Origin of the sequence: Microlunatus parietis, from assembly GCF_013407955.1 — a bacterium.
In the GTDB taxonomy this organism is placed as follows: Bacteria; Actinomycetota; Actinomycetes; order Propionibacteriales; family Propionibacteriaceae; genus Microlunatus; species Microlunatus parietis.
The window spans coordinates 4,627,522-4,739,335 of the sequence record NZ_JACCBU010000001.1 but is presented as its reverse complement, the minus strand read 5'-3'; the positions used below and the strand labels follow the sequence as shown (position 1 = coordinate 4,739,335).

Annotated in this window: 109 protein-coding genes, 1 pseudogene and 1 riboswitch (2 of these 111 running past the window's edge); of the genes and pseudogenes, 54 read left to right on the top strand and 56 right to left on the bottom strand. The window is 70.1% G+C overall.

What is annotated here, in order from left to right:
- The 3 genes from BKA15_RS22785 to BKA15_RS22775 all read right to left on the bottom strand — a co-directional run.
- Positions 1–96, bottom strand: partial view of a serine hydrolase domain-containing protein gene (locus tag BKA15_RS22785; RefSeq protein WP_179754653.1) — the 5' portion only. The gene continues 1,245 nt to the left of window position 1, outside the view; only the first 96 of its 1,341 coding nucleotides appear in the window; it begins with the start codon at positions 94–96; its stop codon lies off the left edge, out of view.
- A gap of 245 nt (positions 97–341) precedes the next feature.
- Positions 342–929, bottom strand: coding sequence for a P-loop nucleotide/nucleoside kinase family protein (locus BKA15_RS22780; protein WP_179754651.1), 588 nt, complete (start codon positions 927–929; stop codon positions 342–344).
- A 64-nt stretch (positions 930–993) separates the two neighbouring features.
- Positions 994–1,362, bottom strand: coding sequence for a winged helix-turn-helix transcriptional regulator (locus BKA15_RS22775; protein WP_179754649.1), 369 nt, complete (start codon positions 1,360–1,362; stop codon positions 994–996).
- 97 nt (positions 1,363–1,459) lie between these two features.
- Here BKA15_RS22775 and BKA15_RS22770 point away from each other — a divergent pair, with 97 nt between their 5' ends.
- Positions 1,460–2,332, top strand: coding sequence for an NAD(P)-dependent oxidoreductase (locus BKA15_RS22770; RefSeq protein ID WP_179754647.1), 873 nt, complete (start codon positions 1,460–1,462; stop codon positions 2,330–2,332).
- Here the strand turns inward: BKA15_RS22770 and BKA15_RS22765 are convergent, their stop codons facing one another.
- Positions 2,333–3,457, bottom strand: coding sequence for a GTPase family protein (locus BKA15_RS22765; protein WP_179754644.1), 1,125 nt, complete (start codon positions 3,455–3,457; stop codon positions 2,333–2,335).
- 261 nt (positions 3,458–3,718) lie between these two features.
- Between BKA15_RS22765 and BKA15_RS22760 the strand changes: the two genes are divergently transcribed.
- The 3 genes from BKA15_RS22760 (at position 3,719) to BKA15_RS22750 (ending at position 8,874) form a co-directional block, all read left to right on the top strand.
- Complete coding sequence (locus tag BKA15_RS22760) at positions 3,719–5,017, top strand: ABC transporter substrate-binding protein (protein WP_179754642.1); 1,299 nt, start codon at positions 3,719–3,721, stop codon at positions 5,015–5,017.
- Positions 5,018–6,089: 1,072 nt separating this feature from the next.
- Complete coding sequence (gene typA, locus BKA15_RS22755) at positions 6,090–7,961, top strand: translational GTPase TypA (RefSeq protein WP_179754640.1); 1,872 nt, start codon at positions 6,090–6,092, stop codon at positions 7,959–7,961.
- Positions 7,962–8,112: 151 nt separating this feature from the next.
- On the top strand, positions 8,113–8,874 hold the full coding sequence (locus BKA15_RS22750) for a L,D-transpeptidase family protein (protein ID WP_179754638.1): 762 nt from the start codon (positions 8,113–8,115) through the stop codon (positions 8,872–8,874).
- Positions 8,875–8,975: 101 nt separating this feature from the next.
- Here the strand turns inward: BKA15_RS22750 and BKA15_RS22745 are convergent, their stop codons facing one another.
- The 5 genes from BKA15_RS22745 to BKA15_RS36535 are packed head-to-tail and all read right to left on the bottom strand — an operon-like array spanning position 8,976 to position 11,848.
- Positions 8,976–9,533: a hypothetical protein gene (locus BKA15_RS22745; protein ID WP_179754636.1), complete on the bottom strand. Its 558-nt coding sequence runs from the start codon at positions 9,531–9,533 to the stop codon at positions 8,976–8,978.
- 5 nt (positions 9,534–9,538) lie between these two features.
- Complete coding sequence (locus BKA15_RS22740) at positions 9,539–9,925, bottom strand: helix-turn-helix domain-containing protein (protein WP_179754634.1); 387 nt, start codon at positions 9,923–9,925, stop codon at positions 9,539–9,541.
- Positions 9,926–9,982: 57 nt separating this feature from the next.
- Positions 9,983–10,819: a metallophosphoesterase family protein gene (locus BKA15_RS22735; protein ID WP_179754632.1), complete on the bottom strand. Its 837-nt coding sequence runs from the start codon at positions 10,817–10,819 to the stop codon at positions 9,983–9,985.
- Positions 10,705–11,715 (bottom strand): diacylglycerol/lipid kinase family protein, encoded by a 1,011-nt coding sequence (locus tag BKA15_RS36990; RefSeq protein WP_179754630.1) that lies wholly within the window; start codon positions 11,713–11,715, stop codon positions 10,705–10,707. Before BKA15_RS36990 ends, BKA15_RS22735 begins: the two co-directional genes overlap by 115 nt.
- A 7-nt stretch (positions 11,716–11,722) precedes the next feature.
- Complete coding sequence (locus BKA15_RS36535) at positions 11,723–11,848, bottom strand: hypothetical protein (RefSeq protein ID WP_281385303.1); 126 nt, start codon at positions 11,846–11,848, stop codon at positions 11,723–11,725.
- A 282-nt stretch (positions 11,849–12,130) separates the two neighbouring features.
- Here BKA15_RS36535 and BKA15_RS22725 point away from each other — a divergent pair, with 282 nt between their 5' ends.
- The gene (locus tag BKA15_RS22725; protein ID WP_179754628.1) at positions 12,131–13,579 is read left to right on the top strand and encodes an APC family permease; all 1,449 of its coding nucleotides are present in this window, start codon (positions 12,131–12,133) and stop codon (positions 13,577–13,579) included.
- A 283-nt stretch (positions 13,580–13,862) separates the two neighbouring features.
- Here BKA15_RS22725 and BKA15_RS22720 read toward each other — a convergent pair whose 3' ends face one another.
- The 5 genes from BKA15_RS22720 to ygfZ form a co-directional block, all read right to left on the bottom strand.
- A complete protein-coding gene (locus tag BKA15_RS22720; RefSeq protein WP_179754626.1) occupies positions 13,863–14,027 on the bottom strand; it encodes a hypothetical protein in 165 nt (54 codons plus the stop codon).
- 420 nt (positions 14,028–14,447) lie between these two features.
- The gene (locus BKA15_RS22715) at positions 14,448–16,925 is read right to left on the bottom strand and encodes a glycoside hydrolase family 65 protein (RefSeq protein ID WP_179754624.1); all 2,478 of its coding nucleotides are present in this window, start codon (positions 16,923–16,925) and stop codon (positions 14,448–14,450) included.
- Positions 16,922–17,614 (bottom strand): HAD family hydrolase, encoded by a 693-nt coding sequence (locus tag BKA15_RS22710; RefSeq protein ID WP_312879704.1) that lies wholly within the window; start codon positions 17,612–17,614, stop codon positions 16,922–16,924. Before BKA15_RS22710 ends, BKA15_RS22715 begins: the two co-directional genes overlap by 4 nt.
- A gap of 109 nt (positions 17,615–17,723) precedes the next feature.
- Positions 17,724–18,677 carry an asparaginase gene (locus BKA15_RS22705; RefSeq protein WP_179754620.1) on the bottom strand — a complete coding sequence of 318 codons (954 nt, stop codon included), beginning with the start codon at positions 18,675–18,677 and terminating at the stop codon, positions 17,724–17,726.
- A 29-nt stretch (positions 18,678–18,706) separates the two neighbouring features.
- Entirely contained in the window at positions 18,707–19,621 is a 915-nt protein-coding gene (gene ygfZ / locus BKA15_RS22700; RefSeq protein ID WP_179758639.1) for a CAF17-like 4Fe-4S cluster assembly/insertion protein YgfZ, read from the bottom strand.
- A 126-nt stretch (positions 19,622–19,747) separates the two neighbouring features.
- Between ygfZ and BKA15_RS22695 the strand changes: the two genes are divergently transcribed.
- On the top strand, positions 19,748–20,917 hold the full coding sequence (locus BKA15_RS22695; protein ID WP_179754618.1) for a phosphotransferase: 1,170 nt from the start codon (positions 19,748–19,750) through the stop codon (positions 20,915–20,917).
- Positions 20,918–20,931: 14 nt separating this feature from the next.
- Here the strand turns inward: BKA15_RS22695 and BKA15_RS22690 are convergent, their stop codons facing one another.
- From BKA15_RS22690 to BKA15_RS22670, 5 genes are read right to left on the bottom strand one after another with little or no spacing between them, the layout of a single operon-like run.
- Entirely contained in the window at positions 20,932–22,404 is a 1,473-nt protein-coding gene (locus BKA15_RS22690; RefSeq protein WP_179754616.1) for an ATP-binding protein, read from the bottom strand.
- 30 nt (positions 22,405–22,434) lie between these two features.
- The gene (locus BKA15_RS22685) at positions 22,435–23,226 is read right to left on the bottom strand and encodes a GNAT family N-acetyltransferase (RefSeq protein ID WP_179754614.1); all 792 of its coding nucleotides are present in this window, start codon (positions 23,224–23,226) and stop codon (positions 22,435–22,437) included.
- 13 nt (positions 23,227–23,239) lie between these two features.
- Positions 23,240–23,902: a VOC family protein gene (locus BKA15_RS36985; RefSeq protein WP_312879209.1), complete on the bottom strand. Its 663-nt coding sequence runs from the start codon at positions 23,900–23,902 to the stop codon at positions 23,240–23,242.
- A 14-nt stretch (positions 23,903–23,916) separates the two neighbouring features.
- Positions 23,917–24,411 carry a heme-binding beta-barrel domain-containing protein gene (locus BKA15_RS22675; protein ID WP_179754612.1) on the bottom strand — a complete coding sequence of 165 codons (495 nt, stop codon included), beginning with the start codon at positions 24,409–24,411 and terminating at the stop codon, positions 23,917–23,919.
- A gap of 3 nt (positions 24,412–24,414) precedes the next feature.
- Positions 24,415–24,663, bottom strand: coding sequence for a hypothetical protein (locus tag BKA15_RS22670; protein WP_179754610.1), 249 nt, complete (start codon positions 24,661–24,663; stop codon positions 24,415–24,417).
- A gap of 73 nt (positions 24,664–24,736) precedes the next feature.
- Here BKA15_RS22670 and BKA15_RS36980 point away from each other — a divergent pair, with 73 nt between their 5' ends.
- Positions 24,737–25,771, top strand: a complete 1,035-nt coding sequence (locus BKA15_RS36980; protein WP_179754608.1) for a ketopantoate reductase family protein — start codon at positions 24,737–24,739, stop codon at positions 25,769–25,771.
- Between the two features lie 9 nt (positions 25,772–25,780).
- Here BKA15_RS36980 and BKA15_RS22660 read toward each other — a convergent pair whose 3' ends face one another.
- Entirely contained in the window at positions 25,781–26,143 is a 363-nt protein-coding gene (locus tag BKA15_RS22660; protein WP_179754606.1) for a DsrE family protein, read from the bottom strand.
- Between the two features lie 57 nt (positions 26,144–26,200).
- Between BKA15_RS22660 and cutA the strand changes: the two genes are divergently transcribed.
- The 6 genes from cutA (at position 26,201) to ribH (ending at position 30,596) form a co-directional block, all read left to right on the top strand.
- Entirely contained in the window at positions 26,201–26,521 is a 321-nt protein-coding gene (gene cutA / locus BKA15_RS22655; RefSeq protein WP_179754604.1) for a divalent-cation tolerance protein CutA, read from the top strand.
- On the top strand, positions 26,521–26,952 hold the full coding sequence (dtd, locus tag BKA15_RS22650) for a D-aminoacyl-tRNA deacylase (RefSeq protein WP_179754602.1): 432 nt from the start codon (positions 26,521–26,523) through the stop codon (positions 26,950–26,952). The genes cutA and dtd overlap by 1 nt, the downstream gene beginning before the upstream one ends.
- Positions 26,953–27,053: 101 nt before the next feature.
- Entirely contained in the window at positions 27,054–27,875 is an 822-nt protein-coding gene (locus BKA15_RS22645) for an endonuclease/exonuclease/phosphatase family protein (RefSeq protein ID WP_179754600.1), read from the top strand.
- Positions 27,876–27,992: 117 nt separating this feature from the next.
- Positions 27,993–28,122, top strand: a riboswitch (FMN riboswitch).
- A gap of 133 nt (positions 28,123–28,255) precedes the next feature.
- Positions 28,256–28,861 (top strand): riboflavin synthase, encoded by a 606-nt coding sequence (locus tag BKA15_RS22640; protein ID WP_179754598.1) that lies wholly within the window; start codon positions 28,256–28,258, stop codon positions 28,859–28,861.
- A complete protein-coding gene (ribA, locus tag BKA15_RS22635) occupies positions 28,858–30,141 on the top strand; it encodes a GTP cyclohydrolase II (protein WP_179754596.1) in 1,284 nt (427 codons plus the stop codon). Before BKA15_RS22640 ends, ribA begins: the two co-directional genes overlap by 4 nt.
- Positions 30,138–30,596 carry a 6,7-dimethyl-8-ribityllumazine synthase gene (gene ribH / locus BKA15_RS22630; protein ID WP_179754595.1) on the top strand — a complete coding sequence of 153 codons (459 nt, stop codon included), beginning with the start codon at positions 30,138–30,140 and terminating at the stop codon, positions 30,594–30,596. The genes ribA and ribH overlap by 4 nt, the downstream gene beginning before the upstream one ends.
- Positions 30,597–31,026: 430 nt before the next feature.
- Here ribH and BKA15_RS22625 read toward each other — a convergent pair whose 3' ends face one another.
- From BKA15_RS22625 to BKA15_RS22615, 3 genes are all read right to left on the bottom strand, one after another.
- Positions 31,027–31,329, bottom strand: a complete 303-nt coding sequence (locus BKA15_RS22625) for a DUF1416 domain-containing protein (protein ID WP_179754593.1) — start codon at positions 31,327–31,329, stop codon at positions 31,027–31,029.
- A gap of 28 nt (positions 31,330–31,357) precedes the next feature.
- Complete coding sequence (locus BKA15_RS22620) at positions 31,358–32,218, bottom strand: sulfurtransferase (RefSeq protein WP_179754591.1); 861 nt, start codon at positions 32,216–32,218, stop codon at positions 31,358–31,360.
- A gap of 333 nt (positions 32,219–32,551) precedes the next feature.
- Complete coding sequence (locus BKA15_RS22615) at positions 32,552–32,806, bottom strand: MoaD/ThiS family protein (protein ID WP_179754589.1); 255 nt, start codon at positions 32,804–32,806, stop codon at positions 32,552–32,554.
- A 117-nt stretch (positions 32,807–32,923) separates the two neighbouring features.
- On the opposite strand from BKA15_RS22615, the gene BKA15_RS22610 reads away from it, so the two are divergent.
- Positions 32,924–33,670: a winged helix-turn-helix transcriptional regulator gene (locus BKA15_RS22610; RefSeq protein WP_179754587.1), complete on the top strand. Its 747-nt coding sequence runs from the start codon at positions 32,924–32,926 to the stop codon at positions 33,668–33,670.
- Between the two features lie 44 nt (positions 33,671–33,714).
- Here the strand turns inward: BKA15_RS22610 and BKA15_RS22605 are convergent, their stop codons facing one another.
- Positions 33,715–34,293, bottom strand: coding sequence for a hypothetical protein (locus BKA15_RS22605; RefSeq protein ID WP_179754585.1), 579 nt, complete (start codon positions 34,291–34,293; stop codon positions 33,715–33,717).
- Between the two features lie 60 nt (positions 34,294–34,353).
- Here BKA15_RS22605 and mshD point away from each other — a divergent pair, with 60 nt between their 5' ends.
- The 9 genes from mshD (at position 34,354) to BKA15_RS22560 (ending at position 44,496) form a co-directional block, all read left to right on the top strand.
- A complete protein-coding gene (mshD, locus tag BKA15_RS22600; protein WP_179754583.1) occupies positions 34,354–35,247 on the top strand; it encodes a mycothiol synthase in 894 nt (297 codons plus the stop codon).
- Between the two features lie 98 nt (positions 35,248–35,345).
- Positions 35,346–37,550 (top strand): RNA degradosome polyphosphate kinase, encoded by a 2,205-nt coding sequence (locus BKA15_RS22595; protein ID WP_179754581.1) that lies wholly within the window; start codon positions 35,346–35,348, stop codon positions 37,548–37,550.
- Entirely contained in the window at positions 37,547–38,455 is a 909-nt protein-coding gene (locus tag BKA15_RS22590; protein ID WP_179754579.1) for an NUDIX hydrolase, read from the top strand. The genes BKA15_RS22595 and BKA15_RS22590 overlap by 4 nt, the downstream gene beginning before the upstream one ends.
- Positions 38,456–38,574: 119 nt before the next feature.
- The gene (gene pstS / locus BKA15_RS22585; protein WP_179754577.1) at positions 38,575–39,687 is read left to right on the top strand and encodes a phosphate ABC transporter substrate-binding protein PstS; all 1,113 of its coding nucleotides are present in this window, start codon (positions 38,575–38,577) and stop codon (positions 39,685–39,687) included.
- 82 nt (positions 39,688–39,769) lie between these two features.
- Complete coding sequence (pstC, locus tag BKA15_RS22580; RefSeq protein WP_312879206.1) at positions 39,770–40,762, top strand: phosphate ABC transporter permease subunit PstC; 993 nt, start codon at positions 39,770–39,772, stop codon at positions 40,760–40,762.
- Complete coding sequence (gene pstA, locus BKA15_RS22575; RefSeq protein WP_179754573.1) at positions 40,762–41,820, top strand: phosphate ABC transporter permease PstA; 1,059 nt, start codon at positions 40,762–40,764, stop codon at positions 41,818–41,820. Before pstC ends, pstA begins: the two co-directional genes overlap by 1 nt.
- Before the next feature lie 23 nt (positions 41,821–41,843).
- A complete protein-coding gene (gene pstB / locus BKA15_RS22570; RefSeq protein ID WP_179754571.1) occupies positions 41,844–42,623 on the top strand; it encodes a phosphate ABC transporter ATP-binding protein PstB in 780 nt (259 codons plus the stop codon).
- Between the two features lie 75 nt (positions 42,624–42,698).
- Positions 42,699–43,658: a DUF2510 domain-containing protein gene (locus BKA15_RS22565; protein WP_179754569.1), complete on the top strand. Its 960-nt coding sequence runs from the start codon at positions 42,699–42,701 to the stop codon at positions 43,656–43,658.
- A 13-nt stretch (positions 43,659–43,671) separates the two neighbouring features.
- A complete protein-coding gene (locus BKA15_RS22560) occupies positions 43,672–44,496 on the top strand; it encodes a DUF2510 domain-containing protein (RefSeq protein WP_179754567.1) in 825 nt (274 codons plus the stop codon).
- Positions 44,497–44,657: 161 nt separating this feature from the next.
- Here BKA15_RS22560 and BKA15_RS22555 read toward each other — a convergent pair whose 3' ends face one another.
- Positions 44,658–45,899 (bottom strand): glycoside hydrolase family 3 N-terminal domain-containing protein, encoded by a 1,242-nt coding sequence (locus tag BKA15_RS22555; RefSeq protein WP_179754565.1) that lies wholly within the window; start codon positions 45,897–45,899, stop codon positions 44,658–44,660.
- 182 nt (positions 45,900–46,081) lie between these two features.
- Here BKA15_RS22555 and BKA15_RS22550 point away from each other — a divergent pair, with 182 nt between their 5' ends.
- The 3 genes from BKA15_RS22550 to BKA15_RS22540 all read left to right on the top strand — a co-directional run bounded on the left by BKA15_RS22550 (position 46,082) and on the right by BKA15_RS22540 (position 49,819).
- Complete coding sequence (locus BKA15_RS22550; RefSeq protein WP_179754563.1) at positions 46,082–46,666, top strand: biotin transporter BioY; 585 nt, start codon at positions 46,082–46,084, stop codon at positions 46,664–46,666.
- A gap of 202 nt (positions 46,667–46,868) precedes the next feature.
- Positions 46,869–48,437 (top strand): glycosyltransferase family 2 protein, encoded by a 1,569-nt coding sequence (locus BKA15_RS22545; protein ID WP_179754561.1) that lies wholly within the window; start codon positions 46,869–46,871, stop codon positions 48,435–48,437.
- A gap of 89 nt (positions 48,438–48,526) precedes the next feature.
- Positions 48,527–49,819, top strand: coding sequence for a C39 family peptidase (locus BKA15_RS22540; protein WP_218871534.1), 1,293 nt, complete (start codon positions 48,527–48,529; stop codon positions 49,817–49,819).
- Positions 49,820–49,885: 66 nt separating this feature from the next.
- Here the strand turns inward: BKA15_RS22540 and BKA15_RS22535 are convergent, their stop codons facing one another.
- The 3 genes from BKA15_RS22535 to BKA15_RS22525 are packed head-to-tail and all read right to left on the bottom strand — an operon-like array spanning position 49,886 to position 53,997.
- Complete coding sequence (locus tag BKA15_RS22535) at positions 49,886–51,865, bottom strand: chorismate-binding protein (RefSeq protein WP_179754559.1); 1,980 nt, start codon at positions 51,863–51,865, stop codon at positions 49,886–49,888.
- A 9-nt stretch (positions 51,866–51,874) separates the two neighbouring features.
- Positions 51,875–53,263, bottom strand: coding sequence for a mycothione reductase (locus BKA15_RS22530; RefSeq protein WP_179754557.1), 1,389 nt, complete (start codon positions 53,261–53,263; stop codon positions 51,875–51,877).
- Between the two features lie 5 nt (positions 53,264–53,268).
- Positions 53,269–53,997: a DNA alkylation repair protein gene (locus BKA15_RS22525; RefSeq protein WP_179754555.1), complete on the bottom strand. Its 729-nt coding sequence runs from the start codon at positions 53,995–53,997 to the stop codon at positions 53,269–53,271.
- 82 nt (positions 53,998–54,079) lie between these two features.
- Between BKA15_RS22525 and BKA15_RS22520 the strand changes: the two genes are divergently transcribed.
- A complete protein-coding gene (locus tag BKA15_RS22520) occupies positions 54,080–54,562 on the top strand; it encodes a cysteine dioxygenase (protein WP_179754553.1) in 483 nt (160 codons plus the stop codon).
- The gene (locus tag BKA15_RS22515) at positions 54,559–54,933 is read left to right on the top strand and encodes a rhodanese-like domain-containing protein (protein ID WP_179754551.1); all 375 of its coding nucleotides are present in this window, start codon (positions 54,559–54,561) and stop codon (positions 54,931–54,933) included. Before BKA15_RS22520 ends, BKA15_RS22515 begins: the two co-directional genes overlap by 4 nt.
- Before the next feature lie 262 nt (positions 54,934–55,195).
- Here the strand turns inward: BKA15_RS22515 and BKA15_RS22510 are convergent, their stop codons facing one another.
- Positions 55,196–55,429, bottom strand: a complete 234-nt coding sequence (locus BKA15_RS22510; RefSeq protein WP_179754550.1) for a hypothetical protein — start codon at positions 55,427–55,429, stop codon at positions 55,196–55,198.
- Positions 55,430–55,676: 247 nt separating this feature from the next.
- Here BKA15_RS22510 and BKA15_RS22505 point away from each other — a divergent pair, with 247 nt between their 5' ends.
- On the top strand, positions 55,677–57,584 hold the full coding sequence (locus BKA15_RS22505) for a heparinase II/III domain-containing protein (protein WP_179754548.1): 1,908 nt from the start codon (positions 55,677–55,679) through the stop codon (positions 57,582–57,584).
- Between the two features lie 10 nt (positions 57,585–57,594).
- Here the strand turns inward: BKA15_RS22505 and BKA15_RS22500 are convergent, their stop codons facing one another.
- Positions 57,595–58,077 (bottom strand): VOC family protein, encoded by a 483-nt coding sequence (locus BKA15_RS22500; protein WP_179754546.1) that lies wholly within the window; start codon positions 58,075–58,077, stop codon positions 57,595–57,597.
- A 106-nt stretch (positions 58,078–58,183) separates the two neighbouring features.
- Between BKA15_RS22500 and BKA15_RS22495 the strand changes: the two genes are divergently transcribed.
- Positions 58,184–59,017: an oxygenase MpaB family protein gene (locus tag BKA15_RS22495; RefSeq protein WP_179754544.1), complete on the top strand. Its 834-nt coding sequence runs from the start codon at positions 58,184–58,186 to the stop codon at positions 59,015–59,017.
- Positions 59,014–59,622 carry a TetR/AcrR family transcriptional regulator gene (locus BKA15_RS34960; protein ID WP_312879203.1) on the top strand — a complete coding sequence of 203 codons (609 nt, stop codon included), beginning with the start codon at positions 59,014–59,016 and terminating at the stop codon, positions 59,620–59,622. The genes BKA15_RS22495 and BKA15_RS34960 overlap by 4 nt, the downstream gene beginning before the upstream one ends.
- Before the next feature lie 50 nt (positions 59,623–59,672).
- On the opposite strand, the gene BKA15_RS22485 is transcribed toward BKA15_RS34960, so the two are convergent.
- The 12 genes and pseudogenes from BKA15_RS22485 to BKA15_RS22430 all read right to left on the bottom strand — a co-directional run bounded on the left by BKA15_RS22485 (position 59,673) and on the right by BKA15_RS22430 (position 72,850).
- Positions 59,673–60,521, bottom strand: a complete 849-nt coding sequence (locus BKA15_RS22485; RefSeq protein ID WP_179754543.1) for a phosphotransferase — start codon at positions 60,519–60,521, stop codon at positions 59,673–59,675.
- Positions 60,522–60,561: 40 nt separating this feature from the next.
- Positions 60,562–61,524, bottom strand: a complete 963-nt coding sequence (ccsB, locus tag BKA15_RS22480) for a c-type cytochrome biogenesis protein CcsB (protein ID WP_179754541.1) — start codon at positions 61,522–61,524, stop codon at positions 60,562–60,564.
- A 526-nt stretch (positions 61,525–62,050) separates the two neighbouring features.
- A complete protein-coding gene (resB, locus tag BKA15_RS22475) occupies positions 62,051–63,613 on the bottom strand; it encodes a cytochrome c biogenesis protein ResB (protein ID WP_179758636.1) in 1,563 nt (520 codons plus the stop codon).
- Positions 63,614–63,626: 13 nt separating this feature from the next.
- Complete coding sequence (locus BKA15_RS22470; RefSeq protein ID WP_179754539.1) at positions 63,627–64,382, bottom strand: cytochrome c biogenesis CcdA family protein; 756 nt, start codon at positions 64,380–64,382, stop codon at positions 63,627–63,629.
- A 7-nt stretch (positions 64,383–64,389) separates the two neighbouring features.
- On the bottom strand, positions 64,390–64,959 hold the full coding sequence (locus BKA15_RS22465; RefSeq protein ID WP_218871533.1) for a TlpA family protein disulfide reductase: 570 nt from the start codon (positions 64,957–64,959) through the stop codon (positions 64,390–64,392).
- Between the two features lie 4 nt (positions 64,960–64,963).
- Positions 64,964–65,638, bottom strand: a complete 675-nt coding sequence (locus tag BKA15_RS22460; RefSeq protein ID WP_179754535.1) for a histidine phosphatase family protein — start codon at positions 65,636–65,638, stop codon at positions 64,964–64,966.
- Between the two features lie 8 nt (positions 65,639–65,646).
- A pseudogene (gene hemL / locus BKA15_RS22455) lies at positions 65,647–66,942 on the bottom strand (glutamate-1-semialdehyde 2,1-aminomutase); the annotation flags it as partial.
- Positions 66,943–67,046: 104 nt separating this feature from the next.
- Positions 67,047–68,036 (bottom strand): porphobilinogen synthase, encoded by a 990-nt coding sequence (hemB, locus tag BKA15_RS22450; RefSeq protein WP_312879702.1) that lies wholly within the window; start codon positions 68,034–68,036, stop codon positions 67,047–67,049.
- 176 nt (positions 68,037–68,212) lie between these two features.
- Complete coding sequence (locus BKA15_RS22445) at positions 68,213–69,871, bottom strand: bifunctional uroporphyrinogen-III C-methyltransferase/uroporphyrinogen-III synthase (protein ID WP_179754529.1); 1,659 nt, start codon at positions 69,869–69,871, stop codon at positions 68,213–68,215.
- Between the two features lie 23 nt (positions 69,872–69,894).
- Positions 69,895–70,935: a hydroxymethylbilane synthase gene (gene hemC / locus BKA15_RS22440; protein WP_179754527.1), complete on the bottom strand. Its 1,041-nt coding sequence runs from the start codon at positions 70,933–70,935 to the stop codon at positions 69,895–69,897.
- Positions 70,932–72,203, bottom strand: a complete 1,272-nt coding sequence (locus BKA15_RS22435) for a glutamyl-tRNA reductase (protein ID WP_179754525.1) — start codon at positions 72,201–72,203, stop codon at positions 70,932–70,934. The genes hemC and BKA15_RS22435 overlap by 4 nt, the downstream gene beginning before the upstream one ends.
- Positions 72,200–72,850 carry a redox-sensing transcriptional repressor Rex gene (locus tag BKA15_RS22430; protein ID WP_246323110.1) on the bottom strand — a complete coding sequence of 217 codons (651 nt, stop codon included), beginning with the start codon at positions 72,848–72,850 and terminating at the stop codon, positions 72,200–72,202. Before BKA15_RS22430 ends, BKA15_RS22435 begins: the two co-directional genes overlap by 4 nt.
- Before the next feature lie 186 nt (positions 72,851–73,036).
- Here BKA15_RS22430 and BKA15_RS22425 point away from each other — a divergent pair, with 186 nt between their 5' ends.
- From BKA15_RS22425 to BKA15_RS22405, 5 genes are all read left to right on the top strand, one after another.
- Complete coding sequence (locus BKA15_RS22425) at positions 73,037–73,699, top strand: ABC transporter permease (protein ID WP_179754521.1); 663 nt, start codon at positions 73,037–73,039, stop codon at positions 73,697–73,699.
- Positions 73,696–74,862 (top strand): ABC transporter ATP-binding protein, encoded by a 1,167-nt coding sequence (locus BKA15_RS22420; protein ID WP_179754519.1) that lies wholly within the window; start codon positions 73,696–73,698, stop codon positions 74,860–74,862. The genes BKA15_RS22425 and BKA15_RS22420 overlap by 4 nt, the downstream gene beginning before the upstream one ends.
- A complete protein-coding gene (locus tag BKA15_RS22415) occupies positions 74,859–75,650 on the top strand; it encodes an ABC transporter permease (RefSeq protein ID WP_179754517.1) in 792 nt (263 codons plus the stop codon). Before BKA15_RS22420 ends, BKA15_RS22415 begins: the two co-directional genes overlap by 4 nt.
- A 67-nt stretch (positions 75,651–75,717) precedes the next feature.
- Positions 75,718–76,653 carry a glycine betaine ABC transporter substrate-binding protein gene (locus BKA15_RS22410; protein ID WP_179754515.1) on the top strand — a complete coding sequence of 312 codons (936 nt, stop codon included), beginning with the start codon at positions 75,718–75,720 and terminating at the stop codon, positions 76,651–76,653.
- A 105-nt stretch (positions 76,654–76,758) separates the two neighbouring features.
- Entirely contained in the window at positions 76,759–77,622 is an 864-nt protein-coding gene (locus BKA15_RS22405; protein ID WP_179754513.1) for a carbon-nitrogen hydrolase family protein, read from the top strand.
- A 324-nt stretch (positions 77,623–77,946) separates the two neighbouring features.
- On the opposite strand, the gene BKA15_RS22400 is transcribed toward BKA15_RS22405, so the two are convergent.
- The gene (locus BKA15_RS22400) at positions 77,947–78,879 is read right to left on the bottom strand and encodes a helix-turn-helix transcriptional regulator (protein WP_179754511.1); all 933 of its coding nucleotides are present in this window, start codon (positions 78,877–78,879) and stop codon (positions 77,947–77,949) included.
- Between the two features lie 63 nt (positions 78,880–78,942).
- Between BKA15_RS22400 and BKA15_RS22395 the strand changes: the two genes are divergently transcribed.
- Complete coding sequence (locus BKA15_RS22395) at positions 78,943–79,344, top strand: RidA family protein (protein ID WP_179754509.1); 402 nt, start codon at positions 78,943–78,945, stop codon at positions 79,342–79,344.
- A 9-nt stretch (positions 79,345–79,353) separates the two neighbouring features.
- Here the strand turns inward: BKA15_RS22395 and BKA15_RS22390 are convergent, their stop codons facing one another.
- Positions 79,354–79,596 (bottom strand): glutaredoxin family protein, encoded by a 243-nt coding sequence (locus BKA15_RS22390; protein WP_179754507.1) that lies wholly within the window; start codon positions 79,594–79,596, stop codon positions 79,354–79,356.
- On the bottom strand, positions 79,596–81,005 hold the full coding sequence (locus BKA15_RS22385) for a class I adenylate-forming enzyme family protein (protein ID WP_179754505.1): 1,410 nt from the start codon (positions 81,003–81,005) through the stop codon (positions 79,596–79,598). The genes BKA15_RS22390 and BKA15_RS22385 overlap by 1 nt, the downstream gene beginning before the upstream one ends.
- 42 nt (positions 81,006–81,047) lie before the next feature.
- Here BKA15_RS22385 and BKA15_RS22380 point away from each other — a divergent pair, with 42 nt between their 5' ends.
- Entirely contained in the window at positions 81,048–81,884 is an 837-nt protein-coding gene (locus BKA15_RS22380; protein ID WP_312879198.1) for an HAD family hydrolase, read from the top strand.
- Here BKA15_RS22380 and BKA15_RS22375 read toward each other — a convergent pair.
- The 6 genes from BKA15_RS22375 to BKA15_RS22350 form a co-directional block, all read right to left on the bottom strand.
- Positions 81,795–82,253 (bottom strand): hypothetical protein, encoded by a 459-nt coding sequence (locus tag BKA15_RS22375; protein WP_179754500.1) that lies wholly within the window; start codon positions 82,251–82,253, stop codon positions 81,795–81,797. The two genes, BKA15_RS22380 and BKA15_RS22375, sit on opposite strands and share 90 nt — an antisense overlap.
- A gap of 2 nt (positions 82,254–82,255) precedes the next feature.
- On the bottom strand, positions 82,256–83,248 hold the full coding sequence (locus BKA15_RS22370) for a lysophospholipid acyltransferase family protein (protein ID WP_179754498.1): 993 nt from the start codon (positions 83,246–83,248) through the stop codon (positions 82,256–82,258).
- Entirely contained in the window at positions 83,238–84,263 is a 1,026-nt protein-coding gene (locus BKA15_RS22365) for an NAD-dependent epimerase/dehydratase family protein (protein ID WP_246322402.1), read from the bottom strand. The genes BKA15_RS22370 and BKA15_RS22365 overlap by 11 nt, the downstream gene beginning before the upstream one ends.
- Positions 84,264–84,314: 51 nt before the next feature.
- Positions 84,315–84,416 (bottom strand): 30S ribosomal protein bS22, encoded by a 102-nt coding sequence (locus BKA15_RS22360; RefSeq protein ID WP_042842924.1) that lies wholly within the window; start codon positions 84,414–84,416, stop codon positions 84,315–84,317.
- Between the two features lie 132 nt (positions 84,417–84,548).
- Positions 84,549–88,235 (bottom strand): GH116 family glycosyl hydrolase, encoded by a 3,687-nt coding sequence (locus tag BKA15_RS22355; RefSeq protein ID WP_179754496.1) that lies wholly within the window; start codon positions 88,233–88,235, stop codon positions 84,549–84,551.
- A gap of 95 nt (positions 88,236–88,330) precedes the next feature.
- Positions 88,331–89,779 (bottom strand): alpha/beta fold hydrolase, encoded by a 1,449-nt coding sequence (locus tag BKA15_RS22350; RefSeq protein WP_179754494.1) that lies wholly within the window; start codon positions 89,777–89,779, stop codon positions 88,331–88,333.
- A 102-nt stretch (positions 89,780–89,881) separates the two neighbouring features.
- Here BKA15_RS22350 and BKA15_RS22345 point away from each other — a divergent pair, with 102 nt between their 5' ends.
- The 7 genes from BKA15_RS22345 (at position 89,882) to BKA15_RS22320 (ending at position 96,096) form a co-directional block, all read left to right on the top strand.
- Complete coding sequence (locus BKA15_RS22345) at positions 89,882–90,817, top strand: sensor histidine kinase (protein WP_179754491.1); 936 nt, start codon at positions 89,882–89,884, stop codon at positions 90,815–90,817.
- Positions 90,814–91,476 carry a response regulator gene (locus BKA15_RS22340; protein WP_179754489.1) on the top strand — a complete coding sequence of 221 codons (663 nt, stop codon included), beginning with the start codon at positions 90,814–90,816 and terminating at the stop codon, positions 91,474–91,476. The genes BKA15_RS22345 and BKA15_RS22340 overlap by 4 nt, the downstream gene beginning before the upstream one ends.
- A complete protein-coding gene (locus BKA15_RS36520) occupies positions 91,476–91,598 on the top strand; it encodes a hypothetical protein (RefSeq protein WP_281385302.1) in 123 nt (40 codons plus the stop codon). Before BKA15_RS22340 ends, BKA15_RS36520 begins: the two co-directional genes overlap by 1 nt.
- Before the next feature lie 7 nt (positions 91,599–91,605).
- Entirely contained in the window at positions 91,606–92,487 is an 882-nt protein-coding gene (locus tag BKA15_RS22335; RefSeq protein ID WP_179754487.1) for a helix-turn-helix domain-containing protein, read from the top strand.
- A gap of 93 nt (positions 92,488–92,580) precedes the next feature.
- Positions 92,581–93,771 carry an MFS transporter gene (locus BKA15_RS22330; protein WP_179754485.1) on the top strand — a complete coding sequence of 397 codons (1,191 nt, stop codon included), beginning with the start codon at positions 92,581–92,583 and terminating at the stop codon, positions 93,769–93,771.
- An 11-nt stretch (positions 93,772–93,782) separates the two neighbouring features.
- Positions 93,783–94,733 carry a phosphotransferase family protein gene (locus BKA15_RS22325; RefSeq protein ID WP_179754483.1) on the top strand — a complete coding sequence of 317 codons (951 nt, stop codon included), beginning with the start codon at positions 93,783–93,785 and terminating at the stop codon, positions 94,731–94,733.
- A 73-nt stretch (positions 94,734–94,806) separates the two neighbouring features.
- Complete coding sequence (locus tag BKA15_RS22320; protein ID WP_179754481.1) at positions 94,807–96,096, top strand: uracil-xanthine permease family protein; 1,290 nt, start codon at positions 94,807–94,809, stop codon at positions 96,094–96,096.
- Here the strand turns inward: BKA15_RS22320 and BKA15_RS22315 are convergent.
- The gene (locus tag BKA15_RS22315) at positions 96,065–96,343 is read right to left on the bottom strand and encodes a YciI family protein (RefSeq protein WP_179754479.1); all 279 of its coding nucleotides are present in this window, start codon (positions 96,341–96,343) and stop codon (positions 96,065–96,067) included. The genes BKA15_RS22320 and BKA15_RS22315 overlap by 32 nt on opposite strands.
- 64 nt (positions 96,344–96,407) lie before the next feature.
- Between BKA15_RS22315 and BKA15_RS22310 the strand changes: the two genes are divergently transcribed.
- On the top strand, positions 96,408–97,277 hold the full coding sequence (locus tag BKA15_RS22310) for an LLM class flavin-dependent oxidoreductase (protein ID WP_179754477.1): 870 nt from the start codon (positions 96,408–96,410) through the stop codon (positions 97,275–97,277).
- Positions 97,278–97,281: 4 nt separating this feature from the next.
- On the opposite strand, the gene BKA15_RS22305 is transcribed toward BKA15_RS22310, so the two are convergent.
- Entirely contained in the window at positions 97,282–98,004 is a 723-nt protein-coding gene (locus BKA15_RS22305) for a MerR family transcriptional regulator (RefSeq protein ID WP_179754474.1), read from the bottom strand.
- A 90-nt stretch (positions 98,005–98,094) separates the two neighbouring features.
- On the opposite strand from BKA15_RS22305, the gene BKA15_RS22300 reads away from it, so the two are divergent.
- The 6 genes from BKA15_RS22300 (at position 98,095) to BKA15_RS34955 (ending at position 104,768) form a co-directional block, all read left to right on the top strand.
- Entirely contained in the window at positions 98,095–99,096 is a 1,002-nt protein-coding gene (locus BKA15_RS22300; RefSeq protein ID WP_179754472.1) for an ABC transporter ATP-binding protein, read from the top strand.
- Positions 99,093–99,860, top strand: a complete 768-nt coding sequence (locus BKA15_RS22295; RefSeq protein WP_179754470.1) for an ABC-2 family transporter protein — start codon at positions 99,093–99,095, stop codon at positions 99,858–99,860. The genes BKA15_RS22300 and BKA15_RS22295 overlap by 4 nt, the downstream gene beginning before the upstream one ends.
- 11 nt (positions 99,861–99,871) lie before the next feature.
- Positions 99,872–100,654: an ABC-2 family transporter protein gene (locus tag BKA15_RS22290; RefSeq protein WP_179754468.1), complete on the top strand. Its 783-nt coding sequence runs from the start codon at positions 99,872–99,874 to the stop codon at positions 100,652–100,654.
- An 8-nt stretch (positions 100,655–100,662) separates the two neighbouring features.
- Positions 100,663–103,506, top strand: a complete 2,844-nt coding sequence (locus BKA15_RS22285; RefSeq protein ID WP_179754466.1) for an FAD-binding and (Fe-S)-binding domain-containing protein — start codon at positions 100,663–100,665, stop codon at positions 103,504–103,506.
- Positions 103,507–103,547: 41 nt separating this feature from the next.
- Entirely contained in the window at positions 103,548–104,384 is an 837-nt protein-coding gene (locus BKA15_RS22280) for a phosphotransferase enzyme family protein (protein ID WP_179754464.1), read from the top strand.
- Positions 104,385–104,543: 159 nt separating this feature from the next.
- Positions 104,544–104,768, top strand: coding sequence for a hypothetical protein (locus BKA15_RS34955; RefSeq protein WP_218871530.1), 225 nt, complete (start codon positions 104,544–104,546; stop codon positions 104,766–104,768).
- Between the two features lie 697 nt (positions 104,769–105,465).
- On the opposite strand, the gene BKA15_RS22270 is transcribed toward BKA15_RS34955, so the two are convergent.
- A complete protein-coding gene (locus BKA15_RS22270; RefSeq protein WP_179754462.1) occupies positions 105,466–106,656 on the bottom strand; it encodes a phosphotransferase in 1,191 nt (396 codons plus the stop codon).
- Between the two features lie 165 nt (positions 106,657–106,821).
- On the bottom strand, positions 106,822–107,454 hold the full coding sequence (locus BKA15_RS22265) for an HhH-GDP family DNA glycosylase (protein ID WP_179754460.1): 633 nt from the start codon (positions 107,452–107,454) through the stop codon (positions 106,822–106,824).
- Between the two features lie 125 nt (positions 107,455–107,579).
- On the opposite strand from BKA15_RS22265, the gene BKA15_RS22260 reads away from it, so the two are divergent.
- Complete coding sequence (locus BKA15_RS22260; protein WP_179754458.1) at positions 107,580–110,576, top strand: glycoside hydrolase family 2 TIM barrel-domain containing protein; 2,997 nt, start codon at positions 107,580–107,582, stop codon at positions 110,574–110,576.
- Positions 110,577–110,674: 98 nt separating this feature from the next.
- Here BKA15_RS22260 and BKA15_RS22255 read toward each other — a convergent pair whose 3' ends face one another.
- The gene (locus BKA15_RS22255; protein WP_179754456.1) at positions 110,675–111,034 is read right to left on the bottom strand and encodes a MerR family transcriptional regulator; all 360 of its coding nucleotides are present in this window, start codon (positions 111,032–111,034) and stop codon (positions 110,675–110,677) included.
- 47 nt (positions 111,035–111,081) lie between these two features.
- Between BKA15_RS22255 and BKA15_RS22250 the strand changes: the two genes are divergently transcribed.
- A protein-coding gene (locus tag BKA15_RS22250) for an NAD(P)-dependent oxidoreductase (protein ID WP_179754454.1) crosses the window boundary here: on the top strand, positions 111,082–111,814 show its 5' portion. It continues 143 nt past the right edge of the window; the window shows 733 of its 876 coding nt (coding positions 1–733); the start codon lies at positions 111,082–111,084; its stop codon lies off the right edge, out of view.

The window sequence follows — 111,814 nt, the reverse complement described above, 5'->3', positions numbered from 1 at the left end:
TCGCACCACACCGGCCACCAGGGACGGCACCCGACTCCGGGACTGCTCGAGCCGGAGTGCCCGCCCCAGCCGCCGGCTCAACTCGCTGTCAAACATCCGCCCATCCTGCCGCACCCGGCGCACGGAAGAGGGCAGAATTTCCCCGGCCGCGATCCGACGGCAAATCCGTCAGAGGAGCCAGCCACGTGACTGATCAAGGACGCAACGTGAGAGCACGGCTGCCGTTCATGATCAGATCAAATCCCAAATCGGGTTACGTCGCCGATTGGGATGATCTTCCCGAATGGCAGCGGGAGACGGATGCCGACATCTTCGACGCCATCGAGGCCCGATCCACCTGATCAGGCAGCGACGCCCGAGTCTGCTCCGGCCAGCCGGCCGAGGAGGTCGGCCGCGTCGTCGCGGGACACCCGGTAGTGCTCCGGCCAGGCGGTCAGCGCGTCGCGCCAGTCGGCCGCGTGCGGATCGTCGGGTGACCCGTCCAGGTCGGCCCAGCGGCGCCAGTGGCCGTCGAAGCGATCTTGGTCGACGATCCGGCCGCGGGCTCGTTGCCCGGCCAGCGCCTGCTCCCGGTCCACTTCGATGAAGATCAGCACCGGGCGCCAGCCGCGGGCCTGCGCGAGGGTGCCGATGATCTTGAGCCGGGCCGGGCGGGTGGCCGGGTCGTGCACGATCAGGCCGTTCCGGCCGGCCGGGCCGCGGACCAGTTCGGCGAGGGCGCGGGTCTGGTGCACGGCGTGCACCATCGGCCGCAGGTACGGATACGGCACGCCGGGCGCGATCGCCGACAGCCGCCGCCGTTCGTCCTCGGAGTCCAGGGCGTCCACCCCGCGCAGGTACGGCAGTACGCGGGCCATCGCCGTGCTCTTGCCCGCTCCCGGAACCCCGCCGACCATGATCAGCGGGGGCCGCTGCTGTCCCCTGTCCATCGTGACCTCCCTGTCGTTCCAGGGTATGCGCGTCGCGAAGTCGTCCCACAGCGCAGTACTAGCTTCAGCCGACCCGGTCCGGGTGCGGCACCAGCTCGGCGCCGACCCGGGCGATCCGGCCCTGCCCCCAGGCCCCGAGCGGCGCCAGTGCCTCGTTCAGTGATCGTCCCTGGTCGGTCAGCGAGTATTCGACCCGCGGCGGGACCTCCCGATACACCTCGCGATGCACCAGGCCGTCGGCCTCCATCTCCCGCAGGTGCTGGATCAGCATCTTCTCGCTGACCCCGGGCAGGCCGCGCCGCAGTTCGCCGAACCGGCGCACCGGGTGGGCGTCGAGCTCCCACAGGATGAGCGACTTCCACTTGCCCGCGATCACGTCCATGGCGGCGTCGATCCCGCAGATGTACGGACCGCGCCGTTCGTTCCGAGCCATCGCATCCTCCACGAGTGTTCAAGACTTACCGCCGGGTGGGTATTGAACATAATAGTCGGTACTTGTCGGCTCTCCAGTGTCAACGCAGCATAGCTGCATGACCAACGACACCACCGCGTTCACCCTCCTCGGCACCGGCGAGATGGGCCTGGCCCTCGCCCTCGCCCTGCTCACAGCCGGCCACTCGACCACCGTCTGGAACCGCACCGCTCACCGCGCCGAGGCCCTCCGGGCCGACGGCGCCCAGGTCGCCGGCGATCCCGGCGCGGCGATCACCGCGAGCCCGGTCGTGATCACCTGCCTGTACGACCACGCCTCGGTGCACCAGGTCCTCGACCCGGTCGTGGACCGGCTTCGCGGCCGTACGGTGATCAACGTCACGACCACCACCCCGGACGAGTCCCGCGAACTCGCCGCCTGGGCGGCCGAGCGCGGGATCACGTACCTGGACGGCGGGATCATGGCGGTACCGGAGATGATCGGCGGCCCCGGCTCGTTGATCTTGTACAGTGGCGCCGCCGAAGCGTTCGAACAGCTGGAACAGGTGCTGTCACTGTGGGGCCGCAGCCGTTATCTGGGCGCGGACGCCGGACTGGCGCCGCTCTACGATCTGGCGATCCTGACCCCGATGTACACCGCGTTCGCGGGCTTCCTGCACGGCGCCGCCATGGTCGCGTCGGCGGGCGTTCCGGCCACCGAGCTGGCCGAACTCGCCGGCCCGTTCCTGACCGCGGTCGTGGAGCCGTCGGTACGGCACTCGGCCGAGGTGGTCGACGGCGGCGACTTCGCGGTCCCGGGACAGCAGAGCCTCTCGTTCTCCGACCTGACCAAGTTCATCACCGCCAGCGAGGCAGCCGGCGTCGATCCGGTCCTGATCAACGGCGTCCAGCTGTTGATCAAGCGGCAGATCGACGCGGGCTTCGGTGATCATGGTTTCGCGAGGATCTTCGAGAGCCTGCGCCGGTCATGATCATTTCGAGCCGACCGGCAGCCGCTTCTTGAACTCCTCGGTGAACGCCTTGCGCAGCTCGGCCGAGTCGAGCATCTTGCCGGCTGTCTGCAACTTGCCCTGGGCGACCCGCTGACAGACGCCGAGCCAGGCCTGCCCCATCGCGTACGTGAACGAAGAGGCCACCGCTGCTCCGATGGCGCCGCCGGCGACCGTACCCGCGCCGGGAATGAGCTTGAGCAGGCCGGTGAACGCGGCCCGGCCACCCTGGGTGGCCGCGGTCGTCGAGGCGATCGCCATCAGCGCCGCCCGCTCGAACTTGATCTGGTAGAGCTGCGCGATCTTGGCCATCATGCCGAGCTGGATCGGCACCAGCAGGGTCGCGTCGGCGAACGGGATCGGCGTCGCCGCCGCGGCCGCGGCGCTGGTGGCGGCGACCGCTATCGCGCGTTGCGCCTGCTGCGCCTTCCGAGCCTGATCAATGGTCTGCGCCGCGGTGAGGGCTCCTTCGACTCCTTCGGGCGCAACGCGAAAGGTGGCATCGAGGACTTCCTTCAGCCCGTGCGGCTGCTGTCCGGTGAAGTCGTCGTAGCGGGCGTTGGTGAGGAACGGCCGGCCGCCGGCGATCGGCAGCCCCTTGGCCATGATCAACTCCGCCAGCTGGACGGCGTCGGGGTGGTAGCGGCCGTCCCGCATCGGCACCTGCGTCAGCACCAGCACGACCGGCAGCCCGAGCTCCTCCAGCCGCCGGATGAACTCCGCCTCGGTCTCTTCGAAGCGGCGGTCCATGCCGCGGACGCAGTACCAGGCGACGTGCAGCTGCTCGCTCAGCGGCAGCTTGCGCATCTCCTTCATCACCTTGTCCAGGTCGGCGATGATCGCCTTGTCGTCGCGGCCGACCTCGAGGCCCTGGGTGTCGACGATGCCGAGATGGCCCACCTTGTCCAGATACAGGTGGCTGCCCCGGGTCACCGGTTCGCCGATCCCGGTCCGGGCCACCTCCTCGCCGAAGATCGCGTTGATCAAGGTCGACTTACCGACGCCGGTCTTGCCGAAGATGGCCAGGTTGAACCGGCCGAGCGAGTTGGACTGGCGGTCGAACTCCTGCCGGAAGGTCTCCGTGAACCAGTCGGGCGGATCGATCATGGTCACCTCCGCGGTGCACCGGGTTTGGACGCGTCCAGCGTACGGTGCAGCCGACCGGACACCGGTCAGGAGACCGTTCTCTCAACCCCGGGTCGCCCCGGAGCCGACCCCGGGCCGGCCACCGAGTGGTCACGTCCGCAGCGACACGCCGGCAGAACACCTGCTTTGGTGACCGGTCGGCGGAATCGGGGGTGTTGACCGGGCGACCCCTGGTGGTTACGTTGTAGCCAGAAACCGCTTTCTTCGACTCGGAGCCGCGTCATGGTCACTCGCACCCCACCCCTGCGCGCGTTCGGCGCGATCGCGCTCGCCCTCGTCCTGTCGCTCGTCGGCGCCGGCTGCGGCCGGAACAGTGCCGGGCCGGCGGAGGACGGCAGGACCACCCTCCGGTTCGCCTGGTGGGGCAACGAGAAGCGGGCCGAGGCGACCCAGCAGGCCCTGCGCGCGTTCGAGGCGGCCCATCCCGGGATCACCGTGATCGGTGAGTCCACCGAGTTCAGTGCGTACTTCGACAAGCTGGCGACCGGGGTCGCCGCCGGTGACGCCCCGGACGTCTTCACCTTGGGCGGCGCCTACCCGGCCGAGTACGCCGGCCGCGGTGCGCTGCTCGACCTGGCCTCGGTGTCCGGCAGCCTCGACCTCGACGCCCTCGACGCGTCGGCCCGGCAGAACGGGCAGGTCCGCGGCGCCCAGTACGGCGTCTCGACGGGCGCCAACGCGCTGGCGATCGTCGCGAACCCGAAGGTGTTCGCCGCGGCCGGCGTCGAACTGCCCGACGACGACACCTGGACCTGGGACGACTACGCCGCGCTGGCCACCGCAATCACCGAGAAGAGCCCGAAGGGCACCTACGGCACGGCAACGCCGCTGACCCACGACTCCCTGGACGCGTACGCCCGGCAGCGCGGTGAGTCGCTCTACACCGAGGACGGCAAACTCGGGCTGACCGAACAGACCGTCGCCGCCTTCTTCGACTACTCGCTCCGGCTGATGAAGCAGCAGGCGGCGCCGCCTGCGACGATCACCGTCGAGGAGGAGGGCGCCAGCACCGAGCAGACCCTGATGGGCCGCGGCCAGGCCGGGATGATGCTGGCCTGGAGCAACTCGGTCAGCGCGCTCGGCACCGCCACCGGCACCGAGCTGAAGCTGCTCAAGCTGCCCGGCGAGACGCCGACCCCCGGCATCTGGCTGCAGTCCTCGCAGTACTACGCCATCTCGGCCAAGACCGAGCAGGCCGACGCTGCGGCGAAGTTGATCAACTTCCTGGTCAACGACGAGCGGGCCGCCTCGGTGCTGCTGACCGACCGCGGCGTCCCGGCCAACCCGGAGATCCGGACCGCCATCGCCGATCAGCTGTCGCCGGCCGGCAAGGTCGAGGTGGACTACATCGACGCGATCGGCAAGATCGAGTTCGCGCCGACCTTCATCGGCCCGGTCGGCTCGACGAAGGTGGCCGATATCACCAGCCGGGTCAGCACCGACGTCCTGTTCGAGCGGATCACGCCCGCCGAGGCGGCGAAGCAGTGGCTGACCGAGAGCCAGCAGGCGATCGCCGGCTGACCCTGGGAGCCCGGCGTGCGCTTCTCCGCCGGCCTGGGTCACCGAACGGACGCTAAGGGCAGTCTCCGGGCACCGGAACCTGCCCTAATCGTCCGCTCGGCGACGCGAGGATGCTCGCTGCGACCTGGTCGAGCTCCGCATCTCATCCCGGCCCCTCGCGTGAGTTTTCTCCACCCAAGTCGAGTTCCGCACGCCCGACCCGGCAATCCATGGGGCGCTCTCCACCCAGGTCGAAGGCGCCGGGCAACGAGGCTGCCGAGGTCGCGGTGCTCCGCACGCCCCACGCGGCATCCTGCGCGCTTCTCCGCCCAAGTCGAGCTCCGGACGCTCCCGCGCGCCACCGCGTTGGCAATTTGCACCCAAGTCGAGTTCCGCACGCCCAAACCCGGCATCCCGCGGGCGCTTCTCCAACCAGGTCGAGTTCCGCACCTCCACATGGCATTCCGCGGGCATTTCCCCCACCCAGGTCGAGTTCCGCACGATCCCGCCCACGACCCCGCGGGCGCTTCTCCCACCCAAGGCCGAGCTCCGCACACCCACCCGGCACCCCGCGGGCGCTTCTCAACCACGGTCGAGTTCCGCACGCTCCCGCCCGCCACCCGGGAGTTGTTGCGCATCCGGCACCGCCGGGCGACGCGGAAGATCCTGTTGATGCGGTGACGTCGTCGAGCGGACGCTTCGACCGGCAGATCAGCCGAAATCGAGGTCAAGGGGTCCGCTCAGTGGGTGGGAGCGCCGGCCGGGGAGCTGACCGTGTTGTGGATTCAGCCCGGTTCACCAAAACGACACGACCGCTGTGAATTTCCGCCGCGACTGACCGGCTGAAAATCACTCCGGTCGGGCGGCTGGAGTCGGGGCAGGACCGCAACATCCTCAGTGATGGTTCCTAAGGGAGCCGGATTCTGCAAACACCCTCACCCCGCGACCGCTTCCCGTCGAGTTCCGCACGCTTCCGGCCGGCTCCCCCCGGGCTCGGGTTTTCGTTCCGGTCAGGTGGAACAGCTAGAATCGCCGCGGCCGTCCGCCTGCTTGTGGACGAGTCATCCACCCGATTGAACGGAAGTAGTCACGCATGCCCCTTCGCCAAGACCGGCGTAACGTCGCGATCGTCGCCCATGTCGATCACGGCAAGACCACGCTGGTGGACGCCATGCTGTGGCAGTCGGGTGCCTTCCGGGCCAACCAGGACGTCGCGACCCGGGTGATGGACTCGATGGCCCTGGAGCGGGAGAAGGGCATCACGATCCTGGCCAAGAACACGGCGGTCGAGCACCGGACGCCGGCCGGCGAGGACATCGTGATCAACATCATCGACACCCCCGGCCACGCCGACTTCGGCGGCGAGGTGGAACGCGGCCTGGAGATGGTCGACGGGGTGCTGCTGCTGGTCGACGCGTCCGAGGGACCGCTGCCACAGACCCGGTTCGTGCTGCGCAAGGCGCTGGCCAAGAAGCTGCCGATCATCCTCGTGATCAACAAGGTGGACCGGCCGGACGCGCGGATCGAGGAGGTGGTCGAGGAGACGTACGAACTCTTCCTCGATCTGCTCGACGACGCCGACACCGACGTGCTCGACTTCCCGGTGGTGTACGCCAGCGCCCGGGCCGGCCGGGCCTCGCTGTCCGCACCGGAGAACGGCGCCATGCCGGACAGTGACGATCTCGCCCCGCTGTTCGCCACGATCTGCGAGCGAATCCCCGCCCCGAGCTATGTCGAGGGCGCCCCGCTGCAGGCCCACGTGACCAACCTGGACGCTTCGCCGTATCTGGGCCGGCTGGCCCTCTGCCGGATCGTCGCCGGCGAACTGAAGCGCGGCCAGACCGTGGCCTGGTGCCGCGCCGACGGGACCATCCGCAACGTCCGGCTGTCCGAGATGTTGATCACCAAGGCGCTGGACCGGGTGCCCGCCGAGAGCGCCGGGCCGGGCGACATCGTCGCGATCGGCGGCATCGAGGAGATCACCATCGGCGAGACGCTGGCCGATCCGGAGGACCCGCGGCCGCTGCCGTTGATCACCGTGGACGAGCCGAGCATCTCGATGACGATCGGCATCAACACCTCGCCGCTGTCCGGCCGGTCCGGCAAGAACCTGACCGCCCGGCTGGTCAAGGCGCGTCTTGATCAAGAACTCGTCGGCAACGTGTCGATCCGGGTCTTCCCGACCGAGCGGCCGGACACCTGGGAGGTGCAGGGCCGCGGCGAGCTGCAGCTGGCGATCTTGGTCGAGATGATGCGCCGGGAAGGCTACGAGCTGACCGTCGGCAAGCCGCGGGTGGTCACCCGCGAGATCGGCGGCAAGCTGCACGAGCCGGTGGAGCGGCTCACCATCGACGCGCCGGAGGACTTCGTCGGCGTGGTCACCCAGCTGCTCGGCCTGCGCCGCGGCCGGCTGGAACAGATGATCAACCACGGCACCGGCTGGGTGCGGATGGAATATCTGGTGCCGGCCCGGGGCCTGATCGGCTTCCGTACCGAATTCCTCACCGAGACCCGCGGCACCGGCCTGATGCACCACGTGTTCGAGACGTACGAGCCGTGGGCGGGCGAGCTGCGCACCCGGCCGACCGGCTCGCTGGTCGCCGACCGCAGCGGCGCCGTGACCGCGTACGCCCTGTTCAACCTGCAGGAGCGCGGCACCATGTTCGTCGCCCCCGGCGTCGAGGTCTACGAGGGCATGATCGTCGGCGAGAACGCGCGCAGCGACGACATGGACGTCAACCCGACCCGGGAGAAGAAGCTGACCAACGTCCGCTCCTCCACCGGCGAGGAACTGGAGCGGCTGGTGCCGGCCAAGCCGATGGGGCTGGAGCAGGCACTGGAGTTCTGCCGCGAGGACGAGTGCATCGAGGTCACCCCCGACGCGGTCCGGATCCGCAAGGTCGCCCTGAACGCCGCCGAGCGGGCCCGCAGCCGGTCCCGGAGCCGCGCCGTTACGCAACCGTGACGCCCTGAGCGCGGGAACGGTTCGCCGAACCATCCCGGCATGGTTCAGGATTTATTCAGCAAGTTCGTGACTCGAAAGCATGCAACCTACGGTCCTTCCCCGCCGTATTCGAGGTACGAGCAGCAAGGCTCGCGGGACAGGGGGAAGGACCATGGTGAAGAAGTTCGCGCGCGTGATCGTGGGGGTCATCGCGGCGACAGCGTTGGCGGTCGGCATCACAGCCGCGCCGGCGTTGGTGGCACCGTCGCTGGTGGCTCCGGCCGCGGCGGCGTCGTACGTGTCCACGAAGTACGCCTCGCCGAAGTACGGCGAGCGTTCCAAGGACGTCACGGCGCTGCAGCAGCGACTGGTCAAGGCCAAGGTGCTGGCCAAGAAGTACGTCACGGGCTACTACGGACCGCTCACCAAGAAGGCCGTCAAGAAGTTCCAGAAGAAGGTCGGTCTCAAGGCCACCGGCAAGGTCTCCAAGGCCACCTGGTCGAAGCTGGTCAAGAAGACCGGCAAGATCAAGATCAGCAAGGCCAAGAAGTCGAGCAAGAAGATCGATCGCCGCTGCAAGAAGGGCGAGGTGCTCTGCATCGACAAGACCCGCGACAAGGTCTACTACATGAAGAGCGGCAAGATCATCAAGACGATGGACGCCCGGTTCGGCTGTGCGAACACGCGGACCCGGGAGGGCCGGTTCTCCGTGCTGCGCAAGAAGAAGCACGTGATCTCGAACCTCTACGGTTCGCCGATGCCGTACTCGATCTTCTTCAGCGGCGGCCAGGCCGTGCACTACTCGTCGGACTTCAAGAAGCGCGGTTACAACGGCTGCAGCCACGGCTGCGTCAACATCCGCGACAAGAAGACCCTGGCCTGGGTCTACAAGCGGATCGACGTCGGCGACCCGGTGATCGTCTACCGCAGCTGATCAGCCGCCCCGAACGCCAACTGAGCCTGCCGAAGGATCCCTTCGGCAGGCTCAGTTCTTGGTGTGGGGCTCAGGCCCCTTTCAGGTTCACTCGGCCAGGTTCACTCGGCGGGCGTCGACTTCTTCGCGGTACGGGGAGCGGCCGGCGCCTCGGCCTTGCCGGCGACGGTCTCGCGCAGCTTGGCGACGCCGTCCTGCAGCCGCTCCAGCACCGGGTCGAGCGAGCCGGCGGCCTCGCCGAGGACACCCTCGACGCCGAGCTTGCCGCGGCCGGCCAGGTTGGCATAGGTCTTGCCGGCCTTGGCCCGGCGGTCGTCGGCGTACTCGCCGATCCGGGCCAGCTGCTGCTTGGTGAACTCGGGCATCCCGCGGACCAGGTCGGGCAGCGAGCGGGCGTTCAGCTCGCCGGTGGCCTGGTTGAGCCGGTCGCCGGCCTCGGTGACCCGGTCGTTGACCCGCGCGACCCGCTCGTCGGAGTAGGCGCGCAGGGCGGCGAGCCGGTCGTTGACCAGCTGCCGGGACTCGGTGGCGGCGGCAATCAGGCGCTCGGCGACGACCTCGGTCAGGCCTGCGACCGCGTACAGCGGTGCCAGCTCGGAGGAGGTGGCGGCCTTGCGGACCTGCTCGTTGACGCGCTTGCGCTTCGTGGTGGTTGCCATGGTGATCATTTCTCCTTGGAATCGTTGGATGGCCGGTGGCCCGCAGCGTTCTCGTTGACGAACGAGGTGTAGACGTCGAGCAGCACGCGCTTCTGCCGCTCGTTGATCAAGGGGTCGGCCTGCACCGCCTCCTCGACCCCGGTCGGCGGCCGGTCTTCCTCATCGAGGATCCCGGCGCGCACGTACAGGGATTCGGCCGACACCCGCAGTGCCTTGGCGAGCTGTTGCAACACCTCGGCGGACGGCTTGCGGAGGCCGCGTTCGATCTGGCTCAGGTACGGGTTCGAGACACCCGCCTTGGCCGCCAGCTGCCGCAGGGACAACTCGGCCGACCGCCGCTGCTCGGCGATGAACCCACCGAGCGAGTCGAGCGGGGAACGTTTGCTGGTCACGCACCTATAGTGCTTGCAATTGCAAGCAGATGCAAACTCTGGTTAGCGTGACTGCGGTCACGCCGGCGTTGCGGGCCCGCCCGGGTCGCCGACCTGCCAGTCGTGCCGGTCCCGGCGCCGATAGTGGTGCCGGATCATCGCCGTGAAGGTCGTACCGTCGAAATGCCGGGTCTCCACGGTGAGGTCGTCGCCGATCACCTCGATCACGTTGTAGCTGTTCGGTTCGCCCTTCAGCCGGTCCGAGATCGCGGTGCCGGACTGGGCCACCACCATGCCGTCGACGACGTCGCTGTAGGCCAGGTGAATGTGCCCGCCGAGCAGCAGATCGGCCCGGCGGTGCAGCCGGCGTAGGGCCAGCGCGGAGCGGCCGACCAGGCCGCGGCGAAGGCCGGCCGGGGTGAGCAGGAACGGGTGGTGCGCGATGACGACCCGCAGATCCGCCGGCCCGGCCCGGTCGAACTCGGCCAGGATCCCGGCCAGCTGCCGGGCGTTGACCCGGCCCCGGGACCAGTCCGGATGCAGTCCCCACTTGCGGGCCGTGTTGATGCCGACCGCGAGGACGCCGTCGGCCGTGCAGGTGACCGCGGCGTGCGGGTCGGTGCCGATGTGCCTGCGCCAGCGCCGCCACGGCCGGGTGAACCGTGACCAGATCCGCCAGCCGGGAAGATCATGATTGCCGGGCACCACCAGGGCCGGTGACGGCAGCCCGTCCAGGAAGGCCCGGGCGGCCCGGAACTCGCCTTCCCGGGCCCGCTGGGTCAGGTCGCCGCAGACCGCGATCATGGTCGGCCCGAGCTCGCGCAGCGAGTCCAGCAGGGCGTCGGCCACCGACGGCAGGTGCCGGCCGAAGTGCAGGTCGGACAGCTGCGCGATCCGGATCGGCTGGCCGGCCATGATCGACTTCCCGGCATCAGGACGGTCAGGGCCGCCGGCCTGATCTCGTACCGCAGCGGCAATCGGAGCTGACTGATCTCGCCGTCGCTCATGACGCTCATGTACGACAGCGTCGGCGAGGAGACCTCGACCTCCCGCCCCTGCAGCGCGACCACCCGCCGGTCCTGCTGCCAGCTCCCGTCCAGCAGCCGGCCGGTGATCACCAGCCGGTCCCAGTTCGTCCGGTCCTCCGCGACATAGACGGCGAGCCGGCCGGTATCCAGCCGATCCCTGCTGTGGAACGGTTTTCCGGCCGCCAGCAGGTTGTTCGACACGACGATCAGCCGGGTCCGTACGGAGTGCGCGATGCCGTCGACGGTGACGGTCAGCGGCATCCGCGGATAGCGCCAGAGCAGCCGGGCGAACCGGCCGAGCAGCGGCACGGTCTGCCAGCCGGCGCCGCCGCGCAGCCGTTCCCGGAGCCGGCCGAGATGTGGAGTCATCGCCAGCGTCGAACTGCACAGGAACGGCAGCCCGTTCACCGAGGCGACATCGATCTTGCCGGCCGGCGCGGTCAGCAGCGCGGCGACCCCGTCCTCAAGATCAGCCGGCACGCCCAGGTCCTGAGCCAGGACGTTGAGGGTGCCGACGGGCAGCACGCCGAGCGGCACCGTACTCCCGTCCAACTGGGCCACGACCGCCCGCGCCGTCCCGTCGCCGCCGGCCGCGATGATCGCCTGCGGGTCGTCCACCAACAGTTCCCGCACGTCGGCAGCGACGGTCTGCGGGTTGAAGGCTCGCAACCGGGCTGTGACGCCGTGCCGGCCGAACAGCCCGGCGAGCCGCTCCGCCGGCGCCTCCCGGCCGGAGAGGAACCCGCCGGCCCGCGGGTTGTAGACGACCGCGACCCGATCCACCGTCGGCCTAGGTCGCGGCGCCACGGATCGCCGGCGCGGGCCGTGGGGCGTCTGGATGATCTTGGCTGCCGGACGGCACCGGATCGGCCGTGATCGTTTCGGCGCGGCGACCTCCGGGTACTGGGTGCGTCATGGATACCACCGTACGCACTCTCCTGATCGTCATCCTGGTCCTCGTGATCATCGGGCTGGCGGTCAGCATCTTCGGACTGTTCTGATCACGTCAGCGGCCGGTCGTCCGACATCGCCGACGATGCCCTGACCGCCGCTCCACCATCCGCAGAACACCCCTGTCCCGGAGCCTGGGAGGGTCCTTGGCGCCGGTCCGCTACGGCGCGGTCTCTTGTGCCCCAGGCGGCCGATCGGCCAGAGTTAGGGCACGTTCAGGGGCGAATTCTGTGGAGGAGCGAGCGAGATGGCCGAATCGACCGCGCAAACCGAGACCCCGGGGGGTCAACCCGAGCTGAAGCGTGTGCTCGGGCCGAAGCTCCTCCTGCTGTTCATCGTCGGCGACATCCTGGGCACCGGCATCTACGCGGTCACGGGCAACGTGGCCAAGGAGGTCGGCGGCCTGGTCTGGGCGCCGTTCCTGGTCGCGTTCATCGTCGCCACGATCACCGCGTTCTCGTACCTGGAATTGGTCACCAAGTACCCCCAGGCGGCCGGCGCGGCGCTCTATACGCACAAGGCGTTCGGGGTGCATTTCGTGACCTTCCTGGTCGCGTTCACCGTGATGTGCTCCGGCATCACCTCGGCCTCGACGGCCGCCCGCGCGTTCGCGGCGAACTTCGAGGCGACGATCAACGTCGTCCGCGGCACGATGAGTCTCGAGTCGATCGACGTCACCGACGGTCTGATCACCGTGCTCGCGATCTGCTTCATCGCGCTGGTCCTGTTGATCAACCTGCGCGGCGTCGCCGAAGGCGTCTGGACCAACGTCGTGCTGACCTGCGTCGAGCTGACCGGCCTGCTGATCGTGATCTTCGTCGGGATGTTCGCGCTGACCCAGGGCAAGGCGGACTTCTCCCAGGTGGTGTTGTTCGACGACCCGAAGGACAAGGGCGTCTTCCTGGCCGTCACCGCCGGCACCACGCTCGCCTTCTTCGCGATGGTCGGCTTCGAGGACTCGGTCAACATGGCCGAGGAGACCAAGGACCCGTCCCGGATCTTCCCGAAGATCCTGCTCACCGGCCTGACGATCACCGGCGTGATCTACCTGCTGGTGTCGATCTGCGCGGTGGCGATCGTGCCGGTCGGCGAGTTGGCCGCGTCGTCGACGCCGCTGCTGCTGGTGGTCGAGCAGGGCGGCGCCGGACCGTTCTTCAACTCGATCTTCCCGTTGATCAGCATGACGGCGGTCGCCAACTCGGCCTTGATCAACATGATGATGGCGAGCCGGCTGCTCTACGGCATGGCCAAGCAGCGCGTGCTGCCGCCGATCTTCGGCCGGGTGCTGCCCGGTCGCCGGACGCCCTGGGTGTCCATCCTGGTCACCACGGCGATCGCGATCGGCCTGATCACGTTCGTCGGCCAGATCAGTGATCTTGGCGGTACGACGGCGCTGCTGCTGCTCGCGGTCTTCACCATCGTCAACATCGCCTGCCTGGTGCTGCGCAAGGATCCCCAACCACACCAGCATTTCGTGGCCCCGACCGTGCTGCCGATCATCGGCGCCCTGTGCTGCGCCTTCCTGGTCGGCCCGTGGACCGGCCGAGCCTCCTTCCAGTACGTGATCGGCGGCATCCTGCTGGCGATCGGCGTCGTGCTCTGGGCGATCACCTGGTTCTTCAACCGGGCGATCTATGGCCGCAAGACGTACCTGAAGGATCCCGAGGCGCTGGACACCGACGGCCCGCAGAACTGACACCGGGTCAGCCGGACGGCGTCGCGTCGAGCGCTGTGTGCAGGACGGGACCCGTTCGTCCCAGAGGATTCCGTCGCGGAGTGTCCGGTACTGGTCCACGCCGCGCTGGTAGGCGTCGAGTTCCAGCTCGGCGTGGGAGCAGATCAGTGCAGACTGCGCCGGGACCGGCCCTGGGGAGATGTACTCGCCGAGCGCAGAAACCCGCCGGCCGGGGAGCCTCGCGGTCGAGCAGTGCGAGGTCCCGGAAGCGGTTGGGTTCGCGTGGCCAGAGATGGGTCTCGACCTAGGCGAAGCCGTCCGGCGCGCACACCCATGCCGCCGAGAGCCGCAGCGCCGACCGGCGGTGACCGGTCGGATAGGTGATCAGGACGGCCAGGGGATCTCCTGGCTCGGGCGGCCGCTCCTGCCACGGCGTGACCAGCGCGGCCGGGTCGCGGTCCCAGACCACCCCGTCCTTGATCCGGCCGCGCTCGCGCCGTGCGTCCGGCTCGCCCGTCCCGCGAAGCCCTCCGGATCTTGATCAACACGATCCCGAACGTGCCGAGCTCCGTGCTCCGGCAGGCGACGGCGAACCGGCTCAGGCTGATCACCCAGCCGCCGAGGACCCCGAGGTCTCCAGCCGGCGAGCGATCCCCAGGGTCCGGATGAACCGATCGAGGTTGTCGAGCGCCCAGAGTGTCGCGATTTCGCTTCGCATCGGAGGGTGCAACGTTGCACCGGGGCGGTTGCGGTCGATGCCAAGAGAAATCGCGACATCACCTGCGCGAGATCGACGGAGCGACCGGCGGTTGGCGACTCCGGGCTGGCCTTTCGAAGGGCGGGCCACTTCGGGCTCGCCCTTCGAAAGGCTCAGGGAGTGTTCGGGTGGTCAGGCGGTGGTGGCGGCCGGCACGGTGGCGGTGATCAAGGTGCCGTCCGGGCGCTTCTCGCCGGTCCGCAAGCGCGGCCCGTCGGTCAGCCGCGGGCCCTGGCCGTCCAGGGGTACGGTGACCGGGCCGGACTCGTCGACCAGCACGTCCTGACCCCGGACCACGACCGCCGCAGTGCCGCCGTCCTCGACCGTGAAGGTCATCCTGGTGTGCTCCAGGTCGACCCGGAGCCGGGTGCCGCGGATGGTCACCCGGAACGTCAACGACGGCCAGCCGTCCGGCAGTCGCGGGTCGAAGGTGATCATGCCGTTGTAGTCGCGCATGCCGCCGAAGCCGTACACCAGCGAGGCCCAGATGCCGCCCGTGGAGGCGACGTGCACGCCGTCGGTGGTGTTGCCGTGCAGGTTGGCGAGGTCGACGAACAGGGAGTTGAGGAAGTATTTCAACGCCAGTTCGTGATAGCCGACCTCGGCCGCGATGATCGACTGCACGACCCCGGACAAGGTCGAGTCGCCGGTGGTGATCGGGTCGTAGTAGTCGAAGTCGGCCCGTTTCTGATCAAGGGTGAAATGATCACCCTGCAGGAACAGGGCCAGCACGACGTCGGCCTGCTTCAGCACCTGGAAGCGGTAGATCACCAACGGGTGGTAGTGCAGCAGCAGTGGCCGCTTGTCCTGCGGCGTGTTCGCCAGGTCCCACACTTCGCGATCAAGGAAATGCGCGTCCTGCGGGTGGATCCCGATCACCGGATCGTACGGGATCGCCATCGCGGTCGCGGCTTCCTCCCACTCGTCCGGCTCGTCCGGTTTCACGCCGCAGCGCAACACCAACCGCTGGTACGCCAGCTCGTCGGTGGCGGCCAGCTGCCGTACCGCCTCGGCGGCCTTGCGCAGGTTGAACCGGGCCATCACGTTGGTGAACAGGTTGTCGTTGACCACTGTGGTGTACTCATCCGGCCCGGTCACGCCGTGGATGTGGAAGGTCCGGAAGCCGTCCTCCCGCCAGAAGCCGAGGTCGGCGAACATCCGGGCCGTCTCCACCAGGATGTCCACGCCCTCCCGGCGCAGGTAGTCCTCGTCGCCGGTGGCCGCCACGTACTTGCACAGGGCGTACGCGATGTCGGCATCGATGTGGTACTGCGCGGTGCCGGCCGCGTAGTAGGCCGACGCCTCCTCGCCGTTGATCGTCCGCCACGGATACAGGGCGCCGCGCTGGGCCAGCTCGGCCGACCGGCGCCGGGCCGCGTCCAGCATGTTGAACCGGAACCGGAGGTTGCTCCGGGCCGCCCACGGCGTGGTGTAGGTGAGGAACGGCATCACGTAGATCTCGGTGTCCCAGAAGTAGTGACCGCCGTAGCCGGAGCCGGTCACGCCCTTGGCCGGGATGCCGAACTGCTCCGACCGTGCGCTCGCCTGGGCGAGCTGGAAGATGTTCCACCGGATCGCCTGCTGTACGGACGTATTGCCGGGCACCTGGACGTCCGACCGCGCCCAGAAGGCGTCCAGCCAGGCCCGCTGGTCGCGCAGCTGCAGGTCGACGCCGTGCTCCTTGACCCGGTCCAGGGTGCGCCGGCAGCGGTCCACCAGTTCGCGGACCGGCACCCCGCGCGAGGTGTGGTACGCCACGACCTTGGTGATCTTGATCGGGACACCGGGCTCGGCGTCGATCCGGAACACCATCTTCCCGGTGTCCTCGTCGGCGTGGATCAACTCGGTGTGCTCGCAGGCCGTCTCGATCTCGTGATCGGTGCCGACCGCCAGCGTCATGCCCGAGTTCGCGCACCGGTAGCCGAGGGTGATCCGGCGGTCGCCGCACCAGTGCGCCTCCGGCAGCAGCACCCGAGACTCGAACTCGGAGGCCTTCCGCGGGTCGACGCCCTCGCCCATCGCGGCCGCCTTGACGTGATACTCGTCCTTGCCGTCCTGGCGGTTCAGGATCTGCGAGGAGACCACCACCGGCGCCGCGTCGTCCAGCATCGTGACCTCGATGGTCATGATCGCCAGGTGCCGCTGGGTGAACGACACCATCCGGGTCGACTCCACCCGGACCCGCTTGCCGGCCGGGGTCCGCCAGATCACGCTGCGCCGCAGCGTGCCGTCGCGGAAACTCAACGTCCGCTGGTAGTGCTCGAGATCGGCGACCGACAACAACAGCGGTTCGTCGTCGACGTACAGCTTCATCACCTTGTTGTCGGGCACGTTGACGATCGTCTGCCCGACCCGCGCGAAGCCGAACGCCTCCTCGGCGTGCCGGATCGGCCAGGTCTCGTGGAAGCCGTTGATGAACGTGCCGTGCGCGTGCGCGTCGCGGCCCTCCTCGACGTTGCCGCGCATGCCGAGATAGCCGTTGCCCACGGCGAACAAGGTCTCGGTCAGGCCGAGATCATGGGAACTGTAGGAGTTCTCGCTGAGCTCCCACTCGTCCAGGCCGAATCGAGTCCGGTCCATCGGATCGGACTCGGTGAATTGCTTGATCATTCCTTGATTAACTCCGCCAGGTCAGCGACCACGAGGTCTGCTCCGGCGGCGTGTAGGCGCTCCGGACCGACACCGCGGTCAACCCCGATTACGAGTCCGAATCCCCCAGCGCATCCGGCCTGGACGCCCGAGATGGCGTCTTCGATCACGATACTGCGATTGACCGGCGCACCGAGCCGACGCGCCGCGAATTCGAACGTGTCGGGGGCCGGCTTCCCGGCCAGTTCCTCGGCCGCGGCGACCGCGCCGTCGACGACCAGGCCGAACCGATCGGCGAGGCCTGCGGCGGCCAGCACGGCGGGCGCGTTCTTCGACGACGAGACCACCGCCAACTGCGGCCCGGCGTCGCGGAGCCGGTCCAGCAGGTCCACCGAGCCGGGGTACGGCTGCACGCCGTCGGACTCCAGCACGGCGGCGAACAGGTCGTTCTTCCGGTTGCCCAGCCCGCACACCGTCTCGGCGTCGGCGGGGTCGTCCGGGCTGCCTTCGGGCAGGTCGATGCCGCGCGACCGCAGGAACGACCGGACGCCCTCGTAGCGGGGCTTCCCGTCGACGTAGTCGAAGTAGTCGTTGTCCGTGTACGGCTCCGCGACGCCCCGGGCAGCCAGGAACTCGCTGAACATCCGCTGCCAGGCGCGCATGTGCACCTCGGCGGTCGGCGTCAGCACGCCGTCCAGGTCGAACAACACCGCGGCATAACCGGTGAAGTCGACCTGCGGATGGTGGCCGGCGTGGTCCGCCCGGGCTGGTTCGGAGTCAGTCACGGCGTAAAGCGTAACGAGTGGTTCACCGTGCGCCTCACCAGTCGGCCGGGAGCACCGCGCGCAGCTCGCCGACGGGCTCGCCGCGGCCGAGCACCGGAGGCCGGGCCTGCTGCCGTACGGTCTCGTGGTCGAAGCCGAGCCGGAGCAGCAGGGCGGCGAGCAGCACCGCCCGGGCCCGGGGCGACCCGTCGTCGATCTTCAGCGCGATCCCGCGGCCGTCCGGCAGCCCGGCCGCGTAGACCGCCTCGGCGCCGCTCTTGGCGACCAGGCCGGGCACCGCCCGGAGCAGCGCGCGTTCGTCGCGACGGGTGCCGGACACCCGTTCCGGATGGGTACGGATCGCGGCGGCGACCCTGGCCTCGGGTGTTGAACCGGTCGCGGCGGCGAGCCGGCCGAAGGCGCGGGCCAGGCCGGTCAGGGTGATCCCGGCCAGCGGAGCACCGCAGCCGTCCACGGCGAACGGTCCGGGCTGATCACCGGTCAGGTCCGCGATCGCGGCCAGGATCCCTTGCTGCACAGGGTGTTCCGGGTCCAGGTAGCTGTCGACCGGCCAGCCGTTGAGCGTGGCGGTCATGATCATTCCGGCGTGCTTGCCGGAACAGTTCATGGTGATCGACTGCGGCGTCCCGCCGGCCTGCTGCACGGCCAGCCGCGCGTCGTCGTCGAGCGGCCATTCCGGCGGTGTCTGCAGGTCCGCCTCGGTCCGGCCGGCCCTGGCCAGCAGCTCTCGTACCGCGGCGACGTGGAAGGGTTCGCCGGTGTGCGACGCGCAGACCAGCGCCAGCAGCTCGGGCGGCAGGTCGAGACCCAGCCGCAGCATGCCGACCGCCTGCAGCGGCTTGACCGAGCTGCGCGGGAAGAAGATGTCCTCGGCGGCCCCGAGGGAGGCGGTCAACGACCCGTCCGGGCCGGTGATCGCGACGCGCCCGTGGTGAACGCTCTCGGTGAACCCGCCGCGGACGACCTCGACCAGAACCGGATCTCTCACCAGGCGAGAGTAGCCAGGCAGGACCGGGGTCAGCGGAGTCGGGCACGGACGTGCAGGCCGACCTCCGGGTCGACCAGCACCTCCTGAGCGGCAGCGATCTCGACCTCGCCGCCGACGGTCAACTCGGCGTCGGTCGGCACGTTGCGCTTGACCAGGCCGAGCGCGATCGGGCCCAGCTCGTAGTGCCGGGCCGAACTGCCGGCGAACCCGACCACCCGGCCGCCCGCCTGCAGCGGCGCGCCGGGCTCGGGCAGCGCGTCGACGCTGCCGTCCAGGTGCAGCAGCACCAGCCGGCGCGGCGGCCGGCCCAGCGTGTGGATCCGGGCCACCGTCTCCTGGCCGCGGTAGCACCCCTTGTCCAGGTGGACCGCGACGCCGAGCAGGCCCAGCTCGTTGGGAATCGCCCGCTCGTCGGTGTCCGGGCCGAGCCGCGGCACCCCGGCGCCGATCCGGCGCGCCTCGTACGCCCAGGTCCCGGCCAGCTCACGCCCTTCCAGCAGCCCGGCCACCGCGTCCCTCGGCAGGAACAGCTCGCGGCCGCCGAGCGAGTCCGCGCCCGTCCGTTTGGCGATGACGCCGGACTCGGGCAAGGCGAGAGCCTCGGGTGCCCAGACCAGGCCGAACTCCGCCGAACGGTCGGCGACCTCGACCTGCATCATGAACCGCATCCGGTCCAGCCAGGCGGCCGCTGCCGCGCCCGCTCCGGGCTCCGTGTGTGCCCAGAACGTCGTCCCGTCGTCGACCCCGTACAGGGCGTGCTCGAGGTGTCCCTGCGGGTCCAGCACCAAGGTCGTGGTGCCGACCCAGGGCCACAGCGATTCCAGGTGCTGGGTGGTCAGCGAGTGCAGCCAGGCCAGCCGGTCCGGCCCGGTGACCGTGATCACGTCGCGATGCGACAGATCGACCAGCGCGGTCCCCTCCTCCAGCCGCCGCTGCTCCCGCATCGGGTCGCCGTAATGCCACACGGCGCCCGCGTCGATTCCGTCCGTCACCAGCACGCTCACGCCGTCAGCCTATGCCTGCTCGGAAATTCCGGCCCCGCGATCTTGATCACCGGATAGCCTGACCCGATGCCCCTGCATCCCCTCGACCCGGTCCGGCGTGCCCGCGTGCTGGACCGGTTGTCCCGGCTGGCCGGCGAGACCGTACGGGCGCAGGGCGAGGAGTACGTCGGCCACGTAGCTGCCCCGGTCACCCGGCTGATCCTGGACCGGGAGCTGCCCGGGATCGGCCGGTCGGTGATGATCAAGACCCGCCGGGTCGACGGCGCCGGTCACGGCGGGCCGGCGTTCCTGCGGCGGGAGGCGGCCGGGCTCCGTACGGCGGCGACGAGTGGGGTCGCAGCCGAGTTGATCGACTTCGACGACGACGCCGGGGTGGCGATCCAGTCCGACCTGGGAGCGTGGCCGACGCTGCATCAGTTGCTGATCGGTGATCTTGCCGAGGCTGCGGCACGCGGCATGATCGACTTGGCTACGGCCACGGCCCGGCTGCACGCGACAACCCTGGACCGGCGCGATGATCATCAACGGGTTCTGGACGGCTTCGCCGCCGATGTCAGCACCGGCGCGGTCTACGCGTTCGGCCTCGAGGCCTGGGACGAGATCGAGCGCGCCTGCAACGAACTGGCCCTGCCGCCGGCGGCCGCCGCCCGGGACGACGTCGCCGCGCTACTGCGGCGCACGACTGAACCGGGGGATTTCGGAGCGCTGATCCACCTGGATCTCAATCCGAGCAACGTGCTGATCACGGACGCCGGCGCGCGGTTGATCGACTTCGAGGGCTGCCGGTACGGGCACCTGGGGATCGACGCCTCGTTCCTGCGTTACCCGTTCCCGCACCACAGCCATCCCTGGGGCGTACTGCCGGGATCGGTGATCGAGGAGGCCGACGCCGCCTATCGGGCCGCGTTGGGCGCGAACGGCGCGGCGGCGGTGCTGGACGGCTACGACCGGATGATCGCCGACGGGGCCGCGATTCCGCTGATCGGGCGGATCCGCCGACTGCGTCTGGTCGCCGACGCGGACCAGTCGGCGCAGGACGGCCGGCGGCGGCGCGGCCAGATCGTGCACCAGATCGGCGTGTTCGGCGAGCTCGCCGACCGGGCCGGCGGAATGGGTCGGCTGGCTGCCTGGCTGCGCGCCCTCGCGGCCGCGATCATCGACCGCTGGCCCGATGCCGTCGATCCGCCTCCCCCGCTGTATCCGGCGTTCGGGCAGCTGAGCGAGCGTCCGGCCTGACGTCGCGAAGCTGATCACTTCCACGCTGCGAGCAGATCGGCCGCCGAGTAGGCGACGGCGGCGCCTTTCGGGGGTCGGCCGCCCGGGCTGACCACACCCAGCAGGGCATTCTCGCTCCGTGGCACCCGTTCGCGGTGCTGCCTGAGCTGATCGAGTTCAGCGGCCGTCACCCCGCCTCGGGCACGCCACTTGATCGTCGCGACGAGAGCCGTCCGCTTCGTCGTCGTCGCGACCACGTCCACCTCCACGCTGTTGTCCCGCACCCACCACGGCAGCACCGACTCGACGCCGTCGAGGTCGCCGCCTTCGCGGGCCAGTCGCAGCAGCGCGTCCCGTACCACCGGCTCGATGCTCTGCCCGCGCCACGCTTCCCAGTCCCGGTCGAACGCGCTGACAGCAAGATCGGCGCGGCCTCGGGAGATGCGGTCGACGTTGCGCTCGACGTAGCGGAACCAGAACCGCAGATAGGGGTCGGTGACGCGGTACCGCCGCAGTTTCGACGTGGCGGGCGCCCAGGCAGGAAGCTCGCGCTCGATGAGGCCCTTGATGTCGGTCAGGGTCCGTAGTGCACGGGTGGTCGCGGTCTCGGCTCGCTTACGCTCGTCGGCGTCGGTGATCGCCCCGAGAACATCCTTGAAACCGGGGTGCGAACTGTCGCTGGCGCCGATCGCTGACAGGACCTGATAGGCGTACTGCGGCTCGGGAAACTCCGATTCCAGATTCAGCCGTGCCGTGGCGACCAGGGCACTGTAGGCATCGGTGAGCGAGTTCCGGACGAAGTCGACGGTACTTCCGGAGCGCCGGGTCAGTTCGGTCACGAGCCGCGGATAGCCGCCGGTCACCAGATAGGCATCGAACACCTCCGCCGCAGAACGTCCTGGGGCCGCCTCAGCAATCTCGGCCGGGTTGAGGGCGGGGACGACCAGTGGCGTCAGGCGCCCGAACAGCGGACGGCCATGTCCGGCCAACCGGTCCATCATCGCCACGTCGGACCCGATGATGATCAACAGCACCGGCAGCTTGGCCAACGTCCTGTCCCACTGCGCTTGCAGCTCGCCCTCCAGAGCAGGATCGGCGTCGGCCAGCCACGGGAACTCGTCGAGGACGGCGATGACCGGCCCTTCTCGCGCTGCCAGGGCGAGCCGGCCGAACCATTCGCGCCATGATCCCGCGGCAGATTGGGTCAGCAGTTCTGCGTCCGGAAGCCGTCGGGTCGACTCGTTGATCGCGATCGTCGCATCGTTCAACTGTTTGATCATGGAAGCCTGGAAGACCCCGGTGACGAAGACGTACGGCACCTTCGCGGACTGGACGAACCGTTCGACCACCGTCGACTTTCCCACCTGACGGCGCCCGCGCAAGGCGATGAGCTGACCTGCCTTGGTCTGCGTGACGGTCTCCAGGTGGCGGCGCAGCACGCTCAGAACCTCGCGCCGCCCGAAGAACCGAGACCCACCCGCACTACTAACAGTCATGGACTGAATCATACATTCGATGTACGTTTACCTGTCGATCGGTCAGACCTCGAGCCGCATCAGGACGAAGTGCCAGGGATAGCGCGGGTCGTCCGAGCCCCGGTACGGGTCGCGGGCGACGGCCTGGAAGCCGACCTTCTCGTACATCGACATCCGGCCGGCGTGATCGAGGGTTCGGCTGGAGGCGCCGCAGGCGTTCAGCCGGCCGATGCCGGGGATCTCCCGGCTCGGCCAGTTCTCCCGGATGTGGTCGGCCACTTCGGGCGAGGCCCAGCCGAACGTCTTGCGGAGCTTCGGCAGCAGCGGGTCGTGGTGCGGGAAGGCCATCGTGGTGACCTCGACCCAGCCGCCGCCGCGTTTCCTGATCGCCGCGATCGTGGCCTTCAGGGCCCGGGTCGCGACGCCCTGCCGGCGATGGTCGATCCGGGTGACGTAGCAGTTGATCCGCCACCGTGTGGTCGGGTCGCGGGCGAACATCCGCGGCGGTACGGATTCGTCGCGGTGCACCGGGATCTCGTCGGTCCGGCCGTAGTGGCACCAGCCGACCGGCTCGCCGTCGGCGTACACCAGGATGCCGGTGGCCGTTCCCTGCTCGATCAGTTCGCGGACCACCTCCAGCTCCCGGGCTCGCATCAGGTCACGATGCGGGAAGTGCTTCTGGGAGCGGTCCGGAGCGCCGAGCAGCCGGGCCCGCTCCTTCGCCGAGCCCGGCAGCGGCGTCAGGTGCCGGCCGAGCAGGTAGAGGGTGCAGTGACAACCGTGTACCTGGGTGAAGAAGTGCGCGAAGTCGTCGAACGTGCGCTTGGACAACTCCCGCGTGGTGAACCTCGCCATCGCCCCTCCAGCCTCAGAACAGGCAGAACGGGTGGCCCTGCGGGTCCAGCAGCACCCGGACGTGCGGCTGCGGCTGGTCGTCGGCCAGGGTGGCACCGGCCTCCAGCGCCCAGGCGACCGCGGCGTCGAGGTCGTCGACCCCGATGTCGAGATGGATCGTGGCGGTCTGCTCGCCGGCGCGGCTGGGCCAGACCGGCCGCCGGTACTCCCGGTCGCCCTCGAAGTTGAGCGTCGGCCCGGTCTCGCCCTCGGGCGGACGGAGTTGCGCCCACCAGCCGTCTTGTCCCTCGTTGGAGATCGGCCAGCCGAGCAGCCGGTGATAGAACTCGGCCAATCGTCGCGCTCCCGCCGGCTCGGTCCCGATCGTCAACGCATCGGCGTACATCCTCGGTCGCTCCATGCGCTCATCAACTCCCTCTTCGTCGGGTGCCCCCTGACACCAACCCTGCCGGTCCGAAGGGGACACCCTGTGTCCGCTACCGCGAAGGGAATCAGGCGCCGAGACCGGGTCGGCCTTCGCCATGTCGAGGTTCTTCGGCCGCTGGACCGCCGGAGGCTCGGCCGCGGTGGCCGGCACCGAACCACCGGGCGGCGGCTGCTGGCCGGCCGAGGTGCAGCCGACGAGACCGGCGACGAGGGCCAGGGCCAGCAGGGCGGCTCCCCGTCGGGTTCCCATCGTCGAGCGGCGATCTAGGCGCGGCGGAGCCGGGCCCAGAGGTGGTTCTGCAGGTCGTGCCCGCCGGCGGCCTTGTCGAAGGTCCAGAGCAGGTCCCCCTCGACGTTGCCGTACAGGCGCTGGCCCGCCGTGTACTCGTCGGCGGTCGCGGTCCGGACCACGGCGTCGGTGGCGAGTTCGATCTTGGCCCCGGTGATCTTGCCGTACCAGACCTCGGCATAGCCTTCCGGCTGGCAGAGGACGACCTCGAGCGCGCCGTCCGGCTTCGGCCGCCAGAAGCCGGTCTCCATCCCGAGCGGCCGGACGGCGCGGCCGTCCTCGCCGACCTCGAAGGTCTGGGACAGATAGTGCAGGTAGTTCCCGCCGTTGTGCGCGAAGTCGATCTGCTGTCCGAAGTCGAAGTCCTCGGTGCCGGGATAGCTGCCCTTGCCGCGGCCCTCCCAGCGTCCGATCATCCAGGCGAGCCCGTACAGGTCGGTGTGCAAGCCGTCCGGAATCTCAAAGGCCATTGATCATTTCCCGTCGTCGGTCCGTTGTCGTCTGACGATCCTCACCGTCGGTGACTCGACCGTCTGTTGTCGTCTGACGATCTTCACCGTCGGGGATTCGATGAACTCGGTGTCCATCACATCCTGGTCCGGCACGGTCTGCGGCGGTCGCGCACTGTTGATCAAGATCAACGTCAAGTACGCCAGCGCGGCAAGGCCGATGGCAGCGAATCCCCCGATCAACAACGTCACGAAGACGGCGGTGATCGTCATGGCGGCAGTCTAGTGGCGGCACCGCCGAACACCGGTGAACCGCCCTCCGGCCTGGTGAAATAGAATTCCAGCCGTGCGTCGCTACATCATCATCGGGGCCGGGGCGATCGGCGGTGCGATCGGCGGACGGCTGACCCAGGCCGGGCTGCCGACCGTGCTGGTGGCCCGCGGTGATCATCTCGCCGCCTTGCGTCGATCCGGACTGCGGCTGCGTGATCCGGACGCCGATGTCACGGTGCCGGTGACCGCCGTCGGCGCGCCGGCCGAACTGGAGCTGACGCCGGACGACGTGTTGGTGCTGTCCACCAAGACCCACCAGGCGCAGGCCGCGCTGACCGAGTGGGTCGACCAGCCGGTGCACGCCGACGGCCGGGTGCTCGGCACCGCCGGCGAGCTGCTGCCGCTGCTGACCGCGCTCAACGGGGTGGCCAGCGAGCGGATCGCGCTGCGCTACTTCCGCCGGGTCTACGGAGTCTGCGTCTGGCTGCCCGCCGTGCACCTGGTGCCGGGCGAGGTGATCGTACGCGCGGCTCCGTCCACGGGGACGCTGCATGTGGGCCGGGTGCCGGCCGGGACCGCCGGACCGGATGATCATGAACTGCTGGCCGAACTGAAGCATGATTGGGAACGCGCGCCGCTGGTGGTGCCGCTGCCGGCCGACGTGATGCCGTGGAAGTACCGGAAGTTGATCAGCAATCTCGGCAACATCTTCCAGGCCCTGGACGGCGGCAGCGGTGATCACCGGGCGCTCGTCGCAGCGGCCGTGGCGGAGGCCCGGAACGTACTCGCCGGCGCCGGGATCCCCGTCACCTCCGACGAGGAGGAGGCCGCGACCCGGGCCAACAGCTTCACCGTGCGCCCGGTGCCCGGGCAGCCGGCGCAACTGGGCGGGTCCACCTGGCAGTCACTGGCCCGCGGTTCCGGGTCGGTCGAGACCGACTACCTGAACGGCGAGATCGTCCGGATCGCCAACGAGTACGGGCTTCCGGCGCCGGTCAACACGAGAGTCGCCGCGCTGGCCCGGGCCGCCGCCCGGTCCGGCCAGCGACCCGGCGACGTGACCGCCGAGCAGCTCGGCCGGGATCTCGGCCTCGCCGAAGCCCCGTAACGGAGCGCCTCAGTAGACCAGGGCCTGGACGCCGTCGGCGAGCACCGACTCGACGAAGACGGCCGCGCCGGCGATCCGTACCCCGGGCAGAAGTTGATCTTCGGTCAGCTCCCGGCGGGCCGCGCACTGGCTGCAGACGATCACCGAGCCGCCGGACCGTACCGTCTCGACCAGGTCCGAGACCTCGGCCGCTTGCGGCAGCGCGAGATCGGGCTGCCGGTCCGGCACCGCGAACCAGGTCGCCTCGCCGGTCAGCCAGACCGTCACCTCGGCGCCGGCGGCCAGGCCCATCGCCGCGACGGTCCAGCCCTGATTGGCCCGCTCCGCCGCCTCGGCGCCGCAGGTGATCTTGACGACCAGTGACCGTGACATGGTCCGACTCCCTTCGCTCCGCTGCCCAGCACAGTACCGGTCGGGCATCATGGGGCGATGACCGATCAGCTGGTGGCCGTCACGACGACGGACAGCGAGGAGGAGGCCGGCCGGATCGCCGAGGGCCTGGTCGCCGCAAGGCTGGCCGCCTGCGTCCAGGTCGCCGGCCCGGTGCGCAGCGTCTATCGCTGGCAGGGCGAGTTGCACTCCGAGCGCGAGTGGCAGCTGTGGATCAAGACCGCCGCGGACCGGCAGGACGCGGTGATCGACTGGATCGACCGGCATCACTCCTATGACGTGCCGGAGCTGGTGTTCCTGCCGATCTCGGCCGGCCTGCCGGCCTACCTGGACTGGATCGTCGAAGAGACCCGGCACTGATGCGGGCGGTGGCGCAGCGGGTGACCTCGGCTGCGGTCGAGGTGGCCGGCGAGGTGGTCGGCGCGATCGACCGGCCCGGCTTGTTGATCTTGGTCGGGGCGACCCACGACGACACCGCCGCGACGGCGGCCGGGCTCGCCGACAAGCTCTGGAACCTGCGGATCCTGCACGACGAGCGGTCCGCCGCCCAGGAGGGGGCGCCGATCCTGGTGGTCAGCCAGTTCACCCTCTACGCCGACGTACGGAAGGGACGGCGGCCGTCCTGGAGCGCCGCCGCGCCGCGGGAGATCAGCGAGCCGCTGGTCGAGGCGTTCGTGGCCGCCCTGCGCGGACTCGGTGCCGAGGTCGCGACCGGCCGGTTCGGTGCCGCGATGGCCGTCTCGTCGGTGAACGACGGGCCGGTCACGATCATCGTGGACACCGACCGGTAGTCGCGCCCGCCGACGGCAGGAAGCCGGCGTTCCGCGTAACCGTCGGACGACGGACACCGGCCGTTGGCGTCCGGTTCGCCTGATCCGCTTAGAACGTGACCATGCGCCGCTCACTTCGGATCGCCCTCGCCTTCCTCGCCGCCCTCTTCCTGATCCCCGCCACGGCCTCCGCCGACGACGGACGGGATCACGACATCGACGTGATCAGCTACAACATCCACCACGGCCGGGGCGTGGACGGCGTGCTCGACCTGGAGCGGATCGCGCGGCTGATCGAGGACAGTGGCGCCGACGTGGTGGCGCTGCAGGAGGTCGACCGGCATTTCGGCGACCGCAGTGACTGGGTCGATCAACCGGCCTGGTTCGCCGACCGGCTGCGGATGCACGTCAGCTACGGCGCGAACCTGGACCTGGAACCGTTGACACCCGGCGCGCCGCGGCGGCAGTACGGCACCGCACTGCTGTCCCGCTTCCCGATCGTCGAGTCCAGCAATACGTACCTGCCGAAGTACCCGGGTCAGGAGCAGCGCGGGCTGCTGCAGGCGACGCTCGCGGTGCACGGGCAGTCGGTCCGGGTGGCCAACACCCACCTGACGCACAACAACAACGCCGAGCGGCAGGAGCAGGCCGACGCGGTCCGGCAGTTGCTGTCCGGCTCGCGCCGCCCGACCGTGCTGGCCGGCGACCTGAACGCCCGTCCGGACGTGCCGGAGATCAAGACCCTCACCGCTGTGCTGCGGGACGGCTGGGTCGGTGCCGGAGCTGGTCCCGGCTACACCTACCCGGTCGCCGCCCCTGCCAGCCGGATCGACTACCTGCTGCACTCCGGCAACGTGATCACCCGGTCGATCGAGGTGCCGCACAGCCCTGCCTCCGATCACCTGCCGGTGGTGGCCCGCATGCGGGTCCCGGCGGGCGCCTGACGCACTCACCCACCCGGTGGCCCGGCCTGTTCACTGCGTCACATCCGGGCGCTCACGAGCCGGACGCCGTACGGATTCGGGCAGAACCGTGTCAGACTTGGCGCACAAGCAAGGCACGACGTGCTCCGGGGTCGGTGTAATTCCGAGCCGGCGGTGACAGTCCGCGACCCGCTCCAGTTCGCTGGAACGGTTGATCTGGTGAAACTCCAGAACCGACGGTGAAAGTCCGGATGGGAGGCAGCACGCGGGCCGCGGCATACCCGCCGGCATGAGTTGATCATGCTCGGGGTGCGGCGGTCCTGTCCTGCGTCGGCGTGATCATGGACGCCGGCGTTTCGACCATTCCCCGGATCCGGACTGCCGTGAACCGGAGGGGATGGATGTTCACCGGAATCATCGAGGAACAGGGCGCCGCCGTCGCGCTGCTCGAACTGGAAGGCGCGGCCCAGCTGCGGATCAGGGCCCGACAGGTCCTGGGCGGGCTGAAGCCCGGCGACTCCGTCGCCGTCAACGGCGCCTGCCTGACCGTGATCGAGTTGCACGAGGACGGCTTCACCGTCGACGTCATGCCGGAGACGCTGCGGCGTACGACGCTGGGCGGGGTACGGCCGGAGCAGGGCCTCAATCTCGAGCGCGCGGTCGTGGCCGGCGGCCGGCTGGACGGCCACATCGTCCAGGGACACGTCGACGGCGTCGGCACGATCAAGTCGCGCACCCCCGGTCCGCGCTGGGACGACGTGGTGATCACCGTGCCCGCCGAGCTCGCGAAATACGTTGCGGAGAAGGGATCCGTGGCAGTCGACGGGGTGTCGCTCACCGTGACCGAGGTCGGCGACGACTCGTTCGGGGTCTCGTTGATCCCGACCACGCTCGACGTCACCACGCTGGGCAAGCTGCAGCCCGAGGTCGCGGTCAACCTCGAGGTCGACGTGATCGCGAAGTACGTGGAGCGGCTGCTGCACCAGACCGAGCGGGTGGGATCATGATCAACTCCGTCGAGGAGGCGCTGGCCGCGCTGCGCGACGGCCTGCCGGTGCTGGTCGCCGACAACCCCGACCGGGAGAACGAGGTCGACGTGATCGTCGCGGCCGACCGGGTCACGCCGCACTGGTTGAACTGGACGATCCGGCACTCCTCCGGCTTCGTCTGTGCACCGATGCCCGCGGCCCGTGCGGACGCGCTCCGGTTGCCGCTGATGGTGCCGCACTCGGAGGATCCGCGGCGCACCGCGTACACGGTGACCGTCGACGCGGCCACCGGCATCAGTACCGGGATCTCGGCCGCCGACCGGACCCGTACCCTGCGCGTGCTGGCCGATCCGGAGTCGGTCCCGCAGTCGCTGATCCGGCCGGGACACGTGCTGCCGTTGCGTTCCGTACCGGGCGGCGTGCTGGCCCGGGCCGGGCACACCGAGGCGGCCACCGACCTGGTCCGGCTGGCCGGCACCGGTGCGGTCGCCGGGATCGCGGAGCTGGCCAACGAGGACGGCGAGATGAGCCGGCTCGCCGACGGTGAGCGGTTGGCCGCCCGGTTCGATCTTCCGTTGATCACGATCAGCGACCTGATCGCCTGGCGCCGGGACCATGATCATCAAGCGGTCGCGGAACTGGAAGCGGTGCTCGGGACGAGCGAACGGGCCACGCTGCCGACCGAGTTCGGCGACTTCACCGTGCAGGCGTACCGCGATCCGGCGACCGGTGATGATCATCTGGTGCTGACCTCAGCCACACCGGTCAGCGGCATCCCGCTGGTCCGGGTGCATTCCGAATGCCTGACCGGCGACGCCTTCGGCTCGCTGCGCTGCGACTGCGGCCCGCAGCTGCGGGCGTCGCTCCGGGCCACCGCGGCCGAGGGCGGGCTGATCGTCTACCTGCGCGGGCACGAGGGCCGCGGGATCGGGCTACTGGACAAGATCAACGCCTACCGGCTGCAGGACGACGGCCGGGACACGGTCGACGCCAACCTGGAGCTCGGCCTGCCCGCCGACGCCCGCGATTTCGGTGCCGCCGGCCGGATCCTGCGCGCGCTCGGCATCCCGGAGGTACGGCTGCTGACCAACAACCCGGACAAGATCACCGCGCTGGTCGCGACCGGGGTCTCGGTGGCCGAGACCGTACCGCTGCGGGTCGGGCTGGACCCGCACAACCGCGACTACCTGATCACCAAGCGGGACCGGCTCGGCCACCGGTTCGGCACCACTCTGGAGGACGACACGATCATGATCAAGAACGGTTCGAGGCTGACCGAGAACGGAGCCCGCCGATGAGCGGCGAGGGCGCACCCGACCTGAACACCGACGGAGCCGGGCTCCGGATCGTGGTGGTCGCGGCCAGCTGGCATACGACAGTGATGGACGGCCTGATCGGCGGCGCGCTGCAGGCGCTGGACCGGTCCGGCGCCGCGGTCGAACTGATCCGGGTCCCCGGCTCGTTCGAACTCCCGGTCGCCGCCGCCCGGGCCGCGGCGTCCGGCGCCGACGCCGTCGTCGCGCTCGGCGTGGTGATCCGCGGCGGCACGCCGCATTTCGAGTACGTCTGCCAGGCCGCCACCGTCGGCCTGACCGAGGTCAGCCTCCGAACCGGCGTCCCGGTCGGCTTCGGCGTCCTCACCTGCGACAACGAACAGCAGGCCCTGGACCGCGCCGGCCTGCCGGACTCCAAGGAGGACAAGGGCCGCGAAGCCGCCGAAGCCGCCCTGGCCACCGTCCGAGCCCTCACCTAAACCGCCGACCGGTCACAAAAGCAGCGTTTTTGGCGGCGTGTCGCTGCGGAAGTGACCGGTCGATCGGGGAATTGAAGCATCGTGGTCGACGTTCTGGGCCGCGAAGCCCGCCCAACCACCAGCCCAAAGCCGCACCCGCGACCGTTCCGCCCAACCGCGACCGTTGCAACGATCGCGGACGCGAGGAACTGTCGCGGATCGCAGTCGGACAGCACCAGCCCGAAGCCACAGCCGGACGGGGCGCGGACACGGCACGAGGTCGCGGATACCGGGCTGGGTGGCCGAACGGGCCTGGACATGGATGCGGCCCTGCCGGGGAGCTCCCCTGCAGGGCCGCAATCACGTCCGAACCCTCACCCACTGGTCACTTACGCAGCGACACGCCGCAAAAAACGCTGCTTTGGTGACCGGTCGGCGGGATTGGGGAGGGTCAGGCGGCGTCCAGGTCTACGTCGATCTCGGCTACGCTGCCGCGGGCGGCTACGACGGCGCGGTCGGCCTTGGCGCCGGGCGCCAGGGTCCGCAGGGTCCAATTGCCGTCGCCGGCGAAGAACCGGAAGTGGCCGGTCGCCGAGGTGGGCACCTCCGCCGTGAACTCGCCGCCCGAGTCGAGCAGCCGGACGTAGGCGTTCGGGACCGGGGTGCCGCCGCGCAGCACCCGGCCCTGGATCACGGCCTCCTTCGTCACGTCGACACCGGCCAGGGCGAGCCCGCCTTCAGTCGCTCCGCACATGATCAACTTCCTTTCGTCGTCGTTGGCGTCAGGCCTGGCCGGGCTCGTCGCCGACGGCCACCGGCACGCCGACCAGCGAGCCGTACTCGGTCCAGGAACCGTCGTAGTTCTTCACGTTCGGCTTGCCGAGCAGCTCGTGCAGCACGAACCAGGTGTGCGCGCTCCGCTCGCCGATCCGGCAGTAGGCGATGATGTCCTTGTCCAGATCGAGGCCGGCCTCGCTGTAGAGCTGGGTCAGTTCCTCCGGCTTCTTGAACGTGCCGTCGTCGTTGGCCGCCTTGCTCCACGGCACGTTGGCCGCCGTCGGCACGTGGCCGCCGCGCTGGGCCTGCTCCTGCGGCAGGTGGGCCGGGGCGAGCAGCCGGCCGGCGTACTCGTCGGGGCTGCGGACGTCGATCAGCGCCTTCTGCCCGATCGCGGAGACGACCTCGTCGCGGAAGGCGCGGATCTCCAGGTTCGGCTCCTGCGCGGTGTAGCTGGTGGCCTCGCGGTTCGGGGCCTCCGTGGTCAGCTCGCGGGCATCCAGTTCCCACTTCTTGCGACCGCCGTCCAGCAGCCGGACGTCGGCGTGGCCGTACAGCTTGAAGTACCAGTACGCGTACGCGGCGAACCAGTTGTTGTTGCCGCCGTACAGCACCACCGTGTCGTCGTTGCCGATGCCGCGCTCGGACAGCAGCTTCTCGAATTGGGCCTTGTTGACGAAGTCGCGGCGGACCGGGTCCTGTAGGTCGGTCTTCCAGTCCAGCTTGATCGCGCCGGCGATGTGGCCGCCGTCGTACGCGCTGGTGTCCTCGTCGACCTCGACCAGGACGACCTTCGGGTCGTCGGCGTGCGCGGCGACCCAGTCGGCGTCGACGAGAGCGTCGACGGCGGTTTGCGTGTTGCTCATAGGTGGCTTCTCCTGAGTTCGGATGGATGGCGAGGGACACCCCGGCCCGGGTGCATGTGCCCGGGGCGGGCCGTGACTGGCGAAGTGAGGAAACGCGTCAGCGGCCGTCGGCGGGGCACGACCCCGGACAGAACGACGACCGCATGCGGCAGAGATCGACCGCGAGCCGGCGGGTCAGCAGGGACCCAAGGCGGTTCGTGGACATGCTGGTCACTGTACGGGCGACTTCCGACCCTCCTCCGAGCCGTCTCGCATCCTGACCTCCTTGACCGTGATTTGAGACACCTTCCGCGCGCGACTCTGCGCAACGCGCAGGGTCCGGATTACGGACGCTCAGCCCCCGGCGAACGGCGGCAGCACCTCCAGCTCGACGGACCCGGTGACGGGGCCGTCCAGGTCCTCCTCGTGAGCGGCGCGGCCGTCGATCAACAGTGACGACGCGGCCAGCACCCGGTCGAACCCGGCATCCGCGCGCCGCCGCCGAGCCTGGTCCAGCGCCTGCCGCGGGGTGTCGGCGACGACCTCCTCCAGCGCCGTTCCGGCGGCCGCCTTGGCGCCCGCCCAATAGCGGATCCGTACCGTGCCCATGGGCGCCAGTCTGGCCGACGTGGACGAGAAATCGTTCACCCGGGGCCGGGGGTGATTTGGGATCGGCTTCACCGACCGGTCAGAATGTGTCCATCGGGGACACAGAAGGAGACCGACATGGCCACCCTCTTGTTGTTGACCAACGACACGAGCGCGTCTGCGGAAATCCTTCCAGCGTTGGAGTTGCTACCGCATCAGGTGAAGATCGCACCGGCTGAGGCGACCGCACTGCTGGACGCCCCGGCGGCCGACGTGATCCTGCTGGACGCCCGCCGCGACCTGGTCGGAGCCCGCTCGTTGTGCCGGCTGATCGGCACCACCGGCAAGGACGGCCCGCTGCTGGTGATCGCCAGCGAGGGCGGGCTGACCGCACTGTCGGCCGACTGGGGCTTCGACGATCTGCTGCTGACCACCGCCGGTCCGGCCGAGGTCGACGTACGGCTTCGGCTGGCGCTCGCGCCGACCGCCGCCGCGGCGACGGAGCCGCTGATCGACACCGGCCACATCGTGATCGACGAGGCGGCCTACTCGGCGAAGCTGGACGGTGAACAGCTCGACCTGACCTACACCGAGTTCGAGTTGCTGAAGTATCTGGCCCAGCACCCAGGCCGGGTGTTCAGCCGGCAGCAACTGCTCAGCGACGTCTGGGGGTACGACTACTACGGCGGCACCCGGACCGTCGACGTGCACGTCCGGCGGCTGCGGGCCAAGCTCGGCCCCGAGTACGAGTCCGTGATCGGCACCGTCCGCAACGTCGGCTACCGCTTCGTCGCCCAGCCCGACCGCCGGGCCCAGGCCGACGAGCCCGAAGCTCCGGCCCACACCAACCCTCCGGATCGTTCGGAGAGCCGCGCCGACGGTTGATACCTCAGTGGCTCGACAGAGCTCAGGTCCGCGGGCTGCGGCTGTCAGCGCCCTCGCTCGGCGCGCTTCCGTTCCCGTTCGATCAGCCGTCGCATGTGGGCCGGGATGGTTCCGGGCGGGCCGGCGGTCCGCAGGTACTGCACCCCGGCGAGCACCTGACCGCCGATCGCGCAGACCAGGCCGAGCGTGGTCAGCACCGCCGAGGTCGACGACCAGCCCGATTCCCGGCTGGCCGCCATCGCCGCGAGCAGGGCGACCACGGCGAGCAGGTACGACACCCAGTGCGCCACGTACGAGATCAGGGCGAGCCGGTTCAGGTTCCGGTCCGGGCCGCCGCGCCACTCCGCGAAGGCCAACTGCCAGCAGACCAGCTGCCAGCCCGCGACCACGAGCAGCAGGATCCCGGCGACCAGGGCGACGACCGCCGCCGCCGGACCGGTGCCTGACCCGGCGAAGACCGGGAACGTGATCAAGGCCGCCGCGTCCAGCACCACGGCCGCCGCGGCCACCGCGACGCCGATCCGGGTCAGCAGCAGATGCGGCCGCATCCGTTCCACGGCGGCGTCCTGCACCGCGCGTCCGTACTCGGCGATCTGGTCGGGCCGGTATTCCTCGTCCAGCATGGCCGTCAGCCTAGTGCTTCGGCTCAGGTCCGCCGGCGCCCTGCCGTTACGGTTGCCCTCATGGCTCCCCGCATCGTCCGTACCGCCGCGATCTCAGCCACCGAGGTGCCCGCCATCCACCGCTTGGTCGGCGAGGCCGAGGAACGGGACGGATTCGGCGCGATCAACGAGGCCGGGCTGCTCGCTCTCGCTGCGGGCACCCCGGCCGAACACGCGCTCGCCGTCGAGGACGACCGCCTGATCGGGTACGGCCAGTTGCTCGACGGCACCGGCAGCCTGGTCGTCCATCCTGATCATCGCCGGCAGGGCATCGGCACGGCGATCCTCGAGGCCTTGCTGGAGACGCTTCGACAGCCTCAGGGCACGACGACGGTCGCGTTCTGGGCGACCCGGGACACCGCCGCCGCGCAGGCGCTCGCGGCCCGGCACGGCCTGACCCGCAGCCGCGAGCTGTTGATCATGAAAAGGTCGCTGGCCGATCTTCCGGAACCGCCGCCGGTCCCTGCCGGGGTTGAGATCCGGCCGTTCCGGGTCGGTACCGACGAGGAGCCCTGGCTGACCGTGAACGGGCGCGCCTTCGCGCACCATCCGGAGCAGGGCGGGATCACCCGGGCCGACCTCGACCAGCGGATCGGGCAGGACTGGTTCGACCCGGCCGGCTTCCTGGTCGCCTACGCCGGACCGACCATGATCGGCTTCCACTGGACCAAGCAGCATCCCGGCACCCTCGGCGAGGTGTACGTGATCGGCGTCGACCCGGACCGGGCCGGCGGCGGCGTCGGTGCCGCCCTGCTGTCCCGCGGACTGAGCCACCTGGCGTCCCGCGGCGACACCGAGGTGATCCTGTACACCGAAGGTGACAACACCGGCGCGATCGCGCTCTACCAGCGGTACGGCTTCGCGATCGTCTCCTCCGATGTCATGTACTCAACAACAGCGATTCACGGTAGGTGATTACGATGCGTTTCGGGGGACCGGGAGGAATCGTCGAGCGGTTCCGCCGTTATCGCAGCCGCCACACGGAGCAGGAGACTCAGGAGGGTGCTGAGACCATGAGCGCTGGCGACTTCGACGCCGGACTGAGTTTCGACACGGGCCTCGCCGAGGCCTACGACGACGACCGGCCCACCGCGGACTCCCCCGACCTGCTGCCGTCCGGCCCCGAACTGCCCCCGGACCGGTTCCTGGACCGGGAGCTGTCCTGGCTCGCCTTCAACAACCGGGTGCTCGACCTGGCCCGCGACGCCGACCGGATCCCGCTGCTGGAGCGGGCCAAGTTCCTGGCGATCTTCGCGTCCAACCTGGACGAGTTCTACATGGTGCGGGTGGCCGGCCTGAAGCGCCGGATCGCGGCCGGCGTGGCCGTACCGACGATCAGCGGCATGATGCCGCGCGAGGTGCTCACCAAGATCCTGGACCGGACCCGGGAGCTGTACGCCGAGCAGACCCGGATCTTCACCAGCGAGATCCGGCCCGAGCTGGCCAAGTACGGCATCGAGATCCTGCGCTGGGACGAACTGGAGCCGGCCGAGAAGAGCCGGATGGACGAGCTGTTCGCGGACCGGATCTTCCCGGTGCTGACGCCGCTCGCGGTCGACCCGTCGCACCCGTTCCCGTACATCTCGGGCCTGTCGATCAACCTCGCGGTCCTGGTCCGCAACCCGACCACCGGCAACCGGCAGTTCGCGCGGGTCAAGGTGCCGACCGTGCTGCCGCGGTTCCTGTCGCTCTCCGAGGGCCGCTACGTCGCCCTCGAGGACGTCATCGCGCACCACCTGGACCAGTTGTTCAGCGGCATGCAGGTGATCGGCCACTACACGTTCCGGGTGACCCGGAACGAGGACGTCGAGGTCGAGGAGGACGACGCCGAGAACCTGCTGGTGGCGCTGGAGAAGGAGCTGCTGCGGCGCAAGATCGGCCGGCCGCCGGTGCGGCTGGAGGTCGAGGACGACATCGACCCCAAGATGCTGGACCTGCTGATCTCCGAGCTCGACATCAGCGAGAAGGAGGTCTTCCTGCTGCCCGGCCCGCTGGACCTGGGCGGCCTGTTCTCGCTGACCGGCGTCGACCGGGCCGAGCTCAAGTACCCGACCTTCCTGCCGGCCACCCACCCGCACCTGGCCGAGGTGGAGACGGCCCGGCCGGCCGACATGTTCGCCGCCCTGAAGCAGCGCGACGTGTTGCTGCACCATCCGTACGACTCGTTCTCGACCAGCGTGCAGCGGTTCATCGAGCAGGCGGCCGACGACCCGCACGTGCTGGCCATCAAGCAGACGCTCTACCGGACTTCCGGCGACTCGCCGATCATCGACGCCCTGATCGAGGCGGCCGAGGCCGGCAAGCAGGTGCTCGCGGTGATCGAGATCAAGGCCCGGTTCGACGAGCAGGCCAACATCGCCTGGGCCCGCCGGCTGGAGCAGCACGGCTGCCACGTCGTGTACGGGATGGTCGGCCTGAAGACGCACTGCAAGCTGTCCATGGTGGTCCGCGACGAGCCGGACGGGCTGCGCCGCTACGCGCACATCGGCACCGGCAACTACAACCCGAAGACCGCCCGGCAGTACGAGGACCTCGGCCTGCTGACCGCCAACCCGATCGTCACCGACGACATCGGCCGGTTGTTCAACCACCTGTCCGGGATGAGTCAGGAGACCAATTACCGGCGGCTGCTGGTCGCGCCGGACGGGATCCGGACCGGGCTGCTGGACCGGATCGCGGCGGAGATCGCCAACCACCAGGCGGGCCGCCCGGCCGGGATCAAGATCAAGGTCAACTCGCTGGTCGACGAGGCGATCGTGGACGGGCTCTACCGGGCCTCCCAGGCAGGCGTACCGGTCGATCTCTGGGTCCGCGGCATCTGCACCATCCGGCCCGGCGTGCCCGGCCTGAGCGAGAACATCCGGGTCCGCAGCATCCTCGGCCGGTTCCTCGAGCACAGCCGGATCTTCTGGTTCGCCAACGGCGGCTCGCCGTCGGTCGGCATCGGGTCGGCGGACCTGATGCACCGCAATCTCGACCGCCGGGTGGAGGTGCTGGTGTCGATCACCAACCCGGCCCACATCGACGAGATCAGCGGACTGTTCGACCTCGCCTTCGACGACCGTACGGTCTGCTGGCTGCTCGACACCGAGGGCCGCTGGACGCCGCGGACCACCGACGCCGACGGCAGCCCGCTGCTCGACCTGCAGGAGTTCCTGATCAACGCCAAGACCCGCAGACGTCCCAATTCGCCACCCGAGCGCGCCTCCCGGACGTGATCGCCGCGGCCGGCACCATGATCACCGCGGCGGGCGCCGTGATCACCCGCGGCACCGGACCCGAGACCGAGGTCGCGGTCGTGCACCGGCCGCGCTACGCCGACTGGTCGCTGCCCAAGGGCAAGCCCCGGCCGGCCGAGTCGCTGCCGGCCTGTGCCGTCCGCGAGGTCGCCGAGGAGACCGGCCTGACCGTCCGGCTCGGCGCTCCCCTCGACTCGGCTCGGTATCAGCTCGACGGCCGGGACAAGCGGGTCGACTACTGGCGGGCCGACGTGGTCGCCGGGGAGCCGTTCCGGCCGAGCGACGAGGTGGACGAACTCGGCTGGTGGCCGGTCGCCGATGCGGCGCTCCGGCTCTCCTACCCGCACGACCGGTTCCTGGTCGGCCAGCTGGCCGAGGTGCCGGACACGGTGCCGCTGGTGATCGTCCGGCACGCGAAGGCGATGGACCGGTCGACCTGGACGAAGTCCGATCTGGCCCGCCCGATCGTCGCCCTCGGGCGCCGGCAGGCCCAGCTGTTGGTCCCCCTGCTCCGGGCGTACGGGGTCGAGCGGCTGATCAGTTCCCCGGCGATCCGCTGCGTCAGCACCCTGCAGCCGTACGCTGCGGAGCGGCACCTGGAGATCATCCAGGTCCCCGAGCTGACCGAGGAGCGCGGCAGCGACGACCCGGCCGGTGTCGCCGCCGTGATCACCGAACTGGCCGGCCGGGTGGTCGAGCGCCGGATGCCGGCGGCGCTCTGCGGTCACCGGCCGGTGCTGCCGCACGTGCTGGCCGCGCTCGACGTACCGGAGCGGCCGTTGCGGACCGCGGAGCTCATCGTGGCGCATCTCAGCCCGGCCGCGAAGGATGAGCCGGACAGGTCGTACATCTCGGCGGTGGAGACGCACCGGGTCAACCCGTGACGACATCCTTCGTTCACCGTTTGTTCATCTTTGTGGGTCGGTCGCTTCACACCTCACTCCTACTGTCGGTGGCGAAAGTCAGGGCCGACAACCACGTTTCACGCCCAGAGGGGAACCTTGTGAAGATCTCACGCTTCGGCGCTTCCGTCGCCGTACTCGCCGCGCTGTCGCTCGGCCTATCGGCCTGCGCCGCCAACGAAGCCCCGGACCCGGGCACCGGCGGTGGCACCACCGGAAGCAGCCTGAGCGGCCAGCTGGCGGGGGCCGGCTCCTCCGCGATGGCCAGCGCGCAGGAGACCTGGGCCGCCGAGTTCCAGACGAAGAACCCGGGGGTCACCGTCAACTACTCGCCGGACGGCTCGGGCGCCGGCCGCGAAGCCTTCGCCGGTGGCGGCGTCGACTTCGCCGGCTCCGACCGCGCGATGAAGCCCGAGGAAGTGGCACCGGACGCGCTCGCGAGTTCCCGGTGCGCCCCGGACTCGATGGCGATCAACCTGCCGGTCTACATCTCGCCGATCGCGGTGATCTACAACCTCGAAGGCGTGGAGGAGCTCAACCTCGACGCCGCCACGGTCGCGCAGATCTTCTCCGGCAAGATCACCAAGTGGAATGACCCGAAGATCAAGGCGCAGAACGCCGACGCGCAGCTGCCCGACCTGAACATCACCGCGGTCCACCGTGCGGACGACTCGGGCACGACCGAGAACTTCACCGAGTACCTGAGCCAGCTGGCCTCGAAGGACTGGCCGCACGAGCCGGACGGCGTCTGGCCGATCGAGGGCGGCGAGGCTGCCCCGCAGACCTCCGGCGTGGTCGACGCGGTGACCAACGGCACCGGCACCATCGGGTACGCGGACGCCTCGCGCGCCGGTGACCTCGGGGTGGCCAACATCAAGGTCGGCGACAAGTACCTCAAGTACAGCCCGGAGGCCGCCGCCGCCATCGTCGACGCCTCGCCGCTGGACACCGAGGGCGGCGAGCGCAGCCAGTACGACCTCGCCTACAAGCTGGACCGCAAGGCCTCGGGCGACGTGTACCCGATCGTCCTCGTCGCCTACGCGATCGCCTGCGAGAAGTACAAGGACGCCAAGGCCGCCGAACTGGTGAAGTCGTACCTGGGTTACCTCGCCTCGACCGAGGGCCAGGCCGCGGCGAGCGAGAAGGCCGGCGCCGCTCCGCTGTCGGCTGAGCTGTCCGGCAAGGTCGCCGAGTCCATCGCGGCCATCTCCTGACCGGCCGAGCGCCGGGCGCTCCGCCACGGATGAGGGGGCTACGATGACCCAGACCTCCGCTTCGTCGACCCAGAGGGATCCCTTGTCCTCTTCGACTGGTTCGCCCGGCACGGCCGGCGCAGCATCCAACGAACTGCCGCAACCTCCCGGGCCGGGCCAGGCCCGGGAGGTCCGGCGGATCGGTGACCGGATCTTCTCCGGCCTGTCCACCGGGTCCGGCATCGCCATCCTGGCGGTGCTGGCACTGGTCGCCGGATTCCTGATCCTGCAGGGCATTCCGGCGCTGACCTCGCCGATCGAAGACCTGCAGTACAAGCAGCCGTTCTTCGAGTACGTCGCACCGTTCGCCTTCGGTACGGTCTGGGCGGCGTTCCTGGCCCTGGTGATGGCGGTGCCGGTCGCGATCGGCATCGCGCTCTTCATCTCCCACTACGCGCCGCGGCGCCTGGCCACCAGCCTCGGCTACGTGATCGATCTGCTGGCGGCGGTGCCGTCGGTGGTGTTCGGGCTCTGGGGCATCGGCGTGCTCGCTCCGCTGATGCAGCCGGTGTACCGCTGGCTGGAGGACAATCTCGGCTGGTTCCCGCTGTTCGCCGGCCAGGCCTCCGGCACCGGCCGGACCATCCTCACCGCCGCGATCGTGCTGGCGGTGATGATCCTGCCGATCGTCACCGCGCTGTCCCGCGAGGTGTTCCTGCAGACGCCGCGGTTGCACGAGGAAGCTGCCCTGGCGCTCGGGGCCACCCGCTGGGAGATGATCCGGATGGCCGTGCTGCCGTTCTCGCGCTCCGGCATCATCTCCGCCGCGATGCTCGGCCTCGGCCGCGCCCTCGGCGAGACGATGGCCGTTGCCATGGTGCTCTCCCCGTCGACGGTGATCAGCTTTGTGCTGATCAGTTCGACCAATCCGAACACGATCGCCGCGAACATCGCGCTGAGCTTCCCGGAGTCGTACAACCTCGGGGTGAATCAGTTGATCGCGACCGGCCTGGTGCTGTTCGTGATCACGTTGGCGGTCAACATGCTGGCCCGCTGGATCGTCAGCCGGCGCAAGGAATTCTCGGGGGCGAACTGATGGCGACCATTGCCGCGCCGGCTCGGCGCAACCTCTACACCGCCGGCAAACTGCCCGTCTGGGTGCTGCCCGTCGTCCTGGCGACCGCGCTGGTGCTGACCGGACTGCTGTTCGCGGCCCTCGGCGCGTTCGGCATCGGCCGCACCGTCGTCATCGGCGCGATCGTCTTCACGATCGCGATGGTGTTGATCTCCGGTGCTGTCGAGGGGGCCCGGAAGGCGAAGGACCGGCTGGCCACGATCCTGGTCACCTCGGCGTTCTGCCTGGCGCTGCTGCCGCTGGTCTCGGTGGTGTTCGAGACCCTGTCGAAGGGCCTGCCGCGGTTCGACATCGAGTTCTTCACCTACTCCATGCGCAGCATCGTCGGCGCCGGCGGCGGCGCGGTGCACGCGATCACCGGCACGCTGTGGACCACCGGGATCGCCACCGTGATCTCGGTGCCGATCGGGATCATGGCCGCCATCTATCTCGTCGAGTACGGCCGCGGCCGGCTGGCCCGGGCGATCACGTTCTTCGTGGATGTGATGACCGGCATTCCGTCGATCGTGGCCGGCCTGTTCGCGTACGCCCTGTTCGTGATCTTCTTCGGACCCGGCACCAAGACCGCAATTGCCGGCGCTGTGGCGCTGAGCGTGCTGATGATCCCGATCGTGGTGCGTTCCGCCGAGGAGATGCTGCGGCTGGTGGCGAACGAGTTGCGCGAGGCAGCCTATGCGCTCGGGGTGCCGAAGTGGCGCACCGTGGTCAAGGTCGTCCTCCCGACCTCTGTGGGCGGCCTGATTACGGGCGTCATGCTGGCAGTGGCTCGCGTCATCGGCGAGACTGCTCCGCTCCTCGTTGCAGCCGGCTTCACGCAGTCCCTGAACAGCAATCCCGTCAACGGGCCGATGATGACGCTGCCGGTGTTCGTCTTCCGGTCCTACGCCGACCAGGGCCAGGACGCGCAGGCGTACCTGGACCGGGCCTGGACCGGGGCGTTGACGCTGATCTTGATCGTGATGGTGCTGAACCTGACCGCGCGCCTGATCGCGTCCCGGTTCGCACCCAAGGGCCGTTAGCGGCGAGAGGAACCACTGAACCCATGTCCAAGCGGATCGAGGTCCACGACCTCAACGTGTACTACGGCAAGTTCAAGGCGGTGGAGGGGGTCAGCCTGACCGTCGAGCCGCGGACGGTGACCGCCTTCATCGGCCCGTCCGGCTGTGGCAAGTCGACGTTCATTCGGACCCTGAACCGGATGCACGAGGTGATCCCCGGCGCGTACGTCGAGGGTCGGGTGCTGCTGGACGGCGACAACCTGTACGGCCCCGGCGTCGACCCGGTCCGGGTCCGCCGGACCGTCGGCATGGTGTTCCAGCGGCCGAACCCGTTCCCGACGATGTCGATCAAGGAGAACGTGCTGGCCGGGGTCCGGCTGAACGGCCAGCGGCTGTCCGCGACCGCGTCGGCCGACCTGGTCGAGCGGTCGCTGCGCGGCGCGAACCTGTGGAACGAGGTCAAGGACCGGCTGAACTCGCCCGGCTCCGGACTCTCCGGCGGCCAGCAGCAGCGACTCTGCATCGCGCGGGCGATCGCCGTCCAGCCGGAAGTGATCTTGATGGACGAGCCGTGCTCCGCTCTGGACCCGATCTCGACGATCGCGATCGAGGACCTGATCGGCGAGCTCAAGGAGCAGTACACGGTGGTGATCGTCACCCACAACATGCAGCAGGCCGCCCGGGTGAGTGATCAGACCGCGTTCTTCAACCTGGCCGCGCAGGGCAAGCCGGGCCGGCTGATCGAGATCGGCTCGACCGAGAAGATCTTCTCCAACCCGGACGAAAAGGCCACCGAGGACTACATCACCGGCCGCTTCGGCTAGACCCGTCCCTGTGAAGAACCTGTCGATGCGCCGCCGCCCGGTCGGTGGCGGACCGCGAGCACCTAAACTGACCGCGTGAGTGCGCAGGCAGGCTGGTATCCGGATCCGGGCGGCGGTCAGGGACTCTACCGCTATTGGGACGGACGGGCCTGGTCCGCCGCGACCACGCCGAACCCGAACGCCGCCCCGCCCTCGACGACGGCCGCCGGCACGACCGGGCAACCGACGCAGCCCACCCAGCCGCTCGGCGGCCAGCAGTCCCAGCAGCCGCACGGGCAGCAGGGGTACGGGCAGCAGGGTGCCTACGCGACCTACCAGCAGACGGAGCAGAAGAAGTCTCCGATCGGCTGGTGGATCGGCGCCGGCGCCCTGGTGCTGGTGCTGGTCCTCGTCGGCGTGCTGGTGATCTCGCGGCTGGCCGGCGGCGGCGACGGGAATTCCGCCAACCCGCAGGGTCAGACCAGCCAGGACCTGTGCCCGACGAACGACCCGTCCAACATCCCGTCCGAGCCGGAGCAGCAGGGCGACGGCCGGGTCCATGGCGGCCCGCTGTCGTACCCGATGTTGCCGCCGCCGTGGAGCTCGCCGCAGCCGGACAACCGGGTCCCGTTCGGGACCGACGTCGCCGTGCAGCAGGTGACCATCGAGCCCAGCTACCAGCCGGGCCAGAGCTGGGTCGCGTCCGTGCTGATCGGCAAGCTCAACGCCGGCGACGGGTTCTACACCCCCCAGCAGGGCTCGGAGATCGTCGTCAAGTGCATCCTCGGCGCCTTCTACGGGGACAACCCGGTGCAGAGCGACGTCAAGGTCAACAAGGCGACCGAGATCGACGGGCACGAGGCCTGGCTGGTCGAGTCGCAGCTCCACTTCGACATCAAGGGCCTGCAGGCCAAGGGCGAACTGCTGATCGTCGCGATCGTCGCCACCGGCGCCGAGGACGGCTCGGCCGGCCTCTACTACGCCTCGATCCCGGACAACGCGCCGGAGCTGGTCCAGCCCGCCCGGGACGCCCTGAAGCAACTCAAGGTCAACTGACCGCGCCACCCCGATGACCGCGACGCCGGGCTGGTACCCGGATCCGGCCGGGACCCCGAACCGCTTCCGCTACTGGGACGGCACCCGCTGGTCCGACGACACGGCCGGCTCCCCCGGAGACCCGCCGACCCGCCGTCGTGCCCCACTCCTGATGATCATCGGCGCCGTGGCCGCCGGATTGGTGTTGATCATCGTCGCCGTCCTGGTGATCAGATCCGGGACCGGCGGCGCGCTCGGCACCGGCGGGCCCGCGGAACAGCCGACCGGGACACCGAGCGTCGACTGCCCGCCGGCCGACTCGGCCCCACCGACGGCCGAACCGCGGGTCGGCGCCGACGGGCGGGTCCGCGGTGGGCCGCTGTCGTACCCGGCGCTCGGCCGGCCCTGGACGGGCCCGACGACGGAGGACCGGGTCCCGTTCGGCCGGGACCTGGTCGGCCAGTGGGTCACCGCGGACCGGAACACCAGGACCGGCCACATCTGGGCCTCGATGGTGCTGGTCGGCGAACTGAACTCCGGCGACGGGTTCCTCGGACCGGAACGGGCGGCACTGCTGATGGCGGAGTGCATCACCGGCACCCTGTACGGCGACGACCGGATCGACACCACGATCAAGATCAGCAAGCCGACGAAGGTCGACGGGCACGACGCCTGGCTGCTCGAGGCCCGGCTGGCGTACGACATCGCCGGGCTGAAGACCAAGGGCGAGACCATGATCATCGTGATCGTCGACGCGGGCAGCAGCACCGGGCTGTTCTACGCGGGCCTGCCCGACTCCGGGCCGCAGTACGTCGAGCCCGCCCGCAAGGTGCTGAGCCAACTCAAGATCGGATCCTGATCCGGAACGAATCCTTGACATGGAATGACCGGCTGGCCCTACCCACAGAGGCCCCGCCGGCCCTTCCACCACCCCTTCACCACCCTCCCCGCTCCAACCGACCGGTCACTTCCGCAGCGACACGCCACCAAAACCGCTGCTTTGGTGACTGGTCGGCGGGGTCAGGGGGCGCAGGAGGCGAGGCCCAGGTGGGACTTGACTTGGACGACGCGGGTGGCGGACTCGGTGATCCGGCGTTCGAAGTCCGGGTCGTCCTCGATCTCGTCTGCCACGGCCTCGGCCATGTGCTCGGCCTCGCTCGGGTCGCCGATGATCATCAGGTCGCCGCCGGCCTGGAGGAACCGGACGGCGCGCTTCTCCGGAGTCAGGTCGGAGACGGCCTCGGCGGCCAGGTCGTCGGAGATCACGACGCCGTCGAAGCCAAGATCACCGCGCACGATGTCGGTGATGATCTTCTTCGAGAACACGGCCTGGTGATCGGGATCGATCTTGTCGTAGTACGCGTTCGCGATCATGATCATGTTCGCACCGGCGTCGAGGCCGGCCCGGAACGGCGCGAAGTCGGGGTCGTCCGGACCGGTCTTGGTGTCGGTCACCTTCGCGGTGAAGTCGGTGTTGCCGCGGACCTTGCCGAGGCCCGGGAAATGCTTCAGCGACGTACCCACGCCGGCCTCGGCCATCCCCTCGACGAACGCCGCCACCTTCTTCCCCACCTTCTCGGGATCCGACCCGTAGCCGCGGTCGAGCCCGGCGATCGGTTCGTTGACGTCCTCGAACTCCTTCGGTACGACATCGGCGACCGGGGCCAGGTTGACGTCGATGCCGGCCTTCTTCAGCTCCTCGCCCCACTGCTCGGCGTTCTTGCGCAGCTCGGCGTCCGACTGGTCGGCCTGCTCCTCGGCGGACGGGATGTCGTCGAAGCCGTTGCCGGCGAGCCGCTGGACCTGGCCGCCCTCCTGGTCCGCGGCCAGCAGCACGCCGACTCCGGGCGGTGCCTTGATCGCCTGCCGGGCATCGGTGGTCACCGCCTCCACGGCCTTCCGGCCCGCCTCGGTGTTGCCGAGCAGCAGCACCGAGCCCGCGTGGACGTCGTCCAGGGTCTCCCCCGTGGACGACGCCAACCCGCTCGAGTCGATCGCCACCATGAGCAGCTGACCGATCTGTTCGTCCAGGTCCATCCCGCCGACCAGCGCGGAACATTGGGCGACGCTGGGCGTCGGGGTGCCGGAGGGTTCCGGACTGGCCGACGCGGTCGCCGGAACGGACGGGGACTCGGTCGCCGGCGAGGAGCCGGAGGGCGTCGAGGTTCCCGACGGCACAGTTGACCCACAGCCCGCAATCAATCCGAAGAGCGCCGCCGCGGCCAGCCCGGCCGCCGCCCTCCGGTTCCTGAGAATCTTCACGAAGCCCACCCTACGGAGCACGGTGAACTCCGGCCGGCCCGCCGCGCAGGCCGAGTTCACCCCGCCGTCGTTTCACAGTGCGGGCGGGCCCACGACCGGCGGGGACCGCTCCAAATACGATCGACTGCGACGGGCACCACCGTGCCCGTACCCCCTTGATTTCGTGAGACCTGGAGGAACCCATGTCGAGCATCAGCAGCGTCGGGCCGCGCACCCTGGCCGACACCCTTCCCGGCGGACTGGTCCGCAACATCGCCCTGGTCCTCGGCTCCGCCGGCTTCGTCGGCCTGGCCGCCCAGGTGAAGATCTTCCTGCCGTTCACCCCGGTGCCGCTGACGTTGACGACGTTCGCTGTCCTGCTCTCCGCCGCAGTCCTGGGCGGCAACCGGGCGGCCCTGTCGCTCGGCCTCTACCTCGTCCTCGGCGTCGCCGGGGTGCCCTGGTTCTCCGGGCAGGCCAGCGGCTGGGCGTTCGCCTCCTTCGGCTACATCGTCGGCTATCTGCTCGCCGCCTACCTGGTCGGCCGGCTGGCCGAGCGCGGCGCCGACCGTACGCCGCTGAAGACGGCCGGGCTGATGGCGCTCGGCAACCTGGCCATCTACGCGGCCGGCGTGCCGTGGCTGATGGCCTTCCTCGGCGTCGATCTCGGCAAGGCGCTGATGCTGGGCGTGCTGCCCTTCCTGATCGGCGACGCGATCAAGCTCGTGCTGGCGGCGGGTCTGCTGCCGGGCACCTGGGCGCTGGTCCGGCGGTCCGGTCGCGACTGACCTTCCGTATCGCGGCAGCCGACTTCACAGGTACGGAGTTCGGGCCCGGTTCGCTGGTGATGATCGTCACGCACCGCGGGTCCCCCTGCAAGCATGAGGACACGACCGAAGTAGGATTGAACTTCGGTCGCGCGCGGGCACGATCGACCCGAGCACGTTCATAGGCGTGCCAGGAACCTGGTTCGAGAGGATGTTGCGTGGCGTGACGGCGCAGAGCTACCTCACCAGCACCGGTACCCCCTGCCTTTCGCTGACCCAGTTTCGGGTCCGCCGGGTGTTGGAGTCGCTGCCGGGTGCGATGGTGTGGCTGACCCTTGCGGCACCTTTCCTGCTCGTGTCGCAGGTGCCGCACATCGCCCACTGGCTGCTTCCGCTGTACGTCGTCTACTGGATGATCCAGTACGCCAACCTCGCGGTCCGGCAGGTCTGGGAGTTCGTCCGGATGCGGCTGCGCAGCCGCGCCGACTGGCTCGTCCAGGCCCGCGCCAACCACGGCGAGGACCTCGATCAGGTGCACCACCTGGTCGTCTTCCCGACCTACAGCGAGTCGCCGGAGATCCTGCGCCAGTCGCTCGGCGCCATCGAGGACGCCAACTACGACCCGCAGTCGATCAGCGTCTGCGTCACGTTCGAGGAGCGGTCTCCCGTCTGGACGCCGGAGGCGATCGCCGAGCTGGAGGCCCGGTTCCGGGGCTCGTTCGCCCGGTTCCTGACCACCCGGCACCCGGACGGGCTGCCGGGCGAGGAGCGGGTGAAGGGCGCCAACCTCACCTGGGGCGCGCAGTACGCCCGCAAGATCCTGCACGAGCAGGGCTACACCGACGACCAGGTGATCGTGTCCGCGTTCGACGCCGACACCCGGGCCAGCCGCGACTACTTTGCCGCGCTCGCCGACACCCACCTGAGCAACCCGAACCGCGACTACGACGCGTACCAGCCGATCCTGCTGTTCCACAACAACGTCTGGGACGTGCCGGCCGCGTCGCGGATCGTCGGCTCGATCGCGACCTTCTGGACGATGGTCGACTCGACCCAGCCGCACCGGATGAAGATCTTCTCCTCGCACGCGATGGGGATGACCGCGCTGGTCAACGTCGGCTACTGGTGCAAGACCGTGATCCCGGACGACTCCCGGCAGTACTGGCGGATGTTCTTCGCGTTCGACGGGCGTACCGTGGTCCGGCCGCTGCACACACCGGTCTACCTGGACGCGGTGCAGGCGGAGTCGTACCAGAAGTCGCTGAAGGAGCAGTATCTGCAGCTGCGGCGCTGGTCGTACGGGGTGATCGACTTCACCTACATCGCCGAGCAGAGCCTCAACTCGCCCAAGATCAGCTTCTGGACCAAGGCGGTCCAGCTGAGCCGGCAGTACCTGCAGTTCCAGTTCTGGGCCACCGCGCCGATCATCTTGTTGATCATCCCGCGGCTGGTCGGCGAGTTGCGCCCGCTGCCGTTCGATCTGCTGGCCGGTTTCATCAGCCCGCTGGTGGCGGCGATCTCGAACGTGATGTCCACGATCGTGCTGCCGATCGGCCTGACCGTCTCGGTCGCCGTCGCGACGCTGCTGCTGCCGAAGCGCCCTGAGCACAAGCCCTGGTGGTGGTCGCTCAAGGTGATCGTCGAGTGGCTGCTGATGCCGGTGATCGTGCCGCTGTTCATCTGCTTCCCGGCGATCGACGCGCAGACCCGGTTGATCTTCCGCCGCTACCTGGGCTTCCGGGTGACGGTCAAGGAGCGCACGTCGGTCCCGGCCGGCACCGAACTCGCCTGACCCTCGCTTCCTCGGGTCTTGACGCCGAGGTGCGACCGGGGCGACAGTCTCGGTAGGAAGTTTTCGCACCGGCGCGAGGATGTGGGCAAATGTTGCGTACCCGGGGTCTGCTGCTGTCGTTGATCATGGTGCTGGTCGCACTGCTGGCGCCGTGGCCGGCCGCGGCCGTGATGGGCGAACCGGCCGACATCACCTTGCAGCGTTGGGATTCCCGCCGCGATTTCGTACGAGGAGCGGCGGACAACCTGCGCTTCGACCGGGACGGGGCGCTCGTGGTCCGTGCCGGTACGAAGACGGCCGCCTACACGGACCCGTTCGGTGACGGCACGCCCCGCCACTACGACGTCGGCAGCTGGACGTCGCCGGTCGTCGAACTCGGCTACGCCGGCGACGAGGCGGTGGCGTCCTGGAACGCGCGGACGCCGACCGGCACGTTCGTCGAGACCACGTTCCGCGGCCGCAAGCTCGACGGCTCCTGGACGAAGTGGTACGTGCTCGGCCGCTGGGCCTCCGGCAACGACTTCGCCCGCGGCGACATCCACCGCACCTCGCTGAACGGCCAGAACGACCAGGACGCGGCGATCTACACCGATACGTTCTCGGTCCGCACCGGCAAGGAGATCGGCGCCTACCAGGTGCGGGCGACCTTGTTCCGGCCGCGCGGGTCGCAGGCGACACCGAGACTCGGCGCCCTGACCGTGATGAGCAACGAATACATCGGCGCCTACGACCGGCCGACCAGCGCGTTCACGCTGGGCCGGCAGGTGGAGCTGGCGGTGCCGCGCTTCTCGCAGAACATCCACCGCGGCGAGTATCCCGAGTTCGGCGGCGGCGGCCAGGTCTGGTGCTCACCGACGTCGACCTCGATGGTGCAGTACTCGTTCGGTGCTGATCATGAGGTGCCGGCGGCGGAGCTGGCCGGGATCGTCGCGCCGAACGGTGATCCGCAGGTCCCGTACGCGGCGATCAACACCTGGGACTACACGTACGAGGGGGCGGGCAACTGGCCGTTCAACGCGGCCTACGCGCACCGGTTCGGGTTGGACACGTTCGTCACCCGGCTGCGCTCGCTGGCCGAGGCGGAACGCTTCATCGCGGCCGGAATCCCGGTGATCACGTCGTTGAGCTGGGACCTCGAGGAGATGCCCGAGGCCGGCTACGAGACGAACGGCCACCTGATGGTGATCATCGGCTTCACCGCCGACGGCGATCCGATCTTGAACGACCCAGCCTCGAGCAGCAACGACGCGGTCCGCAACGTCTACACCAGGGAGAACTTCGAGCGGGTCTGGCAGGACTCCACCGACGGGATCGTCTACATCTACCACCCGGCCGACGTGGCTCTGCCCACTCCGGTGGAGGGCGTCACACCGAACTGGTGAGTAGAAGACCGCGCCCTGAGCCTGTCGAAGGGCCAAGCCGCATCGAGCCTTGCCCTTCCGCCTTGCTCAGGGAACGTTGTGGCCGACCGGGATCGGCTCGCGGCAGCTCTGCCGGACGGCGGCGATCAGAGCTTCGGACTTGAGCAGGGCCTCGGCGTACTCGTCGTCCGGGTCGGACAACGTGATCACGCCGCCGCCGACGCCGACGCTCAACTCCTCGGCATCGCGGGAGACGAGGGTGCGGATGATCACGCTCAGGTCGGCGGTTCCCGAGTAGCTGAAGTAGCCGAGCACACCGGAGTAGATGCCGCGCGGGCCGCGTTCCACCTCGTCGATGATCTCGCAGGTACGGTGTTTCGGCGCTCCGGTCATCGAACCGGGAGGCAGGGCAGCCCGGACGCAGTCGACGGCGTCCAGCCCGGGCTCAAGGTCTCCCTCGACGGTGCTCACCAGCTGGTGCACCGACGGGTGCGATTCCACGAGCATCAGTTCCGGGACCCGGACCGAGCCGAGCCGGCAGCTGAGCCCGAGGTCGTGCCGGAGCAGGTCGGCGATCATGAGATTCTCGGCCCGGGTCTTCGTCTCGGTCCGCAGCCGCTCCGCCGCGGCAGCGTCCCGGAGCGGGTCGGCATCGCGCGGCGCGGTCCCCTTGATCGGCCGCGCCTGCACCCGGCCACGATCATCGATCTCCAGGAACCGCTCCGGCGACGAGCTGAGCACGGTCGCCGACGGCAGTTCCAGATAGGCCGCGTGCGGCGCCGGGTTGAGCCGGCGCAGGTGCCGGTACAGCTCGGCCCGGTCGCCCCGATACGCCAGCCGGCGCTGGAACGTCAGGTTCACCTCGTAGCTGTCGCCGCTGTGCAGATACTCCTGCACGCGGCGGTACGCGGAGCGATACCACTCCTGGTCCGGCTCGTTGAGCACGCCTAACCGGCCGTCCCGTCGCGGCTCGCCCGCGGGCCCGGTGCTCAAGATCATCGACTCGGCCCGGTCCAGCCAGGCGGGCGCGCCGACCGCGGCCGCGTAACAGCGCCGCTCGGCATGATCGAAGACGAAGAACCGGTCCAGCCGACCGAACTCCGCCTCCCCACCGCGGCCCGGTTCCGGGTAGCCGAGGTAGCCCACATAGCCGCCCTGGAAGGGAAACGGCGCGGCGGACTCACCCTGGGAGCGGTTCAGTCGGTCGGCCAGCTCGGTGAGCACGTCCTCGGTCGACGGGTCGTCGTAGCGGCCGGTCAGCACCTCGTCCGGAGCGCCGAGATAGGAGAACCTGGACCGCGGGCCGACCCGGGCGGCGTCGAGCCAGCAGACCGGGCCTCGGCCGGCGTAGTGGGCAACGAAGACGTCCTCCGGATCGCGCCAGGGCAGCTCGCGGTATTCGATCCTCGTTCGTTCCCTGAGCTTGTCGAAGCGTCGTCCTGAGCCTGTCGAAGGGGGCCGAGGGGATGCAACCTGGCTTGGCCCTTCGACAGGCTCAGGGCACGGTAGGCCGAGGAAGTTGATCATGAGGTCGCGGCCGTGCTCGGCGGCGACGGACTCGGGGTGGAACTGGACGCCGTGCAGGTCCCGGCTGCGGTGCCGCAGTCCCATGATCACGTCGTCGTCCCTCGCCCGGGCGGTGAGCTCCAGCTCGGCGGGCGGGTCGACGACGGCGAGCGAGTGGTAACGAACGGCCCGGAAGTCCTGCGGCAGCCCGGCGAGTACGCCACGTCCGTCGTGCCGGATCCGGCTGATCAGTCCGTGGTGCGGCCGGACCTTGATCACGGAGGCCCCGAAGAGCAGCCCGAGCAGCTGGTGGCCGAGGCAGACGCCGAGCACCGGCCGGTCGGTGTCCATGATCAACTCGGCGAGCCGCCCGACCCGCCGCGGATCGGCGGGGTGCCCGGGCCCGGGCGAGATCACCAGGTGCGAGTAGCGGCGCGGATCGACGCGCTGATCATGGTCGACGACGTGCGGCGGCCGCCCGGTCAGCTCGCCGATCAGGTGATACAGGTTGTAGGTGTAGGAGTCGTCGTTGTCGATCAGCAACACCCGGGGCCCGGACACGGGAGTCGTCTACTGCCGGTTTCGCAGCGGGAGCGCGAGCAGCGCGTTCTCGACCAGTTCGGCCATGGCTGGATGGATCCAGTACTGGCCGCGGGCCATCCGGTGGGCCGGCAGTCCGAAGCTCATCGCCTGGATCAGCGGCTGGATCAGCGACGACGCCTGCGGACCGATCAGGTGCGCGCCGAGCAACAGCCCGGTGTCCGGGTCGGCGAGCAGCTTGGCGAAGTGGTCGGTGTCCTCCATCGCCCAGCCGTAGGCGATCGAGGCGTACTCCTGAATCGCCGTCACATAAGGGATTCCGCGCTCCTCGGCCTGCTGCTCGGTGAGCCCGACCGAGGCCACCTGCGGCTCGGCGAACACGGCATGCGGAACGTACCGGTGGTCGGCGGTGATCATCGCGTCGGGATGCAGCAGGTTGTGCTGCACCACCCTGGCCTCGTGGTTGGCCACATGCTTGAGCTGGTAGGGGGAGCAGACGTCACCCAGCGCGAAGACTCCCTTGGCCGTGGTCTGCTGATGATCATCGACGATCACGTACCCGTCCTGGTCGACCTCGACCCCGGCCGCCGACAGGTTGAGCGTGTCGCCGTTGGGGACGCGCCCGGTCGCGACCAGCAGCACGTCGGCCTCGAACCGGTGCTCCGCCCCGGCGGCGTCGGCGGCGATCACCGCCACCCGGTCGCCCGCGAGCGGCTCGACCCGCCGGACGGCGTGCCGCAGCCGAAGGTCCACCTTGCGGGCGGTCAACTCGGTGAACCTCCGGGACACGTCGCGATCCTCCTGCCGCAGCAGGGCTTCCGACCGCTGCAGGATCGTCACCTGCGTCCCGTACGCACCGAAGATGTGGGCGAACTCGGCGGCCACGAAGCCGCCACCGACGATGATCATGGAAGCGGGCTGCCGGTCCAGGCGCATCACGGTGTCCGATGTGTGCACGGTGACCTGATCGAGACCGGGCACGTCGGGCAGGGTGGCCCGGCTGCCGGCGGCGATCACGTACTTCTCCGCGGTGATCACCTCGCCGGTCCCGGTGTCCAGCGTCCGTGGGCCGACGAAGTGGGCCGGCGCACGGAACAGGGTGACGTTGTCGCTGTCCTCGCGGTACTTCGCGCCGCCGGCGGAGATCGCGTCGATCCGGCCGAAGATCCGGTCCCGGATGTCGGCCCAGCGGACTCCGTCGAGATCCAGGTCGACGCCGAGCCGACGGGCCTGCGCGGGCGAAGCGGCGAGGTCGGCCGGGTAGACGAACATCTTGGTCGGGATGCAGCCCACGTTGAGGCAGGTGCCGCCGTAGACCGGGTTCTTCTCGATCATCGCGACGCGCTGGCCCGCGAAGCGGTCGTCGGGAATGGAGTTCCCGGACCCGCTGCCGATGATGCACAGATCGAAGTGATGCACGACCCCTATCCTGCCCTCTGCCCGAGATAGTGCCGCCGGGTGTCCGGATCGAGCCGTTCGATGGCGTACCGCAGGGCCGTGCGCGGCATCCGGCCGGCCCACCGGTCCAGGAACGCCAGCAGTTCCGCCTCGTCGACCCGCTTGCCGGCCTCCCGCATCATCCAGCCGACCGCCTTGTGGATCAGGTCATGGTTGTCGTCGAGCAGCAGCTCGGCGATCCGGTACGTGTCCGCCGTCACTCCGGCCCGGATCAACTGATGCGTCGCCACCATGGCGATCCGACGGTCCCAGAGCAGCGCCGACCGGGCCAACCGGTCCAGCAGAGCATGATCACCGTCCGGATCCAGGATCCGCCCGCCGACGATCGGGCCCGCGCTGGCATCGACCAGGTCCCAGTTGTTCACGCGGTCCGTGTTGGCCAGGTAGAGCTCGGCGATCGCGGCCCGTTCGGCCGTCTCGCCGCGCTCGGCCCGTTCGGACCAGATCACCAGGCAGGCCAGCCGGTGCTCGTGCACCGGGCTGTGCAGCAGCGGCAGCCAGTCGGCCGGGTCGACCGGAGTGCGGGTGTACGGACGGGCCAGCACCCGGAGCCGACTCAGCTTCAGGCCGACGAACACGTCGCCCTCGCCGTACCCACCGGGCCGCACCTGGAAGAAGCGGGCCAGGGTCGCGGCGACCTCCGGATCCGCCTCGGCGGCGATGCTCTCGACCAACGGCTGCACCACGGCGGCCATCCTAGGCTTTCACCGCGGCCGAGATCGTCACACATCCTGAGATGCCGATATTCCCTAGTATCTCACCCTGCATTATGGGTCCATGAACACTCCGGAACCGCCTCGCCTCGACCTCGCCTCCATCGCCCTGCGGCTCGCGGCCCAGGCCAGGCTCTGGCAACCGCAGGTCAGGTACACGCCCGCAAGCCGGCACTACGCCCGACTGGTCGCGGCCGCCGACTACGAGGCCTGGCTGCTCACCTGGCTGCCCGGTCAGGGCACCGACTGGCATGATCACGGCGGTTCGGCCGGCGCCTTCGTCACGGTGCGCGGAACGCTGACCGAACGGCACGCCTGGCTGGACGACTCCGGGACGCCGACGATCCTGCCGGAGGAGCGGCGGCTGTCGGCCGGATCGCTGCGCTCGTTCGGGTCCCGGCACGTGCACCGGGTGACCAACGACGACCTGGAACCGGCGGTCAGTGTGCACGTGTACGCGCCGGCCCTGGTCGCCATGACCACCTACCGGCCCGACGGGGATCGCCTGATCGCGACCTCCTCCCAGCTCGCCGGACAGAACTGGTGACCGCGAGCCGTCGGCGCAGCATCGACGAGGTGCTCGCCGAAGCCCGCTCCAGGCTGGACCGGGTCACACCGGTGCAGGCCGACCGGGCCGCGGCCGAGGGAGCCGTCCTGGTGGACATCCGTCCTGAGGCCCAGCGCAGGGAGGAGGGCAGCTGGCCGGGCGCGTTGATCATCGAGCGCAACGTTCTCGAGTGGCGCTTTGACCCCGCCGGCGACGCCCGGCTGCCGATCGCCTCGTACGACCTCAGGGTGATCATCTTCTGCTCCGAGGGCTACACCTCGTCCCTCGCCGCAGCCGCGCTGCAGGACCTCGGGATCACGCGGGCGACCGATGTGATCGGCGGCTTCAAGGCCCGTCAGGGGAACCGGTAGAGCCGACGCGCGTTGTCCACCCGCACAGCCCGGGCTTCGGCTTCCGTACACCGGCCCAAGATCAGGTTCACGGCGTCGACGTAGTCGGGATAGGCGGGGTCCCCGCGACGCAGTTCGGGGGAGCGAAGTGGAGGAGAACTGCGTCGTGGGGTGCGTTGAAGCCCACAGACGGCCCAACGGCCAGTTGCTTCCAGTGCTCGAAGTACTCGGGGCTCGCCGTCTCCCGCGGACGGGTCCTCCCGGGCCAGATCGCGGGCCTTGATCATGTTCTGCCAGGCGCAGTCGAGGTCGAGCAGCAGTCCCCGGGCGGCGATCCGTGCCACGCCGCGACGATCAGCAGCGGGATCGGCCCGGTGCCGGCCAGCTCGGTCAACCATTCGGTCTCCAGCACCGGATCGGGCGTGCCCACGGCCGCCTGGACATGGACCGCGGCGACCGTACCGGCGAACCGGGACTCGGCGTGCAGCGCCTCGAGGTCGTACCGGATCGACTTCATCGGGTCGATCGCGCCCAGGATCGGATGGATCGCGTCCGGCCCGAGCTTAGTCGTAGCTCACCTTCGGATTGCGCAGGTCCCAGAAGTGCACGTGGGTGTCGATCCAGTCGGGCCGGAGCGGCATCCCGGGGACATCGGTCATGATCAACTCCTGGTGGTCGGCGACATGATCGACGGCGGGCTCCGATCCTAGCGACCGCCCGGTGGGCGGGACGCCGAGGCACCGCCGGGAGACAGCAAACCTAGAATGTCGGGCACCATCGCCGAGAGGATGATCGTGGCCGCCGACCTGCCCGCGAAGCCGACCCCCGCCACCCGCCTTGCCGATCTGCTGCCGCCCGACAAGGTCACCGCAGCCCTGGCCGACCCGCCGCCACGACTGGCTCCGGCCGCCGAAGATCATGATCGCTGGGCCCAGGTCTCGGTGGCCGATCGGGCCGAGATCCTTGCCACCGCTGAGGAGTTGGCGGACCGGCCGTGGCCGATCCTGCTGGCCAGCGAGTACGCCCGGTTCCACCAGGAGGGCAACCGGGTGGGCTACGAGGAGCCGTACTTCGAGCGCCGGACCCGGCTCACCGCCGTCACCCTCGCTGCCGCGCTGACCGGCGATCCGCGCTGGCTGACCGAGGCCGTCGACGGGATCAGCCTGATCTGTGACGAGCTCGCCTGGACCGTTCCCGCGCATTCCTGGAAGAACCGGGAACGGGACAGTGCCGTGCCGTCACCGGACGACTGTGATCTTGATCTGTTCGCGGCCGAGACCGGCTCCGTACTGGCCTGGACCGACCACGTGCTCGGCGCCGCCCTGGACGGGTATGCGTCGACGATCCGGCCGCGGCTGCGGGCCGAGGTGAACCGGCGGGTGCTGGAGCCGTACCGGACCCGGCGCGACTGGCACTGGCTGACCACGTCGATCAACAACTGGAATCCGTGGATCCACTCCAACGTGCTGGCCTGCGCCTTCCTGCTCGACCTCGCCCCCGAGACCCGCGCCGAGATCGTCAACCTGACGGTCGACGGCCTGGATCTCTTCCTGGACACGTATCCCGTGGATGGTGGCTGCGACGAGGGCGCCTCGTACTGGGGCCGGGCCGGCGGCTCGCTGGGCGACTGCCTGGCCCTGCTGCACGACGCGACCGGCGGCCGGCTGAACGGGTTCACACATCCCAAGGTGGCGCCGATCGCGCGTTATTTCCCGGCGGTGCACATCGCCGACGACTGGTACGTCAACTTCGCCGACGGACCGGCCCGACTGCAGGAGCGGACCCTGGCCGCGCCGGTGCACCGGCTCGGCGTGCACACCGGCGACGACCTGGTGCTGCGGCATGCCGCGATGATCAACACCCGGGGTGGCCGGCTGATCGGGCGGCTGGCCTCGTTCGGCCGGGTGCTCCAGGTGATCTTCACACCGGAACTGCGGGAGACCGGGCCCGACCGTCCGGCCGACGGTGATCATTTCTGGTTCCCGGACACCGAGGTGATCACGGCCCGGCTGGCCGGCCTCACGCTGGCCGCGAAGGGCGGCCACAACGCCGAGTCGCACAACCACAACGACGTCGGCAACGTCGTGGTCGCGGTCGACGGGGTACCGCGGGTGGTGGACCTCGGCGTCGGGACGTACACCCGGCAGACGTTCAGCCCGGGCCGCTACCAGATCTTCACCATGCAGAGCGAGTTCCACAATCTGCCGGTGATCAACGGGTACGGGCAGCTGCCCGGTCGTGATCACCGCAGTCGCGGGATGACCGCGGACGTGACGGCCGACCGGGTGCAGGCCTCGCTCGACCTGGCCGACGCCTACCCCGCCGAGGCCGGCCTCGAGTCCTGGATCCGGGACACGGCCCTGACCGCCGAGGGCGCGGTGATCACCGACCGCTGGAAGCTCGACGTGGCGCCGACGTCGCTGGTCTGGCACCTGATCGTCAACGGCACCGCGACCGTCGAGCCCGGTGCGGTGCGGGTGGCCGGCGACGAAGGGCGCGGCGTGATCATCACGCATCCCGCCGCGGCTCCGTGCACCGCCGAGCCCGTACCGCTGCCGGATCCCCGGCTGAGCCAGGTCTGGGGCCCGGAACTCACCCGGCTCACCTTCACCGGGTCGCCGGACCTGCTGCAGCCGACCGGCGAGTTGATCTTGACCGTCAGCCCCGGGTAAGCCACAACGCTCAGCGGACGCTGACGCCGACGCCGCCCCGGGTGTCCCGCCCGTAGCGCTCGATCTCGGCCGGGAGATTGAGCGGGGCGACGGTCATCTGCTCGTCGCCGGTCAGCCGGTCCGCCGGCACCAGCCAGACGATCTCGAACTCCAGGCCGTCGGGATCCTTGCCGTACAAGGATTTCGTGGTCCCATGATCGGACGTGCCGACCAGCGCCCTGGCGTCGGCGAGCCGCTCCCGGATCTCTTCCAGCTCGCCCAGGGTGCCGACCTCCCAGGCGAGGTGATAGAGCCCGGCCCCCTGCACCGGCCGAGCACCGCTGCCCTGGAACAGCCCGAGATCATGATCATTGGTCGAGTCGGCGGCGCGCAGGAACGCCGCTCCGGGCAGTTCCGCGACCACGGCGAAGTCCAGCACCCCGGTGTAGAACTCCACCGAGCGAGCCAGCTCGCCGACGTACAGCACAGCGTGATTCAACTGATGGATGCCCATGCCTACTCCCGACGACTAATTTAGTCTTCAACTAAAGGGTAGCAGGCCAGATTCCTACGAAGTGTCGGCTATTGCCAAATGGCAGAGACAGACATAATCTCGACCGATGGCAGCCACTCAGGAACTCCTCCGGACCCTGCACCCGGAGCGCGACTACGGGCAGATGTTCGAGCTGATCCAACGGGAGTTCCCCACCCCGATGGCCATGGCGACGGCGGACCAGACGCTCCGGACGTTCTGCGTACCGGCGATGAGCCGGCTGATGGCGACGACCGGCGAGTTCATCCGACGCGGCGTCAAGCGGATGGTGGACACCGCGCTGCTGCAGGACGCGTGGGACCGAAACGGCCTGGACTCGCCGGCCGGCCGGGCGGCCCTCAGCCGGGTGAACCGGATCCACGCCCGGTACGACATCGCCGCCGACCACTTCACGTTCGTCCTCGCGGTCGACACCGTGGTCCCGGTCCGCTTCATCGAGCGGTACGGCTGGCGGCGGATCACCCCGGCCGAGAAGGCGGCGGTGCACGCCTTCCGAAGCGAGCAGGGGCGGCGGATGAACATCAAGGACTTCCCGCCGACCTACGACCAGACGGCCAGGTTCCTGGACGAGTACGAGCAGAGCACGTATGCGTACACGAAGGCGAACGAGGAGCTCGCCGAGGCGGCGATGTCCGCGACCTTGGCTGCCACCGGGTTGACCGGGCGGTCCGCGAAGCTGACCCGGCAGTTGTTGCTCGCCACGATTCCGCCGCGGGTCCTGGAGACCTGCGGACTGCCGCCGGTACCGCGCTGGGCGCGGCGGCTTGCCGACGTCACGATCCGCGCCATGGCTCAGGCCGACCGACACCGCCGCTCGGACGACGCCCTGAACGACCTGCCCGCCGTCAAACTGCTCTACCCGGACGGCTACCGGATCGACGACCTCGGGCCGGACCGGTGACGGCCGAGGGCTTGCGGGAGCGGAAGAAGCGGCAGACCCGAAACGCGCTGGTCGACGCCGCCCTCCGGCTGTTCGAGACCAAGGGTTTCGGCCGGACCACGGTTGACGAGATCGCCGCGGCCGCGGACGTCTCGCCCCGTACGTTCGCCCGCTACTTCACGTCCAAGGAGGATGTCGCGCTCACCGCGCAGCTCCGGATCGACGAAGCGTTCCTGGATCGGCTGTCCGCCCGGACCGCCACCGGATCGCTGGCCGCCGACCTGGCCGCCGCGGCCGACGAGATCGTCGTCGAACTGGTCGCGGACCGGCCGCGCTGGGACCAGTTCCTCCGCAGCCTCCCCATCATCGCCGCCAGCCCGGCCCTGACCGGCCGCTACCTGGAGCGCCAAGATCGACTGCATCAGGACTGGTTGGAGCGGCAGCCCGGCGCCGACCGGCTGCGGCTGCGGCTCGCGCTCGGCTGGGCCAGCATCGCCCAGTACGTCGCCCTCGACGAATGGGCCCGCTCCGGCAGCACCGATCCCGCCGCGCTGCGCGCCCAGCTCGCCGAGGTCTTCCGGTTCCTCGGGACCGGCCTGTCGGAAACGACCCTCGGCCTGAGGTGAAGCGCCGGCTCAGGCGGTGAACCGGCCGGAGCGAGGGAGCTTCGCGATCGTCACGGGATCAGGGTCGCGAGGGTGGCGACGGCCCGGTGCCGACGCCGGGCTGCCGTCTCGTCGAGGCCGGTGCCCCGTTCCGCCGCGGCAGCGAAGGGGGTGGCGAGGCGGCGCAGTGCCTCCCGGGCGAGGGTGGCCCAGCCGGCTGCAGGGTCGGCACCGTACGACGCGAAGCTCGCCTCCAGGTCGGCGCGGGTCGGGTCCTGGCCGTGCAGCTGAAAGAAGTAGACGGCCGAGCCGAGGCCGAGCAGCACGCTGTCGTGGTAGGGCGTGAAGTCGATGATCACCAGCCCGGCTCGATCGGCCAGCACGTTGTCCGGGCCGAGGTCGCCGTGGACGAGTTGCCGGCCCGCCGTCGAGGTCAGCCGGTCCGGCCCGTCGCTCAGCACGCCGAGCAGCCGGTCGATCGGCGCGCGGTCGAGCCCGAGCTGCGGCTGCCGGGCCAGCAGGCCGGGCAGCTCGGCGATCAGGTAGCCGGGCCGAACCACCCTGGTCCAGACCGAGTCCCGGGCAGCGAGCTCGGCCGGCACGGCGAGACCGGCCAGCGCGCTGTCGTACTCGGCGAGGTGGGTCAGGAAGCGCCGGGTCAGGGCCGGTCCGGGATGGTCGGCCAGGACCTCCCCGGACAGGAACTCCTGCACCGCATGGCCGGTGCTGGCCAGCAACGCTCCGGCAGACGTACGCAGCTGACGGGCCTGCCTGATCCCGAGGTCGTTCAGCCGGACCTCGACCCGGCTGTACAGCTCGACGTCGAGCGGGTCCCAGGGTTTCTTGATCACGAAGTCGCCGGTCGCGCAGGTCAGCCGGAGCACGTCCGGGTGGCCCGGCAGCGGCCGGCTCTCGTACACCCGACCAAGATCGAATTCCGGGCCAGGACGTCCAGCAAGATCAGACGCCGGCGTAGGAGTGCAGGCCGGAGAAGAGCAGGTTGACGCCGATGAAGTTGAACCAGAACGAGACCAGGCCGATGATCGCGATCACGGCCGCCTTGGTGCCGCGCCAGCCGGCCGTGGAACGCGCGTGCAGGTAGCAGGCGTAGATCACCCAGGTCACCAGAGCCCAAGTCTCCTTGGGATCCCAGCCCCAGTAGCGACCCCAGGCGTACTCGGCCCAGACCGCACCGGCGGCCACCGCGAAGGTCCAGAGCGGGAAGGCGAAGGCGTGGAACCGGTACGCGTAGAGATCGAGCCGACGGGCCGACGGGAGCTTCGCCAGGTAGCCGGTCACCGACCCCTTGGCCTCGGCTCGTTGCTTGATCAGGTAGAAGATCGACAGGCAGGCGCCGATGTTGAACGCCGCGCCGCAGATCGCCGCGGCGACGATGTGGATGATGAACCAGACCGAGTGCAGGGCCGGCACCAGCGGCGCCACCCCGACGTGGAACACGGTCGCGGCGAGCCCGTTGCCGACAGTCGCCAGCAGCGCCACCGGCAAGCCCAGCCAGCGCGCGCCGACCAGCTTGACCATGATCAGGTACGCCAGCACGGCGAAGGCCAGGGCCGTGATCGTGAACTCGTACATGTTGCCCCACGGCGCGCGACCGGCCGCGACCCCGCGCAGCACCGTACCCGCGGTGCTCAGCGCGAAGCCGATCACGGTCAGCCGGAGCCCGATCCGGCCGGCGAACTCGCTCCGGTCGACCCCGCCGCTCGTCACGGGTTCGGCGGCCGGCGGCTGCTCCACCGTGGCGGCCGATGACCCGACGGTCGCCCCGACCAGTTCGCGCGTCTCGGCCGGCGCGGCCGCGACCCGGCGGGCGGTCGCCCATTCGGCCGCATGGGCCAGCAGGGCCAGCAGATACACCACGACCGCGGAGACGATCGCGAGGTTGGAGTAGTACTCGAAGTTCATGATCAGTCGTCCTCGCTCGCCGGATCCGGAGCGTTCGGCCGGTACCGACCGGTTCATCCTACGGCTGCCGCTGGTGGCGAGGGCATCGGGCCACCTGAGCACGGCGAGGGAGTTCTCGGATGCGGAGACGAGAAGTGATCGCCCCACCAGGGGTGTCGCCGGCCAGCTGGAGCGGGTTCTGCCGGTCAAGCGGTCCGCTCGGCGATGTCGAGGCTGCGATGGTGAGGCGAACGGTCGCGGTAGGCCCGGGGGCAGTCGCGGCTGCGGAGGTCGGGGCGATGTCGCGATTTCTCTTCGCATCAAAGGGTGCAACGTTGTGCCGGTCTGTTTCGGTCGACACCAAGAGGTTTCGCGACATCCCCGAGCAGGGACAGCTGTCGGTGGTACGGGGCCAACAGTGACGGGTAACGGTGGGTCCGGGCTGAGCTTCGTCGAAGGCAAGGCACATCTGCCCTGGCCCTTCGACAGGCTCAGGGCGCGTTCATCGACAGGCTCAGGGCACGGACGCAGGGCCCAACGACCAGGCTCAGTGCTCTTTCTTGGCGAGGTCGTCGGCGAGGGTGGCCAGATCCTCGTCCAGGCCGGTCCGGGCGTCGACGCGGTCCAGGCCGCCGATCTCGAGCGTCCGGCTCCCGTCCTTGCCGGTACGGATCCGGACCCAGACCCGGCGCGGCCGGATGAACAGGGACAGGCACAGGCCGAGGACGGCGAGGCTCACCGCGACCAGGGTGAGCACCAGTCCGGGCGTCTCGCTGATCTGCAGCTTCACCCAGCGCTGCCAGCCGTCCATCGTGATCACGCCCTTGCCGTCCGGCAGCGTGATCGACTGGCCGGGTCGCAGCTGCAGCCGGACCGGGTCGCCCTTCTCGTCCTTCAGCTGGGTCATCCCGCGGGCGTCCAGCGAGTAGACGTTCTCGGGCTCGCCGGTCTCCTCCTTCGGCGGTCCGGACCAGGCGTTCAGGAACAGCGCGGGATCGATCGCGTCCGGGAAGGTGGACCGCGGACCTTGATCATCGACGACCGCGGTTGGCAGGAAGAAGCCCTGGAAGGCCAGGCGTTCCGGCCGGCCGTCCGGCGCCTTGATCGTCCCGGCCGAGGTGAAGTTGCCGTCCTGCGGCAGGAACGGCACCGGCCCGGAGAACGCGATATTGCCGTCGCCGTCGAGCACGGTGACCACCGGCGCGTAGCCGTGGGCGATCAGGTGCACCGAGGTGCCGCCGATGGTCAGCGGGTGGTTCACCTCGAGCACCTGCTCCCGGGCCGGCCGGCCCGGCTCGGACACCTCGATCAGCGCCTCGAACACGCGCGCGGCACCGGTCTGCACGTCGCCCAACTCGAACTGGGCGTCGAAGTCCTTCACCCGTACGGTGAACGGCCGCAGCATCTGTTCGGAGAAGGCGGCACCCGCGCTCAGATCGTCGTACTGGGAGAGATTGTTGGAGAAACCCTGCCCGGTGATCACCAGGCTGCTGCCGCGATAGCCGAGGAGGCTGCTGATCGCGACGCCGATCAGCAGCACCACGAGGCTGATGTGGAAGATCACGTTGCCGGCCTCGCGCAGGTAGCCGCGCTCGGCCCGGACCGTGGCCCCCTCCCCCGAGCCGTCACCGTCGCGGAGCACTCGGTAGCGGGCCTTCCGCAGCCGCTGCACCGCCTCGTCCAGGACCTCGTCCCCGTCACCACCGAGCGGGCGGGTCTCGTGGACGGGCAGCCGGTGCAGATGGCGCGGCGTCCGCGGCGGCTCGGCCCGCAACGCGCGCAGGAAGGTCGCGGTGCGCGGCAGGATGCAGCCGATCAGGGAGACGAAGAGCAGCAGGTAGACGGCGGAGAACCAGACCGAGGTGTAGACGTTGAACAGCCCGATCCGGTCGTAGATCGGCCCCAGCGTCGGGTTCGCGGCGATGAAGTCGGTGACCCCGATCGGCGACACGGAGCGCTGCGGCACCAGGGAACCGGGGATCGCCGCCACGGCCAGCGTGAACAGCAGCACCAGGGCGGTCCGCATCGAGGTGAGCTGGGTCCAGCCCCAGCGGAGCAGGCCGAGCGGGCCGAGGGCCGGGGCATCCTGGCGTTCCTTGGACTTCAGCATGATCACGAAACTCCTACAGTGCCGGGAGGAAGCCGCCGGCCCACTGCAGCAGCCACTCGGTGATCAACTTCCACAGCCCGGTCGCCATCAGCAGCCCGACCACGATCATCAGCCCGCCACCGATCCGCATGATCGCCACCTGGTGCCGGCGGACGGCGTCGATGGCCCGCGCCATCCGGCCGTACGCGACGGCGGCGGCGATGAACGGCAGCCCGAGACCGAGGGTGAAGACGAACGTCAGCAGGGCGCCCCGGACCGCGGTCTGCTGGTTCCAGGCCAGGCCCAGCACGGCGCCGAGCGTCGGGCCCATGCACGGGGTCCAGCCGAGCGCGAAAACGCCGCCCAGCAAGGGCGCCGCGGCGACGCCGACCCGGGGCCGCCAGTCGGTCCGCAGGGTGCGCTGGGCGATGCCGGGCAGGCCGGTGAAGATCAATCCGAGCAAGATCAGGCCGACCCCGATCACCCGGTTGATCGGGTCCCGGTACTGCAACAGCGCCACCCCGGCCGAGCCGACGACGGCGCCGATGATCACGTACACGACGGCGATGCCGAGCACGAACAGACTCGCGCCGGCGATCAGCCGGCCGCGCCCCTTCCCGGCCAGTACGTCGGCGGCGCCGACGCCCGAGGTGTACGCGAGGTAGCCCGGCACCAACGGGACGACGCAGGGCGAGAAGAACGAGACCAGGCCGGCCAGCAGCGCGACCGGCACGGCCAGCAGCATCGACCCGCCCATGGTCGATGCCGCCCAGCCGCCGAGGTCGAACATGCCGGGCCTACTTGCCGGCGGCGACGTCGTCGATCATGTCGACCAGGGTGGTCTTGGTGATCGGGCCGAGGATCCGGACCGCGACCCGGCCCTCGGCGTCGATGATCAACGTGGTCGGGATCGCCGACGGCGGCAGCTCCCGGGAGAACTGGAGCAGCGTCGCGCCGTCCGGATCGAAGATGCTCGGGTACGTGATCTTCTGCTCCTCGACGAACCGCAGCGGTGCGGCCTGGGCGAAGTCCCGGGAGGTGATGCCGAGGAACTGGGCCTTGTCCTTCGTCTCCTCGCTGGCCTCCCGGAGATCGGGCGCCTCCTTGCGGCACGGCGCGCACCAGGAGCCCCAGACGTTGATCACCAGCACCTTGCCGGCGTAGTCGGCGGTGGAGATCGTCTTGTCGGTGCCGAGCTCCGGCCCGGACACGACGGGGGCCGGCTTCCGGTCGGCCGGCTTGATCTGGGTCAGCTGCGGCTGCACGCCGACGTAGCCGTTCTCACCCGAGGCCCGGTTCGGCTCATCGGCCGTGCTGACACTGCAGCCGGTGATCACCAGGACCACCGCCGCGATCAGAACGACCATCCTCCTAGGCACCGGCGACGAACTTCTCACTGCGCTTGGCCGGCAGCAGGTCCTTGGCCGGCTCGGTGTACTTCACGCCGGCCACCCGGCCGTCGATGATCGTGATCGAGGTCAAGCTGGCCAGCGTGCACTCGCGCTTGCGCGGGTCGTGCGCCAGCCGGCGGCCCTCGATGTCGCAGCGGGCCATCCAGATCGGCAGCTGGTGCGAGACGATCAGGGCCTCGTGGCCCTTCGCGGCCTCGGCCGCGTCGCGGATCGCCAGCCGCATCCGCTCGACGATCTCCGGGTAGCGCTCACCCCAGGTCGGCCGCAGCGGATTGCGGAACATCAGCCAGTTCCGCGGGCGGCGCATCGCGTTGAGCTTGTTCTTCAGGATCGACGAGACGCCGAAGGACACCACGCTGCCCTCGAGGTAGTTCTCCGCCTCGATCACCCGGCCGTCGGTGATCACCGGAAGATCATGGAACTCCAGCTGCGGCCGCATCGTCTCCTGGGCCCGTTCCAGCGGCGAGCAGCGCAGGTGGGTCAGGTCATGATCACGCAGCGTCTCGGCGACCCGTTCGGCCATCTGCCGGCCCCGGTCGGACAGGTGGTAGCCGGGCAGCCGCCCGTACAGGACGCCGTCCGGGTTGTGCACCTCGCCGTGCCGCAGCAGATGCACGATGGTCTTGGTCGGCATTGATCTCCTTACAGCTCCTCCGCGGCGGCCTTCGCCGCCGCCGGCAGCGCCGCGACGATCCGGCCCAGGGCCTCCTCGTCGTGGGCCGTGGACAGGAACCACGCCTCGTACCCGCTCGGCGGCAGGTAGACGCCCCGATCCAGCATGGCATGGAAGAACGCGGCGTACGCCTTCGTCGACTGGCCCTGCGCGCCCGCGTAGTCAGTCACCGCGGACCCACCCTCGCCGAACAGGAACACGCTGAACAGGTTGCCGGCGGCGTTGATCACGTGCGGCACCCCGGCCGCCGTCAGGGCGGCGGAGATCTCGGCCTGCAGCAGTTCGGCGGTCTGGTCGATCCGGGCGTAGACGTCGTCGATGGCCAGCCGCAGCGTGGCCAGGCCGGCCGCGCTGGCGACCGGGTTCCCCGACAGGGTGCCGGCCTGGTAGACCCCTCCGACCGGGGCCAGGTGGGCCATCAGGTCGGCCCGGCCGCCGAAGGCCGCCGCCGGGAAGCCGCCGCCCATCACCTTGCCGAACGTGACCAGGTCGCCCGCCACACCGTCCCGGCCGTACTGCCCGGAGCGGCTGACCCGGAAACCGGTCATCACCTCGTCCAAGATCAACAAGGCGCCGTGATCATGGGCCAGGTCGCGCAGGAAGGCGTTGAAGCCGATCCCGTCCTCGGTGCCCGGTTCGATCACGCCCATGTTGCCCGGCGCGGCCTCGGTGATCACGGCCGCAACCTCGTCCCCGTACCGCTGGAAGGCCTCGCGGACCGCCGTACGATTGTTGTAGGGAAGGACGATCGTGTCCGCCGTGGTCGCCGCGGTCACCCCCGGCGTGCCCGGCAGCGCCAGCGTGGCGACCCCGGACCCGGCCGCCGCCAGCAGGGCGTCGACGTGGCCGTGATAGCAGCCGGCGAACTTGATGATCTTGTTCCGGCCGGTGGCGCCGCGGGCCAGCCGGATCACCGACATGGTGGCCTCGGTGCCGGAGTTGACCAGCCGCACCTGCTCCACGGCGGTCCGGTCGATGATCTCCGCGGCCAGCTCGACCTCGGCCAGCGTCGGCGCTCCGAACGAGGTGCCGCCCTGCGCCGCCCGTTGCACCGCGGCCAGCACCTCGGGGTGAGCGTGGCCGAGCAGCATCGGGCCCCAGGAGCAGATCAGGTCGACGTAGTCGTTGCCGTCCACGTCCGTCAGGTAAGCGCCCTTCGCGGAGGCGATGAACCGCGGCGTCCCGCCGACCGCGGCGAACGCCCGGACCGGCGAGTTCACCCCGCCCGGCGTCACCTGCTTGGCCCGCCCAAAAAGCTCCGCCGACCGGTCAGTAACGCAGCCGTTCTGACGGCGTGTCGCTGCAGAAGTGACCGGTCGATTCGCGGGAGCTGGGGTGGCGCCGGGACCCGGGCCGTGGTCGGGAGAGCTCATGATCGGAGTTCTGGCGTGCGGCGCGTCTGCTGCAGCGCCCAGTAGGTCAGGATCAGGTCGGCCCCGGCCCGGCGGATCGAGGTCAGCACCTCGGCCGCGGCGGTGTCGCGGTCGATCCAGCCCTGGGCGGCGGCCGCCTCGACCATCGAGTACTCGCCGGACACGTTGTAGGCCGCGACCGGCAGCCGGGTCGCCTCGCGGACCGCCCGGATCACGTCGAGGTAGGCGAGCGCGGGCTTCACCATGACGATGTCGGCACCCTCCGCCTCGTCCAGGGCGAGCTCCCGGAGGGCTTCCCGGACGTTCGCCGGGTCCTGCTGATAGGTCTTGCGATCCCCTTGCAGGGAAGAGGAAACGGCCTCCCGGAACGGCCCGTAGAAGGCCGACGCGTACTTCACGGCGTAGGCCAGGATCGCGATGTCGGTGTGCCCGGAGGCGTCCAGCGCGGACCGGATCGCGCCGACCTGGCCGTCCATCATCCCGCTCGGCGCGACGACGTGGGCGCCGGCCTCGGCGTGCTGGACCGCCATCTCGGCGTACAGCTGCAGGGTCGCGTCGTTGTCCACCGTGCCGTCCGGTGTGAGCACGCCGCAGTGGCCGTGGTCGGTGAACTCGTCCAGGCAGACGTCCGTCATCACCAGGCAGTCGTCGCCGACCTCGGCCGACACCGCCCGGACAGCGACGTTGAGGATGCCGTCGTCGGCCAGCGCGCCGGACCCGGTGGCGTCCTTGTGCTCAGGGATGCCGAACAGCATCACGCCACCCAGGCCGGCCTCGGCCGCCTCCGTCGCGGCGGCGCGCAGGGTGTCCAGGGTGTGCTGGACGACGCCCGGCATCGAGCCGATCGGCCGCGGCTCGGTCAGTCCCTCGGCGACGAACAGCGGCAGCACCAGCTGCCGCGGCTCCACCGAGGTCTCCCGGACCAGCCCACGCATGACCGGGTTGGTCCGCAACCGGCGCGGCCGCTGAGTGATCGGCCGGCGTATCCCGGACGGAACGTGTGCTGAGCCTGTCGAAGCACCAGGCCCGGCGCCCGTCGAGGTGCCCGGCTCTCCCTCCACCGCCTGCTGACCGGTCACTTCTGCAGCGACACGCCGCGAAAACAGCTGCTTTTGTGACCGGTCGGCGGAATCTTGTGGGGCGGATTCTTGGGGGGCGGGCTTCATGAGCGGCGGCGGGTCGTGGTCTTGCGCTGCGACGGCCGCAGGACCGGCTCGCCGGCCTCGACCAGGGCGTCCCGGCGCTCCGCGGCGAACGCGGCCAGGGCGTCGGCCAGGTCGACCGCGCTCGGCTTGGCGGCCATCACGTCGACCCGGAGGCCGTGCTCGGCGCAGGTCTTCGCGGTGGCCGGGCCGATCGCGGCGACGACGGTGCTGGCGTGCGGCTTGCCGGCGATCCCGACCAGATTCCGTACGGTCGACGACGAGGTGAACACCACCGCATCGAACCGGCCGGTCTTGATCGCCTCCCGGATCGGGGCGGGCGGCGGCGCGGCCCGCACGGTCCGGTACGCGGTCACGTCCTCCACCTCCCAGCCGAGCTCCACCAGTGCGGCGGCCAGCGTCTCGGTGGCGATGTCGGCGCGCGGCAGGAAGACCCGGTTGATCGGGTCCAGCACGTCGTCGTACGGCGGGAACTCGGCGGCCAGGCCGGCGGCCGACTGCTCCCCGCACGGCACCAGGTCCGGCTCGATCCCCCACGCCTGCAGCGCCTGCGAGGTCACCTCGCCGACCGCGGCGACCTTCAGCCCGGAGAACGCGCGGGCGTCGAGGCCGTACTCGGAGAACTTCTCCTTCACCGCGCGGACCGCGTTGACGGAGGTGAACGCCACCCACTCGTAGCGGCCCTCGACCAGGCCGCGGATCGCCTTGTCCATCTGCAGCGGGCTGCGCGGCGGCTCGACCGAGATGGTCGGCACCTCCTCGCTGTGCGCCCCGTACGTCCGAAGCCGGGCCACCATCGGCGCCGCCTGGTCCTTGGTCCGCGGCACCAGCACCCGCCAGCCGAACAGCGGCTTCGTCTCGTACCAACTCAGCTGGTCGCGCTGCTCCACCGCGACGCCGAGCACGACGTGTACCGGGTCGGTGCCGCGGGCCCGGGAAGTCTTCAGCGTCGCCGGCAGCTCGGCCAGGGTGGTGCTGACGCTGGTCTGCTCGGTGCTGCCGCCGTGCAGCGTGATCAGGGCGGGATCGGCCTCCGGCCGGCCGGCTGCGATCGCCGCCGCGGTCAGGTCGCCGACCACGCCGGCCCGGGTGCTGATCACCAGCGTCGCCGCAGTCGCCCACTGCGCGGTGGCCGCCTTGGTGAACCGGCCCTCCGGCGCGGAAACGAAGTGCACCCCGCCGCCGTGGTTCAGGTCGACACCGGCATACTCGGGAACGGCGGTCAGCCGGGACACGCCGGGCACCACCTCGAAGTCGATCCCGCCGCGGACGCAGGCGGCGGCCTCGTCGGCCACCCCGTTGTCCAGGAACGGGTCGCCGGCCACCAGCCGCACCACGCGGGCTCCGGTGGACGCGTGCTTGAGCACCAGCTTGGCCCGGGCCGACGGGGTGAGCGGCTTGCCGGCCTCGGTCGGCCCGAGCGTGCTGACCTCGGCGTCCGGGCTGAGCGTGATGGCCGGGTGGCCCAGGAGTTCCTGCTGCTGCTCCGAGTCGAGGATCACCGCGCCGGCATCGGCCAGGGCCGCGATCGCACCGAGCGTGAGCAGGTCGGGATCGCCGGGCCCCGTACCGACGAAGATGACGCGGCCGCGAGGCGACGGCGCAGTGGGAACCTGGGCAGGCTGACGTGACGATTTGCGGACCGACGTAGTGCTCACGGCATATCTCGCGTTCTGTTGTTTCAGCCTCGCCGCGCCTGGCGCGCCGAGTCCTGGGCGGTACGTCTCAACTCGATCAGGGCACGATCGGCGGCTTCAGTGGCGAAGCGCAGCGGCGCGTCGAACGAATCGTCGACGGATCCGTCGGTTTCCACCCGCAGGACGGAACCTTCTCCGATCGACGCAGTGTTGTCTCCGATCGACCTGGGCGGGTTGCTCCCTAAGCTTCCCCCAACCACTGCGGTCAGAGTCAAATCGTGTCTTTTACCATGGACCGATTTGACTTTCGCACGGGCACCCACCGGAGCGGTGCAACCGGCCTCCAAGCGAGCCAGAAAAGCCCGTTCGGTACGGGTCTCGACGGCGGCCGCCGGATCGTTCAGCGCGGCCACCGCGGCGGCCAGGTCCGGGGCCAGCGACTCGGCGACCTCGAGCCCGAGCGCACCCTGTCCGGGCGCCGGCAGCATGACCTCCTCGGCCAGCAGCTCGGCCGGCAGTCCTGTCACCTCGAGCGGCTGGTCTCCGGTCGGGTCGAGCAGGCCCAGCCGGCGCAGTCCGGCCGCGGCCAGGACGACCGCATCGACCTTGCCGGACCGGACCAGCTCGATCCGGGTGCCGACGTTGCCACGGATCGGTACCGCCTCGATCGGCTGCCCGCTGGTCCGGCCGTAGTCGATCAGCTGCGCCGCGCGGCGCGGGGCTCCAGTGCCGACCCGGGTCGGGCCGTCTTCGTTGAGGTCGGCCAGCCGCAGCCCGACCAGCACGTCGCGGGTGTCCTCGCGTACCGGCACGGCGGCGACCCGCAAGCCCGGCTCGGGCAGCGTCGGCAGGTCCTTCAGCGAGTGCACCGCGAGGTCGATCGTGCCGTCCAGCAGCGCTTCCCGTACCGCGGCGGCGAAGATGCCGGTGCCGCCGATCCGGGTCAGCTCCCGCTGGTCGACGTCGCCCTTGGTGGTGATCCCGACGAACTCGGTCTCGACGCCATGCTCGGCCAGCCGGGCCGCGACCCAGTCGGCCTGGGCGCGGGAGAGCGGCGAGGTGCGCGCTCCGAGGCGAAGTTTCACGGTCCGACCTCCGGCTTCATCACCGCGTTCACGGTCTCCGGGTCGAGGGCGAACAGCTCGCGCAGTACGGCCGCGTAGTCGACGGTCTCGCCGCCGGAGGCCAGCGCCTGCACCCGTACCGTCGGCGCGTGCATCAGCTTGTCGACGACCCGGCGGACGGACCGGTGGATCTCGTCCCGCTCGCGTTCGCCGAGGTCGGGCAGCCGCGCATCCAGCCGGGCCAGTTCGGCGGCCATCACCTCGGTCGCCATCGAGCGCAGCGCGACCACGGTCGGCGCCACCTGGGCGGCTCGCCGGGAGCCCAAGAAGTCGGCCACCTCGGTCTGGACCAGGTCCCGGGCCGCCTCGGCGCCGTCGACGGCTGAGCCGCGCAGCCGGTCGCCGAGCCGGGCGATGTCGATCACGGTGATCCCGCTCGCCGCGACGGACGGGTCGAGATCGGCCGGCACGGCCAGGTCGATCACCGCGCGGAGGCCGGTGCCGGCCAGCCGGTCGGCGTCGAGCTTCAGGTCGCGGCCGCCGGTGCAGGTGAGCAGGACGTCGGCGTCGGCCAGCGCGCGGTCGAGCCCGGCCAGCGTGACCGAGGTGCCGCCGACGGCCTCGGCCAGCCGCTCCGCCTTGGCGTGGGTCCGGTTCACGATGGTCAGCCGGGCCCCCTGGGCCGCGGCGGTCCGGGCCGCCAGGCCGGCCATGGTGCCGGCGCCGAGGACGACCAGCCGGGCCCCGTCGAGAGTGCCGTACTCGGTCTCCAGCAGGTCGTACGCGGCGGTCACCAGGGACCGTCCGGCGGAGCCGATCGTGGTCTCGGTCTGGACCCGCTTGCCGACCCGGAGGGCCTGCTGGAACAGGGCGTTCAGGCTGGTGCCCGCGGTGCCGTGGCGCTGCGCCGAGGTCAACGCGAGGCGCACCTGGCCGAGGATCTGGCTCTCCCCGACCACCATCGACTCGAGCCCGGCGGCGACCGCGAACGCGTGCGCGACGGCGCCCTCGTCGAAGTAGACCGCGCACTCGTCGCGCAGCTCGGCGACCTCGATGCCGGCCACCGCGGACAGCTCCGCGGTCACCTCGTCCAGGCCGCCGTGGAAGCGGGCGACCGAGGCGTACACCTCGGTCCGGTTACAGGTCGACAGCACCAGGGCCTCGTCGACGTGCTCGCCGGCGACCAGGGCGTCGGCGAGCTTGGCCGCGGTCGGCGCGTCGAGCGCCAACCGGGACAGACGTTCGATCGAGGTCGTCTTGTGCGAGACGCCGACCGCGAGGATGCTCACGGTTCACCTTTCCCTGCAAGTTCAGCCTTACGCTGCTCGTGATAGGCGAGGATGTGCAACTCCTGGCCCAGATCGACCTTACGCACGGTGACGCCTTCGGGCACGGCGAGCACGGTGGCGGCGAAGTTGAGGATGCTGGTCACGCCGGCGGCGACCAGCCGGTCGGCGATCTCCTGGGCCGCCTCGGCGGGGGTCGCGATCACGGCAATCACGGCGCCGGTGCCGCGGACCACCTGTTCCAGGTCGGCCAGGTCGGAGATGGCCAGGCCGTGGATCTCCCGGCCGATCAGCTGCGGCGACGGGTCGACCAGGCCGACAACCCGGAAGCCGCGCGAGTAGAAGCCGGAGTAGTTGGCCAGCGCGGTGCCCAGGTTGCCGATCCCGACGATGAGTACGGGCCACTCGTGCGCCGAGCCGACCTCGCGGCCGATCTGGATCCGCAGGTAGTCCACGTCGTAGCCGACGCCGCGGGTGCCGTACGAACCGAGGTAGGAGAGGTCCTTGCGCAGCTGGGCCGAATTGACCCCGGCGGCCTTGGCCAGGGCGCCGCTGCTCACGGTCGCGACGCCGCTCTCGGCGAGCGCGGTGAGGACCCGGAGATAGACGGGAAGGCGCGCGATGGTGGCGTCCGGGATTCCTGCCGACATGCTCTCCGAGGCCGGCCGGTCGGCCGATTTCGGGTGCGGTGTTGTCGGCACATCACTCCTTCGGACAAGAGCCACTCTACGAGCTTGTGAATGCTTGCACAAACTCTGTTTGCACACAGCAGCCCAGGGCCGGCTCGGGTGCACCGGCTCGTTGAATCGTGTAGGAAAGATCCACAGTGACGTCTCATGGACGGGAGTGAGGTCCTGAATTTCGGCGAATTCCTCATCCGACGCAGCGACGACATGCTGGAACTGGGGCTGCAGCATGTCGCGGTCGTGGCGATCTCGGTAGCCCTCTGCTCGATCATCGGGATCGGGCTCGGCGCCGCCGTCTACCGCACCGACCGGGCCCGCGAGGTGATCCTCGCGGCGGCCGGAGTCACCCTGACCATCCCCTCCTTCGCCCTCTTCGTCCTGTTCATCGGGCCGTTCGGCCTCGGCGCCACACCGGTGGTGCTGGCCCTCTCCCTGTACGGACTGCTGCCGATCCTGCGGAACACCATCACCGGCCTGCGCTCGGTCGACCCCGCGGTCGTCGAGTCGGCCCGCGGCATGGGCATGAGCCGGTTCCGGCAGCTGATCACGATCGAGTTCCCGCTGGCCTGGCCGGTGATCATCACCGGCATCCGGGTCACCACACTGATCTTGATCGGGATCGCGGCGATCGGCAACGTGGTGCTCGGCCCGGGCTACGGCGAGTTGATCTTCGGTGGGCTGGCCCGGGTCGGCACGCCGGTCGGCGTCCACCTGGTGCTGGCCGGGATCATCGGCGTCATGCTCGTCGCCGTGCTGTACGACATCGTCCTCAACCTGCTGCGGATCTTCACCACCTCGAAGGGAATCCGATGACCAGCCCGACCCTGCCGGACACCGACGGGCGCCGCGTGATGATCAAACTGGAGCACCTGACCAAGGTCTACCCCGGCTCCGCCAAGCCCGCGGTCGACGACCTCTCGCTGGACGTGTACGAGGGCGAGATCGTGATCTTGGTCGGCCCGTCCGGCTGCGGCAAGACGACCACGATGAAGATGATCAACCGGATCATCGAACCGACCTCCGGTCGGATCGTGATCGACGACGCGGACGTGACCCGGGCGAACCCGGACCTGCTGCGCCGCCGGATCGGGTACGTGATCCAGCAGACCGGCCTGTTCCCGCACCGGACGCTGGCCCAGAACATCGCCACCGTGCCGAAGCTGCTCGGCTGGGACCCCGACCGGGTCAGGGCCCGGGTGGACGAGCTGCTGGAGCTGGTCAACCTGGATCCGGCGATCTACCGGGACCGCTACCCCAAGCACCTGTCCGGCGGCCAGGCGCAGCGGGTCGGCGTGGCCCGGGCGCTCGGCGGCGATCCCGAGGTGATGCTGATGGACGAGCCGTTCGGCGCGCTCGACCCGATCACCCGGGAGCGGCTGCAGAGCGAATTCCTCCGGCTGCAGGCCGAGTTGCACAAGACGATCGTCTTCGTCACCCACGACATCGACGAGGCGATCCGGATGGGCGACCGGATCGCGATCCTGCAGGAGGGCTCGACGATCGCCCAGTTCGACACGCCGGAACGGATCCTGGCCGCCCCGGCGAACGACTTCGTGGCCGAGTTCGTCGGTTCCGGCGCCTCGCTGCGCCAGCTCGGCCTGACCCGGGTCGGCGAGTTGAAGCCGGCCGAGTGGGTCACCGTCGGGCCGGACACGCCGCGGCAGGAGGCGATCGAACTGCTCCGCCGGGACGGCGGCCCCGCGCTGCTGGCGCTCGACGCCGACGGCCGGCCGCGCCGCTGGCTCGACCTCACCGCGCTGCACAACTTCAACGGGCAGCCGCTGGACCAAGCCGGCGTCCCGGCCGCGGCGATCCTGACGCCGCAGGCCACCCTGCACGACGCGCTGAACGAGATGATCACCGCCGACTACGCGCTCGGCGTCGCGGTCGATGATCAAGGTCGCTATCGCGGCGTGATCGACATCCAGACCCTGAACGGCACGGCCCGGGGCGGCAGCGGGCAGGACCTGCGATGACCGTCGCCGCACCGCCGGTCACGGAAGCCGGCACGCCGCCGACCGTACCCGTCGAGACCCACCGCCGGACCGCATTCGGCTACCTGATCCGGCCGTTGCTCTGCCTCGGCGCGCTGGCGGTGCTGTTCGCGGTGATCAACGCCCGGCCGCTGGACACGATCGAGCAGCGCGCCCTGTCGTCCGCCAACCTGCTGGCTGCGGTCGGCGAGCACCTGGCCCTGACGCTGGTCTCGACGGTGCTGGTGATCATGGTCGCGCTGCCGCTCGGGATCCTCTTCTCGCGCAGGCTCTTCCGGCCGATCCGGCCGTTCCTGATCGGCCTGTTCAATCTGGGCCAGGCGTTGCCGACGATCGGCATCCTGGTGCTGCTCGCGGTCGCGTTCTCGCTCGTCGGGTTCGGCGCGGCGATCATCGGCCTGGTGATCTACGCGATCATCCCGGTGATGCTGAACACCGTGGTCGGCCTGCAACAGGTCGACCCGGCCGTGCTGGAATCCGGCCGCGGGATGGGCATGTCGTCCGGCCAGGTGCTGTTCGGGATCGAACTGCCGTTGTCGGTCCCGATCATCCTCGCCGGTATCCGTACCGCTCTGGTGATCAACGTCGGCACCGCGACCCTGGCCGCCTACATCGACGCCGGCGGACTGGGCCGGGTGATCGTCGCCGGGATGGCGACCAATCGGCAGCTGATCCAGATCACCGGCGCCGTGCTGACCGCGGTGCTGGCGCTGCTGATCGACTACCTGGCCGGGGTGGTCGAGGACGCCGTCCGTCCCTCCGGCCTGTAGCCGTACCCCTTCTTGATCTTGTTGCGATGAAACCCATGTGAAGCCCGTACGGAACCAAGGAGACAACGTGAAACTCAGGGCACGATCGACCAGCATCCTGGTCGCAGCCGTCGCCACGCTCGGCCTGCTGGCCGGCTGCGGCGGCGGTCAGAACGCAGGCTCGCCCGGCGGGAACGGCGAGCTGTCGGGAGTCACGATCACCGTCGGCTCCAAGGAATTCACCGAGTCGAAGGTGCTCGGCCAGCTCGCCGCCGTCGCACTGGAGAACGCCGGCGCAGAAGTGAACGACAAGACCGGCATCACTGGCAGCGCCACGGTGCGGGAGGCGCTGACCACCAAGCAGATCGACCTCTACTGGGACTACACCGGCACCGGCTGGGTGAACATCCTCGGCAACGAGCCGACCGACGTTCCCGATGATCTCTATGAGCAGGTGAAGCAGGCCGACGCGAAGAACGGGGTGGCCTGGCTGCCGCCGGCCAAGTTCGAGAACGCGTACGGCATCGCCGTCAAGAACGCCTTCGCCACCGAGCACAACATCAAGAAGCTCGGTGATGCGGCGGAATTCATCAAGCAGAACCCGGACCAGGGCGCCGTGTGCGCGGCCAGCGAGTTCATCAACCGCGACGACGGCCTGCCCGGCCTGCAGAAGGCGTACGGCTTCAAGTTCTCCAACGTCGTCGAGCTCGACCTCAACCTGGTCTACCCGCAGATCGGCAAGGACTGCGCCTTCGGCGAGGTGACCACCACCGAGGCCCGGATCGCCGCGAACGACCTGCTCGTGCTCGAGGACGACCGGAACTTCTTCATCGAATACCTGGGCGCCGTCACCCTCCGCCAGGAGACCCTCGACCAGCATCCCGCCATCGCGGAGATCATGGCGCCGATCAGCGAGAAGCTGACCGCCGAGGTCATGATCGACCTGAACGGCAGGGTCGACCTCGACGGCGAGAGCGAACGGGACGTCGCCGAGGAGTGGCTCAAGGAACAGGGCCTGATCTAGGCACTGAGCGGACGCCAAGGGCAGGATTCGTCGCCCGGATCGTGCCCTTTGCGTCCGTTCGGTGAGTCCGGAAGAGTCGGCAGCAAGATCGGCAGTGAGGAAACGATGATTGAGGCGGGCAAGCTTCGCGTCGGGCTGGGGCAGGGCGCCGGAGCGCACCGAGGTGTGAGCGCCGACGACATCCGCCGCAACGGCGCTACCATCCGGGCCTTGATCGGCGCGGCCGCCGCCGAAGGAGCCCGACTGGTTGCGTTCACCGAGGGCGCGCTCTCGTACCCGACCAAGCGTGCGATCTCCGCCGACCCCGACCAGGTGACCGTGGCGGACTGGTCCAAGTACGCCTGGGACGCGGTCGAGGAGGAACTGCGAACCATCGGCGAAGCCGCGGCCGAACACTCCGTCTGGGTGGTGGTCGGCTGCCTCACCCGTTCACCGGATCCGGGCCGGCCCTACAACAGCCTTGTCGTGTTCGACGATCATGGAACGACCATCGGCCGGTACGACAAGCGTCACCTGTCCAGGAACGAAGATGCGGTCTATCGACTCACCCGGGGCAGCGAGCCGTTGATCTTCACCGTGGACGGGATTCGCGTCGGCTGTTTGCTCTGCATCGAAGGGATGCTCCCCGAGCTCGTGATCGAATACGAACAGCTCGAGGCCGATGCCCTCATCCTGGCCACGATGACCGAAGGTCCCAGCCCCGCGAACGAGGACAAGCGGGTCCTCGCCCTCGCCGAAATGGCAGACCTCTGGGTCCTCCAACCCACGCCCGCGCTGCAGCCCGACTGGCTCGGCAGCAGCGTGGCCTGGCCCGGCTACCGGTGGCTGGTGCGCGGGACGCCGGGCGAGCAGCCGTCAGTCGTGATCGCCGGCCTCGACCTGACTGTCGACGATTGGCGGGTCAGGGCGGGGCGAGAAAGTGGACGACCGTGGCGGCAACGCCAGCGACTGCTGCTGGATGGCCGGTGAGAGGCGACTTCGGGCCCGAGTGTCCTAAACCTGCAATGCAACGCCCTTCGAGGCAGGTTTTCGGCGTTCTGAGACGGTTGCGTTGCAGGTTTAGGACACTGCGCCGGCCTTGGTCTGGTTGGTCGGGTGGGCCCAGATCCAGGGCAGTTCCACGAGATTCTCAGTCCCGTACCGGTCTCCTCCTGCAGTTCTCGGCGCGCTGCCGCGGCGTGCGATTCACCCCTGTGGCCGCCGACGATCGGCGGGTCAGGGCGGGCCATCCTCGGGCCTGAAGGGATCGGGGTGGGTTTGGCCGCGTGTACCCGGCAGGATGCGGCCCGCTTCCTACGGGCGATCGGCGTAGCGGTCCGTCAGGGACCGTCCGAGCTGGACCAGGTGGTCGCGCAGTTCGGCGGGTTCGATCACGTCGACGTCCAGGCGGAGCGAGACGACCCAGCGGGCGGCGCCGGCGAGGTCGTCGGTGGCCAGGTGCAGTTCGCAGCCCTCGCCGTCCTCGATCACCTCGGCGACGGTGGCCGGGACAGCTCGCCGGACCACCTCGGCGGGAGCGTCGACGCGCAGCCGGAGCTGGTGCCGGCGGCCGCGGGCCAGGGAACGGGTGACGAAGGCGACCGGGTCCTCGGGCGGCTCGGGCGCCGCGAGCTTGGTGCCGAGGAGTTCCGCGCGCTCGATCCGGTCCAGCGCCCAGGTGCGCCATTCGCCGACCTCGCGTTCGGCGGCGATCAGGTACCAGGTGGTGCCGGCGTGGACGAGCTGCCAGGGCTGTACGGTGCGCGGCCGGTCTTCGCCCCGCCGCCGGAGTCGTACGGCCTCCTGCTGGCGGCAGGCCAGTGCCAGGGTGACCAGCACCGCGCCGTCGACGACCCGGCGCGGCGCGTCCGCCCGGGCGATCCGGGACAGGGCGCCGAGCCGGTGCCGCAGCCGGGACGGCACGATCGCGGCGATCTTGGACAGCGCGGTCAGGGCGGCGGTGTCGCCGTCCGGCACCCCGGTGAGGGTACGGAGACCGAGCGCGACCGCGAGCAGCTCGTCCTCGTTCAGCATCAGGGCGGGCACGGTGCTGCCCGGGGCCAGCCGGTAGCCGCCGGCCCGGCCTGCGCTGCCCTCGATCCGGTAGCCGAGGTCGCGCAGCTGCCCGACGTCGCGGCGCGCGGTCCGCTCGGTGACGCCGAGCCGCCGGGCCAGGGTGGCGGCCGAGATGCCCGGCTGCGCCTGCAGCAGGGTCAGCAGCTCGAGCCGTCGGCCGGTCGCCGTCATGTTCTCGATGATTCCTCACTACCCGGACAGTTTCTGTCAGGGTAACCGGGAACGATGGTGATCATGGAAATCACAGTGATGCAGCCGGCCGGCCTCGTCGCGAGCCCGGCCTTCAGCCATGTCGCCGTGGTGCCGCCCGAGGCGACCACCATCTACGTCGGCGGCCAGAACGGCATCGACCAGACCGGGGCGGTGGTGTCGGACGACGTCGCCGAGCAGTCCCGTCGGGCCGTCGACAACGTCGCCACCGCGCTGGCCGCGGCGGGCGCGTCGCTCGCCGATGTCGTCGTCTGGACGGTGTTGATCAAGGAGGGCGTCGATCTCGGTGCCGCCTACGGGGCGATCGCGCCGAAGCTCGCCCGGGACGGCGCGCCGCCGCTGGTCACGGCCGCGCTGGTCGCCGGGCTCGGCGTCCCCGGCGCGTTGATCGAGGTGTCGGCAGTCGCGGCGGTCCTACCCGGCTGACGTTTCTGCTCAGGCGAGGGCGGCCCGGAGCCGGTCCGGGTCGACCCGCCAGAAGTCGTGCTGGGCGCCGTCGACGAACGTCACCGGGACCTGGTCGGTGTAGCGCCGTACCAGGTCCGGGTCGGCGTCGACATCGTCGGCGGTCCACTGATCACCGGTCTCGGCGCAGACCGCGGTGATCACGGCGATCGCCTCCTCGCAGAGGTGACAGTTCTGCCGGACCAGCACCCGGACCCTCGGTTGATCGGCCATCAACGTCCTTCTCGATCTTGGTCGGTCATCCGTCGCAGGACGGACTTCTGGACCTTTCCGGTCACTCCGCGCGGCAAGCCGTCGACCAGCCGGATCGACGCCGGGCGCTTGAACTTCGGCAGCAGAGCTGCGCAGTGCTCGGCGATCCGGTCCCGATCAAGATCAGGACCGACCACGAAGGCGATCATGCCGGCCGGGTCGCCGATCACGGCGGTCTCCAGCACCCCGTCGAGCTCGGCGATGATCCGTTCCACCTCGGCCGGATAGACGCCGAACCCGTCGACCATGATCAACTCGCGGCTCCGCTCGACCAGGTAGAGCTCGCCGTCGGCCAGGTAGCCGAGGTCGCCGGTGTCGTACCAGCCGTCGGCATCGGGGCCGCCGCCACCGTCCGGCCAGTAGCCGGCGAACAGCTGCGCGGACCGGATCCGGATTCGGTCCGGCTCGCCGGGATCGGAGCCGTCGCCGATCCGTACCTCGACGCCGGGCATCGGGTGGCCGACATGCCCGATCCGGTGACCGGTGCCACCGGTGCCGTCGGGCCGCAGCGTGGTCGTGACGCCGCCGGCGGCTTCGGTGAGGCCGTAGCCGGATTCGACCCGGTGCCCGCTGGCTTCCGTGAACCGGTCGGCGAGATCGACCGACAGGGGCGCCGCCGCCGACAGGATGGTACGGACGCCGCGCAGCCGGTCGGCCAGGTCCGGCGCCCGGAGCAGGCGCTCCAGCAGCGCCGGCACCACCGGCAGCACGGTCGCGCCGGACTCCGCGACGATCTCGGCCAGTTCCGGTCCGGCGTCGTGGCCGGTGATCACCAGCCGACAGCCGCTGGCCAGCCAGCCGCCGACGACCACGCCGAGCCCGTACACGTGCCAGAGCGGCAGCGCCGCCAGCACCGTGTCGTCCGCGGTGACCAGCCCGGCCCCGGCCAGTCCGCGGGCCGGCAGCAGCAGCGACCGGTGGTTGATCATCGCGATCTTCGCCTCGGCCGACGTGGCCGCGGTGCGCAGCAGAACGGCGAGCGAGTCCGGGTCGGCCGGCGGCACCACGATGGCGTCCCCGCCGCGATCATGATCGGAATCCGGCGTCAGCACCAGCCGGGCACCGACCCGGCCGGCCAGCCGCTCCCGTTCCTCGGCAGCGGTACGGGGATCGATCGGCACCGCGACCAGCCCGGCGCGCAGGCAGGCCAGGTAGTCGGTGACCAGGCGGACCGAGTTCGGCAGCGCGAGCAGCACCCGCTGCCCGGCCACCAGGCCCGTGGCGGACAGTCCGGCGGCGGTCGAGGTGACCCGGCGGTCCAGCTCGGCCCAGGTCAGACCCGCGGAGCCGGCTTCCCGTACCGCGACGGTCTCCGGCGCCTGCGCCGCCCGAGCGGTCAGCAGGTCAGCCAGGTTGCGCAGGTCTCCCACGCTGCGAGTGTTGCATATGGGACTGAGGCTAGGGTGGTCGCCGTGTCTCGCTCAGAGCAGCGGCGATCGGTCGCTGCACCGCCGCCCCCGGTGATCGGTCCCGATCCCCGGGCCGCGGCGTTCTTCGACCTGGACAACACGGTGATCCAGGGCGCTTCGCTGTTCCACCTGGCCAAGGGCCTGTACAGGCGCGGGTTCTTCCCGACCCGGCTGATCATCAAGGGCCTCTGGCTGCAGACGTACTTCCGGCTGGTCGGCCGGGAGAACCCGGAGCACATCGCCGACGCGCGGGCCGCGACGCTGTCGTTCATCGCCGGGCACCGGGTGATCGACCTGCAGGCGGCCGGCGAGGAGATCTACGACGAGTCGATCGCGCGCCGGATCTGGCCCGGCACCCGGGCGCTGGCCCAGGTGCACCTCGACGTCGGCCAGCAGGTCTGGCTGGTCACCGCGGCGCCGGTCGAGGTGGCCACGATCATCGCGACCCGGCTCGGCCTGACCGGGGCGCTCGGGACGGTGGCCGAGCACACCGACGGCGTCTACACCGGCCGGCTGCGTGGCGACCTGCTGCACGGCGCCGCCAAGGCCGAGGCGGTACGGGAGCTGGCCGCGACGCTCGACCTCGACCTGGCCCGCTGCTTCGCCTACTCGGACTCGTTCAACGACCTGCCGATGCTGTCCTCGGTCGGGCACCCGTGCGCGGTGAACCCGGACGGGCGGCTGCGCGAGCACGCCGAGGAGTTGGACTGGCAGATCCGCGACTTCCGCAGCGGCCGCCGGGCGATCCGGCTAGGGCTGATCGGGGCCGCGGTGGTCGGCGGGATCACCGGGGCCGTCTCCGCCGGGCTGGCCGTACGGCGGATGCTGCGGCGGCGCTGACCTCCGCCGGTCGCCCCAGACCGCCCGTTCACCCCAGATCGCCCGGTCACCCCAGATCGCCCGGTCACCCCAGGCCGAGCGGACCACCCGGCCGGAGATCACGATCACCGTCCCGGCGATCAGCAGATAGAGCACGAAACCGAACACCGCCAGCACCCCGAGCGTCTCGGCGGTCCCGTTCGGCGGCGCCAGGATGCCGACGATCAGGACCAGACCGCCGAGCGTGATCGCGGCCCCGGCGCCGACCATCCCGAAGCCTCGGGCCTGGTCGTGGGCCGGCCGATGATCATCGTTCCGGTCGACGTAGCGCAGGATCAGCCCGAGGAAGACTCCGACGGCGATCAAGATCACCGCGATGGGTCCGTACATGATCAGAAGATTCCCGGGCGCCGGACCAGCAGCGCGTGCAGGGTCTGCTGGATGGTCTCCCGCACCTGGTCGGTGACGTTGAAGATCACGGTCGGGTCGTCCGCCGCGGCCGGCGCGATCTGGTCGGTCGGGATCGGCGTACCGATCTCGATGATCCACTTGCTGGGCAAGGGAATCGCGCCGAGCGGGCCGAACCACGGGAACGTCGGCGTGAGCGGGAAGTACGGCAGCCCGAGGGCCCGGGCCAGCACCGGCGCCTTGCCCAGGATCGGGTAGATCTCCTCCGAGCCGACGATCGAGATCGGCACGATCGGGACCTGCGCCCGGACTGCCGCCGAGACGAAGCCGCCGCGGCCGAACCGCTGCAGCCGGTAGCGGTCGGTGTAGAGCTTGCCGAGGCCCTTGAAACCCTCCGGGAACACGGCGACCAGCTCGCCGGCGTCCAGCAGCCGCTCGGCGTCCTCGGCGCAGGCCAGCGTGGTGCCGGTCTTGCGGGCCAGGTCGTGCGAGTACGGCGTCGCGAAGATCAGGTCCGCGCCGAGCGAGCGGACGTGCCGGCCGATCTCGTCGTACACGACGGACTGCAGCACCATCCCGTCCAGCGGCAGCGTCCCGGCGTGGTTGGAGACCAGCAGCGCCGCGCCGTCGGCCGGGAGCAGGTCCGCTCCGCGTACCTCGACCCGGAACCAGTGCCGGACCAGCGGCCGCAGCAGCGGCAGGTAGACCTTGGTGGTGAACTCGGGGTCGAAGCCGAACTGGTCAGTCGGGTAGTCGCCGTGCAGCCGGGACCGGGCGAACTCCGCCGCCTGCTCGACCGCGGCCACCCATTCCGCACCGGCCCACCGGGCCAGCCCGGCCGCGGTCCGGCGCAGCCCGTCCAGCAGCGTCGTTGCCGGCTCGTCGGCTGAATCGTCCGGTTCCGGCTCGGGCTTGGGTCGCGGCGCGAAGTCGTAGATCTCTGCGTCCGGGCCGGTCTGCTCAGGTTCAGCGTCCATCGGCCCGGCCTCCCGTGAGCAGTCCGGCCGCGGCGTCGACCAGGCCGTCGGCCCGCTCGGCCGCGAGCAGTCCCGGGCCCAGCGCCTGGGCCCAGTCGGTGAGTGCCTCGGCCGAGCTGTACGAGGGTCGCCAGCCGGCCGCCTCGGCGAAGCGGGAGCAGTCCATCACCCGACCGTAGGTCAGCACGTCGAGCTGTTCGTCGGAGATGTCGGTGAAGCCGACCCGGCGGGCCAGTCCGGCGAGCAGCGGGCCGGCCGGCCGCGGCACCTCGACCCAGGGACGGCCGAGCCGGCGCAGCGCCTGGCTGAGCAGCAGTACGTCGTCGGCGCCCACGTTGTACGTCCCCGGCAGATCGGACCGGGTCACGGTGAGCAGAGCCTCGACCGCGTCCGCCGGGTGCAGGAACTGCAGCCGGGCGTCGAACCCGGCGACCTTGGGCACCACCGGCAGGGCCAAATAGGAGGTGATCGTGCTGTCCACGCCGGCGCCCATCAGCGGGGCCAGCCGGAGCGTCGTCACGACGCCGTCCTCGCGGCGCCGGGCGAACCCGCGGACGTAGGACTCGACCTCCACCGAGTCCTTGCCGAAGCCGCTGCGCAGCGTGGTCCGCGGCCCCATGCCCTCGGTGAACCGGGCCGGGTCGCGCGGCGAGGATCCGTACACCGACACGGATCCCTGGACCACGAGCTTGCGGATGCCGGCCGCCTGCTGGCACGCAGCGAGCAGCTGCATGGTGCCGATGACGTTGATCTCCTTCATCGAGGAGCGGCCACCGACGCGGCCGGGGCTGGCCAGCACGGCCATGTGCACGACGACCTCGACCTCGTGCGCCGCGATCACCTTCGCGATGATCGGCGCACGGATGTCGGCGCGAACGAAACCGGCCCGGCCGAGATCATGTCGCGGCGGTACGACGTCGACGCCGACCACCGTGATCTCGGGGTCGGCGGCCAGCGACCGGGCGAAACGAGCCGCAAGATCGCGGGACACGCCGGTGATCATGACCGTGGTCATCGCCGCGTACCCCCTGACCTCAGCTGCTGGGTTCGACTCCCCGAAGCCGGACTACTTGCCGGCGCGACGTCGCTGGATGCGTGTCCGCTTGAGCAGCTTGCGGTGCTTCTTCTTCGCCATCCGCTTGCGACGCTTCTTGATGACCGAACCCACGTGTGAACCCTCTTACCCAGAAATGATTTGTGAACGTGCTGGTGAGTCGGCGGAGTGCCGTCGACTGCCGTGCATGCTACCGGTCGCGCGGCGGCCGAGGCCAATTCCGAAGCCCAATCGCAATATCGCTGATCAGGTCAGCTCCACCTCGATGGACGCGCCGGCCGGGATCTCGACCGCCTTGCCGAGGGTGACCACGGCCCGGGTGCCGTCCGCCTCGACCTCCGCAGCGACACGGCGGCCGCCGTGCCGGACGGTGACCAGGCGGGCCGGTTCCACGGTCCGGAAGGTCAACGTCTTCAGCCCGAGCTCGCCGTACCTGACCTCGACCTTGGCGACCAGCCGGCGGCCGCGCCGGGTCTGGCGGTACGAACCCCAGCCCCCGGCTGCCGTGAAGGCGCACCGGAAGTCGTCCGCGCCGAACCGCGGGGCGAAGCCGAGGTGGCCCTTGGGCCCGTGGTGCTCGTAGCCGATCGCGGCCAGGTAGACGCCGAAGCTCATCATCGCCCGGGCGTAATGATCACTCGCCTCGATCTCGTTGTACGGGTTGCGTTTGCGACCGTGATAGCGGTCGTAGACGGCTTTGATCACGGCCAGCCCCTCCGCGGTCATCCCCTCGGCGAACAGGTGCGCCGCGAACTGGTGCTCCTGCCCGGTCCACACCTCGTTGAAGTACATCAGCCCGCCGGATTCGCTGGAGCCGCCGTGCGGCCAGGTCGTCATGATCACGCCCGGCTCGTCCTTGGTCGCATAAACCCGGCCCGGGTTCACGCCGGGCGGCCGGTAGGAGCCCGGGTCGGCCAGGAAGTTGTTCGCGTAGATGCTGGCCAGTGCCGTCCGGGACTGATCTTGGTCGAAGACCCGGGGCAATCCGAGCTGAGCGGCGTAGGCCTGCCCGTACAGCTGGTCGATGTGGCAGCCGCGGTTGCTGTTCACCGAGGGATGATCGGGATCGGTCAACTGCTCGAAGTAGCCGTACTCGGCGTTGAACAGCTTTCCGGCCAGATGGTCGGAGCCGGACTTCGCGATCTTGGTGTAACGGTCCGCCGCCTCGTCGTCGCCGGCCTCCTTCGCGAGCTCGGCCGCGGCCCGGAGCGCTGCGACGTAGAGCCCGCTCAGCCAGGGCACCTCGCCGAACCACTCGGTGTCCAGCGTGTTCCACTGGCTGCCCCGGAAGATGCCGTCGATCTTGTCGCCGCCGGCCCCGTCGCGGGCGGTGATCACGTACTCGCAGGCCTTCTTGATCTTGGCCCAGTTCCGTTCCAGGAAAGCGGTGTCGGGACTCATCTGGTGTTCCCGGTAGAACCGCAGGATGGTGCCGCACTGGCCGTCGGCGAACGAGGACGACGCGTCGCCGCACTCGCCCCGGTTGCCGATCTCGCCGGAGTCCCGGAACGCGATGCCAAGATCAACCCGCTGCCGGGTGTCGCGCTCCAGCTCCGGGAACAGCCGGCCGATCGCCTGCCCGTAGCTCCAGACGTGCTGGCAGGTGCCGGCGCAGCAGTAGGTGCCCTCCCAGGCGTAGAAACGCGCGCCCTCGTACGCGGGACTCGTGAAGCGGTAGCAGGTGCTGGTGGCCAGCGTCGACGCCGTGGCCAGGGTGCGTTCGAGGAACCAGTGCGGCAGCGTCGAGTCCTCGTACCAGGTCTTGACGAACGCCAGCGTCTGCTCGGACAGCCGATCCGCTTCCTGGGCGACATGGTGCAGGACGGCCTTGGCCGAGTCGAACCGCTCGCCGTACTCGCGGCGCAGCGTGGCCGCGCCGACCAACTCGGCGAACAGCTCGCGTTGCGGGACCGGGAAGTGCCAGCCGTACCCGAAGCGCACCGTTCGCCGCTCTCCCGGCGCCAGCGTGATCGTCGTCGCCACCGTGCCGAACTGCGCCGTGGTCCCGTCCACCTCGGCCGGGCCGTCCGGGGCGTCGAACAGGGAGTCCGGCTCCACGGGCCCCTCGGTGCCCTGAGCCTGTCGAAGGGCAATCGACGGCCGGATCGTCGCCCCCGAATCGAGCGAGGCGAGGGCGAAGCTGCCACCGTCCGGCCGTTCCGGGACCGGGAGCCGCCGGATCGGCCGATCGCTGAACACGATCCGGTCGCAGTTCACGTGACCCCAGCCGCCGGTGTGGCTGTCGACCAGTCGGATCTTCGCCTTCTTGCCGCGGTAGCGGCCGACGTCCATCGAGATCGCGGTGACGGGCTCGATGTCGGTGCCGGTCGCGGTCGCCACCACCTCGCCGTCGATGATCACGTCGAAGCAGGTCTCGCCGCGGTGGCTGCCGCCGCCGACCCAGGCGGTGACGAACCGGCGGTCGACCGTGAATTCCTTGCTGGTCAGGGTTCCCTGGTGCCCGTCCGGGTTGCCGTCGTCGGCCCGGAAGTTGTACGAGGTTGCGAACTTGCCCTTGACGTTCAGTTCGGTACGGATGCCGAACGGGCGTCGGAAGCCTTCCGGCGTCTCGCCCGCGGTGACCGGCCCGTCGCCGAACGCGGTGCCGGTGACCGTCCAGTCCTGGTAGCCGTCCTCCCAGTCCTGGAACAGGATGTCGGCCCGGTCGGTGAACCAGATCGCGTCACAGCTGACATGACCCCAGGGGCCGGTCACCTCGTCGACGATCTTGATCGTCGCGGTCTTGCCCTGATGATCTTCGAGGTCCAGGAACCGGGTGATCATCGGCTCGGTGTTGTCACCGGTCGCGGTGGCCACCACCTCACCGTCGATGATGACGTCGACGCAGGTCTTCCCGGCGTGATCACCGCCGCTCAGCGCGACCGCGACGTAGCGCCGCCTCACCGGGAACTCCTTGCTGGTCAGGGATCCGGTGGCGTTGTCGCCGTCACCGCCGGCCCGGAACGCGTACGACGTGACGAACCGGGTGCCGGACAGGTTGAGATCGCCGAACCGCTTGACCAGGTTGGGCAGTTCGGTCTGGCCGACCGGACCGTCGCCGAACGCGTCGCCGGTCACCGTCCAGTCCCCGAAGCTGTCCGACTCCCAGTCCTCGAACAGGATGTCCTCTCCCTCAGCGGAATGATCATCGGCGGCGGTGAACTCGAAGCCGCGGTCGAAGGATGCCGTACGGAGCAGCGTCGGCTGGCTGCGCCGACTGTCCAGGCAGACCGGGTTCTCCGCGTAGCCGAGCACGGTGGCCCGGACCGGCGCGGTGCCCGGGTTGTGCAGCGTGTAGGCCATGATCGTCGCCGGCAGCGTGGAGTCATCGACGGCCAGCGGGATGAACGGAGCGTAGGCCTGCAGCTCGACGGTGATCGGCGAGTCCGGGTCGGCGAAGCTCACCCGGCCCACCGGGTACTGGCCGACGAAGCTCACCTCGGCGAAGCCGTGCGCGTCCAGTGTCACGGTCCTGGTCGCACCGCCGCTCTCCGTACGCACGGCGAAGCCCTGCCGGAACGGTGCCGCCCCGGGCTGGTCGGCCGACAGCGGGTCGGCGTAGTTGCTGCCGGAGAAGTCGGCGCCGCCGAGCGGGAACGAGGTGGGGTTGAAGATGTCCCAGGCCCAGAGCCGGCCGTCGCCGGCGAGGAACACCTGGCCGGCGCAGCCACCACCGACCGGCATCCCGATCTTGGGCAGCGCCGCGCCGGTGTACTCGGTCGGCGCACCGCGCTTGATCAACTCCGCCAACTCCTTGCCGCTCGGCGGCTCGGCTGCTCTGGTTTCAGCGGCGGCGGGCCACGGATTGAGGGTGGCGGCGCCGATCCCAGTCGCGCTGAGCGCCAGGAAGGTGCGGCGGGTCAGGTTGGCGCGAGGGCAGTCACCGGAACAGGTCCGACCGGAACACCCCGCCGGCTGTTGATCATGATTCATTCGAAGCTCCCCTGATTCGAAATGTCGAAATCGATTTCAAGGTAACGGGCAAGTCCGGCCCGGGTCAACGGGCCGGACCGGACCAGTTCGATGGATCAGCAGGGAGTGTCGCGAGCGGGGACCACGCGGTCGGTGAAGTAGGCGTCCATCAGCCGCCGCGCGCACTCATTCGACAGGTAGAGCGTGTGCCCTGAATCATCGTGGCTGATCGAACCACTGCCAGGCACCTGATCCGCCACCGGTTCCAGCGCGTCGAACTCGTCCCAGGCCCCCGCGGTCAGGAACGGCGGCAGTCCCTTCGGCAAGGCGGCCGGCGGGTTCGTCGTCGGAGTCGGCCAGCCCACGCACTGCAGCGTGTTCATGGTCATGGTCGCGACCGCCCCGGTGTTCGGGGCGATCCGTTCGAGACGTTTCACGGTCCCGGCCAGCTCCTCGTACGACTCGATCCTCGGCATGTCCAGGCACTCGGTGATGCCGAGGGGCAGATCGGGGTACGGGCTCTGCGGCCGGTCGGGCAGGAAGCCCGAGGCATCGCCGCGTGACGCGTCCTTGATCGCGACCGCGAGCTCCGACCAGTTCTTGCGCCGGGCCAGACCCAGTCCGAGGCCACGTACATCGGTGCCGTTGTAGAAGTACGACTCGCTACCACGCCGGGCCGGCAGCGGTGATCGATCGGCCCGCCTGATCAGGCGTTGCCAGGCCCGCTCGACGTTGCTGCCGAACATGGCACAGGAACGGTCGGATTCGCACCAGTCGACGAACCGGCCGAAGGTCCGCTCGTTCCGCCGGGCGTGCGCGTCCAGCTCGCCGTCCCAGCCGCCGGTCGCGGCCGTCGGGCTGTGCGAGAAGCCGCCGTCCAGCACCATGGTGCGGATCCGATCGGGGAACAGCCGGGCGTAGCTCTGCCCGTAGAACGTCGCGTACGAGGCGCCGTAGAAGTTGATCTTCGGCTCGCCGAGCGCGACTCGGATCGCCTCCATGTCGCGGGCATGATCGGCCGAGCTCATGTTGTCGAAGAACTCCTGATCGCGGGTCCGGCACGTATAGGCCGTGCCGAAGTTGTCCTGAGCCAGTCGGCCGAACTCGGCGGCGTCGGCCGGCGCGTTCGGGACCGGGAGCCGGGTCCAGCTGCAGTCCAGGCCGGTGCTGGTGCCGCCGAACTGCTTGCCGTACCCGCGGGTGTCCCAGGTGACGATGTCCATCCGCTGCCGCAGCTCCGCCCACGGCTCGCCGAACTCCTGCGTGATCGCGATCCCGGGCCCGCCCGGGCCGCCGTAGGCCACCAGCACCGAGCCTTCGGCCGGCTCCTTCCCGGTGCTGGGCAGCCGGCCGAGCTGCAGCGTGATCATGCGGCCGTCCGGCTTGGACCAGTCCACGGGCACCTCGAGCGCGGCACACTGCATCCCGATCTTGTCGTCCTTGCAGGGTTGCCAGTCCAGGCCTGCGGACGGCTCGGCCTGGGCACTGTTGGCCGTGATCACGACCAGGGCCGGAAGCAGGGCCAGGAAGGCGACCAGGCTGATCAGTTTTCGTCTGGTTGTCATGTCCCGCAACCGTGCCCGGATCGGCGGCCGGACACATCGGAGCCAGGGTTGACCGACCACGGGTGGAGGTCGTCCCTTGCCGGCCCGGCTACGGTTCCGAGCGTGGGCATCGAAGTGATGGCGCCGATCCTCGGCCTGGCCCTGATCGCCTATCTCGCCGCGGTCCGGTTGCCGAAGCTCCGCTGGGTGCCGACCCGGGTGATCGGTGGAATCAGCGCGGTCGGCCTGCTGGCGAGTGCCGCCGCTGGTCCGGCCATCCCGCTGCCGGCGGACCTCCTCCGGGTCGTCGGGCCGGTGCTGCTCGGGTTCTCGATCATCGGCGCCGGCTGGGCGATCGGCCGCGCAGTCCGGGATCGGCGGGCCTACCTGACGCGGACCGCCGAGGAACTCGCCGCTCGCGCGGTGGCGGAGGAGCGGCTTCGGATCGCCCGTGACCTGCATGACATCGTGGCGCATCATCTGAGCCTGATCACCGTGAAGGCCGGGGTCGCGGCCCACGTCGCCACGGCCCGGCCGGCCGAGGTACCGGACGCGCTCCGGGTGATCGAGCGGACCAGTCGGGACGCGCTGGACGAGACCCGGCACCTGCTCGACCTGCTCCGCACCGGGTCCGCGGCCGATGATCTTGCCCCGGCCCCGACGATCGACCGGCTGCCCGAGCTGGTCACGGCGGCGGGGACGGCCGGCGTCGAGGTGGAACTCGCGGTGGACGGCCTCGAGGGACTGCCGGACGACGTCGGGCGCTCGGTCTATCGGATCGTCCAGGAGGCGGTGACCAATGTGGTGCGTCACGCGGTGACGAAGCGCTGCCGAGTGCGCGTCGACGGCCAGCCGCACGAGGTCCGGGTCGAGGTGATCAACGACGGCCCGGCCAAGCGTGGCACGCCGGAGCGGCAGGGTCACGGACTGATCGGGATGAGGGAACGCGTGGCCCTGCACGGCGGCGACTTCGAGGCCCGGCCGGGCGTTGACGGCGGGTTCATGATCACCGCGGTGCTGCCGTACCTCCCACGCGGCCGGCTTCAGGTCGCCGGATGACCGAGACGACCAGGGTGTTGATCGTCGATGATCAAGCTCTGCTTCGGGGCAGTTTCCGGGTGCTGCTGGAGACCGAGCCCGGACTGACCGTTGTCGGCGAGGCCGGCACCGGCACCGAGGCGGTCGCCCTGGCCGCGGAGCTCGCACCCGATGTGGTGCTGATGGACGTACGGATGCCGGAGCTGGACGGCCTGGAGGCCACCCGGCGGATCTGCGCCGACCTGCCCGACGTCCGCGTGTTGATCTTGACCACGTTCGATCTCGACGAGTACGTCTACGCCGGGCTCCGGGCCGGCGCCAGCGGCTTCCTGCTCAAGGACACTCCGCCGGCCGACCTGCTGAACGCGATCCGGGTGATCGCCGCCGGCGACGCCCTGCTGGCTCCGAGCGTGACCCGCCGGCTGATCTCCACGTTCGCCAGCCAGCCGCCCGCCACCGCCGTACGCGGACTGGAGGCCGTCACCGACCGGGAACGCGAGGTGCTCACCTTGATCGCCCGCGGCCTCTCCAACGCCGAGATCGCCGATCATCTGTATCTGAGCGCAGCCACGGTGAAGACCCACATCGGCCAGCTGCTCCGCAAGCTCGCCGCCCGCGACCGCGCCCAACTCGTGATCGCCGCGTACGAGAGCCGGCTGGTCACGCCGAGCAGCCGCTGATGACCCTGGGCGGACGCGGGCGGGTGGTCGAGGCGATCTCGCGCGGGCAGGAAGCCGGTGCGCGCATCGACGCGTTCCTGTCACTGGCAGGGACAGGAACGGCTCGGGCCGGCGGCGCATGATGGTGGCATGACCACAGCGGACCAGCTCGGCGACCGGACGGCGGTGGGCGGCGATCTCGGCACGTTCCTGCGGACCCGGCGCGCGGCCCTGCGGCCGGATCAGGTGTGCCTGCCGACGTACGGTCAGCGACGGGTGCCCGGGCTGCGGCGCGAGGAGCTGGCCGAACTCGCCGGTGTCTCGTCGACCTACTACACCCGGCTCGAGCAGGGGCTGGCGACGAACGCCTCGGATCAGGTGCTGGACGCGGTCGCCCGGGCCCTGCGGCTGTCGACGGTGGAGCGGGCGCACCTGTTCGAGTTGGCCCGGGGGCCACGACCCGAGCTGCGCGATCCGGACGCCGAAGGCCCGGCCAGGAACGGATTGGTCCGGGTCCTGGACGCGCTGGCGGACGCGCCGACGATCTTGCTCGGACGCAGCCACGACATCCTCGCCTGGAACCGGCTCGGCCACGCGCTGCTGGCACCGCACCTTCCGTTCGCTGCCCCGAACGACCTGCCGCGGCGACCGAACAAGATCGCGTTGCTGTTCCTCGACGCCCCCAGCCGCAGCCTCTACCGGGAATGGGAGTTCGAGGCCGAGCTCGCGGTCGCCAGCCTCCATTACGTCGCCGCCCAGTATCCCGGCGATCCGGCCCTGACCCGGCTGATCGGCGAGCTGACCGTCGCCAGCCGCGACTTCGCCCGGATCTGGGCGGAGCACCCGGTCGAGCTGTGCATCAGCGGCGTCAAGCGCTATCACCATCCCGAGCTCGGTCGAGTTGATCTTGACTACGAGGTGCTGCACGTGCCCGGCGACGAGGGCCAGCGCTACCTGATCCACACCGCCCGGCCCGGCTCGCCCGACGAGGCGGCCCTCCGGTTGCTCGCCAGCCGGTCCATCACCGGCTGATCGCTTTCATCCCCTTCCCGGCTCGCGGCACCGCGGGCCGGCCGATCCCGCGCGCCCGGGACCTGCTCCTCGGCGCCGCTCAGGAGTTCTCTCATGCCCGAAACCCTTGCTCAACGCACCCAGGCGCCAGGCCTCGAACGAACGTTCCACCCGGGGCTGCTGGCCCTCAGTGCCGGCGGTTTCGGGATCGGCCTGACCGAGTTCGTGATCTCCGGTCTGCTCAGCGACGTCGCCGCCGATCTCCGGGTCACCATCCCGGCCGCCGGTTACCTGATCTCCGGCTATGCGCTGGCCGTGGTGGTCGGCGCGTTCGCCGTCACCGCCGCACTCTCCCGCCGGCCGCCGAAGACGGCGTTGATCATCCTGCTCGGCTTCTTCCTGGCCGGTAACGTCCTGTCGGCCTGGGCACCGACGTACCCGGTGATCATGGCCGGCCGGATCGTCGCCGCGCTCTGTCACGGCGGCTTCTTCGGCATCGGTGCGGTGCTGGCCGGGACGCTGGTCTCGCCACGCCGGCAGGCCTCGGCGGTGGCGGTGATGTTCGGCGGGCTGACCGTGGCGACCGTCCTGGGCGTCCCGTTCGGGACGTTCATCGGTCAGCAGCTGGGCTGGCGAGCGGCCTTCTGGGTGATCTGCGCGGTCGGGGTGCTCGCCGTGGTCGGCGTGATGATCTTGATCCCGCGTACCACGACAGACATCGCTGCGCCGCCGCTGCGTGATCAACTCGCCGTGCTGCGCCGGGGTCAGGTGCTGCTGAGCCTGCTGTTCACGGTGCTGGTGTTCGGCGGGCTGATCGGCGCCTTCTCCTATGTCGAGCCGCTGCTCACCCGGGTCACCGGGTTCAGTTCCGCGGCCGTACCGTGGCTGCAGGTGCTCTTCGGGGTCGGCCTGGTGCTCGGCAACATCGTCGGCGGCCGGGCCGCGGACCGCAACCTGGACCGGGCCTTGATCGTCTTCGCCGTCCTGCTGCCGATCAGCCTGCTCGGTTACGCGCTCGCCGCGCCGAGTCAGCCGGGTGTGGCGATCTTCCTGCTGTGCATGGGATTCGTCGGTTTCGCGACGACTCCGGCACTGCAGACGCGGGTCGTCCGGTACGCCGCGGACGCACCGACCATCGCCTCGGCCGCCAACATCGCCGCCTTCAACCTCGGCAACGCGATCGGCATCATGATCGGCGGCGCCGGGATCGCCGCGGGACTCGGCTGGACCGCTCCGGCCTGGTCCGGGATGATCATGGCCGTCCTCGGCATGATCGTCGTCGTCATCGCCGGCCGGACGAGATAGTCTGCTCGGGCATGACCGACGACGAGTTCCTGGACACGCTGCACGCCCGGTTCGCGGCATCGCCGGCGGAAGTGGCCGCCTTGGTCACCAGGACAACCGGAGCGGGAATCGACGGGCTCGAGCGGCTCAAGGTCGGCGACGAGAACGAGGTCCACCGCGCCGACCTGAGCGACGGCAGGACGGTCTTCGCCCGGATCCGCAAGCCTGGCGACGGCACCTTCGACTCCGAGGTGTGGGCGATGGAGCAGGCACGCGCAGCCGGCGTACCGGTGCCTCGAGTCCTTGCCGTGGCAGGGATCCCGAGCGACACCGGCGAGCGTTCCGCGATGGTGGTCGAGCAGTCGCCCGGCCGCCCGCTGGGTGATGTCCTGCCCGGCCTCGCCGTGGACCGAAGCCGGACGGTCATGATCAACGTCGGCCGGGTGCTGGCCCGGATCCACTCGGTCGCGACGCCGGGGCCGCGCCGGCCCGACGCGACCGGCCGGTGGCCCGACCCGGTCGAGGTCCGGCACAGCCTGATCATGGAACGCGAGAGCCAGGCGCCGAGCCTCGAAGCCGCCGGGCTGTCGGCCGCGGAGATCGCCGCGGCCCTCGAGCAGGTGCACGGCTCGCCCGACGTACCGCCCCGCGCCGACCCGGTGCTCTGTCACGGCGACCTGCACGGCGCGCACGTCTTCGTCGACGACGACCTGGCGGTACGCGGCGTGATCGACTGGGGCCTGTGGCACGGCGGCAGCCGGATCGGCGATCTCGCCATGACGTCGACGAAGTACGGGGAGCCGGAGTTCGCGGCGATCCTGGCCGGCTACGGCATCGACCCGGACGCCGAGTTCCGGGAGCGGCTCGCCCAGGCCGTGGTCTCGCAGTCGATCCCCCATCTCGCCTGGCACGACAGCTTGGGCAACGCCCGAGGCCGCGCCTTCTACGCCCAGCAGATCCGGTCCGCCCTGGCCCGCCTCTGAACGTCGGCGTCTAGTGCCGATCACCCGGACCGGTGTACGGTCCGGGAAGCCAGAAACGGGGAGGAAGACACACATGCGACTGCCGTGGACCGTGCACGGACAAGGACGAGCGGTGGCCGCCGACGCGATCGTCCGACCGGAGGAGCGACTCAGCTGGCCGCGCACGATCGGCATCGGTGCCCAGCACGTGGTGGCCATGTTCGGCGCGACGTTCCTGGTCCCGGTCCTGACCGGCTTCCCGCCGAGCACGACGCTGCTCTTCTCCGGCATCGGCACGTTGCTGTTCCTGATCATCACCCGGAACCGGCTGCCCAGCTATCTCGGCTCCTCGTTCGCCCTGATCGCGCCGATCACCGCCGCCACGGCCAGCCACGGCCAGTCGTCCGCCCTGCTCGGCGTGGTCGCCGTCGGCCTGCTGTTGTTGATCATCGGTGTGATCGTCCAGCTGGCCGGGACCCGCTGGCTCGATGCGCTGATGCCGCCGGTGGTGGCCGGCGCGATCGTCGCGCTGATCGGCTTCAACCTCGCCCCGGCGGCCAAGAACAACTTCGAGGCGGCGCCGGTCACCGCCTTGATCACCCTGTTCGCGGTGATCATCACTGCGGTTCTGTTCCGCGGACTGATCGGCCGGCTGTCGATCTTCGTCGGCGTGATCATCGGCTACCTGGCCGCGGTGATCCGCGGCGAGGTCGACTTCTCGGCCGTCGCGGCGGCACCGTGGGTCGGGCTGCCGCAGCTGCAGGCGCCGGCCAACCCGTTCGCCGAGCCCGGCGTCTGGCTGGTCATTCCGGCCTTCCTGCCGGTCGTGCTGGCCCTGGTCGCCGAGAACGTCGGCCACGTCCGCGGCGTCGCCCAGCTGACCGACCCCAGCGTCAACAAGCTGACCGGACGGGCCCTGATCGCGGACGGCCTGGCGACCATGATCGCCGGCTCCGGTGGCGGGTCGGGGACGACGACGTACGGCGAGAACATCGGGGTGATGGCCGCCACCCGGGTCTACTCGACCGCCGCCTATTGGGTGGCCGGTCTGGTCGCGATCGCGCTCGGCCTGTCACCCAAGCTCGGCGCGGTGATCAACACCGTGCCGGCCGGGGTGCTCGGCGGCGTCACCACCGCCCTGTACGGGCTGATCGGCATCATCGGCGTGAAGATCTGGCTGGACAACAAGGTCGACTTCACCAAGCCCGCCAACCAGTTCACCGCGGCCGTCGCGTTGATCATCGGCGTCGGCGACTTCACCTTGTCCGGCGGCAATCTGAGCGTCGCCGGGATCGCGTTGGGCAGCATCGCCGCGATCGTCGTCTACCACCTGATGACCTTGATCACCCGGCTCAGGGGAGCGGGAGCAGGGTCCACTCCCTGATCTCGTCGACGGTCGCCACCGGCTCGGGCCGGTCGAAGTACGGGTCGGCCGCGAGCACCGCGTCGAGCTCGGCCCGGTCCGCGACCTCGTAGATCAACATGGCGCCCTGCTGATCGGCGAAGGGGCCGGCCAGGCGGAGCCGGCCGTCGGCGGCGAGTGAGGCGAGGTATTCGCGGTGCTTGGGCCGCACCTCGAGCCGGGCGGCGTCGTCGCGGTCGAACACGAGTCGTACGGCGAAGGTCGTCATGGCGGAAGGCTACTGGGGCGCCCCGCGCGGAGGACTGTCAGTCCGCTCGGTCAGGATGGCCGGCATGACGACTGATCTGCCCAAGCTCGGCCTCGCGTTCGTCCCGACCCTGCCGCCGGAGCGCTTCCGCCCGCTCGCCGCGACGGCCGAGGAGGCGGGGCTGGACGAGCTCTGGATGTGGGAGGACTGCTTCAAGGAGAGCGGCGTGGCCGGCTCCGCGATCGCCCTCGGCGCCACCGAACGGATCACCGTGGCGCTCGGCCTGATGCCGGCCCCGCTGCGCAACGTCGCCCTGACCGCGATGGAGATCGCCACCCTGGACCGCGCCTTCCCCGGCCGGTTCCTGCCCGGCATCGGGCACGGGGTGCAGTCGTGGATGGGTCAGGTCGGCGGCCGGGTCGGCTCGCCGCTGACCCTGCTCCGGGAGTACGCGCTCGCGCTGCGGGCCTTGTTGGACGGCGAGGAGGTCAGCACCGACGGGCGGTACGTGAAGCTGGACCAGGTCAAGCTCGACTGGCCGCCGCAGCGCCGGGTGCCGCTGCTGCTCGGCGGCACCGGCCCCAAGTCGCTGGCCCTGTGCGGCGAACTGGGCGACGGCACCATGCTCGCCTCTCCGCTGTCCGTCGAAGAAGTGGGTACGGCAGCGAAGGTGATCAAGAACGCCGCGGCGAGCGATGATCATCCGATCGTCGCGTCGCTGATCGTGACGACCGGTGCCGGCGCACAGGAACGGCTCGACGCGGAGATGCCCCGCTGGCACCGCGAGCCGAGCCCGGAGCTGGGCGCGGCCGGGGATGCGTCGGCGATCGCGGACGCGGTCCGGCAGTTGGCCGCGGTCGGCTGCACGTCGGTGGTGTTCCAGCCGACCGAGGACGAGCCGGACCTGGACGGCCTGGTCCGGTTCCTCGGCCAGGAGGTCAAGCCGCTGCTCTGAGCGGTCAGAGCCCGAGCCGGTCCAGGTAGTCCAGCAGGGCCCGGGTGGCCACGGCGGCCGCCCGGGACGCCCGCTCGACCTTGGCCCGCCGCTCCTCCAGGGCCTCGATCGCCTTGGTTCCCGGGGATTCCTCAAGATCACGGACGACCACGGCGATGGCGCCGAAGCCGTACCGGATGTCGCGCAGCAGCTTGATCAGCTGCAATTGCTGGAGCAGCCGGTAGTCGTACCGGCGCCGGCCGGCGACCCGTTGCGCGGTGATCACACCGCGTGACTCCCAGTAGCGGACCGCCGAGGTCGTCGTGCCCACGGCCGCGGCGGCCTCGCCGATCCCGACCGTCCGCCCGCGATAGACCCGGAGCCCGGCCAGCGCCGAGATCCGCCCCCGGGTGCGCCGCAGCGCGTCCAGCGCCTGCGCCACCTGCTCCCGCTGCGCGTGCAGCGACGCGTGCCGCTCGTCGGCCACCGCCAGCGAGGCCGTCGCGTCGCCCCGGTGCGCCGCGGCCAGTGCGTCGCAGGCGCGCTGCCAGCCGTAGCCGGTGATCATGGTCCGCGCCGTCCGCAACGCGACCAGGTGCTCCTCGCCGAACCGCCGATACCCGTGCGCCGTCCGGTGCGCCGGCGGCAGGAAGCCGAGCCGCTCGTAGTTCCTGATCTGGGACGGCCCGAGCCCGACCGCCCGACCCAGATCCACCGGTCGGTAACGTACCGCGGCTTCTTCAACCACGGATACAAGGTTAGAGCGCAGCACCGACAGTGCTCAGGCCGGCGACCTCACGAAACCTTGCAACTGAGTCGAGGAACCTACATTGCCGCAATGACGCCCCATTCTGACGACGCGGTGATCGTCGAGGAGCTGACCCGCACCTATCGCGTGCCGATCCGTGCCGGCGGTCTCCGGGCCGCCCTGGCCTCCGTGGTCCGCCGCGAGTTCCGTACCGTCGAGGCGGTCACCCGGTTGTCGTTCCGGATCCCGGCCGGCCAGGTGGTCGGCCTGATCGGCCCGAACGGCGCCGGCAAGACGACCACGATGAAACTGCTGGCCGGAGTGCTGCAACCGACCGCCGGCTCCGCGACCGTGCTCGGCTACCGGCCCGGCCGCCGGGAACGGTCCTTCCTCGCCTCGATCGCACTGCTCCGCGGCAGCCAGCCGATCGGCGGGGCGACCGAGCTGACCGTGCAGGACCAGTTCCAGTTCCGCCGGTTGCTGTACGAGATCCCGCGGGCCGACTGCGCGGCCCACCTGGCCGAACTGGAGGAGCTGCTCGGCCTCGGGGATCTGCTGCACCGGCAGGTCCGCGCGCTCAGCCTCGGCCAGCGGATGCGGGCCGGGCTCGCGCTGGCCCTGCTGCACCGGCCGCGGGTGCTGTTCCTGGACGAGCCGACGATCGGCCTCGACGCGTCGGCGGCCCTGGCGTTCCGGGACTTCGTCGCCCGGTATGCGGCCACCACCGGAGCCGCGGTGATCTTGACCAGCCACTACCTGGCCGAGGTCGAGGCGCTGTGTTCGCGGATCATCCTGATCGACAAGGGACGGCCACGCTTCGACGGGGCACTCGCCACGCTGGCCCGGGAACTGTCGTCCTGGAAGGAGATCCGGCTGACCTACGACCTGGACCGTCCAGTGTCGTGGCAGCAGTACGGCGACGTGATCAGTGATCAAGATCGTACGGTGTCGCTGCGGGTCGACCGGGACCGGGCGCCGGAGGTGGCGGCGCGGCTGCTGGCCGAGATCCGGCCGACGGACGTATCGGTCGTCGATCCGCCGCTCGAGGTCGTCCTGGACCGCTTCTACCGCGACGAGGTGTCCGGCGGATGAGAATGATCAAGCAGCTGGCGATCGCCGCCTGGGAGAGCTCCGTGCAGCAGTGGAGCTGGCGCTCGTTCCTGGTCACGCTGGTGCTCAACCAGGCGATCGGTCCGCTGATCGGGCTGCTGCTCTGGACCGCGGTGATGCCGGACTCCTCAGCGGTCCGCGGCTACTTCTTCGCCGTGCTGGCGGTGCAGCTGCTCACGGTCAGCTACGAGGATCACACGTTCAGCAACAGCATCTACGACGGCACCATCGTCGACGGGTTGCTGCGGCCGAGGCCGGTGATCATGAATGCCGCCGGCGCGAACCTCGGGCTCCGCTTCTGGCACGGGATCTTCGGCCTCCCGGTGCTGCTGCTGGTCGCGATCACCGCCGGCCTGCCGCTGCGACTCGGTGATGTGGTGCTCGCCGTGCCGGCCTTGATCATCGCCGGGGTCCTCCGCTTCCTGTTCACGATCACGCTGGCGTTGACGGCGTTCTGGACCGACCGGGCGTCGGCCCTGGTGTCGTTCGGCGACACCGGGATCGCCCTGCTCGGCGGGATCGCGGCACCGCTGTTCCTGTTGCCGGGACCGATCGCCGAGGCCGGCCGCTGGCTGCCGTTCTGGTCGATGCTCGGGCTGCCCGGCGAGATCGCCGCCGGCGTGCTCACCGGGCCGCAACTCGTCGCCGGCTACGCGGTCCAGGCCGGCTGGCTGCTGGTCCTGATCGTGGTGACGGCTCTGGTCTGGCGCCGCGGGTTGCGCGTCTTCACGGCCGTCGGCGCCTGAGGAGGATGATCATGATGCGGTTCGTCCGGCTCTATGCCTTGCTCTTCTCGCTGTCGTTGCGTCGCCAGGTGGCCTTCCGCGCCGACCTGGCCTTCGAGCTGGTCCGTACGCTGATCGCCCTGACCGCGTCGCTCGGTGCCCTGCTCGCGGTGTTCACCAGGACCGATCAACTGGGCGGCTTCACGCTGACCGAGGCGGTGGCCCTGCTCGGCACGTTCCAGCTGATCTCCGGACTCCGGCAGGCACTCGTTGAGCCCAACCTGCGCTTCTACGGCGGCCAGGTCGCCGACGGCCGGTTCGACGCGGTGCTGACCCAGCCGGCGCCGTCGATCTTCCTGGCCAGCCTCGGCGGCGCCGCGCCGATCGCCCTCGCCCAGGCGGCGCTCGGCCTGGTCGTCGTCGTGATCACCGCCGGCTCGGGTCCGACCACGCCCGGCCCGACCGCGATCGCCGGCTGGCTGGTCCTGGTGATCGCCGCGACGGTGATCATGTGGGCCACCCGCTGCCTGATCGCTGCGTCGGTCTTCTGGGCTTTGGGTTTCAGCCTCGACGTCGCCTACGACGCGCTCTGGCAACTCGGCGGCTACCCGACCAGCATGCTGAACCCGCCGCTCCGGCTGCTCACCACCATCCTGCCGGTCGCCTTCCTGGCCACCGCCCCGGCCGGAGTCCTGGTCGGCGCCTGGTCGCCGGTCTGGGTCGGCGCCGGCGCCGCGGTTGCCGCGGTCAGCGCGGTGCTGGCGGTGATCGTCTGGAACCGCGGGGTCCGCAACTACGGCAGCGCCACCAGCTGACCGACCCGATGGACCCGCTCCGGCGGAGGCCAGGGCAGACTAGGTCCGTGCCTGTCGACCCGGCCCTGCTGGCCGAACTGGAAGCGCTGGTGCCCGGGGGCGTCAAGGCCCGGGCCACCGACCGGCTCGCGTACGCCCACGACGCCTCGCACTACCTGCTCACGCCGGAGGCCGTCGTCGTGCCGCGGGACGCCGGTCAGCTGGCCGCGCTGCTGCGGGCCAGCGCCGTCACCGGCCGGGCGCTCACCTTCCGGTCCGGCGGGACCAGCCTGTCCGGCCAGGCCTCCACGGACGCGATCATGGTCGACACCCGGCGCAATTTCCGCCGGATCGACGTGCTCGACGACGGGCTCCGGGTCCGGGTGCAGCCGGGCGCGACGGTGCGCCAGGTGAACACCCGGCTGGCCCGGTACGGCCGCAAGCTCGGCCCCGATCCGGCCAGCGAGGCGGCCTGCACGATCGGCGGCGTGGTGGCCAACAACTCCTCCGGCATGTCCTGCGGGATCACCGCGAACACGTACCGGACGCTGGAGTCGGCGGTGCTGATCCTGCCCAGCGGCACCGTCCTCGACACCGCCGCCCCGGACGCCGACGAACGGCTGCGGCTGACCGAGCCCGAGCTCTATCTCGGCCTGGACAAGCTGCGCGACCGGGTCCGGGACAACCCGACCTCGGTCAAGATCATCAACGAGCAGTACTCGATCAAGAACACGATGGGGTACGGACTCAACTCGTTCCTCGACCATGATCGCCCGGTGGACCTGCTGCTGCACCTGGTGATCGGCAGCGAGGGCACGCTGGCGTTCGTGGCCGAGGCCACCTTCCGTACCGTGCCGGCCCATCCGGCCGTCGGCACCGGGTTGTTGATCTTCGACCGGCTGGCCGACGCGACCCGCGCCCTGCCGGTGCTGGTCGACACCGAACCGGTCAGCATCGAACTGCTGGACGCCACCTCGCTGCGGGTGGCGCAGCGGGATCCGCAGGCCACCACGGACCTGCTCGGGCTGGCCGTTCATGATCACGCCGCGCTGTTGATCGAGTACGCCGAACCGGACGCCGAAACGCTCCGGGGCCGGACCGAACTCGGGCTGGCCACGATCGCCGAACTCCCGATCACCGGGCTGGCCGAGCTGAGTTCCGACCCGGGCCGGCGCGGCGATCTGTGGCACATCCGCAAGGGTCTCTACGCGACGATCGCGGGCAACCGTGCACCCGGCACGACCGCGCTGCTGGAGGACATCGCGGTCCCGGTGCCCTCGCTGCTGGCCACCTGCGAGGAACTGACCGGCCTGTTCCAGCGGTACGGCTACCACGACAGCGTGATCTTCGGCCACGCCCGCGACGGCAACCTGCACTTCATGCTCAGCGAGCAACTCGGCAGCCGTGATCAACTGCGCCGGTACGCCGACTTCACCGAGGATCTGGTCGACCTGGTGCTGGCCCAGCACGGCACCCTGAAGGCCGAGCACGGCACCGGCCGGATCATGGCGCCCTACGTGCGGCGTCAGTTCGGCGACGAGCTCTACCAGGTCATGATCGAGATCAAGCGACTCTGCGACCCGAAGACGATCTTGAACCCGGGGATCCTGATCAACGACGACCCGCACGCCCACCTGGAGCATCTGAAGACCGCGCCGGAGGTGGAGCCCGAGGTCGACCGGTGCGTCGAGTGCGGCTATTGCGAACCGGTCTGCCCCAGCCGCGACCTCACCCTGACGCCGCGGCAGCGGATCGTGCTGCGCCGGGAACTGGCCCGCGCCGAGGCCGAGGGTGATCATGAACTGGCGGCTGAGCTGCGCGCCGAGTACGACTACGACGGCCTGGACACCTGCGCCGCCGACGGCATGTGCGCCACCGCGTGCCCGGTCCTGATCGACACCGGCCAGTTGGTCAAGCGGCTCCGCGCCGAGCAGGCGCCGGCGGCCGGGCGAGCCGGCTGGGGTGTCGCGGCCCGGGGCTGGGACGCCGGCTCCCGCGCCGGCAGCCTCGCCCTGTCGGTCGCCCGGCGCGCCCCGGCCGCCGCGGTGACCCGGGTCAATCAGCTCGGCCGGGCGCTGCTCGGCACCGACACCGTGCCGCTCTGGCAGCCCGACCTGCCCGGCGGCGGCCGGGTCCGGCGGCCGCACCCGACCCGCGAGCCGGAGGCGATCTATCTGCCCGCCTGCATCCAGACGATGTTCGGGCCGGAGCAGGACTTCGCCGGTGAGAAGGGCATCGGCGTGTCCGAGGCGCTGCTCAACCTGTGCGGCCGGGCCGAGGTGGAGATCGTCGTCCCGGACGGCATCGGCGGCGTCTGCTGCGGTACGCCGTGGAAGTCGAAGGGCTTCCTGTCCGGCTGGCAGGCGATGCGGGACCGGGTCCGGCCGATCATCAGCGCCGCCTCCGGCACCGCCCGGCTGCCGGTGATCAGCGACGCCGCCTCCTGCACCGAGGGGTTCCGGACCCTGCTCGACGGGACCGACACGATGATCATGGACGCGGTCGACTTCGTCGCCGAACGCGTACTGCCGAAGCTCACGATCAACCGCCGGCTCGGCTCGCTCGCCCTGCACCCGACCTGCTCCTCCACCCAGCACGGCGGCAATCCGGCCATGATCTCCATCGGCCGCGCGATCGCCGACGAGGTCGTGGTGCCGGACGCCTGGGCCTGCTGCGGCTTCGCCGGTGACCGCGGCCTGCTGCACCCGGAACTGACCGCCTCCGCGACCCAGGCCGAAGCGGCCGAGATCGGCGGCCGCCACTTCGACGCGTACGCCTCCGTCAACCGGACCTGCGAGCTCGGGCTGACCCGGGCCACCGGGCGTCCGTACCGGCATCTGCTGGAGCTGCTCGACGAGGCCACCCGACCCTGAATTCGCTGGCGGCCGACCGTCGAACCTGCTGGGATGCGGGCGTGGACCTGGAACGCGACTACGGACTGGCGATCTCCTCGCTGGAGCCGCACCCCGGCGGCTTCGCCAGCGACTGCTGGGTTGCCGACGGGCGCTGGTTCGTCAAGGTCTGGCCGGAGGGTGAGCAGCCGACCGGTCTGCGGCAGCTGGGCGAACTGGGCGCACTCGGGTTGCCGGTCGTGGAACCGTTGCGCTCCGTCCGCGGCGAGCTCTCCGTCCCGACCGGCACCCGCAGCTACGCCGTCTTTCCTTACCTGGAAGGGCGTACGGCCACCTGGAACGACTGGCGGGTGGCCGCCCGGGCACTGCGCCAGGTGCACGAGGCACCGGTCCGGGTCGAACTACCGCCGGTGGACACGACCGAGCCGGAGATCCGAGCCCTGGGGCGGCAGCTTGATCATCCGTGGATCGCCGACCGCGCCGCCAAGCTGACTGCCGCGATCGACCGGCTGGACGACGTACGGGCACGGCTGGCCGGCAAGGCGGTGCCGCAGGTCGTCTGCCACACGGACTTCCACGGGCTGAACCTGCTGATCGACGACGCGGGTGAGGTGGCGGCGATCCTGGACTGGGACTACGCCGTGATCGGGCCGCGCGAGTTCGACCTGTGGGTCGCCGCCGACGGCGGTGATCGCCTGGCGGAGTTCCTCGACGCCTACGCCGCCGACGACCTCGACCTTGATCATCTGGAGTTCGCCCTGCTCGCCCGCGGCCTGCGCGACCTGTCGGCGCGAGTGTCGAACGAGATGGACCGTCCCGGAGTCGAGACCTGGGGCTTCGACCGGATCCGGAACGTGGACCGCAACCTCGAGGTGTTCCGGCCCTACTGCCGGACGTAGCGAACGAGTTGGACCTGGTTGGGCTGCGGACGATCGGCCTTGTCCGCGGTGAGGAACACCAACCGCTGAATCCCACGCTCGCCTTCACCGTCGACCGTGGGATGCGACTCGTCTACCTGGATCGGCAGACCTACCGGGACAAGGACTCACCCAGGTTCCTTGATCAACTTCATCAAGAAGACGCCGGAGTTGTCGGAGTTCATCGACAGCTTTGAGGATCAGCACGGCACTCGACTCGAGTGGGTGTACGTGGCGAAGATGCTGTACGGCGTCATCGATCTCTGCCAACGCGGAGTCGTCGTTCCGGGGAGCACCGTAGTCGCGGTGATCACCGGCCCGGATGAGGGAGTCTGGCGAGGCTACAGCGCGAGCTCGTACTGCTGAAGGCCGCGTCGCGACAGGTTGCCGTCGACAAAGGTCAGGACCCACCGACCGTTGTTGATCTTGAAGTTCTTACCGAACCCGCTCCACCGGCCTTCCCTACGACGCCCGGCTAGGTCGGCCACGAGTTGGGTCGTGGGTGAGGTTCGTTCAACCCCAAGACGCCGCTGCCGTGCCAACAGCTGAGGGGCGTCCTGACCCCTTGACGAATGGCGGACCCCGATAGTCAGGGTCGGAGTGAGTTTCGGCCGGTCAATCAGGGGTGTTGCGGAATTCGATCCGTAAGCGCCATCGCCGAAGATCTTGCGGCCCGGCCCGTACCCAAGGCCCACGACCGGAGTGAACTTCAGCCGGTCAGTCGCGGCGGAAATCCACAGCGGTCGGGTCGTGAGGTGGACGCCATTCAGGCCGACCGGGCGAGTGGCACGATTTTGCACTTTGCTGCACTGGGGACCGATTTCTCGGCCGTTGAGCCGCAGCAAAGTGGGCGGATTCGCCGGTCAGGGCGTCCGCTCGACGACGTCACCGCACCAACAAGATCCTCCGCGGTGTCGCACGGCTGTGCCGAATCCGCAACACGCTCCAGTCGCGGCGGAAATCCACTTCGGTCGGGTCGTGGGGTGGAGGCCGTCAGCGGACCTGCCCGGCCGTCGGATACGGAGACGTTCCCGCGGGAACGCCGCTCAGGTCCAGGGCGTGGTCAGGCCACGAGCGCGGGCTTCCTCGCGGCAGCCAGGACGCGTTCCAGGTGCGCGACGGTGAGCGGGGTGTCGAGCAGGCCGGGCAGCTCCCGGGCGGCGTGGTCGCGGGCCTTCTCGTCGTTCGCTCCGAGGGCGACGTTCACCCGGCTCTCGACCCAGGTCAGCCAGCCGGTCACGGTGCCGCTGAACATCCCGAGTTCGAGGTACGGCTCAGCACCCGCGGCCTCCCGATAGCCGGCGACGATCGCGCTGACCGTCGCCTCGTTCAGCGCACCGCCGGGCTCGGTCCCCCAGTGTTCGAGGACCGAGCCGAGCTCCCAGCTGGGCGGGATCGAGCAGGCGTGATCCCAGCCGGTGAGCAGCAGTTCGCCACCGTTGCGGCGCAGGAACGTGCCGGGCCCGGGGCTGCCGTGACTGAGGATCGGTTCCTCGGCCGGATCGCGGTCGTCGACGACGGTCGCGGCCAGCGTGAGCAGACCGGGCAGCGCCCGTTCGAACGCCTCGGTCCACGGCGCGTCCGCGGCCCGGGAGCGCTCCAGTTGGCGGCGCAGCAGGTCCTCGTCGGCTCGGCAACTGATCCACTGGTTCACCGGGCCGGGCGCCGGCAGCCGGAGCCGGTGCAGGGTGCCGACGATGCGGCCGATCTGGACCGCGGTCCCGGCGGTGATCGGGATCGCCACCTCGGTGCCCGCGCCCAGGTCCCGGTGCACCCGCCAGCGGCGGCCCTCGACCTCGGCGAGCGGCCGGCCGGTCCGGTCCCGGACCGGTTCGGCGGTCGGCACCCCGGCCGCGACGGCCGCCTCGACGAGCCGGAACTCGACCTCGAGGTTGTCGGTCGGGGTGTAGTCCAGGAACTCGGTCAGGCGCCAGTTCCCCCGGTCCGTGGTGAGCGCCCAGACCTGGCCGGCCCAGCTGAAGGTCAGGGCCTCCATCGGACCGGTCGGCCGGCCCAGGTCGAACCGGTCGGCCAACTCGGCCGCCAGCTTCGGAGCGGCCGTCTTCACGTCGGCGCGACGGCGGTCCACCTCCGCCTTGAGGGTGGGCCAGTCGCGGTAGCCGTACTGCTTCGCGAGCAGGGTCTGGGCACCGCTCAGGGTGAGGTTCGGTTGGTTCTCGCGCAGCCCGGCGAACAATTCCTTGGCCTGTTGCCGAAGGTGGTCCATGCTCGGGCGGTCGGGCAGGGTCTTCACGTCATTCCTCGTCTCTCACCCGGACTCGCACGGGCGATCCACGAGTCGACGCACAACCACGCGACCATGATCAAGAAACGGGTGGCTTCCAGCCTTCCGGCGAGTCTCGGCGCGTCCCGAAGCGCTGAAACCGTTGTATCACAACGATCCGGGCCGCACCAGGGGTCAGCCGCCCGAGTCTCGGCCGTCCCGGAGCATCGCCCGCACCAGTGCCGCGGCCAGCCGCGGCAGATCCTCCGGCGGGACCAGAGCGGCGAGCCGGTCGGCCGATCGGGGCAGCCCGCACCGCTCCGCGCCGTCGGCCGTGCGCTCGTCGACATAGGGCGCGAGGTCCGGCCACACGCCCTGCGCCTCACGGGCGAAGATCGACGCCCCGGCCGGGCCGATGCCGGGGAACTGCTGCAGCCGGTCCAGCAGGTCCGCGGTCCCGTCCGCCTCATCCCGGAGCCGCCGCAGATCGCCCCGGTAGCGGTCCAGCAGCAGCGTCGCTCCGTCGCCGAGCATCGTCGAGGTCCGCTCGTCGTAGCGCCGGTAGTGGCCCCGGCCGAGCGCGTCGACCCGTTGCTGCCAGGTGGCCTTCGCCATCCGTTCCGGGGTACGGAAGCCGGCCGCCGACAACTCCCGGGCCGCGGCGACGGCGATCGCCGCGTCAATCCGGGCCGACAACAACAGCGCCAGGACCAGCAGCCGATACAGCGGCGACGGCTTGTCCCGCAGCGTGATGCCCGCTTCCTCCGCGTAGGTCCGGCCGTGCTCGGCGAGCAACTGCCGCACCGTCTCGTCGTCCGATTCCGTCATCCTCGAGTGCCCCTTCCGCTCGCGGGTCCGGTACCCAGCCACACCGGCGTTCGAACCGGCACAGGGCGACCTGTCATGATGGTGCCGCACGAATGTGAGCGTTCACGAAAGGTCAGCGTCGAGCCATGGTCATCCCCGTTCCCTCGTACGTCACCGACTACCAGCCCGGCTCCGGACCGCGCCGGGCCCCGCGCTCGTGGCTGCACTCCGACGCCCCGCGGCTCAGCCTGAACGGCGACTGGAAGTTCCGGCTCTCGCCGACCGCGCGCGTCGACGAAGCGGCCGCGGCGCCGGACTTCGACGACCGGGACTGGGACACCCTGCCGGTGCCGTCGCACTGGGTGCTGCACGGCGACGGGAAGTACGGGCAGCCGGCGTACACCAACGTCCAGTACCCGTTCCCGATCGACCCGCCGCACGTCCCGGACGAAAACCCGACCGGTGATCATCGACGCACCTTCACGCTGCCGGACTGGGACGTCGAAACGATCGTGCTCCGCTTCGACGGCGTCGAGTCGATCTTCAAGGTCTGGCTGAACGGGACCGAGGTCGGCGTCGGCAAGGGCAGCCGGCTGGCCACCGAGTTCGACGTCACCGGTCTGGTCCGGCCGGGTGAGAACGTGATCATGGTCCGGGTGCACCAGTGGTCCTCGATGTCGTACCTGGAAGATCAGGATCAGTGGTGGCTGCCCGGCATCTTCCGGGACGTGACGCTGCTCGGGCGGCCCCGTGGTGGCCTCGAGGATGTCTGGCTGCGGACCGCTTATGATCATGAAACCGGATCCGGCACCGTGACCCCGGAGCTGGTCGCCCACCCCACCGCGTTCCCTGTCACGATTGAGATTCCCGAGCTCGGCATCGGCCACATCTACCGCTCCATCGAGGATCTGGAGCCGATCCGGCTGCCGCAGGTCGAGCCGTGGAGTGCCGAGCGTCCCCGCCGCTACTCGGCGACCGTGCGCTCGACCGGTGAGCAGGTGGAGGTGCAGCTCGGCTTCCGCACGGTACGGATCGAGGGCGAACGCCTGCTGGTGAACGGCCACCAGGTGATCTTCCACGGCGTGAACCGGCACGAGACCCATCCGGAGCGCGGCCGGGTGTTCGACGAAGATCATGCCCGGGCCGACCTGATCACCATGAAGCGGCACAACGTGAACGCGATCCGGACCAGCCACTACCCGCCGCATCCGCGGGTGCTGGAGCTGGCCGACGAGCTCGGTTTCTGGGTGATCGACGAGTGCGACCTGGAGACGCACGGCTTCGGGACCCTAGGCTGGCAAGGGAATCCGAGCGATGACCCGGCCTGGCGGGAGGCCTACCTGGACCGGGTGGTGCGGACCGTCGAACGGGACAAGAACCGGCCGTCGGTGATCATCTGGTCGCTCGGCAACGAGTCCGGTTCCGGCGCCAACCTGGCCGCGATGGCGCAGTGGATCCGGTCCCGCGACCCGGAACGCCCGGTGCACTACGAGGGCGACTACACGGGCAGCTACACCGATGTCTACTCGCGGATGTACCCGAGCCTGGTCGAGATGGCGTCGATCCTGTCCGACAGCGGAGAGATCATGGGCTGCGGTCCGGCCGAGGCGCAGCGGGTCCGCCGGCTGCCGTACCTGCTCTGCGAGTACGTCCACGCGATGGGCAACGGGCCCGGCGCGATCGCCGACTACGAAGCGTTCCTGGACGTTTCGCCGCGCTACCACGGCGGGTTCGTCTGGGAGTGGCGTGATCATGGTCTGCTGACCAAGGCCTCGGACGGCACGCCCTACTACGGCTACGGCGGCGACTTTGGCGAGGTCGTGCACGACGGCAACTTCGTGATGGACGGCCTGGTGCTGCCCAATGATCAACCGAGCCCCGGCCTGGCCGAGGTCGCCGCCGTCAGCCAGCCGCTGCTCTTCCGGCGCGACGGCTCGACCTTGATCATCAAGAGCCGCTATCACTCGGCCGACCTGGCCGGGCTGCGGCTGCGCGGACTGCTCGAGATCGACGGCGAGCCGGCCGTCGACACGGAGTTGGCCGTGCCCGACCTGGCGCCGGGCGGCGAGGTGGCCGTCGAGCTGCCGGAGAAGTTGATCACCGCGGACGTGAGCGGTGAGGCCTGGTTGACCGTGCTCGCCGAACTGGCCGAGCCGACCCCGTGGGCCGAGGCCGGGCATGTCGTCGCGCGCGGGCAGTGGCCGGTGTCCGCACGGGTCGCCCCGAAGCCGATCCCGGTGCGGGCGGCCGAGAGCGTACCGGCGACGGACACGGTCGAGCTGGGTCCGGCGGTTTTCGACGCGACGTCCGGAACCTTGACCTCGTTGCACGGGGTGCCCGTCGCCGGTCCGCGGCTTGAGCTCTTCCGCGGGCCGACCGACAACGACCGGAGCAGCAGCCGCGGCTCGTACGAACTCGGCGCCCCGGAGGAGACCCGCGGCGAGGGCGTCAAGGGCCCGTCGTCGGCCGAACGGTGGCGCCGGCGCGGCCTCGACCGGCTGGTCCACCGGGTCCTGGCGGTGACCGCGAGCGACACCGGGCTGACCACCCGGGTCCGGGTCAGCGCCGCCAACAGCGGCCTGTTCGTCGACGTCGACCAGCTCTGGACAGTGACCGACGGCGAGCTGTCGCTGCGGGTCGAACTCACCCCGTCGCAGGGCTGGGACTGCACCTGGCCCCGGGTCGGCGTCCGATTCGATCTGCCGGCCGACTGCGAGTACGCGGACTGGTTCGGCACCGGGCCGCTGGAGTCCTACCCGGACAGCGCGGTCGCGGCGCGGGTCGGCCGGTTCGGCGGCTCGGTGGACGAGCTCAACGTGGTCTACTCGCGACCGCAGGAGACCGGGCACCGCGCCGAGCTGCGCGACCTGGCGATCGGCACCGGCGAGGCGGTCCGGCTGCGCGTCGCGACCCTGCCGGACCAGGCCGGGCACCGGCCCGGGTTCACGCTGACCCGGCACACGCCGCAGGACCTGGATCGCGCCGAACACCCGTACCAACTGCCGAGCAACGACGCGATCTACCTGTACGTCGACCATGCGGTGCACGGCCTCGGCTCGCGCTCCTGCGGCATCGACGTCCTGCCCCGGCACGCGCTCTGGCCCGGCGCCCACACCTTCACGCTCACCTTCCCGACCCCCTGACCAGGGCTTCCGGAGCCGGTCGGTTTTTCACGTAACGTGAAAAACTGTCGCTATACCAGAGAAGCTTCCCTGGTAAAGCGACAGGAAACCTGGTGAAGTCAGGCGACCTTCTGCTTGGTGACCTCGAGGTAGCGGAGCAGGGCGCGGCGGGACGACCGGAGGGCGTGGATCCGGTCGTCCAGGCCCTGCAGCCGTTCCTGCAGCAGGTCGATCAGCTCCGGGCACGGCTCCAGGTCGGGGCCGGTGCCGGTCGCGCACGGGAGCAGGAAGGCGATCTCCTCGGTGGACAGGCCGGCGGCCAGCAACTGCCGGACCTGACGGACGGTCGTGACGGCGTCCTCGTCGTACTCGCGATAACCGTTGCCGCCGCGCACCGGTTCGAGCAGCCCCTGGGCCTCGTAGTACCGCAACTGGTGCGTCCGCACCCCGGTCCGCCGGCTCAGTTCACCGATCCGCATCGTCCCTCCTTGACCTTCATACCGTTCTGAAGGTTGAGGATACGGTCATGATCAACACCACGACATCTGTGTCCGTCCTCGGCCTCGGTCTGATGGGCCACGCCCTGGCCGAGACTCTGCTCGCCGCCGGCCATCCCACCACCGTCTGGAACCGCACGGCGAGCAAGGCCGACCGGCTCGTCGAGGCCGGTGCAACACTCGCCGGCTCGGCCACGGCCGCCGCCCATGCGAGCCCGCTGGTGATCATCTGCGTCACCGATCCAGCTGCCGTACGGGAGATCCTTGATCAACAGGACGGTACGCTCGACGGCACGGTGGTGATCAACCTGACCTCGGGGCCGTCCTCGGCCGCGACCGAGTTCGTCGGCTGGGCCGAGCGGCACGGGGTGGAATTCCTGGACGGCGCGATCCTGGCGTCGCCGGAGATGATCGGCACCGCCGACACGACGATCATCTACAGCGGGCCGCGGGCGGCCTTCGACCGACACGCGGAGACGCTGGGTCGGCTCGGCACCGCGATCCACGTCGGCGATGATCACCGGCAGGCCGCCCTGCTCGAGATGGCCGGCCTTGGCCTGATGTGGGGAGCCCTGAACGGCTACCTGCACGGCGCCGCGCTGATCGGCGCGGCCGGGGTCGACGCGGCGACCTTCGCGCCGCTGGCCGCGGCCACCCTGCGCGCGGTGGCCGACTGGCTGCCCGGGTACGCGAAGCAGATCGACGACGGCGAGTATCCGGCCTTGGACGGGACCCTGGACATCCACCTGGCCGCGATGAACC

What these genes read in the sequence shown, in the direction of transcription:
- BKA15_RS22780 (WP_179754651.1), bottom strand. Translation starts at nt 929, where the DNA reads ATGGACAGGGGACAGCAGCGGCCCCCGCTGATCATGGTCGGCGGGGTT.
- BKA15_RS22775 (WP_179754649.1), bottom strand. Translation starts at nt 1,362, where the DNA reads ATGGCTCGGAACGAACGGCGCGGTCCGTACATCTGCGGGATCGACGCC.
- BKA15_RS22770 (WP_179754647.1), top strand. Translation starts at nt 1,460, where the DNA reads ATGACCAACGACACCACCGCGTTCACCCTCCTCGGCACCGGCGAGATG.
- BKA15_RS22765 (WP_179754644.1), bottom strand. Translation starts at nt 3,457, where the DNA reads ATGATCGATCCGCCCGACTGGTTCACGGAGACCTTCCGGCAGGAGTTC.
- BKA15_RS22760 (WP_179754642.1), top strand. Translation starts at nt 3,719, where the DNA reads ATGGTCACTCGCACCCCACCCCTGCGCGCGTTCGGCGCGATCGCGCTC.
- typA (WP_179754640.1), top strand. Translation starts at nt 6,090, where the DNA reads ATGCCCCTTCGCCAAGACCGGCGTAACGTCGCGATCGTCGCCCATGTC.
- BKA15_RS22750 (WP_179754638.1), top strand. Translation starts at nt 8,113, where the DNA reads ATGGTGAAGAAGTTCGCGCGCGTGATCGTGGGGGTCATCGCGGCGACA.
- BKA15_RS22745 (WP_179754636.1), bottom strand. Translation starts at nt 9,533, where the DNA reads ATGGCAACCACCACGAAGCGCAAGCGCGTCAACGAGCAGGTCCGCAAG.
- BKA15_RS22735 (WP_179754632.1), bottom strand. Translation starts at nt 10,819, where the DNA reads ATGGCCGGCCAGCCGATCCGGATCGCGCAGCTGTCCGACCTGCACTTC.
- BKA15_RS36535 (WP_281385303.1), bottom strand. Translation starts at nt 11,848, where the DNA reads ATGACGCACCCAGTACCCGGAGGTCGCCGCGCCGAAACGATCACGGCC.
- BKA15_RS22725 (WP_179754628.1), top strand. Translation starts at nt 12,131, where the DNA reads ATGGCCGAATCGACCGCGCAAACCGAGACCCCGGGGGGTCAACCCGAG.
- BKA15_RS22715 (WP_179754624.1), bottom strand. Translation starts at nt 16,925, where the DNA reads ATGATCAAGCAATTCACCGAGTCCGATCCGATGGACCGGACTCGATTC.
- ygfZ (WP_179758639.1), bottom strand. Translation starts at nt 19,621, where the DNA reads ATGCGGGAGCAGCGGCGGCTGGAGGAGGGGACCGCGCTGGTCGATCTG.
- BKA15_RS22695 (WP_179754618.1), top strand. Translation starts at nt 19,748, where the DNA reads ATGCCCCTGCATCCCCTCGACCCGGTCCGGCGTGCCCGCGTGCTGGAC.
- BKA15_RS22690 (WP_179754616.1), bottom strand. Translation starts at nt 22,404, where the DNA reads ATGATTCAGTCCATGACTGTTAGTAGTGCGGGTGGGTCTCGGTTCTTC.
- BKA15_RS22685 (WP_179754614.1), bottom strand. Translation starts at nt 23,226, where the DNA reads ATGGCGAGGTTCACCACGCGGGAGTTGTCCAAGCGCACGTTCGACGAC.
- BKA15_RS36985 (WP_312879209.1), bottom strand. Translation starts at nt 23,902, where the DNA reads ATGGGAACCCGACGGGGAGCCGCCCTGCTGGCCCTGGCCCTCGTCGCC.
- BKA15_RS22675 (WP_179754612.1), bottom strand. Translation starts at nt 24,411, where the DNA reads ATGGCCTTTGAGATTCCGGACGGCTTGCACACCGACCTGTACGGGCTC.
- BKA15_RS22670 (WP_179754610.1), bottom strand. Translation starts at nt 24,663, where the DNA reads ATGACGATCACCGCCGTCTTCGTGACGTTGTTGATCGGGGGATTCGCT.
- BKA15_RS22660 (WP_179754606.1), bottom strand. Translation starts at nt 26,143, where the DNA reads ATGTCACGGTCACTGGTCGTCAAGATCACCTGCGGCGCCGAGGCGGCG.
- cutA (WP_179754604.1), top strand. Translation starts at nt 26,201, where the DNA reads ATGACCGATCAGCTGGTGGCCGTCACGACGACGGACAGCGAGGAGGAG.
- dtd (WP_179754602.1), top strand. Translation starts at nt 26,521, where the DNA reads ATGCGGGCGGTGGCGCAGCGGGTGACCTCGGCTGCGGTCGAGGTGGCC.
- BKA15_RS22645 (WP_179754600.1), top strand. Translation starts at nt 27,054, where the DNA reads ATGCGCCGCTCACTTCGGATCGCCCTCGCCTTCCTCGCCGCCCTCTTC.
- BKA15_RS22640 (WP_179754598.1), top strand. Translation starts at nt 28,256, where the DNA reads ATGTTCACCGGAATCATCGAGGAACAGGGCGCCGCCGTCGCGCTGCTC.
- ribA (WP_179754596.1), top strand. Translation starts at nt 28,858, where the DNA reads ATGATCAACTCCGTCGAGGAGGCGCTGGCCGCGCTGCGCGACGGCCTG.
- ribH (WP_179754595.1), top strand. Translation starts at nt 30,138, where the DNA reads ATGAGCGGCGAGGGCGCACCCGACCTGAACACCGACGGAGCCGGGCTC.
- BKA15_RS22625 (WP_179754593.1), bottom strand. Translation starts at nt 31,329, where the DNA reads ATGTGCGGAGCGACTGAAGGCGGGCTCGCCCTGGCCGGTGTCGACGTG.
- BKA15_RS22620 (WP_179754591.1), bottom strand. Translation starts at nt 32,218, where the DNA reads ATGAGCAACACGCAAACCGCCGTCGACGCTCTCGTCGACGCCGACTGG.
- BKA15_RS22615 (WP_179754589.1), bottom strand. Translation starts at nt 32,806, where the DNA reads ATGGGCACGGTACGGATCCGCTATTGGGCGGGCGCCAAGGCGGCCGCC.
- BKA15_RS22610 (WP_179754587.1), top strand. Translation starts at nt 32,924, where the DNA reads ATGGCCACCCTCTTGTTGTTGACCAACGACACGAGCGCGTCTGCGGAA.
- BKA15_RS22605 (WP_179754585.1), bottom strand. Translation starts at nt 34,293, where the DNA reads ATGCTGGACGAGGAATACCGGCCCGACCAGATCGCCGAGTACGGACGC.
- mshD (WP_179754583.1), top strand. Translation starts at nt 34,354, where the DNA reads ATGGCTCCCCGCATCGTCCGTACCGCCGCGATCTCAGCCACCGAGGTG.
- BKA15_RS22595 (WP_179754581.1), top strand. Translation starts at nt 35,346, where the DNA reads ATGAGCGCTGGCGACTTCGACGCCGGACTGAGTTTCGACACGGGCCTC.
- pstA (WP_179754573.1), top strand. Translation starts at nt 40,762, where the DNA reads ATGGCGACCATTGCCGCGCCGGCTCGGCGCAACCTCTACACCGCCGGC.
- pstB (WP_179754571.1), top strand. Translation starts at nt 41,844, where the DNA reads ATGTCCAAGCGGATCGAGGTCCACGACCTCAACGTGTACTACGGCAAG.
- BKA15_RS22560 (WP_179754567.1), top strand. Translation starts at nt 43,672, where the DNA reads ATGACCGCGACGCCGGGCTGGTACCCGGATCCGGCCGGGACCCCGAAC.
- BKA15_RS22550 (WP_179754563.1), top strand. Translation starts at nt 46,082, where the DNA reads ATGTCGAGCATCAGCAGCGTCGGGCCGCGCACCCTGGCCGACACCCTT.
- BKA15_RS22540 (WP_218871534.1), top strand. Translation starts at nt 48,527, where the DNA reads ATGTTGCGTACCCGGGGTCTGCTGCTGTCGTTGATCATGGTGCTGGTC.
- BKA15_RS22525 (WP_179754555.1), bottom strand. Translation starts at nt 53,997, where the DNA reads ATGGCCGCCGTGGTGCAGCCGTTGGTCGAGAGCATCGCCGCCGAGGCG.
- BKA15_RS22520 (WP_179754553.1), top strand. Translation starts at nt 54,080, where the DNA reads ATGAACACTCCGGAACCGCCTCGCCTCGACCTCGCCTCCATCGCCCTG.
- BKA15_RS22510 (WP_179754550.1), bottom strand. Translation starts at nt 55,429, where the DNA reads ATGAAGTCGATCCGGTACGACCTCGAGGCGCTGCACGCCGAGTCCCGG.
- BKA15_RS22505 (WP_179754548.1), top strand. Translation starts at nt 55,677, where the DNA reads ATGTCGGGCACCATCGCCGAGAGGATGATCGTGGCCGCCGACCTGCCC.
- BKA15_RS22500 (WP_179754546.1), bottom strand. Translation starts at nt 58,077, where the DNA reads ATGGGCATCCATCAGTTGAATCACGCTGTGCTGTACGTCGGCGAGCTG.
- BKA15_RS22495 (WP_179754544.1), top strand. Translation starts at nt 58,184, where the DNA reads ATGGCAGCCACTCAGGAACTCCTCCGGACCCTGCACCCGGAGCGCGAC.
- ccsB (WP_179754541.1), bottom strand. Translation starts at nt 61,524, where the DNA reads ATGAACTTCGAGTACTACTCCAACCTCGCGATCGTCTCCGCGGTCGTG.
- resB (WP_179758636.1), bottom strand. Translation starts at nt 63,613, where the DNA reads ATGCTGAAGTCCAAGGAACGCCAGGATGCCCCGGCCCTCGGCCCGCTC.
- BKA15_RS22470 (WP_179754539.1), bottom strand. Translation starts at nt 64,382, where the DNA reads ATGTTCGACCTCGGCGGCTGGGCGGCATCGACCATGGGCGGGTCGATG.
- BKA15_RS22465 (WP_218871533.1), bottom strand. Translation starts at nt 64,959, where the DNA reads ATGGTCGTTCTGATCGCGGCGGTGGTCCTGGTGATCACCGGCTGCAGT.
- BKA15_RS22460 (WP_179754535.1), bottom strand. Translation starts at nt 65,638, where the DNA reads ATGCCGACCAAGACCATCGTGCATCTGCTGCGGCACGGCGAGGTGCAC.
- BKA15_RS22430 (WP_246323110.1), bottom strand. Translation starts at nt 72,850, where the DNA reads ATGTCGGCAGGAATCCCGGACGCCACCATCGCGCGCCTTCCCGTCTAT.
- BKA15_RS22425 (WP_179754521.1), top strand. Translation starts at nt 73,037, where the DNA reads ATGGACGGGAGTGAGGTCCTGAATTTCGGCGAATTCCTCATCCGACGC.
- BKA15_RS22420 (WP_179754519.1), top strand. Translation starts at nt 73,696, where the DNA reads ATGACCAGCCCGACCCTGCCGGACACCGACGGGCGCCGCGTGATGATC.
- BKA15_RS22415 (WP_179754517.1), top strand. Translation starts at nt 74,859, where the DNA reads ATGACCGTCGCCGCACCGCCGGTCACGGAAGCCGGCACGCCGCCGACC.
- BKA15_RS22405 (WP_179754513.1), top strand. Translation starts at nt 76,759, where the DNA reads ATGATTGAGGCGGGCAAGCTTCGCGTCGGGCTGGGGCAGGGCGCCGGA.
- BKA15_RS22400 (WP_179754511.1), bottom strand. Translation starts at nt 78,879, where the DNA reads ATGACGGCGACCGGCCGACGGCTCGAGCTGCTGACCCTGCTGCAGGCG.
- BKA15_RS22395 (WP_179754509.1), top strand. Translation starts at nt 78,943, where the DNA reads ATGGAAATCACAGTGATGCAGCCGGCCGGCCTCGTCGCGAGCCCGGCC.
- BKA15_RS22390 (WP_179754507.1), bottom strand. Translation starts at nt 79,596, where the DNA reads ATGGCCGATCAACCGAGGGTCCGGGTGCTGGTCCGGCAGAACTGTCAC.
- BKA15_RS22375 (WP_179754500.1), bottom strand. Translation starts at nt 82,253, where the DNA reads ATGTACGGACCCATCGCGGTGATCTTGATCGCCGTCGGAGTCTTCCTC.
- BKA15_RS22370 (WP_179754498.1), bottom strand. Translation starts at nt 83,248, where the DNA reads ATGGACGCTGAACCTGAGCAGACCGGCCCGGACGCAGAGATCTACGAC.
- BKA15_RS22365 (WP_246322402.1), bottom strand. Translation starts at nt 84,263, where the DNA reads ATGACCACGGTCATGATCACCGGCGTGTCCCGCGATCTTGCGGCTCGT.
- BKA15_RS22355 (WP_179754496.1), bottom strand. Translation starts at nt 88,235, where the DNA reads ATGAATCATGATCAACAGCCGGCGGGGTGTTCCGGTCGGACCTGTTCC.
- BKA15_RS22350 (WP_179754494.1), bottom strand. Translation starts at nt 89,779, where the DNA reads ATGACAACCAGACGAAAACTGATCAGCCTGGTCGCCTTCCTGGCCCTG.
- BKA15_RS22340 (WP_179754489.1), top strand. Translation starts at nt 90,814, where the DNA reads ATGACCGAGACGACCAGGGTGTTGATCGTCGATGATCAAGCTCTGCTT.
- BKA15_RS36520 (WP_281385302.1), top strand. Translation starts at nt 91,476, where the DNA reads ATGACCCTGGGCGGACGCGGGCGGGTGGTCGAGGCGATCTCGCGCGGG.
- BKA15_RS22335 (WP_179754487.1), top strand. Translation starts at nt 91,606, where the DNA reads ATGACCACAGCGGACCAGCTCGGCGACCGGACGGCGGTGGGCGGCGAT.
- BKA15_RS22330 (WP_179754485.1), top strand. Translation starts at nt 92,581, where the DNA reads ATGCCCGAAACCCTTGCTCAACGCACCCAGGCGCCAGGCCTCGAACGA.
- BKA15_RS22325 (WP_179754483.1), top strand. Translation starts at nt 93,783, where the DNA reads ATGACCGACGACGAGTTCCTGGACACGCTGCACGCCCGGTTCGCGGCA.
- BKA15_RS22320 (WP_179754481.1), top strand. Translation starts at nt 94,807, where the DNA reads ATGCGACTGCCGTGGACCGTGCACGGACAAGGACGAGCGGTGGCCGCC.
- BKA15_RS22315 (WP_179754479.1), bottom strand. Translation starts at nt 96,343, where the DNA reads ATGACGACCTTCGCCGTACGACTCGTGTTCGACCGCGACGACGCCGCC.
- BKA15_RS22310 (WP_179754477.1), top strand. Translation starts at nt 96,408, where the DNA reads ATGACGACTGATCTGCCCAAGCTCGGCCTCGCGTTCGTCCCGACCCTG.
- BKA15_RS22300 (WP_179754472.1), top strand. Translation starts at nt 98,095, where the DNA reads ATGACGCCCCATTCTGACGACGCGGTGATCGTCGAGGAGCTGACCCGC.
- BKA15_RS22295 (WP_179754470.1), top strand. Translation starts at nt 99,093, where the DNA reads ATGAGAATGATCAAGCAGCTGGCGATCGCCGCCTGGGAGAGCTCCGTG.
- BKA15_RS22290 (WP_179754468.1), top strand. Translation starts at nt 99,872, where the DNA reads ATGATGCGGTTCGTCCGGCTCTATGCCTTGCTCTTCTCGCTGTCGTTG.
- BKA15_RS22285 (WP_179754466.1), top strand. Translation starts at nt 100,663, where the DNA reads ATGGACCCGCTCCGGCGGAGGCCAGGGCAGACTAGGTCCGTGCCTGTC.
- BKA15_RS22265 (WP_179754460.1), bottom strand. Translation starts at nt 107,454, where the DNA reads ATGACGGAATCGGACGACGAGACGGTGCGGCAGTTGCTCGCCGAGCAC.
- BKA15_RS22260 (WP_179754458.1), top strand. Translation starts at nt 107,580, where the DNA reads ATGGTCATCCCCGTTCCCTCGTACGTCACCGACTACCAGCCCGGCTCC.
- BKA15_RS22255 (WP_179754456.1), bottom strand. Translation starts at nt 111,034, where the DNA reads ATGCGGATCGGTGAACTGAGCCGGCGGACCGGGGTGCGGACGCACCAG.